The organism is Flavobacterium palustre (assembly GCF_014639535.1).
Lineage (GTDB): Bacteria > Bacteroidota > Bacteroidia > Flavobacteriales > Flavobacteriaceae > Flavobacterium > Flavobacterium palustre.
In genome coordinates, this window is record NZ_BMGA01000007.1 from 115344 (window position 1) to 230686 (window position 115343).

Below are 115343 nucleotides of genomic sequence, written 5' to 3' on the forward strand. Positions count from 1 at the left end.
TTTCAAGTAAAAAGCCATACAAATAATGACCTGCAAAAATCAATGTAAAAGACCATAATAAGGAACTCACAACATTAAAAAACATGAATTTTTTCTTATCCATAGTCACAATTCCCGCTACAATAGGTGCAAAAGTCCTGAAAATAGGCAGGAATCTGGCAAAAATGATTGCTCTTCCTCCATGTCTTTCAAAGAAATCTTTAGATTGAATCAGGTATTTTTTCTTAAACCAAAAACTATCTTCTTTATTATACAAATAATAACCACTTTTAGCTCCAAACCAATACCCCACAGTATTTCCTAAAATCCCTGCTAAGGCAATCATTGACGACAATAAAGTGACATTAACAAAATCGCTTTCGATAAAAAGTATATTTTCTATTAATTCCCGATTATAAATACCTGCAAGAAAAAGCAAACTATCACCCGGCAAAAAGAAGCCGGCAAACAGGCCTGTTTCAGCAAAAACAATAAACAATACAATATAAATCCCCAGCTTTATTCCATTTACATCAAAATGAATATAAAAAAGAGGGTCTATTAAATTTTTCCAGTCAAAACTATCCATTCTTCAAGGTTTTATTCAAAATATTTTTGGGCGTGAAAGTAAGAATAAATTAGTGGAACCACAATTTATTCGTTTCTTTTTAAAGTTTTATTAACGATAAAAAAAGTTCCTTGAAGAATGTTAATATTTTTTGCGTTTATTAAAATTCAAATTCCTGTCCCATCAGAGGTACAGAGCAATTGAGGCGATAAACTTCTTTAATTTTAATCCGTAATTCATCGGCAGCGGCAGGCTCTCCATGAACTAAAAAAACTTTCTTAGGTTTCTTTTCTAATTCTGACAACCAATTCAACAAATCAGCCTGATCGCCATGAGCTGACAAACCATTTATAGCTACAATTTTTGCACGAACATTATAATAATTACCAAATATTTTAATCGACTTAGCACCTTCGACTAATTTTCGTCCTCTGGTTCCTTCAGCCTGATAGCCCACTATAATAATGGTGGTATCAGGATTTCCAATATAATTTTCCAGATAACTCAAAACACGACCACCTGTAATCATTCCGCTTGCAGCAATCACTACTTTAGCTCCTTTGTTATTAATTGCCGCTAAAGTTTCTTCATAATCTGAATTAATGATAAACATCTTACTCATTAGCTGACAATCGGCAATACTTAATTTATGCCATTTCGGATTATTAAAAAAAACTTCAAAAGCTCCTACTCCCATAGGAGAATCAACTATATAAGGAATATCAGGAATTCGTCCTTCTTTTTTCAACTCCCACAATAAATACATAATTCCCTGAGCCCGTTCTACAGCAAAACTCGGGATAATAACCGTCCCTCCTTTTCTGAATGCGGTATTGATATAATCTTCCAATTCTAATTTAGGGTCAGTATCAGGATGCAAACGGTCTCCATAAGTACTTTCTAAAAACACTAAATCTGCTTTTTTAGGTTTTACCGGAGGATACAACAACACATCATTATCTCTGCCTAAATCCCCGGAAAACAACAATGTTTTATCTTCTAAAAACAAACTGATACTACATGCCCCAATAATATGTCCGGCCGGAGTAAATACGGCTTTAATTCCTGAATCAAATTCGAATATTTGTTCTGGCGGAATGACATTAAAAAGCGGAAACACTTTTTTTGCCTGCTCCACAGTATATAAGGGTTGTGCTATCTCATGTTTGGAATAACTCTCTTCGTTAGCTTTTTTAGCATCTTCTTCCTGAATTTTAGCACTATCTACTAATATCAATTTGGCAATTTCCATTGTAGGACCAGTGCAAAATATCTTACCGCTAAATCCCTGATTTACCAGTATGGGCAACCAGCCGCAATGATCTAAATGCCCATGTGTTAACAATACAAAATCAATAGTTGAAGCCAGCACCGGCAATGGTTCCCAGTTGAGTTCCCGTAAAGATTTTATCCCCTGAAACAATCCACAATCAATTAAAATGCGAATACCATCATTGCTCTCAATCAGAGTTTTAGATCCTGTTACAGTTCCTGCTGCCCCTATAAATTTGATTTTCATAATGCTACTATTAAATTAAAAACACTTGCACAATTCAGACACTTCTTTTAAGACATTCTTAATCCTGTTGGAACTAATTCCGATTTCTTTTAAAACCGATCTGTTATCAACTAATTCCTTTACTAAAATAACATCCAGTAATAAAATTTTTTCTTTTTCAGCCCTGGATAAAGTTGTCAAACAGGTTACAGGATACAAACAATCAACATTATTACGGGATTTTAAGCTTCTTTTTTCCGGATAATCCCAACTCAGCAAATTAATCCCTGAACATTCGGCAAAGGCAATAGCATCAGCTGTAAAACGGGTATTGGTCACAATCCAGCAATCGGTTATTCTTTCTTTATTCGAAAAAAGATTATAAGTCTTATGTCTTAAATCATTAAATCTCGAGAAAACATACATAGGTACTTTAACATCTGAAGCGGCTTCCTTTCCTCCGTGAAATTTACATTCAACCATAGCAACCGTATCGTTTTTTTTAATAAGAATATCCACTTCGTGCATTACACAATTGCCCTGCAAAACAACATTGGTTTTAGTGATGTATTTTTCAGCTTCAAAAAGTCGCGCTATGTATTTTTCGAAATAAAAACCTTCAGGACCTAGCATTTCAATTGCGGCTCTGAGATTGTATCTGGCAGCATGGGAATGAGTGTGTTTTTTTAACAGCGCAAATGCTTTCTTGTAAATATTTTTAGTCGAAATTCCCTCATATATTTCACTGCTAATTTCTTTCAAAATCCCCTCGGCCGTAAATGCGTCGGCACCGGATTTCAATAACGATGCCTCCAACTTTTCCGGATTGAAATTAACAACTGCTCCTGAATGTTTTACAATTTTCATAATTCTGTTAATTATACTAATTCACAACTATAATACTTTCTTAAAGTTACAAAAAAATACTAATACCGATTATCTATTCAATAATCCCAAAATTATCAGCAGAACTGTTTTCATACTATATCGAGCATTATACCAGATTTTTTTGACTGCTTAGTAATTATAATTTGGCATCAGAATGTCGTTTTTGAAAATAAAATGCTGGAATAAAGAGTAAAACAAAAATAGGCTGAATTAAAAATCTTCGAACATTAAACAATAAGAAATTATTTTCTGCACCATAAAAATAAATCACGGAAAAGAAGAACAACAACAGTAACACAAAGGCAATTAAATACAGAAATAAAGAAAACCGAATCATGGTAACATCTTTGAAAAGCACATATAACAATCCTAATGAAACGACCATATTCAAACCATAACGAAACAATAAATTTAAGATAAGCAGAAAAGAATCAAAAACCGGCAATGGCAAATTATTAAAATCACTTTGAAAATAAAGCAAAAAAGGATCATAGAACAATTCCTCTTCGTAAAAACGAACCAGTACCAGACAAAAAACCAGTCCTAAAGCAAATAGCAGTTGGACACAATGAGTATAAATTTTATTTAGCATACAATGAAAATTTATTGACCCAAACTATCCATAAAACAAACACTACTCCATAAATAAACAGTGGAAAAACCACATCATGCAATAATGATTCCTGCTCCGGAAACCAATAAAGTCCCATACACAACAAACCAATTCGTATTATATTTAAAACATAAATAAAAACACTGCCTCCGATTATAAAAAACAGAGTCGCTTTCAATTTTCCCGAAAAAGAAACCACAAACGACACAAACAAAACAATGACACTCACAGCATTGCAACCTTCAATCATCCGGGCCATATACTGACCTTTATAAAGCAGCATAACATAAGGAATCCCTGTGATTTCCTTAGCCAAAAAATCAATATTGAAGAATGTAAAAAGTTGTTCGGTATTTTTAGCCACTAATTGAGTTAGCACATCAACCGAATTCTCATCAAAAAGAGACAAATACCCCTGATACATCAAACTCAAAACCAAATAAGTCAGGAAAAATTTGGTCAGAAAAACCAAAAATGGACGATATAGAATAAGGTATTTTTTCAAGGTTTGATTTTTATCAAATTTATACAAATTTCAGTAACGATTGTCATCGAAAGAATTTTCGCAAATGTAATACAATACTGTAGTCTATTTCATTATATTTGAAAAAAAATCAAGCTAAAAATGAAAACCAACTTATTAACCACTGCTTTATTATTTATATCAGTAGCTTTATTTGCGCAAAATAATGGGAATAAAACAATTCTACTTGATTCACTGCGTATTCCCACAACTGACAAAAACTACGCCTACATCAGAATCGTAGAAGATTATAAAAGTACCCAAAACTTGTATACTGTTTCCGAATATTATAAATCTGGAAAACTAAGCATGAAAGCTTTTACTAAAAACAAAGACAATCTAAAATTAGAAGGCTTACGCGTTGACTATTACGAAAATGGCAATAAAAAACAGGAATCCAATTATATTGATAATAATTTAAATGGCAAAGAACTACAATGGTATGAAAACGGAAATAAAAAATCAGAAAAAGAAATTACCTGGGACGACCAAAACAAAAACACTATTACCAAAATAATACAATTTTGGAACAAAGATGGACAACAAACAATAATTGACAGTAACGGTCAATATGAAACTACAGAAGAAAATCTCTATGAAAAAGGCGAAATAAAAAATGGTCATAAACAAGGTGTTTGGGAGGGAAAAAATCTTAAAGAAAATTATAGTTTTTCTGAGGTTTATAATGAGGGTAAATTTATCTCAGGAATTAGCACAGATACAAATAACAACAAACTTCCTTATAAGGAACTAATGACAAAACCTACACCAGCAAAAGGAATACCTCATTTTTACCAACATATAGGCAGAAATTACAAAACACCTAAAACACAAGGATTAAGCGGTAAAGTGTATTTATCTTTTGTAGTCGATAAAGATGGAAGTCTTACTGATTTTAGAATACTGAGAGATCTTGGTTATGGTACCGGAGTAGAAGGTATTAGAGTCATAGCCAGTTATGGCAATTGGATTCCGGGAAAAATGAGAGGAATGCCAGCTAAAGTATCCTTTTCTATACCTATTTCAATAAAAGCAATAGAGGGAAACAGCAACTCTAACAACACTGGGGCTTTTTTCAAATCAGAAATGAAAAGAGTAACAAATAATCGCTGGCAGTAATTCAATACAATCAAAATCAATAACAACAATATTACAACTATAGTAATCAATTAAAAAACAAAATGAAAACCGACCAATTAACCATCATTTTATTATTAACAGTAACAACTTTATTCGCCCAAGACAACAAAAACAAAGTTTTTCATCTCGATTCATTACACAATTTTACAACCGAACAGGATTACAAATACACCCGAATAGTTGAAGATTATAATTTTAAAAAAGATGCTTATGTTGTTACTGAATATTACTTATCAGGAAAAATAAGCATGTCGGCCGTAACTAAAAACAAAAACAGTCTGAAATTTGAAGGCCTACGTACTGATTATTACGAAAACGGAAATAAAAAGCAAGAATCCAACTATATTGACAATCGATTAAATGGAAAACAAATTTCTTGGTACGAAAACAATATAAAAAAGTCTGAAAAAGAGATAATATGGGATACCAAAAACAAAACTTCCGAAACAAATGTGATTGCTTTTTGGAATCCAGAAGGGAAACAAACAGTAATAGACGGTAACGGTCAAGTTGAAGAGTCAGATGAAGATAGCTTTGAAAAAGGCGAAATAAAAGACGGCAAAAAAGATGGTGTGTGGATTGGAAAAAATCTTAAAGAAAAAATCAGTTATAGTGAGATTTATAAAAATGGAAACCTTACCTCGGGAATTAGTTCAGACGAAAACAACAATAAGTTTCCATACAAGAAAATTACAGAAAAACCCACCCCAGCTAAAGGAATGGACGATTTTTACATATTCATTGGAAAAAACTTAAGAACACCACAAAACGAAAACATTGACGGAAGAATACTAACCAAATTTATCATAAATAAAAACGGAAATATAACAGATATAGAAATTGTCAAAAGCTTAAGGGAAGATTTAGACAAACAAGCAATTAAAATTATATCTCAATATGGAAGTTGGATTCCTGGGAAAAAAAGAGGAATCCCTAGAATTGAAACGTTTACTCTTCCTATTTCATTAAAATCAGCTACAGCCCGTCAAACTAAATTATTTCCTAATGACATAATAAAAAACACAAATCCTAATTGGTAACAACTCAAAATATTTGAATTGCATTGCTAATTCAAAATAATGTATTACTTTTGCTGCCGTCTTACAATAACTGTTTGACATACATAATAATCATTAAAATAATATTAGCATGTACTTATCTAAAGAAGTAAAAGCAGACATCTTCGCTAAACACGGAGGAAAAGCAGAAAACACAGGATCTGCAGAAGGACAAATCGCTTTGTTCTCTTTCAGAATCAACCACTTGACTGAGCACTTAAAAAGAAATCGTCACGATTACAACACTGAGCGTTCACTAGTGAAATTAGTAGGTAAAAGAAGAGCTTTACTTGACTACTTAAAGAAAACAGATATCAACAGATATCGTGAAATTATCAAAGTATTGGGTATCAGAAAATAGTCAATATACAAAAGAGGTGCGCAAGTACCTCTTTTTTAATTTAATATTATTTGAACCATTAAGAGATTAAGAAAAGTTAAGAGCGAAACTTAATGAAACTAAACTCCTTAATGGCTAAATTATAAAAACCTTATTTTTAAGGTTTCAACAATAAAAAAAAGTTTGGTTTTTCATTGGACACACAACAACTACAACAACACAACTATCGTCCGTAGTATAACCAAAACAAGGAAAAATTTATGATTCCACAAGTAAAACAAGAAATTATCGATTTAGGAGATGGAAGAAGCATCTCAATCGAAACAGGTAAATTAGCCAAACAAGCTGATGGTTCAGTGGTTGTTCGTTTAGGAAACTGTATGCTTTTAGCAACAGCAGTATCTGCAAGAACTTCTAACCCGGGTGTTGACTTTTTACCATTAACGGTAGATTACCGTGAAAAATTTGCCGCTGCAGGTCGTTTCCCAGGAGGTTTCTTCAAGAGAGAAGCGCGTCCAAGCGACAGCGAAGTATTAACAATGAGATTAGTAGACCGTGTATTGCGTCCGCTTTTCCCGGATGATTACCACGCTGAAACTCAGGTAATGATTCAATTGATGTCTCATGACGACAGCGTTATGCCAGATGCACTAGCAGGTTTAGCAGCATCAGCAGCTTTGGCTGTTTCTGACATCCCATTTTACAACTTAATTTCTGAAGTACGTGTTGCACGCGTTGACGGAAAACTAGTAATCAACCCAAGCAGAGAAGAATTAGAACAATCAGACATCGACATGATGATTGGAGCTTCTATGGATTCAGTTGCCATGGTTGAAGGAGAGATGAAAGAAATCTCAGAAGCTGAAATGATCGAAGCTATCAAATTTGCTCACGAAGCTATTAAAGTTCAAATTCAGGCACAACAACGTTTAAGAGCGGCTGTTGGAAATCCTGAATACAGAACTTACGAAGGTGAAGTGGAAGACGAAGCGGTTTATGCAAAAGTAAAAGCTGCTGCTTACGACAAATGTTATGCTATTGCTGCAGAAGCTTCAGGAAAAAGCGAAAGAGGTGAAAAATTTGCTGCTGTAAAAGAAGAAGCGAAAGCCTTATTTACAGAAGAAGAATATGCTGAAAATGCTGATTTAGCAGGATTAGTTGGAAAATATTTCTACAAAACCAATAAAGAAGCCGTTCGTAATGTAATCCTTGAAAAAGGAATTCGTCTTGACGGAAGAAAAACAACTGAAATCAGACCAATCTGGTGTGAAACGGATTATTTACCTTCTGTACACGGTTCGTCATTATTTACACGTGGAGAAACTCAAGCTTTGGCAACTGTAACTCTTGGGACTTCAAGAGAAGCTAACCAAATCGATTCTCCATCTGAACAAGGAGAAGAGAAATTCTACTTACACTACAACTTCCCTCCTTTCTCAACTGGTGAAGCCCGTCCATTAAGAGGAACTTCAAGAAGAGAAGTAGGTCACGGAAACTTAGCTCAAAGAGCATTAAAAAACATGATTCCAGCTGATTGTCCTTATACAATCCGTGTGGTTTCTGAAGTATTAGAATCTAATGGTTCTTCTTCTATGGCTACTGTTTGCGCAGGAACTATGGCTTTGATGGATGCAGGGGTTCAAATGGTAAAACCGGTTTCCGGAATTGCTATGGGATTGATTACTGATGGAGAAAAATTTGCTGTCCTTTCAGATATCTTAGGAGACGAAGATCACTTAGGAGATATGGACTTTAAAGTAACCGGAACTGCTGACGGAATCACTGCCTGTCAAATGGACATCAAAATTGACGGATTGCGTTACGATATCATGGAGCAAGCTTTAAGCCAGGCTCGTGACGGTCGTTTACATATTTTAGGAAAATTAGTTGAAACTATTGCTACTCCAAGAGAAGAGGTAAAAGCACATTCTCCTAAAATTATCACCAGAACAATTCCTGGAAACTTCATTGGTGCTTTAATTGGTCCTGGTGGAAAAGTAATTCAGGATTTACAAAAAGCTACTGGTACTACTATCGTTATCAACGAAGTGGACGAACAAGGTGTTGTTGAAATTTTAGGAACTAATCCAGACGGAATCAAAGCCGTATTAGCTAAAATTGACTCTATCACTTTCAAACCACAGGTAGGAGAAGCTTATGAGGTAAAAGTAGTTAAAATGCTGGATTTTGGTGCTGTAGTTGAATATACTGCTGCTCCAGGAAACGAAGTTTTATTACACGTATCTGAACTGGCTTGGGAACGTACAGAAAACGTTGCCGATGTAGTGAAAATGGGCGATGTATTCCAAGTGAAATACTTAGGAGTTGACCCTAAAACTAAAAAAGAGAAAGTGTCTAAAAAAGCACTTATCGCCCGCCCTCCACGTGAGGCTAAACAAGAGTAATCAGATCTTAGTTTACTAAAGGTTTATTATAAAAAATCCCGTTTCATCCTTTTGAAACGGGATTTTTGATTAAAAAAAAACAAAACTTATTTCGAGATATAATTTTCATAAAAAACATATCTTTATTGATTTTAATCTAAAAAAACATCCACTATGCCTTTAAATGTTATTCAAATCACACAAATCAACCAAGTGCCTTTTGTTATTTCAAATTCAAACGAAGCCAATTACCCTTTATCTCCATTGGTTTCTACAACTTTATTCACTCCCGCTAACGGAAAAGACATTTTAAAAATCAGAGTCACACTTTATATTGATTCGGCCGACAAGGAATTACCCTGGGTAGAACCAAATCCTGAAGTAATTGAAAATTCTTTGCAATTGTATTTTGATTATAATTATCAAGAAGAAAAACCAGTAAGTTTAAACGTTTGGTATATGGAGTTAGATTATACTTCTGATACACTAACAGAGATCACAAGTATTACTTCTTTCTTAAAAGATATTGATCCTGAAGTTTCAAAAGGAACCAGAACTCAAATTCAAAACAACTAAAAAACTCATTTTTAACTTACCTCTTTTGAAGCAATTAAAAGAGGTAAGTTAGTATATTAGTTAGGTTAAACAAACTCAACTGAAAATGACAAAAACTAAACTATTTTTAATTGTATTATATTTAGTTTTCTCTACAAACACCTATTCGCAATATTCAGGAATAAAAGGCATTATAGTCAATTCATTTCAGAAAAAAACAACTCAATTTAAAGATGAAATTAATTTCTCTAAAATGACTTCTTTTTTTGAAGAAGACAAATGGGACTCTACACTCGTATACAGTACAAAACAACTAGCAAATAAAAAACCTGAACTAAATAATTATTGCCATTATATTAGAGGAATCATTTTTTTCAACAAAAAGTTATACAGGAAATCAAAATCAGAATTACTCTTGATTAATGAAAATTTCGACTTGAAACCAATGAAAAATTTGGCATTAGGTAATGCGTCATTAGAATTATTAGAATTTAAAAATGCACTTCATTATTATAAAGAAGTTGAAAAACTACCGGACAATATCAAAAAACCTATTTTGAAAAACGTAAATAATGGCATTGGAACCACATTTATTTTTTTAAAAGAATTTGACAATGCTGAAAAATATTTTCTGAAAAACATAGCTGTTGACGAAGCTGAAAAAAATTATATTTCCTTAAATATTAGCTATACAAATTTAGCCAATTGCTATTACGAAGAAGATAAAAATGATCTCGCTTTTAAATATTTTGAAAAAACTTATTATTTATCTCAAAAAATCAATGATTATAACGCAAAACAACTTGCCAGCTTCAACATGGCTGTTATTGAAGAAGACAGAGGAAACCTCAAAAAAGCTTTAGCCTTTAGAAAAGAAGCAGAAAAATGGAATGATTCTCTAAATGACCAAAATAAAGTATGGGCCGTAGCTGACTTTGAGAAAAAGTTTGCCGTATCACAAAAACAAAAGCAAATTAAAGTATTGGAAATAGAAAATGAACTTAAAAACAATCAAAGAAATTGGTTGTTTTTCTCGGCAATGAGTTTATTGGCACTATTAACCGCAGGTATTTATTTGTATGCCCAAAAAGTAAAAAATGCTAAAATAATTTTACTTCAAAAAAACAAACTCGACGAACTCAACACCACAAAAGACCAACTTTTCTCCATTGTAAGCCATGATTTACGGTCTTCAGTAAATGCTTTGAAAAATAGTAATGCAAAATTAACAGCTACATTAGAATCAAAAAATTACGAGGAACTAAACCAACTCATTATTCAAAACAGCGGAATTGCTAATGGCACTTACAGCCTTTTAGACAATTTATTACACTGGGCGATGCTGCAAACCAAACAATTGTATTTCAACAAAGAATCGGTGCATTTATACTCTATCGTACAACAAATTGAATACAATTACAAACCCTTGCTACTCGAAAAAAGCATTGATTTTGAAAATCTTGTTTCCAAAAGCAGTTTTATATTTGTAGATCTTGATTCGCTTAAAATTATACTTCGCAATTTATTGGATAATGCCATCAAATTTTCGAATGAAAAGGGTAAAATAAGCTTTGCCACAGCAGATACCCAAAACGGTTTTTGGCAATTGATTATCAAAGACAACGGTATCGGAATGACCCAAAATACCCTAAACGAATTACTAAATGACAGCGAATTATTGTCTAAAAAAAACAATTCAGAAATTATCGGGACTGGCTTAGGTTTCCAGTTATGCAAACAAATGATTAAAAAAAATAGCGGTATCTTAGCCATCGAAAGCGAAATCAACAAAGGAACTACCATAACACTTTCGTTTCCCAAAACAGCACAAAATGGATAACATTAACGTCCTTATTATTGAAGATACTCCCGAACAAAGCGAAGCATTGAACAAAGTACTGCTTGCCAACCATTATAACGTAGTAGGTATCGCCACAAATTACACCGATGCGCTATCGCTTTTTTACCAAAAAACGGTCGATGTGATTATAATTGATGTTTTCCTTAATGGCAATCCTGACGGAATTACCTTTGCAGAAACCATCAACATTGTGCCTAATGCTTCAAAACCTTTTGTGTTCCTGACCAGTTCTCAGGATCGTAAAATTTTTGAAAGAGCGAAACTCACCAAACCTTTTAGTTTTTTGATGAAACCCTTCAATGAATTAGAAATTTTATACGCCTTGGAGATGGCTGTAGAAAAATTCTACGAACAAACCAATGTTTTCTTAAGCGAAGATCAAAACACCGTTGTAAGCAACGATTCTCTTTTTATCAAAAAGAAAAATGCACTGAAAAAAGTAGCTTTAAACGACATTCTTTACATTGAAGTAGAAGAACGTTATTGCAACATTATTACCGAAAAAGAAAAGTTTGTCATTCTCATTTCACTAACTAAAATAAGTACCTTACTTGACGCTAATCAATTCATCCGAACGCATCGTAATACCATTGTAAACAGCAATAAAATTGAAGAAATAATTCTGGCTGACAATCTTATCATTCTAAAAGGCAATCATAAAATAAAACTCAGCGACACTTATAAAGATTTTATAAAAAAAATGAATATCCTTTCTTAAAAATACAATTTGTATTCCATCCTAAATCCTCTCCATTCGAGAGGATTTTTTCATTTACAAAAAAACAAACTTCATGACACAAAAAACGGTCTTCATGACATTTTAAAACACCAAAAACGACTAACAAATTACTTTTGAAACAACAATTAACAACTCATTTTTATGGTGTCTAATAATCCCCTAGTTATGCCAAGATCATTCTCCTTTATTCGAAAAATAATCCTAAATCCATACATTGGAATTGCCGTTTCATTAGTTTTTATCATTCCAAACTTATACATCATTTTAGAAGACGTAACAGTGTTAAGAAAAGAATATTTTTTTCTGGCTATAGGAGTTATTTTATACATAAAATCACTTAGCAAAATATTTGACAATATTCTTGAACTGAATAAAAAGCTCTTCAAATAACTACAAAAAAAATCCCGCCTTGTTCTAAACTTGTTCTAAAAACGAGACAGGATTTATGCTACAAAAAAACAAGACTATTCTTTGTCTATATACGTTTTATTACCGTTTTTATTGATATAATATTTACCTCCTTTTGGACCGGTATATACTTTATGCCCGTTATAAGTACCTGTAACTTTATCCTTTGTTGCTGCCGCTTTTGTTTTTGCTGTTGTGGCTTTCTCTTTCATTCGGGCTTCTCTTTCAGCAGCATTATCCTTAGCTACCTGAGCTTTATTAGCCGACATATTCGTTCCTGCCTCTTTCTTAGCTTTTACTTCTTTTTTGGCTTTAGTAGCCAATTCCTCTTTTTTCTTTTCAGCCGCTTCTTTTTGGATTTTGGCTTCTTCTGTCAATTTCTTTTTCTTATCCACAGCGTTGGTCTCTTTTTCCTTAGCCGCCTGATCCGCTTTTTTCTTATCAGCTGCCAGTTTTTCCTTTTTCTCTTTCAAAACAGAGCTTCCAACAGCATCCTGTGCATAAAATTGACTTGAAAAAGCCACAAGTAAACAAAATAAAATCAGTTTTTTCATGATATGATACTTTTAAGATTAAGTACTAAATTTACTCAACTTTAAGATACAAAACACCGTTTTTACAAAAAAACACACTAAAAAGACAACTACAAACCATTAATTATCAATAACAAATCCGGTTTTTAGCTGTTGTTATTAAAATTATATAATTTTTTTACAAATTCTTGTAACTTTTCTACAACTCCTAACGTATAACAACTTGTACACTATAAAAATTAGGACAACAAAATCATGAGACAACTTAAAATTACCAAGCAGGTTACCAATCGTGAAACTGCTTCATTAGACAAATATCTACAAGAAATTGGAAAAGTTGACCTTATCACTGCTGACGAAGAAGTAGAATTAGCACAACGCATCAAAGCCGGAGATCAAAGAGCACTTGAAAAATTAACAAAAGCCAATTTGCGTTTCGTTGTTTCGGTAGCTAAACAATACCAAAATCAGGGATTAACATTACCTGATTTAATTAACGAAGGAAACTTGGGTTTGATTAAAGCAGCACAACGTTTTGATGAAACTCGTGGTTTCAAATTCATTTCGTATGCGGTATGGTGGATTCGTCAGTCTATTTTACAAGCTTTAGCTGAACAATCTCGTATTGTACGTTTGCCTTTAAATAAAATTGGTTCTATCAATAAAATCAACAAGATGTATGCTTTATTAGAGCAATCTAATGAGCGTCCGCCTTCTGCTGAAGAAATTGCGAAAGAACTGGACATGACTGTAAATGACGTAAAAGAGTCTATGAAAAACTCCGGTCGTCACTTATCTATGGATGCGCCTCTTGTTGAAGGTGAAGATTCTAACCTTTATGACGTATTGCGTTCTGGTGAATCTCCAAACCCGGACAGAGAATTAATACACGAATCATTGCGTACTGAAATCGAGCGTTCTTTAGAAACATTGACTCCAAGAGAAGCAGATGTGGTTCGTTTGTATTTTGGTCTTGGTGACCAACACCCAATGACTTTAGAAGAAATCGGAGAAACTTTCGACTTAACCCGTGAGCGTGTACGTCAGATTAAAGAGAAAGCAATCCGTAGATTGAAACATACTTCAAGAAGTAAAATCTTAAAAACTTATTTAGGTTAATCTTCTCATTAATCACCTTAAAAACTCCGGCTCAACACCGGAGTTTTTTATTACCCAATCTACTCAAAAACAAAGCATAAAGCGGCTTGCATAAAAGACATTTGATTTTGTACCTTTGCAAAAAAATTACAACACACAACACAACCAAAATGAAAAACACACTTATTGCCCCATCAGTATTAGCTGCTGATTTTGCCAATCTACAACGCGATATCGAAATGATTAATGCTAGTGAGGCTGACTGGTTTCACATTGACATCATGGACGGCGTTTTTGTTCCAAATATTTCTTTTGGAATGCCGGTTTTGGAAGCCATCAAAAGACATGCTACAAAAACGATCGACGTTCACCTGATGATTGTAGAACCGGACAAATACATCTCAACTTTTAAAAAACTGGGAGCTGATATCCTTACTGTTCACATTGAAGCCTGCCCTCATTTACACCGCACTATTCAGGCTATCAAAGCCGAAGGTATGAAAGCCGGAGTTTCATTAAATCCGCACACCAGCGTTGACTTACTGGAAGACGTGATTAACGATATCGATATGGTTTTAATTATGAGTGTTAACCCTGGTTTTGGAGGACAATCATTTATTGAAAATACTTATGCAAAAGTTCAAAAACTAAAAGCGTTGATTGATAAAAAAGGAGCTTCCACCATTATCGAAATTGACGGTGGGGTTACCAATAAAAATGCTGCAAAACTTGTAGAAGCCGGAGCTGATGTTCTGGTAGCCGGAAGTTATGTTTTTGGTGCTGCTGATCCAATTGCCACTGTAGCTGATTTAAAGAAAATCACTACTCTATAAAACAGAAATCCCAATCTTTAATAAAGATTGGGATTTTTTATAAAAACTGACTTTTTTACATCTGTAGGTTCTAATAACAGATGCGAATTGTTTAAAATGTATTTAAAAGCGGGATAATCAATATATCCTTAATTAAATAATTTCAGGCTACAGCAACTCCACAGTCTTAAATTCTCTCGCACATTTAAATCAATTCTAAAACAGTTTCTTTAATTTTAATTTTTTCAGCAAGTTCTAAAATATCGCTAAGGACTCTTCTGGCCGTAACCTGCCTCCCGGCGCCAGCTCCCTGAATCACAATAGGCGTTATATTGTTTTTAGTATAAATTTCAACCAAATTATCGGCTCCTTTAAGTTGGCCAATAACTGAATCCCTGGATACCGAAACAGGTTTTACTTCCAATTTCTTTTTGGTAATATCCAATTCGGCCACATAACGCAGCACATTATTTTCGGCCTGCGCCAATTTAGCTAATCTAAAAGGTTTGTCTAATAAGGACTTATTTCGGGCATAATCTGCTTTTGAGCTATTTTCATTCAGATTGGGAAGCAATAATGAAACGATTTTTACATCCGAAAAATCAAATTCGTTTTCGATTTCACGGGCTAAAATCAATAATTTTCGTGCTACATCATTTCCTGCTAAATCTTCACGGGAATCGGGTTCGGTCAAACCTAACTTTTCAGCATCTTTTAATATCGCCGAAAAATATTCTTCTTCATTCGAAAAACGATTGAAAATATAACTCAACGAACCAGAGAAAACACCCCTGATTTTAGTGATTTTTTCACCCGAAAAATGCAAATCACGGATGGTTTTTATCACAGGTAACCCCGCTCCTACCGTGGCTTCATACAAAAATTCTTTGTCGTGTTTTTTTAAAACCCTGCGCAGTTCTTTATAAAAATCAATATGCAGCGTATTAGCCTTTTTATTGGCAGCGACAATATTAAACCCGTTTTGGATCAACGGAATATAATTTTTAATAATCTCCGAACTCGCCGTAGCATCCACCGCAATTAAATTGTCTAATTTCTTTTTCCTGACATAATCCAAAATGTCCTGAAACTGATACGGAACTGCCCATTTGGTAAAATCGGCTTCCCATTTATTCTTCATTCCTTCTTCTTCAAAAAAAGCGATTGTTGAATTGGTTATTATCGGAAAACGCAAATCGATATTTCTCTTCTCCAGAAAAAATCGCTGGCTCTCAATAACCTGACTTAACAATTCGCTACCTATATTTCCAACTCCAAAAAGGATTACATTTACTCTTGTTGCTGACATGTTTTCTCTTTTATTGATTACTGTTTTTTTATAACTGCCCTCAACCAACCAATGAGGACAGTTAAATAAAAAACAACCTAACTAAACTAACTTTTCAACCGGAAGCTGTGCAAAAACAGCCTCTAAATCGGCTTTTAAATCTTCTATATCTTCTAATCCTACCGATAAACGGATTAAATCATTGGTAACTCCGGTAGCAATTTGTTCTTCATCTGACAATTGCTGATGTGTGGTGCTGGCAGGATGGATAATCAACGATTTGGTATCTCCAATATTTGCCAAAAGCGAAAATAATTTTACGCCATCAACCACTTTTTTAGCGGCTTCGAAACCTCCTTTAAGTCCAAAAGTTAAAACCCCGCTTTGTCCTTTTGGCAAATATTTCTGAGCCAGAATATATTGTCTGCTCACTTTCAACCCCGGATAATTTACCCATGCCACTTCTTTCTGCAATTCCAGCCATTGGGCTAATGCCAAAGCATTTTCACTATGTCTTTTAACACGAACAGCCAGTGTTTCTAATCCCTGAATAATCTGGAAAGCGTTAAACGGACTCAAAGCAGCACCATAATCGCGAAGCCCTTCAATACGTACTTTGGCAATGTAAGCGGCGTTACCCAAAACTTCGTGATAAACCAAACCGTGATAGCCCGGAGACGGCTCTGTAAATTCAGGGAATTTACCATTACTCCAGTCAAAATTTCCGGCATCGATAATAACACCGCCTAGTGAAGTTCCGTTACCCGAAATGTATTTGGTCAACGAATGAATCACAATATTGGCTCCGTACTCAATTGGGTTTAATAAATAAGGCGATGCCACGGTATTGTCAACAATAAAAGGCACTTTAAATTGTTGGGCTACCGCCGAAATTGCTTTTAAGTCTAAGACATCCAGTTTTGGGTTCCCTAAACTCTCTGCAAAAAACACCCTGGTATTTTCTTTGGCGGCATTAATAAAATTAGACGGCTCGGAAGCATCTACAAAAGTGGTTGTAATACCTAATCTTGGCAGCGTTACTTTTAGCAAATTATAGGTTCCTCCGTACAAACTGTTAGAAGCCACAATATGGTCTCCCGCTTTAAGCAAAACCAGTAAAGCCGTTGCTATAGCTGATGTCCCTGAGGCAGTAACTACTGCACCAATACCTCCTTCGAGTTTTGCTAAGCGTTGTTCTAAAATATCATTTGTAGGGTTATTTAATCGCGTGTAAATAAATCCTGCTTCAGCCAGACTGAAAAGATTTGCAGCCTGATCTGAGTTATTGAATACGTAAGAACTGGTTTGGTAAATGGGTACAGCTCTTGTCCCTGCGTTTTTTGTTACGTCGTGTCCTGCGTGTAATGCGTTTGTTTCAAATTTTTGAGTACTCATGATAATATGTTTTAAAGTTTTTAAACTATTTATTTTATTCTTATTGAAATTGATTTATAAAAAAAGTCCTTTTGGAAAGCTTACCAAAAGGACTTGAAATTCATAGTTGTACTATGATTACTTCTTTCGCTTAAGGCAATAGCTGTGCGTGCTGCACATTGGCATCATACAACACATATTCATTTTTTTTGTTACTATTTTCATCTCTGTTCTATTTTAAATTTTTAAAAAATGCCTTTTCAAGCCAAACTACTTAATCTATAAAATTAGTCTCTACTTGTTACTAATAAAATTGAAATCCATTATAAAAGGACTTTTGAAAGTGTATAAAGTGAAGTTAATATAATTAAAACCCCAACAGTTATCATGAGTGTTTTTACAGGTAATTTACTGGCGATGTAAGCTCCAACAGGCGCCGCTAATGTACCACCAACTATCAGTCCTAAAATAATTTGCCAACTTTGGATACCAGTAAAATAAATCAGAATACCTGCACTAACATAGGTTATAAAAAATTCTGCGGTGTTTACTGTTCCTATTACTGTACTAGGTGTATGTCCTTCTTTTATTAAATTAGAAGTAACAATAGGTCCCCAACCTCCGCCGCCAATAGCGTCCAAAAAACCTCCGAAAAGAGCATAAATAGGTGCTTTTTTCAAATCCGATTTTCCGGCAACTTTTTTCTTAAAAGCTTTAGAAATAATAATTGCACCCAAAACAAGTAAATAGAAACTAACAAACGGTTTTATAAATTCTCCATCAATAACTGAACCCAACAAATAGGAACCAACGGAAGCACTCAAAACACCAGGGATTATTATCTTTAAAAATAATGCTTTGTTAAAATTACCAAACTTAATATGCGAAAGTCCGGATACTCCTGTAGTAAAAACTTCTGCCGTGTGAACTGCTGCTGAAGCTAATCTAGGAGAAAGCCCAAAACCTAGTAAAACAGAATTTGAAGTAACACCATAAGCCATTCCTAAAGCACCATCCACTATTTGAGCTAAAAATCCCGCTAGTAAAAACCAAAAAAAAGTTTGATTGAATGTTAAATCTTCTGCCGAAGCGTTGGGTAAATACTTGATCAGTACAACTGAAATCAACAAAAGTTTTAATGTTACAATGACTACTGAAATATGTCTTAATTTAATTTTTTCCATTTTTAATCTGTTAGTTTTTTAATTGAAAAGTTTCTAATCAGATTTACAGAACTGATTATTCCTAATTTTGATACAAACGTACAAAAATGTTTTATAAATTCTATAGAAATAGTAGAATTATTTTTAATAAAAAGAATAAAGCCTTAAAAAACGATAGCTTAACAGCTATTTATCTTTTGCAAAAGAGACAAAAAACAGCAATTTATTTATCATAAATTCTATATAAACTAAATGAACCGATTAGATTAAAGCAAAAACAAAATAGCTTACGATAAAAAAGCCCAAGAACTAATTTCCTTGGGCTTCGTTACTTTTTATTTTTTTCCGGATTTTAATTTCCAGAGGGTTTCTATAAACGCATCCACATTCTGAGTAGTGTTGCAAAAGGTTCAAAATTATTTCAGAAAATATATACCACTCAATTCTTAAATCGTATTATCTTCAAATTTGCAAATTTTCCACCTGAATTATCGCCTACAAAAAGACCTATTTTTCCATCCGAAAAAGCACTCAATCGTTTTACACGAAGTACCGGATTAAGATTTTTTTCAACAAAAACAGTTACTTCTGTAGCACTAATTTCGATTCGGGCATGAAACCATTCGTTAGGATTTGGAGCATTGGGAATCTTTTTTTCAAATTCGGCATTTCTTTCTTTTCTTAATTTTTCCCAAGTAAAATCAGCATGGGCAATATACTGTACCGCATGAATTCGCCGCACGGAATCTTGGGCATGAAAATTAAATGGTCTAAAATAAACCGCTTCATAAATAGAATCATTTTGACCGTGAAAAGCAATTCCAAGAAAACTTTTTTGAAAAATATCCTGTCCTTTCATATCAATTTCAATAATTCCATTTGAAAAATTTTGGTCTTGAAGCCAGACAATGCCTTCTCCACTTTTCTCATTGATTTCTAAACCTTTGTATTTTGTTTCAACAAAAGGATGAACTAACCGATTTAAAACGAAAAGCCTGTTCTTTCTAACTTCCATATTCAAATTTATTTTCTTAGTCTGAGCCAAACTAGCTTCAACAGAAAGCAAGACAACTAAGAATAACAGCTTTTTTTTCATAGTTTAAAAAAAAAATCATTGTTGCACGATAAAAAACATAAATCAAATTTGATCTTACTGTTAACAGCTCGCTCCTCTGGAGCTTGTTTTTGACGATTCTCTTTTTCTACAAACAGAACGTCCCGATGGGACTATAAACAGCTCCGTTAGGAGCGAAATGTTTGTAGAAAATGGTGTTTCTTTATAAACAAAGCTCCAGAGGAGCGACCTAATTGATTATTCATCAAGTTTAATCAGACAACAATAAAAAAATTATACAATTAAAAATCTTATTCCACATCCTTAACACAACGAAACCCCAAGTGATTACAAGCACTAGTCGTTTCTCCTTTACCACGGCTTCCGGCAACATAGCGGATACAATATTGGTCACTGCACAAATAAGAGCCGCCTCTTTGCACATGTTTTTCTACTCCGGGTTCTTCGGGATCATTACTTATTGAAGGTCCTTGAGGATTAGCATTAGTACTGTTTTTATAATAATCATCACTATATAAATCATTACACCATTCCCAGACATTTCCTTCCAAATCATAGATTCCATAAGGATTTTTAGGAAAAGATTTTACCGGAGCTGCTGCTGCAAAACCGTCTTCGACTGTATTATTATTTGGAAAAGTTCCCTGAAAAATATTAGCCTGCCATTTTCCATCAGGTTTGAGTTCGCTTCCCCAATAATATTTGGTATGTGGTCTTCCGGCTCTGGCTGCAAACTCCCATTCGGCCTCTGTAGGCAATCGTTTTCCCGCCCATTCGGCATAGGCCTTGGCATCCAGATAACTCACTTGCACCACAGGATTATTTTCGAGTCCGATAATATTACTTTCCGGTCCACTGGGATGTTGCCAACTCGCACCCGGAACATATTGCCACCATTGTTGAATATTTGCTAATGAAACTTTATCCGCAGGAGGAGAAAACACTGCCGAACCCGGTACTAAATTTTCAACAGGAACCCCGGGATAATCCTTTGGATCCAATGGTCTTTCGGCTATGGTCACATAATTTGTAGCTTTCACAAAAGCGGCAAATTGAGCATTGGTTACCTCATGTTCATCAATCCAATAGCCTTTTACACTTACTTTATGAACGGGTTTTGCATCAGGATAATCTTCGGTTCCCATATTAAATTCTCCTCCTGAAACCCAAACCATTCCGTCGGTGGAAGTTGTTTTATTCTCTTTAACTTTTTTCGAAACAGATTGTAATAATAAGGATTTCTTAGAAGTATTGGCTTTGCACATTGCTTCGCAACTTGTAGCAGAAACTACAGCAACCGCCTTATTTTCCTGAGCAAAACCTGAGTACAAACCACTTAAAAGTACTCCTATTATTAAACTATGTATTTTCATATCTACATCTTTTTGGTTGCCTGTTCGACTAACCATATTATTTTGAATATAACCCAAAATCAACAAAACACAGTAAAAGGGGCAACCGAAGCAGCCCCTTTTTACTAACTAAAACAAACCAAAACCAATATTAGTTCCAATCCAAAAAAGAATTCTTTTATTGAAATAATATTATTTTTTTGCGGCTGCACCAGGAATCAATTCATTCCCCGGTCTTATCTTGCTATATTCTACTACGCCTGTTTTATTAGCCCAATCAAAATATTTAGCAGAAAGATCATTGACAATCGCTTCATTTTTTTGTGCCACATTCGTTGTTTCCCCTCTATCCGATTCCAAATCATACAATTCCCATTGATAAGACGGATAAATAGAAACCAACTTCCATTTGCCTTCTCTAACTGCTCTGTTTCCTGCTCTTTCCCAGAATATTGGCGCACCACGATTTACTTCGGAAGCACCATCTAATAAAACCGGTAACAAACTTTTTCCTGCTAACGGATTTGATTTTACGCCGTTCAATTCTTTTGGATATTGAATTCCTGCCAATTCGTAGAAAGTTGGTGCTAAATCAATCAAATGTCCAGTTCCTTTATCAATTCGGCCTGCTTTAATTTTTGATGGATACCAGGCGATAAAAGGAGAACTGAAGCCGCCTTCATGCATGTTATTTTTATAATCCTGCAAAGGCGTATTAGACAAATAAGCCCAGTTTTGCTCTTGGTAATCAAAGGAACCTGAAGTTCCAACAGGTCCGCTGTTTTTCACCAAGCCTCTTCTTAAAGGATTGTAAGTATTAAAACCACCTTGCGCACCATTATCAGATATAAAAACAATCAAAGTATTTTTGTCTTTCTTCAAAGCTTTTAATTTCTCCAATACTTTCCCCACGTTTTGATCCATATTATCCACCATGGCTGCATACACTTCCATTTTAGCTTTCCAAAATTGCTTTTCATCATAGGTCAACTTATTCCATTCCGGCACTTCAGGATCTCTTGGAGCGATGGTTTGGTTTTCCAATAAAATGCCGTTTTCTTTTAATTTCTGAATTCTTTTCTCTCTTAACACATCCCAGCCTTCATCAAATTTGCCTCTGTATTTAGCAATATCAACCGGTTTTGCCTGTAATGGCCAGTGAGGAGCAGTAAAAGCTAAATACAAAAAGAAAGGTTTATTTTCTTTGTTTTGTTCGTCCAAAAATTGCACCGCATTATTCCCAATTTCATCTGTAAAATAATAGGAATCGGCTTTTGGATGCAGTTCTTCATTATTTCGAATTAAAGCCACAGGATAAGGTGTTTTTCCAAAAGGTAATCCATCAGTATTAAAATAATTTGCCCCTCCTTTTAAAATTCCATAAAACTTATCAAACCCTCTTTGATTTGGCCATTGAGCTTTATCTTCGGAACCTACGTGCCATTTTCCTGACATTAAAGTGCTGTAACCTCCTGAACGGAAAACCTCTCCCAAGGTCAAAGATTCTTTGTTCAAATAACCCTGATAAGCAGGTAATCCTAAATTCACATCAAAATAACCAACTCCCGCTTTGTGCTGATACTGCCCTGTTAAAAGCGAAGCTCTTGTAGGAGCGCAGATAGAATTATTGTAAAACTCGCGTAAACGTGTTCCTTCTTTGGCTAATTTATCCAAATTGGGAGTACTAATTTCTGAACCATAATTCCCTAAGTCAGAATAGCCCATATCGTCCACCATAATCAAAACAATGTTTGGTTTTGAAGTTGCAGTTTGCGCCTGACTAAAAAAGCCAAAAGCGAATAAAAGTGGTATTGCAATAATCGTTTTTTTCATTTTATCTTAATTTAATAGTTATCTAATTATAATTTCCAAGCTGGTATTTGATCCAAATTGGGGTTTAAATCCAATTCTCTTTGTGGTATTGGAAAATGAATGTGTTTAGGCTGTGCATTGGTTTTTCCCGCTGCTTTTAATTTGGCTACAAAATAATCAGAACCTCTTCTGGCTAAATCAAACCAACGCTGGTATTCAAATACCAATTCTTTTCTTCTTTCTTCAAAAACGGCCTCTCTAAAATCATCTTTCGATAATGTTGGTGAAATAACCGATAACAAAGGAATCCCCGCTCTTTCTCTCACACGGTCAATGGCTTCATAAGCTGCTGCGGTTGGTCCGTTTTGGTATTCATTTGCTGCTTCGGCATAGATTAACAATACTTCTGCAAATCGGATAATTGGTGTGTTTTTTGAAGACTGTCCCGGTGAAGCTGGTGTTGTTGGATCAAAATATTTATTAAAATGCGGAGTCGTTGTATAAGTTTGTCCATTGGTTGGACTTACATATTGAGTGGCAAAAGTGATATACTTTCGTTTGTCATTCTCTGCAAAAGATTCAAAAAGTCCTCCCGCCGTATGCAAAGCATCTGCCTGATCGCCAGCAATTCCCGGCACTGAAGTAGGAGCCGATGTAGAAGCCAACATATTTCCATTCCAGTTAGAAAGCCCTTTAAATTGTGCGGAATAAATATGTTCTTTACCATTTTTAGTAGCTACATTAAAAACATCAGCATAATTTTCGAATAAATCATAGACCTCACTATCAATCACTTCTTTACTTTTTTCTGCTGCCAGTTGCCACTTTTTTTGCGTCAAATAGACTTTAGACAAAATACTTTTGGCAGCACCAGATGTTGGTCTTCCGTTAATTTGCTGTACCACAGGCAATGCTTCGGCATCCAATAAATCAGTTTCAATTTGGGCATAAACAGCCGCTTCCGGAGTATTGCTAACATTCAAAGCTTCGGCAGATAAAGTGGTCGTTTCATGTAAAACCAATGGTACATTTCCAAACCATCGCACAATATTGAAATACAATACGGCTCTTAAAAACTTCGCTTCGTTAACCAAATCCTGATCTTTTTGTGAATTCAAATTTGGATTTTTCGAAATGTTATCAATCGCAATATTCGCCCGGTTAATTCCGTCGTAACTTTGACGCCAAAGTTCCAGCATACGGTCATTTGAGGCATCGTGCGTCAGATTAGACAACGCTCTAACATGCGCATTTCTGGCACGCGGTCCTGCTTCGTAATCATCCGTAGCCATTTCTGTCGAAATCTGAATTAAACGATTGTACAAAGTATGCGTACCACTGTTCATCGCGTTATGAATGGCAATTACCGCCGCTTCAGCATCTTCGGTTGTTTTATAAAAATTATTTGCTGCAATAAATGCTTTTGGATCTTCGTCCAATGAATTACAAGCACTGATTGTAAAAAGAATCAGTAAACTTAATATGCTTATTTTTTTCATGCTATTTCTTTTAGAATGTTACACTTAAACCAGCCGAAATACTTTTAGCTGTTGGATAAATTCCGGTATCTGTTCCCGGAGAAATTGAACTTCCGTTAGTTACTTCAGGGTCAAATCCACTGTAATTGGTAAATGTGATTAGATTTTCTCCTACCAGTCTCAATTTCACAGCAGCCAATTTGAATTTATCTATTAATGCTTTAGGGAAATTATAGCTCAGTGTGATGTTTTTAAATCGGACAAAAGAACCGTCTTCTACAAATCGATTTGAAAATACCGGTGCAGGATCTAATTTAGCACGAGGCGTAGTGGTACTTGGATTTGTTGGTGTCCAGGCATCTAAAGCCGAAGTGGAAGCATTTTGCTGTCCGTTGAATAATTCTAATGCCTGCGCATTTCCGTTTAGGATATCATTCCCTACAGAACCCTGAAGTATTATTCCTAATTCAAAATTTCTAAAGTTGAAATTATTCGTGAATCCAAAAGTAAAATCCGGCTGTGCATTACCAATAGTTGTTCTGTCAGCAGCAGTTGTAAAAGCGCCGTCGCCATTGATGTCTTTATACAAACGGTCACCAGCTTTTGGAGTTGCATTTCCTGTAAAAACGCCTTTGGTTGCTACATCAGCAGTTTGCAAAATTCCATCCGTTACTGCTCCATAAAATGAACCTAATGGATCACCTACTTTTAAAATGTAATTTCCAAAAGTGTAGAATTCAGCATCATTACCTAAAGCCAAAACTTTATTTTTGTTGAAGGCAATATTAAAATTAGAGGTCCATGCAAAATCGCCGTTGCTTAAAGAAGTATTAATTCCTAACTCGATTCCCTGATTTTGCACCGAACCAAAATTTTGCAAAGAAGAGGTAAACCCGCTGGTATATGGAATTTGAACGTCTAACAATAAATTCTTAGTCGTTTTGCGGTAAGCATCCAGCGTTAGAAACACTTTATTGTTGAAAATGCCTAAGTCAATTCCGGCATCAAACTGGTTTGTTAATTCCCATCCTAAATCGTCATTTGCAATTCTTGTTGGCGTAAATCCGGTATAAATTTGGTCACCAAAAAGATACTTTACACTACTCAATGTTGACAACGATTGGTATTCCCCAATTTCCTGATTTCCTGTTGAACCGTAGCTCGTCCTGAATTTCAAACTGTTAATTACATCAGACAACGGACTAAAAAAGTTTTCTCTGTCTATTTGCCAGGCCGCTGCCACAGAAGGAAAATAGCCCCATTTATTGTTTTTCCCAAATCGGGAAGAACCATCAGCTCTTATACTTGCTGTAAAATAATATTTGGAATCATAGTTATAATTCAGCCTCGACAGGTACGAATTCAACGCCCATTTACTTTCACCCGAAGTAGGAATCAATGCCAAATTACCGCTTTGCAAACTATTATTTGATGTCACATCATTCACAAATTGTTGCGAACCTGTAGTTACAAAATCTCTGGTAGAACTTTGCTGTGTATAACCTGCCAAAAGGTTAAAACTATGTACATCTGAAAACACTTTAGTGTAGGTTAAGGTATTCTCGTTCAGCCATGTTTTGCTGTTACTGTTTCCTATTTTGGCTTCTCCATTAGTAATTAAACCTTCATAAATTGTCGAAGGAATATAAGTACTCTCTTTGTTAGCCAGGAGATCAGCTCCAAAAGAAACTTTGAACACCAAATTTTCCAGAATATCATATTCGCCAAAAACGGTTCCTAAAATCCTTGTGTTTACTGCTTTATTTTTGCGTTCGTTTAGAGTAGCAATTGGGTTTGAGAATATATTTTCAAAAGGATTTCTCAAGGTATAACTACCATCAGCTTCATAAATGGTAGCAGTAGGAGGCATACTTAACAAAGCGGTAATTAATCCGGAAGGAGCAACTTTTGATGTAGTTTCAGCTACAGATAGATTGACTCCGAATCTTGATTTATCACTTAGTTTTGAATTCAGATTAATTCGACCACTCAAGCGTTCAAAACCAGTATTTTTTATAATTCCTTCCTGATTGAAATAGTTTCCGGAAATAGCATATTTTGTTTGGTTATTTCCACCCGAAACACTCAATTGATGATTTTGGGTTTGCGCAGTTCTAAAAGCGGCATCCTGCCAATCTACTCCTTTTCCTAATTGTGCAATTTGAGCATCCGACAGGTATTGATTCGTTCCTCCCGCCGGATTTGTATCGTATAAAGCGGCATTTCTAAGTCTTGAAAAACCTGCAGCATCTAATACGGATACTTTTTTACGAACTTCCTGTTGCCCTAAAGAGTAATCGTAGTTTACAGCCATAATATTCGATTTTCCTTTTTTAGTAGTGACAATCACTACGCCATTAGCTCCTCTGGAACCGTAAATAGCAGTTGATGAAGCATCTTTTAAAACCGTAATCGATTCAATATCTGCCGGATTGATGGCAGAAAGGGGATTTGTCGGACTACCGCTCAAAACTCCTGAAGTAACATCTGAATTGTAAATTGGAAAACCATCAATAACATAAAGCGGCTCGTTTCCTCCTTGTATAGAACTTCCTCCACGAACCCTAATACTCAATCCGGATCCCGGTTGTCCTGATGTTTGAGTCACATTGACACCAGCAACCGATCCTTGAAGCGCACTCTCTAAACTGCGCTGAGTAGATTTTAAGGCTTGAGTAGAAACGGTTTCGGCTGCTCCGGTATAATCTTTTTTCGAAGTAGTTCCGTAACCTATAACTACTACTTCATTTAGTTCCTTTACATCTTCTTTTAGTACAATTTGTATGAACTTGTCATTTACAATTTGCTCTTTATTTATATAACCTATAGAACTAACTACTAATATATAGGGGAAACTTTGGCCTGTTTGAAAACTAAATTTTCCGTCTAAATCAGTAATAACACTATGGGTAATTCCTTTAATTTGAACAGTAACACCAGGAATGGGTTGTTTTGTAACTTGATCTATAACCACACCATCCAGGGTTGAATTTATTTTGGGTTTTGTGCTCTGTGCATTAATCCCTATTGAGACTAGAAAAACTCCCAGCCATAAAAGTATATTTAATATTTTTTTCATTACTTTGTTTTAGTTTAAATAATAAGGAGCCTGAAGGCTGATTTTATCAACTTTCTTTTTTCCTTTTTTGAGATGAACATTTCTTTTTAAACTTCGCCATTTCTGTTGCCACAGAAATGGCTTTTTTTATTTACAACACATTAACTTCATTTCTTTTATTTTTTGATTAGTACTATTTTGATATTTTTTAGATTCAAAAAGAATATAATTTTTCTATACCCTAAGAAACGATCTTTAGATCTTCAATAGCATTTCTTATATACTTTTACCACTAAATTTTTGTGTAATTCTTCTTTTAAAAATGGGTTGGTTTTGTTTAATAATTCCAAGTTCTTTTTAACCTTAAATATAACTTATACAAAACCCAATAAGCCCAAGCTTATAAAACGCTAACAGCAACAACACATTCGTCCAGGATTGACGAATACCGGTTTTAATTGCATGATCAAAAAAGAGGTGTTTTTGATAGTTTTCAAAGCGTCTGTTTTTATTAATGATTATCGTTTTTTAAATTCTACTAATTCGATAGACAAAGTTAAGTTAAAATTCAAACTGACCAAACGAAAACTTAATTTTTTTTTAAAACAAACTACTGACTGTCCTTACAGAGGGCACACTAACAAACAGCAAACAATTTAAAAAACAACAACTTACACTTTGAAATATATTCAAAAAAAAGAATCTAATTGGCAAATTAAAACCAAAAAGCCAATTACAGAGAAGTAAAAAACCTATTCTTTATAGTATTTGTAAAAAAAATAGGAAATAAAAAAAGGGATAATCCCTCAAAAAAGATTATCCCAACAATAACACACCTAGAATTTAAAAATTCTGGCGCTAATTTCAAACCATCATAAACTTTTTGATTTCTTTATTCGAAATTTTAGGATTAGCTCCTTCATGCCCTGCAACTAAAGCTCCAATAGCACAGGCATAATTCAAAGATTTCTGCGGTGATTTTCCTTTCATTAATCTTAAAATCAGAGTCGCCAAAAAAGAATCTCCGGCTCCAACGGTATCCACCACTTTTATAAAATAACCGCTATTGTAATAAAACTTATCATTGTAATACAAAACAGCTCCAAAGGCTCCTTTGGTTACACAAATTTGTTTGGTATTGGTTCTTTCGGCAATGAATTTAATATTTTGCTCAAAAGAATTGTACGGAGATTCTAATTTCTGACTGATTTCATACAATTCTTCGTCATTAAGCTTGATAAAATCAGCCTTTGACATTAATTCGATAAGTACTTCTGTTGTGTAATAAGGAGCTCTCAAATTAGCGTCTAAAATTTTATATTTTGCCTTTTCCAAAAGACCGTATAATGTTGATCTGGAAACCTCATCACGGCAAATCAAACTTCCAAAAACAAAGGCATCTGCTTCAGAAACTTTTTTATCCATTTCTTTTGTTGGTACAATTTTATCCCAGGAAGAAGGATAATGAATATCATAAGAAGCATTTCCTTTATCATTAATCATAACATGAACTACTCCACTCATATAATCCGAATCCACTTGTATAGCATCGGAACTCATATTGTGGTCTTCGATGTATTTAACTATATCCTGGCCATTTTCATCATTACCAATTTTACTTATTATTGTTGAAGAAACTCCCAGAGAATTCATTCTCAATGCTACATTTAAAGGTGCTCCGCCAATTTTTTTATGCGTTGGAAAAACATCCCATAAAACTTCTCCAAAGCAAACCACATTCAATCCGTGTTTTTTATTCATCTTTTAAATCTTTAAATTCTAAATTATTTTGCCTCCTCGATTTCTAACACCACACTTGTTCTTTTTAAAGTAACGTTTGGGTTAAAGCCTACTTTCATCAGATAATCTCCGGTAAAGTATTCCTCCCCTTTGATTGTTGAACTCGTTTCAGGATATAAATTAATCTCTTTGATTTTATATTTTTTCAAAGGATCTAAACCTTTCATAATTACAGGTCGTTTAGTGGCAGTTATTGCATATCTGTTATTGATCAGGTAATTAAACATAATTGCCTTGCTTTTATTTTTATTTACATAGATCAATGCTGCTATATCATTTTCATGTGGATTAACCAATCGAAACATATCACCATGCCATACAATATCTTTGAATGAATTATAATTCTCTACGGCTTGTTTACAAAATACTTTATCATTAGCTTCTAATTCGCCGGCTACAATATCAAAACCTAACTTGCCCATACTGGCCACATCTACTCTGAATTTCAGAGGTTGTTTTCCCCAATCGGTAACGTGATTGCATGTTGCAATAGCAGGAAAAAAATAGGAGTAATCCCATTGTAGAAAAATGCGTTCTATAGGATCGGTATCATCACTTGGCCAGAATTCCGTAAAATATTTCAAAAACTCATAATCACCACGACCACCACCACCGGAACAAAGCATTATAGGAACTTTTGGATATTTAGCACGAATGCGTTGCAGCACTTTATACAATCCTTTTACATAATCAACATACAGATTGGATTGTGGAATTCCCTTTTTATGAAGATAAGCCGAATACGCATTATAAATAACGGCATTACAATCCCATTTAATAAAAGCCAATTCCGGATTTTTCACGAATAAATCATCTACAATTCCATAAACAAAATCCTGAACTTGCGGATTTGACAAATCCAATACGAGTTGGTTTCTATAATAAATCTCAGGTCTTTCAGGTTGTCGTATTACCCAATCCTGATGTTTTTCGTATAACTCACTTCTGGGATTTACCATTTCAGGTTCAATCCAGATACCAAATTTCACTCCTTCTTTTTTAGCTTCTTTAACCAAATAACCCAATCCACTTGGCAGTTTCTTTTTATTTTCCTGCCAGTCTCCTAATCCTGCATCGTCGTTATTTCGTGGGTATTTATTTCCAAACCAGCCATCGTCTAATAAAAACATATCAACCCCCAAATCTTTGGCGTCTTTAAACAAGGCTTTTATTTTATTTTCATCAAAATCAAAATAAGTGGCCTCCCAATTATTCAACAAAGTCAGACGCTCTCCTTCACCATCTAATATTCGGTATTTTCTTGCCCAATCGTGTAAATTTCTACTTGCCTCTCCGGTACCGTTATTCGATAAAGCATAAATTAAGGAAGGTGTTTTAAAGGTTTCATTTGGAACCAATGAATATTCGGAAGCAAACGGGTTGATTCCTGCAATAAAACGAAGGTTTTTATGCGAATCAATCTCAAAATCCAATTTAAAATTACTGCTCCATGCTAATTGACCCAACATAACTGTCCCTTCATTTTCGGAAGCCGGTTTCCCAAATGACACTATAAAATTAGGTGTTTGCAACAGCATTGCTCTGGTTCCCAGTTTAGAATCTATTGTTTTAATCCCTTGGGTCAACTTTGTTTCCTGAGGCTGCATTTCTTTTAGATATTCTCCCTGAAAACTCGTGAGATAGAAATCTTTATGGGCAAAATATAAATTAGCCGAAGCGTATTTTTGTAATACAACCGGCTTTTTCTCCTTGTGTTTGATTTCTGTCCATTGTTCGATTACATTCTCTTTTTCCCAAACCTTATAAAACAAAGTCACTTCAAAAGCATAAACAGGATCTTTAAGAAGAATACTGGTAACTGAAATATTGGCATCTAATTTTTCTTTTTTATGACTCACATATTTGAGTTCTAAAGAAGGATTTCCATCGGCATGTTTTACCTGAATGGCTGGTTCAGACAAATTCCAGGTTCCCGCAGGAGTATAAGCCGAATTATAAATTCCGGCATTGGATTCATCATAATTATAGCTTGCAGCAACATTCCTGTACTCCACTTCATTTTGTAATGGCTTGCCAAAATAAACCATTCGCAATCTGTTATTGCTATCTGTTTGCATTAATAACACATTGTTTTCGGTAGCAATAGGAATGATTGTTTGTGCTGTTAAATTGCAGACACAAATAACCAAACTAAAAAGCAATCCTATTTGATTCCTTTTATATGTTTGTCGTTTCTCTCTCATAATTCCGGTTTAAAATATTTTAAGACAATGTGAAAAAAGCTAAAGGCAAATAAACACCTGCCTTTAGCTAAATAAAAAAACACTAATTTAACAACAATTATTAACCTTATTTTTAATACCCGGGATTTTGCGTGTATAATCCTCCTGTAAAATCAATTTCTCTTTGAGGTATTGGATAATATTCATCTCTACCTGCTGTAAAATGAGCACTTGACAAGAAACCTTTTCTGTCCTCTTCAACATCAAGATAAGCATTTAACACCGGTTCTGCAATTCCCCATCGTACCAAATCAAAGAATCTTGGACCCTCCATACCAAATTCCAATCTTCTTTCAAACATCAATGCTTTCATAGCATATTCTTTTGAAGGGAAAGAAAGATAAGGTTCAACTTTATAAACATTTGAAGCTCCTGCGGCTAAAGTCATTGCTGTACTTGCAGCGGCTCTGGCTCTAATTTGATTAATAATTGGTAAAGCTTCTGCATATCTGTTTAACTGTATTAAAGCTTCTGCTTTAAATAATAACACATCGGCATATCTAATAAAATCTACGTTTTTAGATGTTCCTACAAATGGTCCGTTTTTAACATAACAAGAACAATCTGGAGATTGTTGCTCTTTCATATTTCCAAAGTAGCCATAAACACCCGGATCACGAGCCCAACTAGATTTGTAAACCATATCCCCTGCCGTTTTCAAGGTATTTTTGTATTTGAATGGTCTGCCTGGAATCCCTACTGTATGGTCAATTCTTGGATCCAGTGTTTTGCCGGCAGCAATTGGCGCACTTCCATCCACAACATTTACCGTGATAACATTAGAATCATTAAATGTATCCAACAATGGTAAACCGGTAACGGCATCTGTTTGAAACGCATTTACCATGTTCTGACTTGCCATGTGGAAACCACAACATCCGTAAAGCGGGTTACCATGAGGCGAATTCAATCCGGTTACAAAACTTACTCTTCCAGTATTAGTCCCGTCATTAATAGAAAACTGAACTGCCCAGATAGATTCCGGACCATTATCACGACCGTCTAAGAAGTTATATCCAAAATCTGATTCTAAAGCACCTGTTACCTGATCAGCATAATCAATCACTTCCTGTAATCTGGCTGCATTGATGTTTATTACCTGATGCTCATCATTCTGTTCATAAGCCTGATACAATCTTAATTTTGCCAAATAAGCCGATGCTGCATTTTTATCCGCTCTCCCCACCTGATCCTGTGAAGGAGGTAAATTTTCATGAGCAAAAATAAAATCATCAGCAATTTTATTCCACAAAGCATCCGAAGTTAAATCATTTGAAGTTTGTAAAATTTGCTCTTTAGTAAGTTCTTCTGTAATGAAGGGCACTTTATTAAACAACAACTTCAACATAAAGTAAGAATGCGCTCTTAAAAAACGTAATTCTGCCTGTCTGGTTTTCTTTAACGGATAATCTGTTTCTGAGAACGCATTAATTACAGACAAAGCAAAGTTAGCTCTGGAAATTGCCTTATAGTGATTCGTCCAGGTTCTAGGCAACATCCAATCTCCATAATCCGGAATGGTTAAATTATATTGCTCGTATCTGTCCACAACATCTACGTCGCCACGACCACCCCCGCCTTTATAAGCATCATCAGATCGCACACTACCGTAAACCCACTGACTGGTAATTGGCCCAATCATTTCGTCATTTCCAATTGCAGCATAAGCAGCATTAACAAGAGCATCAGCATTGGCTATAGTAGCAACCTGATCTGGCTTTAATGCTCCTTTAGGTTCATAATCTAAAAAATCTGAGCTACATGAAGCCAGCAATAAAGCTGACATGAAGCTAACAACTATTTTATTATATTTTTTCATGAGAATTAATTAAAAGTTTAAGTTAACACCTAATGAGAATGTTGTAGGTACTGGTATTGAGTTGATATTAGTACGTTCCGGATCAGAACCGATATATCCTTTTGGAGTAAACCAAAATAAGTTCTCTCCCTGAGCATATATTCTACAACGAGTAATAAAACCGGTTTTTTCAGTTATACTCTCCGGCAATGAATATCCAATTTGGATGTTTCTAACTTTAAAATAAGAATTGTTTCTTAATAAATAATCGGACATATTAGCGTAATCCGTATTATTTGTTGTCAGCGAAGGTATGTTACTACTTGTATTTGTTGGAGACCAGGCATTCAATGTTCCAGGCCCAGCATTTTCTCTTCCCTGAACAAAATTGTTCCAATAGATATAAGGATCAACTCCTTTTCTTCCTGTTACTCCTGAACCAAAGATGGACATATCAATATTTTTATAAGCCAAACTAATATTGATACCATATTCCAATTTAGGTTGTGTAGAACCAATAAACGTTCTGTCATCAGAATTGATTACCCCGTCATTATTAATATCAACAAATTTAATACCTCCTAATCTGGAAGCCACCTGGGTTGCATGTGAGTCAATATCCTCCTGTGACTGAAACAATCCGTCTGTCTTGAAACCAAAAATTTCAAACTGTGAATGACCAACAATTGAATTTGCTGCTGTACCCGGATATGCCGATCTTACTTCTTCAGGTAATTGAGTAATTTTATTTTTTGTCGCACCAAAATTGGTCGTCACATTAAAATTCAATCCGTTTTCTAAAGTATCTGAATATCCTAAAACCAATTCCCAACCTTTGTTAGAAGTAGAGGCTCCATTCACAAAACGCTGTTGTCCTTCTCCTAAAACCGAAGCAACTGGTGGTTTAATTAAAATTCCTTCTGTTTTTCTGGTAAAATAATCGAAGGAACCTGATAATTTGTTATCTAAAAAAGCAAAATCCAATCCCACGTTGACCTCTTTAGTAGATTCCCATTTCAACCCTGAATTGGCAGCCTGGATAGAAACAAAACCAGATGGTAAATTTCCTGTATTAACGCCACCCAAATCATAGGCAGTACCCACATTATAATAAATATTGAAAAAATCAGGTATAAAAACATTTTGGTTCACTCCGTATCTGGCTTCAAACAAACCTAAACTGGCAAAATCTCCAATAGATTGATTTCCTACCTCACCATAACCGGCACGAAGTTTTAATGACGAAAGCGCTTTAACATTTTTCATAAAATCTTCATTACTGATTTTCCAACCTACTGTAGCAGCCGGAAAAATACCGTATCTGTTGTCTTCTCCAAATCGGGAAGAACCATCACGTCTGATAGTAAAAGTTGCCAAATATTTATCCGAAAAGGCATAATTTACTTTTCCAAACTGAGAAAGCAATCGGCTTCCTGTTGTTAGTCCATTTGAGGTTCTGGATCCTGAAGCTGCCGATAATACAAAATAAGATTCTGATTCTACAGCAAAATTCTCTCCACGGGCCAGTAAACTATGAAAATCTGTTTTAACCGATTCCACACCCACCAGGACACCAATTTTATGATCGGAAAGCTTTACATTATAATTCAAAGTATTCGAAATGGTTAAACTTGAATATTTATTAGTATCATGAGTTAGGCTATTATTTGTTCTGTTAACAGATCCATTACTAACCATAGGTTCAATATCTTTTCTGCTGAAATCATTAAAATCCATACCAATACTATTTCTGTAAGTAAGATTTTTGATTAAATCAATTTCTGTAAAAACATTTCCATACAAGGAAATTCTTCTGGTATTATCCCATCTGTTTAAATACTGCATCAACAAAGGGTTATTTCTATCAGAATATCCGGAACCTAATGGTCCACCGTATCCTCCGGAATTAGTATAAACCGGAATGGTTGGTGCCAATGAAATAGCCAAAGCCGGAACCGGAGAATTACCAACATCGTTAGCGGCTAATCTTTCATTCGATTGTGTAAACTGTGAATTAATACCAAATCGCACCTTGTCGTTAAACAACTTGAAGTTAGCATTCAATCTTGCAGTGTATCTTTCAAAATTGGTATATTTCAGCATTCCTGTATTATCCAGATAACCTAAATTCAACATGGCATTGGATTTCTCTGTACCTCCTGAAACAGACAGGTCATTATTGATAACAAATCCTGTTTTATATACTGTTTCCTGCCAATCTGTATTTCCTGCCGGCATATTAGTATCTCCACCTACAAAAGGTTTAACTGACACACTATTTAATACCGGATTATTTAGGTCATTATTCCAGTCAAAATCATAGATTTCACCATATCCATCCTCAGGAAGTGCTCCATCATTAACTGATGCCTGCCACAAAACCTTCCCTCTATCCAATGAATTCAGCATTCTATACCTTTGTTTTTTCTCTGACATAGCAGAAATGCTGGTACTGTAAGACACATTCATTCTTTCCCCTTTGAAAGCATTTTTGGTTGTTACCACAATAACACCATTGGCCGCTCTGGAACCATAAATAGAAGAAGCAGAAGCATCCTTTAATACCTGAACCGATTCTATGGCACTAGGATTTAAACTGGCAAAAACTTCAGGTCTTACCGTAGGAACACCGTCAATTACATACAATGGATCAGTATTTCCCAGGGTGCTTACCCCTCTAATTAAAATCTTGCTGCTGGTACCACTTGGATCTCCCGATTTTTCGATAGACAAACCGGCAACCCTACCCTGTAGTGCCTGCATGGCATTCCCCGAACTCATACTTTGTCCCTCAATAGGTTTCATCTCAACAACAACTACAGCTCCAGTTACATCGACTTTTCGTTCCTTAGAATATCCAGTTACCACAACCTCGGTTAATTGCTGTGATTCGGATTTTAAAATAATATTAATCGTTTCCTGACCATTTACTTGTACAGTTTGATTTGTAAAACCCACATAACTAAAAGTTAAAGTTGCTTTTGGATCTACATTTCTAAGTTCGTATTTCCCGTCTATATCAGTTATAGTCCCTTTATTAGACCCTGATACTAATACAGATACTCCGGGAAGTGACATGCCGTCTTCAGAAGAAGTTACGACTCCTTTTACTCCAATATTTTGGGCCGAAAGTGAAAAAAAGGACCCCATTAGAATTAAGTAAAGAATGATTTTTCGTTTCATAATTTAGATAGTTTAGTTAAAATTTAATTGGTTAATTGTCAAGTTTTCGATGGTGAAATCGAAATTATCTTTAGTCACAGAAAATGTCTCCATAGGTTTTTCAGGAAAAAATATTTCTGTCATTACGGTTTTGCCATTATCATAAAACACTTCAATTGAAGTTTTATCTACTATTACTCTAACATCTATTTTATCAAAATCTTCAGAGAAAGGGGCTTTCGAAATTTGTTTTGCAAACGCATCCGAAAAAGACAAATCCCCTGATTTTTTTCTGTCGATAAAAAAGTATTTGTCTTTTTTATTGATACCAAAACTGATGCTGTTATCCGCACTGTTGCATAATGAAAAAGTATAGATGTCTTTTTTAAGATTTTTCAAAGTAAACTGCATATCCACCTTTGCTAAATCCATCGATGATTTATCAATTAAAACTGTTTTTTTATCCTTAATTTTAAGTGCTTCTTTCTTGATGGTCTTGGCTACATAATTTTGTAACTCTCTTACCGGAACAGAAGAAATACGGTAATGATTATCCTCTTTTGTGAGTTTTAATTCTCTTGCAATAGTCATACTGCTTCTCCATTTCTCAGTTGGAACTTTTTGAGCATAATTCCAATTAGACATCCAACCCATAAAGAGCTTTCTGCCATCGGTCTCTGAAATATTAGACCAGGTAACTCCGGCATAATTGTCTCTTCCGTAATCAATCCATAGCCCTTTTTGCCCATTTATATCCTTAGAAAAAGATTCATCCAGTTTAAATGTCTTACCATCAAAATCGCCTACAAAATATTGAGTAGCTGAACCGCCGTTAGGACCTCCCGGATTGATACTCAGCAAAAGCACCCATTTGTATTCATCAGAACCTTCTACAAATAGCGGGAAGAAGTCCGGGCATTCCCATACACCTCCGTGAGCTCCGATATTTTTTCCAAAATCAGAAAGTAATTCCCAATCTTTTAAGTTTTTAGAACTATAAAACATCGTTTTATCGCCAGCTGCTAAAACCATTAACCATTGCTTGTGAATATTATCCCAGGTCATCTTTGGATCTCTGAAATCTTTGATACTTGGAAATTCTATAACAGGGTTTTTTTCATATTTTTTCCAAGTCAATCCTTCATCAAGCGAATAAGCAATCCCTTGTGACTGAATACCCGGCTCCCCTGTTTTTTCTTTTTTGGGATCGTGATAAGTAAACATGGCTACGATAGGAGGATTTTTCAAACTTCCAAAACCGGAAGTATTTTGCAAATCAACCACGGCACTTCCTGAAAATATATATCCTTTCTCATCCGGGTAAATAGCGATTGGTTTTTCAGTCCAGGTAACCATATCGGTACTTATCGCATGTCCCCAGTGCATTGGTCCCCAAACATTTGAATCCGGATAATGTTGGAAAAATAAATGGTAGTATCCATTATAATAAAACATTCCGTTAGGATCATTCATCCATGCTTTTTTAGGCGTGAAATGAAAATTAGGTCGGTATAATTCTTCTTCCGTATATGTTTTTTTATCCGTCATGGAAGACTCTTTACAATTAAACAGAGTCAGCATTCCAATGGCACACAACAATAATTTGGAGTATTTTTTAATAGCAATTTTAGTCATGATTTATTCTTTTATTAATTTTTTACTTAACTCTTCTAAAGAAATCCCTTTGGTTTCCGGCATTAAGAAAGCCACAAACAAAAGTTGAAAAACCATCATTACGGCAAAAAATAAGAACACCACAGCGGCTCCAACAGAAGAAAACAAAAATGGAATTAGTGATGGAATTATTGCTGCCAAAACCCAATGTGTAGTACTCCCAAAAGCCTGTCCTGAAGCTCTGAGATGATTTGGAAAAATTTCTGAAATAAATACCCAGATTACAGCACCCTGACCAATAGCATGAGCTGCAATAAACAAGAAAAGGAAAATCGGAACAGCCATTCCCTCCCATTCTAAAAAGAAAGCAAGAGCAACAAGGCTAAGCGAAACAATATAGCCTACTGAGCCAATATACATCAGCACTTTTCTTCCCAGCTTATCAATTAATGAAACTCCTAATAAGGTGAATACTAAATTGACAATACCAATACCAATACTGCTAAGCAATGCCGTACTTTCTCCCAAACCGGCTTCCTGAAAAATTCGGGGAGAATAATATAAAAAAGCATTAATTCCGGATAACTGATTAAATAAGGCAATTAAAAAAGCTAAGATTAATGGAGTGCGGTATTTTTTTAAAAAAATAGTGTCGTTTGAAAGAGCGGCATTACTATTATCCAGCTCAATTTCTTTTTTCATTTGTTCGTAATCAACTTCCTGCCCCATTAAAGCCAATATCTTTTTAGCTTCTTCATTTCTGGATTTAGACAACAACCATCTTGGACTCTTAGGAATACTAAAAACAAAAAGAGTATAAATAAAAGAAGGAAAAGCTTGTACGCCCATCATCCATCGCCATGAATTTTCGCCTGTATTTCTGAGCAAATAGTTTGAAAGAAATGCCATCAAAATTCCCAAAACAATATTAAACTGATAAAAAGCAACTAATTTTCCTCTGTCTTTTGCCGGTGCTATCTCAGAAATATAAGCCGGAGCTGCAATTGTAGATGCTCCTACACCTAAACCTCCAATAAATCTGAAAGCTGCAAAAACATAAGGATCATTAGCCAAAGCAGACCCTATTGCTGAAAAGAAAAACAAAATTCCTATCCATAATAAGGTGTTCTTTCTTCCTATTCTATTAGTAGGTATCCCTCCAAAAATGGCTCCGAAAACAGTACCCCATAAAGCCATTCCCATAACTACAGTTCCATGAAAAGCATCAGACGAATTCCAAAGCTCTTGCAATTTTTTATCAGCTCCTGAAATGACCACTGTGTCAAAACCAAACAGAAATCCTGCTAGTGAAGCAATAACAGACCAAATGACTATTTTTTTCATTATCAAAAATTATTAAATTGAATTAAAAACTATACTATACTCTCTATAAGGTATTTTTTTACAAAAAAATCGAACGAAAAAGAGATAAACTGAGAGATTTCTCTTTTAGCACTTGATTATATTTTTTTCAATCGAAACAGCTTTGTTTCATGACGCTGTACCTTTCCATTCCATTTTTTACCTTTAGTAATTACTTTGTGTTCCCATAAATCTTTGATTTCGTAAGTTTCACTCAATCCTAATTCAGCAAAATTTATTTTTGCATTCTGGATAGATTCAGAACGATTTACAATTGCGATTGCAGCATCGCCATTTGCCAATGGTTTTACATATACATTCCAGGTATCATTCTTGATTTTACAAACTGCCTGTTTCCCTAAAACGTCCTGATTAATAGCAATTACCTCTTCATTTAATAAAATACGTTTGGTTTCTGCATCCATATTCCGAACATCATTAGATGCAGCCAATGGAGAATTCATAATACACCAAAGACTCATCTGGCTTTGGTATTCGGCAATGGTACAACCAACCCCACCAAAATCACCTGAAGGTCCTTTTTTACCATAAAGTCCAACCACAAGCATATCCATATCATTCCAACGTCCTGGACCTGCATAAGAAGCGTGATCCTGCGAAAAATCTACAATATCTAATATCCCTGCTCCTTCAGTATCTAAATCTTTAAGTGTTTTTACTGGTTTAAGACTTCTCCATTTATCTCTAACATCTCCAGTGGTACGCCATAACTGACCACCAACTTGTCCTGCCCAGAGCCAAGGTTTACGACCACCCCATTCGCAAACACCCAACACAATATCACGTCCGCTATTACGCAAAGCATCCGCCATTTTTTTGTAACGTGTTTTCGCAATTTCCACATCATCGGGAGCACCACAATAATCGTATTTCAAATAATCAATCCCCCAAGACGCAAAAGTTTTAGCATCCTGTTCTTCAAAATTTAAACTGGCAGTATAGCCCCCACAGGTTAATGGTGCCGCGTCCGAATAGATTCCTAATTTTAATCCTTTGCTATGTACATAATCCGCAAGTGCTTTTATACCTGATGGAAATTTTTTAGAATCAGGAATAATGTTGTTTCTGTTATCTCTTCCGCCCTGCCATCCATCATCAATAAACAGATAATTATAACCCGCTTTCACCATACCACTACTTACCATGGCATCTGCCATTTCACGTATATCAGTTTCATTAAAATTATCAGCAAAGTAATTCCAAGTCATCCATCCCATGGGCGGAGTTGGTGCTAATAAAGAACCATCGGACGATTTAGTTTGTGCTTCTACAATTCCATAACTCAAGCAGAATACAAATAGAATAAGACTGAATATTTGTTTTTTCATTTTATATAAATTTGTCATGTTAATTTTTTATTGATATAAGTGACTCAGAGAACAGCATTTATAAAACCATCTTTATTAATGCACTTCCTTAGAAAACATAGGAGAAACTCCAAAGCTCTTGCAATTTTTTATCAGCTCCTGAAATGACCACTGTGTCAAAACCAAACAGAAATCCTGCTAGTGAAGCAATAACAGACCAAATGACTATTTTTTTCATTATCAAAAATTATTAAATTGAATTGCTAAGATATATGCAAAAAAAAGCTTGATATTTTAAACATGTAACAATTACATACAATCCCATTCAAGAGTCACGACTAGCCCCTCAAAACACTTGATTTCAGTAGCTTAAAACAAAAAACAAACAGAAAACTATTTCGTTATAGCTACAATTATGTTACATCAATTACAATTATGTTACTCTTGATTTTATAAAAATGAGAGCCCTCTTTGGCATTCCTCTACTTTATTAACAGCTTTTTATACTTTTTTAAAAGAATGACAGATTTATTTATGAAATTTTTAAGTGATTTTGATTCCCGAAATAGTTATCAAATGAATTGATTTAAAATCGAAAGAAAATTTTACATTCGTTTTTATAGCCAAATCAAGTTAGTAAGACCTTGTGACAATGAATCAATTTGCAATCTTAGTAGTTGCCTTTTTCAGAACGAAACAAAAAAAGCCCATCAAAATAGTTTTGACAGGCTTGATTATAATACAAAAAATAAGCACGTCTTTCTAAAACGTGATTGTAATCCCAACTCCAGCAAGGTCTCCGACTCTACGAAGTCAATATATAGCTTTTAATTCTATCTATTTCCCACTAAGCGTTTTCCAAAAATCATCCTTAGGAAAAATATTTTTCAGGGTGTATTTAGCTGCTTCTTCTTTAGTTAATTGATGCGACCAAGCCACTCTTTTATTAGTTTTAGCTCCTTTTCCCTTATTGTTGTATTCGGCATAAAAAGCGGTTTTAGTTTTATCACCAAAACGTTCGTCCGGCCATGGATTCCAGCCTTCCGGCAAAATATGGCTTCCTAAATTACAGCCTATAAAAACCGTTTGGGCATAAGGTCGCCAAGGTCTACCGAGGAAAACCTTTGTTGCATTCGCATCGGCAATTAATTTACAATTCATAAAAACATATCCAAATTCCTGATTTTCGGGTGTTGAAGCCGCCGTTATATAAGAATCTTTTTTACTGTTAATAATGCAGTTTTGAAAAACAGCAACAGCGGGTCCAAAAATAAAATCCGTCGTTCCATCAATGTAGCAATTTTCATAGTATTGATAAGTTCCGTCTCCATCCGTCAATAAAGTATCCTGACAGCCTAAAATTTTAGAATTTTTCATCATAAAACGATTTCCTTTGACACGCAAAGCTACAGCTTGTCCTTTGTCGCACCATGAATTTTGAATTGTAATATTTTCGATTCTGACATCATCTGCATCAACCAAAAGCGTATAAGAATCGGAAGTTCCAAAATTTCGATTTGACTTAGGATTAGGCTTACCCGAATAATCATCATTGATTATAATAGTATTTTCTTTGTCCTCCCCTATTAATATCATGTGCGGACTATAAATTTCTATTTTCTCTCTATAAATTCCTTTTTTAATATAAATCAAATTCCAATCGTGATCAACACAGGCGGTAGTAATAGCATCACTAATTGATGTTTCATCACCACTCCCATCTTGTGCAACAGTAATTTTACAATATGTTTGCGCATTACTATTATTATTCAAAAGAATAAAAAACAAAAACAATAGAACTTTCTTCATTATGCTAATTTATTTGTTTTATAAAATTATATCGGACTTCAAAAATAAGAAAAAAAGCCAGCTTTCAGTAATCGATTACATTTTGCAAAAAACACGAAATTACTTCTTATTTTGAGCTTATTATCTTATTTTAGACGGCTATTAAAAAACCATCAAAACCTCTTCAAAATAATCATTTAATGAAAAGTAAAATTCAAAATTCATTCTTATTAGTATTCGTATTTACAAGCCAACTTTTTTGGAGTCAAAACAACAAAAGCAATTTTCTTATTGCCGACAAAAAGGAAGTGGCAACTATTTATATTGATCCAAAATCGGATCAACTGGTGATTTGGGCTGTAAATGAACTGGCAAACGACATTCAGGAAATTACAGGACAAAAACCTCAAATTATTTCAACGAATACAACTCAAAATACCAAAGGAATTTACATTGGTCAAATCAATGAAAGTCTTTTTAAAGACTATAAAAAATCGAACTTAAAAGGCGGATGGGAAAAATTTAGTATCAGCAATGATAAAAACAATTTATACATAGTAGGGAGCGATGTCCGTGGAACTGTTTTCGGCATCTTTGAAACCGCCGAAAGACTGGGCGTTTCCCCTTGGAAATGGTGGGCCGATGTCAATACTATTAAAAAAGAAAAACTGGTTTTGAACCTTCCTGTTAACGGAATTACCGAAAATCCTTCGGTGCAATTTCGTGGCATTTTCCTGAACGACGAAGACTGGGGTTTACAGCCCTGGGCAGCCAAAACATTCGAAAAAGAAACAGCCGACATTGGTCCTAAAACCTACGAAAAAATATTCCAATTGCTTTTACGTTTGAAAGCCAACACCATCTGGCCGGCAATGCACGATTCTACAAAAGCTTTTTTCGGTATTAAAGGCAATAAAGAAATGGCGCAAAAATACCATATTCTGCTGGGAACTTCACATGCTGAACCGATGATGCGGAACAATGTGGATGAATGGAAAAAAGAGACCATGGGTGCTTTTAATTATTTTACGAATAGTGAAAAAATTAACAACTATTGGCAGGAACGTTTGAATGAAATTCGCGACAGCAAAGCCGAAGCTGTTTTTACCCTTGGAATGCGTGGCGCTCATGACAGCCAGATGGAAGGTGCAAAAAGTACTGAAGAAGCTAAGAATATGGTTGAAAAAATCATTGTAACGCAACGTGAAATGCTTTCTTCTACATTTAAAAAACCAATTACTTCTATTCCACAAGTAATGATTCCGTATAAAGAAGTATTAGAACAATACAACAAAGGGATGAAAATCCCTGAAGATGTGATGTTAATGTGGACAGACGACAACTACGGTTATATCAGACACATCAGCAATGAAACAGAGCAAAAAAGAGTTGGTGGCGGCGGTATTTACTATCATTTAAGTTATTGGGGACGTCCGCATGATTATTTATGGTTATCCAGCATGCAACCGGGATTAATTTGGGAAGAAATGTCTAAGGCTTACGCCAATGGAGACCAAAAAATGTGGATTGTAAATGTGGGCGATATCAAACCTGCCGAATACGATTTGGAATTTTTCATGGATTTGGCCTGGAATATCAATTCGATAAAACCCGATGGAATTCACCAACATCTGAAAGACTGGGCAGCCAGAGAATTTAACAAAACCATTTCCAATGACATAAGTAACGTAATGAGCGAATATTACCGATTAGCTTCGTTGAGAAAACCGGAATTTATGGGCTGGAGCCAAACCGAGCCAACTACCCAAATAAAACCTTCTGATTTTACCGCAACCGAAGCCAAACGCAGAATCCAGCTTTATGAGGAATTGGCAGCGAAAATAAATAATCTATCTGCTTCTATTCCTCAGGAACGAAAAAATGCCTGGTTTCAATTGGTTGTTTATCCGGTAAAAAGTGCCGCTGCTATGAATCGTAAATTCTTGTACTGGCAACTGGCTTTAGAATCTAATGACTTATCAGAAAAAGAAAAATACCAAAACTTATCCAAAGAGGCCTACCAGCAAATTGAAGAGCTGACTAAATATTACAACACCGAAATGAGTATCGGAAAATGGAATAATATGATGAGTATGGCTCCAAGAAAATTACCGGTTTTTAGCCCAATTGACTATACTAATTTGCCTAAAACTGAAATAAAACCAGAAAGTCCGGAAGGAGAAGCAATTGCTATTCAGGCAAAAGATTTCGTTTCAAGTCAGGGTCCAAAAAACTACAACTGGAAAAGCATTGAAGGATTAGGATACAGCAATGCTGCAATTACTTTATTTCCTTTAAAAACGAGTTATTTTACAACTGAAAAACCATCAGTAAGCTATACTTTTGAAAGTTCAAAAACCGGAGAATACGAAATCGAAGTGCGTTTTATGCCTACCCATTCCAACAATTCGGATCATCAGGCGACCATTACATTCGATTCAAATACCAGCAAAACCTTCAAGTTGAATTCTTATGACAGGGATGCCAACTGGAAAGCCAATGTATTACGAAATGCAGCTATTTTCACATTGCCGGTAAACATCGAAAAGGCAGGAAAACACACTATTAAACTGGAAGTAAATCAAACCGGAATTGTAATTGACCAACTTGCAGTTTATCCAAAAGGGCAAAAAAAATACGAGATACCATTTGAATAAGTATCTCATATTTCTAATTAAATTAATTCCTAAAATATATCTTATTTTACTGAAACAGGAGGTAGATCATCTACCTCTTTTTTGGTTAAAACCAAATCTCTAATTTTACTACCTTTTAGATTTCTTAGTTCTTCAGCAGCGGTTTCGGCAACAATATTTGCTCCTGCTCTCCCCGTATGTGTGTGATCTTTTGGATAAAATTCTTTTACTTTTTCCTGACCTATAGCTTCAAATTTTTCAGCGACTTTTTTGCTCAAATTAATGTAATCTACTTTTTCAACCTCAGCAACCTGTTGAGACCATTTAATGTAAGTTTCATCTCTTTGTTCTACTTTTCCATTTGGCCATTCGTTTCTTGGCGTTAAACTCATCACAATTGGAGTCGCCCCTTTTTCTCTGGTTTCACGAATGAATTTCTTCAAATACCAGCCATAAGTATGAACGGTTTCCGTCAAACTATCGGCACGATTTACTTGTTGCGTTTCGTCGCCAATTCCATTGATAGAACCTCTGAATTTTTCACTATCAATTTTACCGGCATCATTATGTCCGAATTGAAGAATAACGAAATCGTCCGGCTGAATTTCTTTTTTCACCTTATCCCAAAGTCCTTCAAAATCAAAAGTACGTGAACTTCTTCCTCCTCTGGCTTTGTTCACGATATTGACTCTGGTAGTATCAAAATAACGAGGAACCATCACTCCCCAACCAACCGCATTTTCATTTTTGTTATCAGCCATAGTTGAATCACCAACTAAGAAAACATTGATTTTTCGAGGCAATTTAATTACCGGATTTTCCAAAATATAATTTTTCAAAGGGCTTTTAGATGCTTTTAAACCTTCGATTATTGAAGTCGCAGCCATCACCGCTCCCTTAGCCGAAGGATGTGTATGATCTTTTTTATAGAAATAGGTTCCTGTAACTTTTGCTTCGCCAAAAGCTTCCAGTTTTTTCGCCATTCGGTCATTCAAATCAATGAAAGTAACCTGCTCCTGATCGGCAATTTGTTTTGCCCATAACCCGTAAGAAGTATTGTTTCTTGGCAGTTTCCCGTCTTTCCAGGTATTTCTTGGAATTGGCGACATCACAATAGGAATCGCTCCTTTTTCCTTAGCCTCTTTAACTACTTTTCGAATGTACCAACCGTAGCTATGCACGATTTCATGCTTTTTAGTAATCAAATTATCGATTTCTTCTGTCTTGTCAGAAATCCCTTTTATCGTCCCTCTGGCTCTGATAGTATCGTTCAATGGTCCATCATCATTATGTCCCCACTGAATTAGCACATAATCTCCTTTTTTCAGTTTTTTATAAACGGCATCCCATAATCCTAAATTTTGATAGGATCTGGAACTTGTTCCTCCCAAAGCATGGTTTTCAACCGTTATTTTGCTGTCATCCAAAAACTGCCCAATGTAATCGCCCCAGCCCCAAAGTCCGCCGGTTCCATCACCACGACCGTTTTTAACTGTAGAATCACCTACGGTATAAACTGTTATTTTTTCCTGTGCCTCTACACTAAATTGCACTAAAAAAAGAGCTGAAAAGGCAAAAAGCATTAATTTACTAATTCTCATTTTTCATTATTTGTTGTTATACTTCTTCTCTATTATTTTAGCCACGAATTACTTCGTCTATTCGCTATCGCTCGGGTCACTAATTTTTATTAATTAATTTTCTTCTCATATAATTATCACAAATACCATTCGACTTTGTCGAAATTGATCAGTGTTATCTGTCGATGATATTTAAAAAAATTATTCGAGCATTCGTGGCAAAATAAATTATTTATTTTATCTTATCTAAAATCAAACCATAAATTCATCTGGATTCCTTCGTCGCCACTTTTGATTCGAATACTTGCAGCCTGACTGTGTGGTCCGTGGTGCTCAATAGGTTTAAAATCACGCATAGCGGGAATTTCATACATAAACGAAATATTTCCTTCCGGAAACGCCGGTTGCGGATACGTTCCTTCAAAACCATTTTTAGGTAAATCCGGTGTAAATAATCTTAAGAACACTTTTTCAGAAGCCGAAAACATTTTAAAACTATTATTGTTTTTTGCTTTTAAAGCTCCTGCGTAAAAATCAGCATGATAGCCTTTAAACTCTGGTAAAATCATATTTTCAAAACTCTCTCCCGGAATCGTCTGATTGTATTCTTTTTCCCAAATGCCATGAGTAGTTCCTTTGATTCGGTTTTTCCAAACGTGATAAGGGCCTTTTCCAAACCATTTCATGCTTTCTACTCCTTCTTCAGGAAAATCAAAAGTAATACCAAAAGCATCTACTTTATCCTGGAAAAAAGCGCCATCAAAACCATTATTCGCTCCTGCATCTTTAAGCACCAACATTTCCATTTTCAATCTGCCATCGGCAGTCATTGTCCATTTAATTTTCTTGATTCCGCCTTTATAATTCACTGTCAGTACCGCCGAATTATTTTCTACAGCTGTTTCAACATTTTTCACTTCGGCAATCATCCCAATTGGTGTTGGTCCATTTGTCAAAGGAACAATTCCGTTTTTGTTTTTAACCGAAATTATTTTTCCTGTTTTCTTATCGAATGCTACTTGAACATCTTTGCTAATCAATGAAACAGAAGCTGCTTCGTCTTTGATACTTACTTTTGCTTTCGATTCTTTTTTCAACAAAAATTTCTCCGCAAAATAATCTCCTTTATGAATCGTCCAGGTCCAGGTATAAATCTCTCTTCCATGTTGGTCGCGAGCGGTAATTTCAACCCAGTCTCCTTCGAAAAAGTTCGCAGCAACAGGAATTTTTATCTTCGAAGTTTCTCCCGGATCAATACTTGGAATTGTAATTTTTCCTTTATCTAAAATCGAATTACCATTGTTCGAATACAGAGCATCTTTATTCGCCTTAACAACTCTATATTCCATTGTACAAGTATTCAAATTGCTAAAAATATAATCGTTGCTGATGAAAAATGTTCCGTCAAACTTAGCTGTAATACTCGCCGGAGCAAATTGAATTGGCGCCCAAATTTCTTTAATAGCATAAAAACTGCCTTCTTTTTCACGGTGTGGTCCCAAAATTCCATCGGCAGCCAAAGAACCCTTCGAATCAAATTGTTCTTTACCTGTCCAATCTGATCTTTTCACTGCTTCGTCACAAAAAACCCAGATGAATCCACCAGCAAAAAGCGGACTTTCTTTAAAGTGATTCCAAAAATCTTCCAGTCCTGCTCCTCCTCCATTATCATAAGTTGCGTGCATGAATTCTGTTGGAAAGAAAACATTTTCACCATTTACAAATCGGTGAATTCCGGTTTGGTACGCAGGATAATGATGCGCATCCCAACCATCAAAATCAGACCAAGGGTGAATTACAATACGTTTTTGAGGATCTAAATCTCTAAAAACCTGATCGACATTATAGTTCCATCCGCCTTCGTTTCCGTTATCCCAAATAATAACTGATGCATGATTGACATCGCGGGTTACCATTTCGGTTACTAATTTGGTTCCAGTTGCAGTATCATAGGAATTTTGCCAACCTGCTAATTCATCCAAAACAAAAATTCCCAACGAATCGCAAACCTGTAGAAAATGACTATCGGCAGGATAATGACCACGCACGGCATTCATATTCATATCTTTTAACAAATTCACATCCATAATACTTAGACGTTTGCTGGTACTTCTACCCGATTCAGGCCAAATTTCATGTCGGTTTACGCCTTTCATGATAATCTTTTTTCCGTTTACATAGATTCCGTCTTTTTTGATGAATTCTAATGTTCTGAAACCGATTCTTTCCGTTCTTTCATGAATGGTTTTTCCGTTTTGTTTCAATTCCAGTTTTAGATTGTACAAATTAGGCGTTTCCGGACTCCAAGGTTTAATATTTGGAAATTGCATGCTAATGACTTTTTTAGTCTCTTTAGCATTCACATCGAAAGAATGTGAACCAATCACATTATTGTTTCCGTCTGCCGAAATTGAAGCAACAATTGTGCTTTTTTGAGAAAGATTTTGAAAATCGACATGAGCGTTTAATGTTCCGTCCATTTTAGCATCAACAGCCACGTGAGCGATATTTTCATTTGCCATGATTTCTAACCAAACCGGACGATAGATTCCGCCAAAAAGCCACCAATCGGCTCTTCTTTCTGCAGCATTTACCGAATTATTAGCCGAATGTTTGGAAACATGCGCTTCCAAGACATTAGTCCCTCCATAATTCAATAAAGATGAAATATCATATTTGAATTCGTAAAAACCACCCTGATGAATTGGCCCAGCCAATTTCCCGTTGATTTTCACTTCGGTATCTGTCATCGCGGCGCCAAAAACAATATAAATCGTTTTGCCTTTATCGGAAGCTGTAATCTGAAATTCGTGTTTATAGAAACCTTCTTCTTTACTTGGTTCTTTTTGATTTAATTCTTTGTACCAACGACCATAAGTATATTCGCCAAAACCTTCTAATTCCCAGTTAGACGGCACATTAATTTTAGACCATTGTTTACTGTTGTTTCCTCCAGTAACCATAAAATCCCATTTTACGGGATGTTCAAAATCTGTCCCGGAAAGGAACACTTTTTTAGTTTGCTGTGCATTTGCACTTAATCCGCATACGCATGAAAGAAATAAAGCAGCAACAGCTTGTAATGATTTTTTAAAAAACATAAAATTTGATTAAAGAATTAATTTCCGTCTGGTTTTACAATTTCAAAACGCTGACTCATTGGTAAAGTCCATTTTGCAAAAGCATTCGGTTGGTTTGGATTATATTGTGGTACTTCTTTTTTGAAAAAATTAGCCAAAGGATTGTTCAAATCACGAAGTCCTTTAATTACGCAAAGCGCAATTTCATTGGCTCCAAAAGAATTAAAATGGGTATTATCTTCTAATTTTTCTTTTTGTCCCGGAAAAGTATTCGCCGGATATTGAACAAAAGCTTTTCGAGATGGTTCATCACCCCAGCTTTCGTATAAAGTAGTTGTCAATTTTGTAATATCAACCAAAGGAACATTCATTTCCTGAGCTACTTTTCGCATCGCATCAGGATAATCGCCGTGAGTAGGTTTTAAAGTTCCATCAGGATTAAAAGCGCGACGCTGAACCGGCGTAATTAAAATAGGAATCGCTCCTTTATCTCTGGCAGCCTGAACATATTCGCGAAGAGAAGCCGAATAAGACTCCCAGGGTCCAATTCCCTCGCCTTTTTCTTTCTCATCATTATGAGCGAATTCTACAATTAAATAATCTCCGGGTTTTATAAGTGACAAGATTTTTTTTAAACGCAAACTCGATTTAAAAGAACGCAATGCTGATCCTGAAACTGCATAATTTGCTACTACAACATTTTCGTCAAAATAATTAGTGATAAATTGTCCCCAGGATGCCCAAGGTTCCAAATCCTGATCAGTAACCGTAGAATCTCCCGCTAAATAGACCGTTGTAACATTCGAAATTGGAATAATACTAATACTTTTTATTTCTACTGTTCCAAGAAACTCCAATGTTAGTTTTTCATCCCAATTTAATTGACCAAAATCTCTGTCTTTCAACTGGATTTGTGTGTTCTCATCTATTTTAGGAAATCGAACATTTACATTAAAGGTCTTGGTAACAATTTGTCCTTTTCTCAACTGAAGCTGATCTACAAATAATCTTCTTGATTCCGCTTTAATAGTAGTATTGGTATTTTTGATTTTACTGCCAAAAGTTACCGAAACCTGATAATTCCCTTCAGGAAGTTTCACCGAAAAATAGGTTGGCACGGTTGCACTAAAAGAATCTGAATTTAATTTCACATTCGTTGCTGTATTATAATCGAATCCATATCCCAAAGCAGTATTATAAGTCAAAACATTATCAAGTGCTATAATTTTTTTGGATTTTTTTATTTTTCCACCAAAGTAAAAAACCTGCTTTCCTATTGTCTTTGAAGTTGTTATAGTAGTTTCCGACAATCTCTTTTCAGAAGCTACAGCATCAACTGAAAAATTGAAACTACACCATAAAAACATTAAAAAAATCATCTTGTTTTTTTGAATCATAAAATATCTGATTTACTTTTTAAATAATGGACTAAAGTACCCATTTCAGGACAAAGCAGTATCCTGCACTGTTAGGCAGAAACCCCAGAAATCCGACATTTCACAAAAAAGGGCTAAAAAAGAGTTTTTCCCTACCAAAAAAACATTCTGAAATTTTAAAATTGTTCAAAAAAAAATTTAACAAAACAGCTTTTGTAATCGATTACTTAGGAGGTTTTTATCAAATTAAAAACAAAAAACAACAAAAACAAGCTAACAGTTTTTTCTTTCAAAAAATCCATCACTGAACTATTCACAAACCCCAAAAAAACACATTTAACTGATAAACAACAACTTAATCCTTAAGTGTCAAAAAAACATTTAAAAAACACAAAAAAAATAATTTAACACAATTAACAGCAGAATACAGGATACGTTAATAATAAGTTAATTTTATTTTCGTATCCGTAATTATTTTAACTATTTTTTTTGTAGTTTTAAATTATAATCACATTTTTTTAACACATTATCATTTCACAACAAACCAAACCTAATTAATTAATTAATTAACAAAAACCATTTTTTTTATGAAACATTCATTCGTAAAGTATTTGGTGTTCTTTAGCATCATGCTGACCAACATGATTGCTTTAGCACAAACCAATACCATCACAGGAACTGTCAAAGACAATGCAGGCATGCCAATACCCGGCGCCAATGTATTAATCAAAAACACCAGCAGCGGTGTCCAAACGGATTTTGACGGAAAATTTGCCATCAAGGCAAAACCGGAAGACATCCTCGTTGCCTCATTTATTGGAATGAAAACAACTGAAATAAAAGTAGGCAATCAAACAAACATTAACTTTAAACTAGAAGACGAAGGAGCTAAACTGGAGGAAGTAGTTGTAGTAGGATACGGTACAAGAAAGAAAAAAGACCTAACTGGTTCGATTGTTAGTGTAGGAGCAAAAGAAATCGAATCACGACCGGTACAAAACGCTGTTCAGGCTATGCAAGGAAAAGCAGCCGGGGTTGATATTGGATCTAACGAACGTCCGGGAACCGTTGGAAGCATTAACATTCGTGGATCCCGTTCCATTACAGCATCAAATTCTCCTTTATATGTAGTAGATGGAATTCCTTTAAACTCAGGCGGTATCGATTTTATCAACCCAACTGATATTGAATCCATAGACGTCCTTAAAGATGCCTCTGCAACTGCAATCTACGGATCTCGTGGAGCCAATGGTGTAATCATTGTTTCCACCAAAAAAGGAAAAAACGGAAGATTCACTATTAATTATGATTCTGCAGTTAGCACTGAAAAAATCAATGAAAGAGCACCATTAATGAATGCCGGAGAATACATTGAATTACGCCGTTGGGCAAGATATTATTCAAATCCAACTGCATTTGCACCGGGAAATGCACCAACTATCGCTAATGACAAAGACATCTTTTTAGCTACTGCCGACCCTGCTGCCTGGGCTAATATAGAAAAAGGATGGGCAGGAGGAACTTGGGACGGTTCAAAAGTAAGCACCACCGACTGGACTAAATATGTTACTCAAACAGGAGTAACCCAACAACATACTTTAAGTGTGAGTGGTGGGACAGAAAAAATGAAAGCCTATGGTTCTTTTGGATTCCTTGACAACACAGGTACTTTAAAAGGACAAAGCTACCGACGTTACAATGGTATCGCTAATGTTGATATTACCCCAACCGAATGGTTTTCTATGGGAGTTAGCCTTAACACCAGTTATGGTTTAAACGAATATGGTTTATCTAACGTAGGTCGTTCAGCAGTAGCCTCATCTGATGGCATTTACCTTACTGCCAGACAAAACTTACCTTACGCAGTACCTCTTGACGCAGATGGAAACAGAATTCAAAATCCCGGAGGAGATTCTACTATTAGAAACGTTTACGAAGAATACAAATACTCACAAGACCAGCGTTTGACCTTACGTTTTTTTGGTAGCCTTAATGCTCAATTAGATTTTGGCGGATTCTCTAAAACTTTAGAAGGTTTAAAATATCGCATCAATTTCGGTCCGGATATCACCTCATATCGCAATGGAGTATTCCTGGACGGAAAATCTTCAGCCCGTTCCGGAACTAGTTTTGCTTCATTAGCGAAAAATCAAACCATATCTTACACTCTGGACAATTTGATTTTGTACAACAAGACCTTTGGAAAACATGATCTCGGTGTAACTTTACTACAAAGCCAGACACAATATTTTAATGAAGAAAGTGCGATGTCGGCACAAAACATTAAAAACCCAAATAATAAATGGAATGCTTTAACTACTGCAAATGTAACTTTAGCTGGATATTCATCCAATATTACTGAAAGCGGATTATACTCTTATATGGGAAGATTAACCTATGGTTTTGACGACAAATATCTAGTAACCGCTTCAGGTCGTTATGATGGAGCATCTCAATTAGCGCCTGGTTACAAATGGTCTTTTTTCCCAAGTGCCTCTTTAGCATGGCGTATAGACAAAGAAGACTTTTTACAAAATATTTCATGGCTTAGCGCGCTAAAATTAAGAGCCGGTTATGGAGTAACTGCAAATGCTTCTGTAGATCCATACCAAACCCAACCACCATTGTCTCAAATTTTATATTCAACATCATCAGGAGTAATAAACAATAATCAATTAGGAAACGTTGAATTAGGCTGGGAGAGAACTGCGCAATACAACTATGGTATCGATTTTGGCTTGTTCAACAACAGAATTTCAGGAAGTTTAGAATACTACACTTCTAAAACAGATGATTTATTATTCAATAGAAACATCCCATCAGTTACAGGTTACGGTACAACATTACAAAACATTGGAAAAACAAAAGGGAACGGTGTGGAACTTACTTTAAATACCGTAAACGTTAAAACCGCTGATTTTGAATGGAGCTCTAACTTAAGTGCTTCTTATCAAAAAAGCACAATTGTAGAATTACAAAATGGTAAATTTGACGACATTAACAACAACTTATTCATTGGACAAACCCGAGGTGTTATATACGGTTTTGAAAATAATGGCGTATGGAAACCGGAAGATGCAGTTGAAATGAATAAATTTAATGCCGCCGCAGGAAGCACAGTTTTCACATTTGGTAATGCCAGACCGGTAGATCAAAACGGAGACTATAAAATTGACGCCAACAATGATCGTGTCATTTTAGGAAGTACCGAACCAAAATACATCGCCGGTTTAACCAACACTTTCAATTACAAAAACATCGAATTATCCATTTTCGTTATTGGACGTTTTGGATATTTATACGATGCGGGAGGAGAAAACTTAAGTGGAAAAACAAGCCAAAGAAAATTAGATTACTATACTGATGACAATACGGATGCAGAATACCAAAAACCTATTTTTTCAGCAGGTACCGGTGATTTATATAATTCTATTTTTGGATACAAAAATGGATCTTTCTTAAAAATAAGAAACATATCTTTAGGTTACAATTTTGAAGAAGATTTGGTACAAAAATTAGGATTATCAAGACTAAGAGTTTATGTGCAGGCAGCTAATCCGGGTATGATTTTCTCAAAAGTGAAATGGGTTGATTTAGATACCAGAACTACTTATTCCAATAGAGGAATGACATTAGGGTTAAATGTTCAATTCTAAGAAAATTAAAACAAATAAATTATGAAAAATTATAAAAAATTATATATCAACATAATGCTGGTAGCTACATTAGGTCTTAGCACTTCTTGTAGTCAGGATTTCTTAAATGAAGAATTAACCACAGCATACAGTAAAGACTATTTAAAAACAGAAGAAGGAATTCAGGCATTATCTATCGGAACTTACTATCAGGTTTTTGCCTTAGACATGAATCGAGAAGTACCGCTCACAGCAAATCAATCAGGAACAGACGAATTTCACGTTGGAGGTGACCCATCTAACGGACTATGGAATTCTTATGCTTCAGGATTTGGATCATTTGTTACTGTATCGAATTCGAATACCGTAGCAGCTAATACCAATTGGGACAACTTATACATTGGAATAGGTAATGCTAATCAATTAATCGAATCGGCTACTGCAATTGCTTCTACCAATGATGCCATCAAAAAAACAGCACTTGGAGAAGGTTACTTTATGAGAGCTTACAATTATTTAAAATTAGTAAGGCAATATGGTGGTGTCCCTTTAAAACTTAATGTAAGTACTACTGTACAATTAGAATTCACAAGAGCCTCTTCTGAAGAAGTATTAAATCAGGTCATTGCTGACTTTACCCAAGCTTATAACTTATTGAGTAATACCGGAAGTCCAAATAAGATTACTAAAGATGCAGCTGCCCATTATTTAGCGAAAGCTTATTTAACTCGTGCCAGCGAGATTAATGACGCCTGGAATTCATCTACAAAATCAGCAGACTTACAACAGGTTGTTACTTTATCAGATGAAGTAATTTCCCGCCATCCTTTAGCACCTAACTACGTCAACTTATGGGATTTTAAAGCTGCTGATGGAGCCAATGAAAAATTATCTGAATTAATTTTATCAGCTGACTTTAACTCTAACCAATTAACAACCGGAGGAAACCAACAACATCTGTACTTCCTTTCTACTTATGACCAATTACCACAAATGATTCGTAATACAGCAGGAGGAAGACCATTTAGCCGTTTAGCACCAACTTACTTTACTTATGACATATTTGACAAAGTAAACGATTCCCGTTTTTGGAAAAGTTTCCAAACAAAAAGCATTGTCAATAATGCAGCGGCAGGAAGCGGATATGTTAATGGTGACTTAGGTATTATGTACATCATGAACAGCCCCACAGACAATCGATTTGCCTTAACCAGAAACAACGGAACAATAATCTATTCTAAAACCGGAAAAACGATTCCTAGTGTATTTGTAGCTTATGCTGCTGATAATTTTGGTTTGATGAAAGATGTACGATTCCCTTCATTAAGCAAATACATGGATGGATCAAGACTCGACTTTAACGCCACAAAAGGAAGCAGAGACATCATATTAGCGCGTTCAGCAGAAACTTATTTAATGGCTGCAGAAGCCAAAATTCGTTTAGCTAAATTAGGAACCGGCTCTTATAGCGATGCACTAAGTTACATCAACACCGTTCGTAACCGTGCTACTTATAAATCAGGCGAAAACAGAGCAGCTTATACTGACGGATCTGCCGCATGGACTACAGCTGTACAAGGAGGTAGAGCTAGCTCATTTATTGCCGAGAATTCCTATTACGAATCTAACAACATAGCTACTACAACAGCAGCTACCGATTTAACTATTGCCGGAATTAACGCACTTCCGGCTGCAGATCAGGCAGTAATCACAAAATTAGGTTATACAACTGACTATGACCGTATGCTTTGTTTAGTTTTAAACGAACGTACCCGAGAACTTTGCGGTGAATTCCACCGTTGGGAAGACTTAAGCAGAACTAAAACTTTAGTAGCTAGAGCCAGAGAGTACAACCCGGAAGCCAAACCAAACATCCAAGACTACCATACACTGCGTCCAATACCGCAAACATTCTTAGATGGAATTTTCACAAATGGAAGGCCACTAACTGCTGCTGAAAAACAAGCTATGCAAAACACTGGTTATTAATTATTAAAATTAATTGTTTGTTATTAAAATGGAGGCTAAGTCCTCCATTTTTTTTATAGGGTAATATGTTTTAAAAAAAAGCCTTGTAAATCACTGGACTTACAAGGCTCTATATTTTTTTTAAAAAAAACTAAATCGAATTCCTGTCAATAAAATTAAATGGGTTTTTAATTTTTCCGGATTCTTTATTTAAAATCATACTGGCAGCTGTAGCTCCCATCATTTTGAAATCAGTTGAAATTACTGTGATTCCAAGCAATTCCTTCAACGGAGTATCATTGTATGAAATCACTCCTATTTCCCTTCCCAATTCAAAATCCTTATCCCTGATTTGTTTGACAAGACTCACCAAATCGGATTCTTCTATGGTAATAAACAAATCGCCTTTTTTCAAGACTATATCATCATAAACCTCACGCAGTACCTCATACTCCAGTCCTGAATCGACACAAAATCGTTTAAATCCATTTAAAATTCTTCTTGGATAAGGATAAACAGAACTTTCCGGATAAATTAGAATCAGTTTATTGTATCTTGAAATTTTTTCCAGCCCCTGTTTCAATGCACCGTAAATATCATTTTCATAGTCCTGACAAACTTCAATTACTGAATCTTCAATTCCTTTGTTATTATCTAAAATAACTAATTTCTCTTTTGGAATCTTATTAATTGCCTGTAAAACACTTTCTCCTGAACTAAAATGAGTCAAATCATCTGATTTAAAGTGAGGCATAATCACATAATAATCATAAGCTCCGAGGTATTTATCAATAAGATTCAGGAACAAAGTTTGATCGCAATGATAGATATGCAAATCGGTTTGAGAGTTCCCGCCAATGCTATTAATAAAAGAGTTATAAATTCTCATCTTATAAGAACTCAACTTATTAATCAGGAAAAGGACATTGACTTTGGCAATTAATTTAGTACGGGTAACATAATAGCCTTTTCCTCTGATAGGAGTAATAATCTTTCTTCTTTTTAAAATATTATAGGCTTTTTCTACAGTATCTCTTGAAAGATAGAACTCTTCACTGAGCATATTGATAGAAGGCAACTTCTGATCCATCTGCAATTTGCCTGTAGAAATATTATTAATTATCGAATCTACAATTTGTTTGTATTTTGGGATTCTCGAATTTTCACTCAAACTTATTGTAAAGGAAACTCCTTCATCAACCATTTCTTTTGTCAAAAACTTTTCCATTTTACTTCTAAATTATATTTGTATTTCTTTACAACACATAAAAATCCTTTGCATTATTCTTTGCTAAAAGAAAGCAATAATCCCAAATAAAAACTTGTAATCGATTACCAAATATAAAAAATATTTCACTATAAAAATAAAAAGAACCGAAATAAAACAAAAAACACTAAATTTTGAAAGAAAACATATTATATACGCAAAAACCCAATTAATTTAATGCAAACTACCCAATATAATTTTCCTCAGTACATTAAAACAAAAAACCCATTAAAACCGACAGATTTTAATGGGTTGGATTTAGTAAGAACCTATTTAAATTTGCTCCAAAAAAAAGAAATTTTCTTTTTCCCCGTCCCTAAAGGGTGGAAAATTTCTTGAAAATTTATCAAAATAACACCCTTTAGGGGCGGGGAAATAGATTTTGATGAATTTTAAACAGGCTCTAAAAAAGATTTTTTTATTCTTTCATCAACTGTAAAAGTATTGATTTTGGCACTTCTAATACCGTTCCATGACGAGTTCCTGAAGGAAAACTAATTTTATCCGAAACATCTTCCCAGCCTTTATCAGTTTGTTTTATAGCGCCGTATTTATGGTCTCTGTATTTATCAAAATACACCAGCCATTTCCCATCAATCTTAATGGCTGTTGGTCCTTCAGCCCAGTAGTTTCCTGTAATCGGAGTACTGGCTTTTGAATATGGACCGGTCAATTTATCACTATAAGCTACTTTAATATTTTTTTGCACAGGAACTTTGGTTTCGTCTTTCAAAAACATAATATAACCTTTTCCATCTTTTAAAATAGAAGAATCAATCACATTAAAGCCAGGTTCATACAGTAATTTTGTTGGTGAGTAGGTTTTAAAATCTTTAGTAATGGTATAATAAATCCTGTGATTGTAACCGCTGTCTTCCGTAGATTGGGTTTCAGGAAATTTCCCCGGAATGGTACTTGCCCAATAAATCATGTATTCTTTATTCAACTCATCGTAAGTGATTTCTGGAGCCCAGGTATTGCGTGTTCCACTTTCATGCTCCATAACAGGCAAAAATTCCTGTTTTGACCAATGAATCAAATCTTTAGAAGAGGCATAACCTATTCCTTTATCGGTCCAACTCACCGTCCAAACCATGTGATACAATCCATCGCCTCCTTTAATGATACAAGGATCACGCATCAGTTTGTCTTTTCCAACTTCAGGAGTTAAAAAAGAAGCATCTCTTTTTAATGATTGCCATTTATAGCCGTCTTCACTATACGTTAAATGCAGTCCATCTTCACCATTTCCTTTAAAATAAGAGAAAAGATAAACTGATTTTTCTGCAATTATTTTATTGGCTACCAACCAATGTTCTAAAGAAGCAGACCAATCGGTATTGGTTCCTTTTGTCCCCAATCCAAAACCATGACCTCCATTTTCATATACATGCATTTCGGCAGCAACTTTATTCTTTTTCAAAGCCAAATAATAATTGATACTATTCTCAACCGGAACGGCGTGATCGTCGGTGGAATGAACTAAGAATGTTGGCGGCGTTTTTTCATCAACTAATTTTTCATTCGAATATTTAGCAATCAAATCAGCAGAAGCCGTTTTTCCTAAAAGACTTTCTTTTGAACCATTATGGGTAATTCCATTTTCCATCGAAATCACCGGATAAATCAGCATCGAAAAGTCAGGACGCGCACTCACTCCATCTTTCACTTCATAAACTGCATCTGAATAATGAGTAGAAGCTGTTGCCGCCAAATGACCTCCTGCCGAAAAGCCCATAATTCCGATTTTGTTAGTATCTAAATTCCATTTTTCGGCATTTCTGCGCAAAACACGAATGGCTTCCTGCGCATCCTGCAATGGACCAACCGTTTTGTCTGCCATAATAAGATCTGATGGCAAACGGTATTTCAACACAAAAGCCGAAATTCCAATGGAATTAAACCATTTTGCCACATTGATTCCTTCTTTATCAATAGACAAAACCGAATATCCTCCGCCGGGACAAATAATAACAGCAGCATTCTTAGCTGATTTGTTTTCGACCAAAAAAGGCATTAAAGTTGGTTCAGTAACTTTTCTAATTCCTGTACGATTGCCTTGAGCATCTAATCGGGGTTCTTCTTTGTAAGTGTCATTTTTAACAGCTCCGGGAACCTTACTCCACAAAGCAAAAGCTGCACTTTCCTGAGAAAAACCATTTACGGATACTCCTAAAAAAAGCGCTAATCCAAGCAGTGTTTTATTCATTTTATTCGTCATTTTTTTTTAAATTATATTTCTACAATAAGCAATATCAATTTTGCTACACTTTTATTTTTGTTCAAAACAACCTAAATCAGGAGCTTTCCCTTTAAAAGGAAAACCAATAGTAACTCCGGCATCAATTAAATCACTCGAAGGAGCTAATTTTAAAAAATCCGTATTAGGCAAACTTCCATCAGCCTCTCTTGGAGCCATTAATAATTTTTCATCCAAACTTAAAAAATCATTTTCAGAAATTGAAATGGCATTCAAATCAAAAGAATTATTTTTTAAAACACAACGTGATTTATCAATATTAGCTAATTCTCTTACTTTAGCAGCAAATCCTAAATTGTTCACTAACTCATGATTCCAGCCGGGTCCGTCAGTTCCAAAATCAGTTGGATTTAATGCCACGCAATTCAGCATATCATAATTCACTCTGTTTTTATAGGCCGTATTATTGTGCCAATAATTCCCTTCCAAATGATGATTAGCATAAAAACCCCCTTGTTTATTTCCAACTGCTAAACAAAAACGAACGGTATTTTTAGGTATTGGTGTGTAATTGGCAATAATATTATCATAAGGATTTCGGCCTTTGGCATAGCCGCCAACTTTAAATCCGTTTCCGTCAGCACGACTTACAAAACCGGAAGAATAGCCGTTGTAAAAAGCCCAGCAATTTTCAATTATTACTGGCTCGGCATTATTAATTAAATCAAAACCATCGTCGCTATTAAACCAGGCACGACAACCTCTGAAAATAGTATTGACACTTCCTTTTTCAAGATGAACTCCAAAACCATCGGTGTTTCCTCCTTTTCCACCTTCAGAAACCGAATCCCAATTATTATAAGCATCACAATTTAAGATCAAATTATTGGAACCACTCAAAACATAAACACCAATTGCCATTCCGTCGTGCATTTTTATTTGTTCCAATGTATTATTGCTTCCGCGAACTTCAAAACATTCGGATTGTGTATGCGTTTTTATCGTAACCTGAACTCCTACCACTTCAATTCCTTTTAGGTGAATATTATTTCCACTCACTAAAAAAGCTACAACTCTTTTACCAACAGGCTTAATATCTTTATAATCAAAAACTGGTTTTTCATTTTGATAAGCCAAATACGAAATTCCGTTTTTATCTAATTTAGTAACGTAAGCCCAAATGCCCCTTAGCTGAGCGATTTGTTCTTCGCGCATAGTATAAAGACCACCTCTTATGTAAACCACATCACCTGAACTAGCTAATTCCTGCGCTTTTTTTATGGTTTCAAGCGGTTTTGTCAGCGTTCCATCATTCGCATCATTCCCAGAAGGAGCAATATAGAATTCCTTTCCAAAAGAAAAAAAACTGTTTAAACAAAGTAAGACAACTAAGATTTTAAATTTCATCTGACAACAATTAATATTCATTAAAAAAGGAAGCTGTTACACTTCCTTTTTATTTTTTAGAACCTATTTTGAATTTGCATTAAAGTCAAAACAGTATTCAATTATTTCATCTTATAAATTTCAGATCCTGCTAATAAAAAGCATCCCAAACCATAATCTTCAAAATCAGGAATTTTATCAACCGTAAGCGGTTGACCGTCTTTTGGTTCTTTCCCTGTAGATTGCAAATAACCTAAGAATCCGTTTTTTTGCAAACTTTCAGTGGTTAATGCTTTCCATGCTTTTTCAATAACCGGTAAGTAGGTCTTTTTATCTAAAATTCCGTTATTGATTCCGTAAGCCATACCATATACAAACAAAGCAGTTCCTGAAGCTTCTTTTTCTCCAAAATTAGTTGGATCATGCAAACTCACATTCCAGAATCCGTCAGCTCTTTGAATTGGAACCAAAGCTTTAGCCATTGCTTTTAAATCGTTTACATATTGTTCTCTGTGTGGTGCGTTTTCAGGAATAATGGTCAAGACTTTTGCCAATGCGCCAATTACCCATCCATTTCCACGGCTCCAGTAACAATCTTCTCCATTTGGTTCTTTGTATGGCGGATCAAAATCGGCATCACGCCACCACAATCCGTCTTTTGGATTGTATAATCCGTTATCACCGTGTTTATTTCTTGAATACATGTACATTTCATACATTTTCTCAAAATAACGATTGTCTTTTTCTAAAACACCTAATTTGGCAAAAACCGGCATTCCCATTTGGATAGCATCAATCCAGGACCAATCATCATTTTGCGGTGTATTCAAAAGCATATTGATATTTGCCTTTGTATTTTTAAGCTTTTTAGCATCCGGTTCTAAATTATACAAATCAATATACGTTTGAGCGGCGCAATAATTATCGGCATTACGAGTGATATTTCCTCCATTAAATCCCCATTTATGAAATTCTGCCCAATCATAAGCGTATTTGTAATAGACATCTTTAGGATAGATTTCATGCAAAGCCATTAATCCTTCATAATAAACACCACGAGTCCAGATATTACTTGGACGCTCTTTGTTAGTGATGATTGTTTTGCCCGTATCAGGCCATTTGTCCATAAAATATTTATTAGCCAATTCCATTTGAGACAATACCAGCTTTCTGTCAAAAGACTGTGCTTTCAAAGCTGAATTGTACAATAAAATAGACGTAAAGATTAGAACCAGTTTCTTCATTAGTTTACTTTTTTGAATTAATAATAAATTTAACGTTTTTATTTTCGATGAAAATAAATAATTAGGTAAAAATAGCGTTGAAATCCCTATTCCCTGTCCTGTTGCATCCTGCTAAATTAAAATTAATAATTAGTTTTGCAGTAAATATTCTTTTTTAAACAAGAATTATAAATAATTTTAAGAAAATCAACTGATGAAATTAAAAAAAACAGCATTTCTATCCCTAATAATTACAGTATTGATTTCCTGCAATTCGAAGAAAAATCTAAATAATCCAACTTCAGCAACAAAAATTCCAACACAGAACGAAGTAGGTGTTAAAATGTTGACGCCCGAAATTGAGCATGTAAAAGCTCCTTTTGCAACTATAAAATTTGAAAAACCCACTTTCCCAGCTGAAAAAGTGATTTTAAAATTATCTCCAACTGAATTAAATACTGAGACAATTCAAAAAGCCATTGATAATTTAAGTGCAAAAGGTGGCGGAACTATTGCAGTTCCTAACGGAAGATGGATGACAGGGAGAATCCAGCTGAAAGACAACATCAATTTTCACTTGGAAAACGAAGCGCAATTAGTTTTTAGCGGTGAAATAAAAGATTTTCTGCCTGTAGTTTTCACCCGTATCGAAGGAATCGAAGTCATGTCTCTTGGAGCTTGTATTTATGCAAATGGCGCTACCAATATTGCCATAACCGGAAACGGAAAATTAGTTGGTCCACAAGAGGGCTCCATCCGTGATAATATTTTAACCAAAGATGTTATTGATAATGTTATTGATCCAAAAACTCCCGTTGCCGAAAGAATTGTCGATGGAAAGAAACAAAACTGGATTTTTCCTCCAATGTTTATTTCGCCAATTAATTGCAAAAAAGTCTATATCGAAGGTGTTTCGTTATCCAACACTGCTTTTTGGAATATTGTTCCTATATATTGCGACAATGTAATTATTCGTGGAGTTACAGTAAATTCTGTCGGAACAGCTCGTGGCGACGGAATTGATATTGAATCCAGCAAAAATGTATTAATCGAATATTGTAACTTAAGTGCCGGTGACGATTGTTTCACCATGAAAGCCGGTCGCGGAGAAGATGGAATCAGAGTTAATAAAGCTACCGAAAATATCGTCGTGCGTTATTGTCTTGCTCTAAAAGGTCATGGCGGAATTACCTGCGGAAGTGAAACTGCGGGAATGATTCGCAATCTGTATGTTCACGACTGTGTTTTTATCGATGCCGGTGTTGGTATCCGATTCAAAACCCGAAGATCTCGTGGCGGTGGCGGAGAAAACCTTATTTACGAACGCATTCGAATGAATTTAGATCAAACTGCTATTAAATGGGATATGTTAGGTTCATCAGGAAGTGTGGGCGACCTTGCCGATCGTTTACCAGCCAGAGCAATCAATAAACTAACACCTAATTTTAGAAATATCACTATTAAAGATATTATCATCGAAAATTCCAGCACCTTTATAAAAGTTTTTGGGATTCCGGAATCTCCGGTAACGAATTTAACAATTGAAAACGCAACAGTAAATTGCAACGAATTATTTAATGCTCACGATCTTCAAAATGCTTTGTTTAAAAACATTTCAATTACAGCAAAAGATTCCACATTGTTTTTATTAGATTCTAAAAACATTATTTTTGATCGAATAAATTTCAAAACACCAAACGCTCCAAAATTGGACGTAAAAGGAACGACATCTGATTCTATTATTGTTCGTTCAAGCAAAAACATGAAAGATATCAAATGGTTTTCGAATAAACAATAAATATAAATTATTGAATTACATCAGGCTTTAGCCAAAATTTCATTAAGTCAAGAACCAATCCTCTTAAAAAGAGCAACTTCCTGAATACAGAAAAGACCACCCCGCCCGTTGGGCACCCCTCCAAAGGAGGGGAAGTCGCGAAATTTCCCCTCCTCTGGAGGGGTGCCTGAAAGGCGGGGTGGTTTATTTACCTATTCCTTAACTTGACAAGATCGGGTTAAAACCCGATTCTAATCAAACAAAAAACTTCCCAAAGCATCGAATCCTTGGGAAGTTTTTAGTTTTATAAAGAATTAAACCATCTTAATTCACATCATTTTTTAAAGGTGTAATCGTAACAGGGCCTAATAATCCTGATGGCATTGGAGACCATTTGGTAGCATCAAATTTATTATAATCCTTATCTACCATATTAATTTCGTAGAAAATTTTCCATTCCTTGCCTTTCTTCTCCATATCGATTACTCTATTTGCAGAAAGATTGGTCACCTGAACTTTCAATTCATTTTTACCTTTCTTCAATTTCCCTAAATTGATTGTAAATGGCACCGACCACGCATCACCAATATATTCTCCGTTCAACCAAATTTTAGCACTTTCTCTCACATCGCCCAAATTTAATTGCCAGTTATCTGCAGCTACTTTTGGCGCATCAAATTGCAAAGTGTATAATGCTGTTCCTGAGAAAGCTTCGGTTTCAGGACTAATTTTTGTCCAGGATTCCAAAGTACTTACTTTTACCGGAGCGGGTAAAGTTGGACCTCCTTTTTCAAAAGTTAATTTCCAATCTCCTTTTAAAGCAATCGGTTCTGCTGTTGCATCATAATACTTCCAAGGTTTTTCAGAAGCTGTATTTTCTGTTTTAAGAATATATGATTTTCCGGATTCAATGCGAAGTTTTACCAAAGTAGTTTGTCCTTCTTTCTTAACAACTGCATTTCCAACATTTCTATTCAACGGATCTAAAATCAATACTTCTTTATTGGCAACAGCCAAAGGAATAAATCCTTCAATTGTTTTTGCCGTGTGATTCACTAAATAATAAATTTTCTCTCCATTCAAATCTCTTCTAATGAATTTTAAACCAGTTTTCACTAATGTTTCCGGTTGTTCATTGGCTTGAGCTAAAGCTTTAAACAAATCAGTAACCGGATTTACGATTGTATTGTTAGACGAAATCAAAGTAGCTAATTTTACATTTTGAACTTCATAATCTTTAAATCCCGGAACTGATTTTGGCAATCCTTCGAAAATAATAGCAGCACCTGCTTTCTTTAATTCGATTAATTTCTCTAAAGTTGTCAAAGGCATTTTATCGCAATTTGGCACCACCAATGATTTATAAGTATTTCCAGGTAAAACAATTTTCCCGTTCTCCACTTTTGCCTGAGCTATAAAACTATCCGAAATAAAATCAACACTATAACCGTTATTCATTAACTTTTTAGTTGTATCATAAAATGGTGTTCCGTGCAACCATTCTTTCAAAGAATGAATCTTGAATTGGAAAAATAAATTCCCTTCTAAGCTTTTTCCCCAGGTATCATAAATAGGATAATACAATAAAGTTTCGTTATCCGATTTTCCGGCCTGCAATAGCGACTGACAATTAGCAATATAATTGAACAATCCCGGAGCATCTTCCCAAATAGAATTTGTAGCATTAAAATTTACCGAAGCATAAAATTTCCATCCCGGCCATTGTGCTTCTTTAGGCGAATAAGTTGAACCATGAAGAAATATATGATTGATTCCGTTCAACATCAAATCCTCTGCTTCCGGTTTGCATTGCGATAAGGCAGTTTTAAAATGATCTCTCAGCCAGGTAAAAGTCTCTGAAGAAGTCAAAGGTTTTCCGGCGATATGTGCCGCGGAAGAAGAAAACTTCAACATCACCGGATCAGCATCACCTTCTCTGACGTCTTCTTTTTCTCTTCTAAAACCCGGAATATCATAAGGCATCGAACCAAAAGTTTCACATTCGGGAATATCTGCCGAAGCATACAAATCGATTAAATTTCCCGGTGAACCGTGAGCTTGTAATTTCGTTTTATAATTTTTAGCATTCGCCCATTTGGTCCATGGCAAATCAAATTTATGCAATAATAAATCTGAAATGGTTTCACGATAATCACTTTTGATTCTGTTTCCAATTTCAGAATCCTCTTTACTCAATAACTGTGGAAGGTATTTTTTCAAATCATATCCACGAAGTTTTTCAAATTCTTCTAAGAATTTTGGAGTAAAGTCTGTTCCGTAAACTTCGTAACTATCATTAAAAATAGCTCTCAGTTTTCCTTCAAATCCCACTAATGCTTTATCAAAAGGAACGACATAAGCATTAAGTGCTTCTTCCGAATAATGATCTAAAGTATATCCTTTTCCTCCCGGAGCGGCACGTTTTACCTGCTGACCCGTTTTACCTGCAAAAACAGCGTAAAGTGTATAATCGGTTTTTTTAGCTTTCCAATTCAGTGTATTTCCTTTTAACAAAGAGGTTAAATCCGTATAAGAACCATCGGCACCGTAAGCGGCAACAGCTAACAACTGAGCAGGAACTTTTTCCTTAGCCGGATCTACTTTTATTTCCTTATTGAATTGTTCGTTTTTCTTAACTTCATATTTTTCAACTACTAATTTTGTTGCAGCATGAGGCAAAGTAACCTGAGAACCTCCATAAGGCCAGCCTGTTCCTAAAACCATATCGACCTGAAGGCCTAAACTATCGGCTATTTTTACCGTATAGCCCAGCATTTCCATATATTTTGGCGACAAATAATCAATAAAATTATTCTCTGCGCCCTTAACACCATAAATAGGTGTAATTTCAACTCCGCCAATTCCCACTTTTTGAAAATCAATCAAACTGGACTTCAAATTGGGTTTATCTACAGCACTTCCCATCCACCACCAACGAGCCCATGGTTTATTGACATTTTTAGTTTCAGGCCAGGCATTGGTTTGAGCCACCCCATTTAAAGAAAATAGAATCCCGACAAAAAACGGAATATAATTGAGTTTCTTTTTCATTTAATTTATATTAATACATTGAATTTATTTATTGCTAAATCATTAAAAGAGTTAAATCCTTCTAATTCTATTTGGGAAAATTATAAAACATCGGCTTCTAAAGCATCCTGTCCCATCCTGTTAATACTTGAACGGGAAAACTTTTTTTTGAAAATATCTTCGCAATTCCGCAACAATAATGCCGTTCAAACAAAATAAAACTTACAAAAAACCCGTCTTATTTCTACAACAAGACGGGTTCTATGACAATCTTAAAGGATTAATTCAATTTAAAATTCACCTGCATTTTCTCTAATTCCTGCAATAATTCAGTCGAAATTTTAATTTTCAACTTTCTGCTTGCCATACTCAGCTTAGTTACCACCTTGACTTCTTCGACTTCGGTAACTTGCACCGCCTTGTTTTCCGGAATATCCGAAGTCTCAATATCCTCATTTTCATCCTCAAAAACCACCTCTTCGTTTTCCTCCATAACAGGAACAGTTTCAACCAGTTTTTTAATTTTTTCTATCTCCATCACTTCAAAAGTCACCTGATTATCTCCCTTATTTTCATTAAAAAGACGATTTAGTCTATGGATAAATTCCGGATGCAAATCCTTTATATTCAACAATACAATCAGTCTTTTAGCAAAAGCTTCCAGAATATCCTGTAATTGTTTTATTTCAACAAACTGTAATCTTGGTTCTCCCTTTTTGCCTGTTTCCTGATTCATCCAACCTTCTTTTATGGTTACTTTCATAAAAGTAAAATTGTTCTGTATCAGGAAATGGCGAAACTTCAGGTATTCTTCACCAAAAATTCGAAATTCATAACTTTCATCATAACCTTCTAATGCAAATGAAGCCCATCCCTTACCGTTCTTAGCCACACGATGTTGCACATTATTAATAATTCCGCCAAAAGTTAAAGTCTTACCCACATAGGCTTCCATATTTTTAAGTGCTTCCAGCTTAGCATTACAGAAATATTTCATTTCAAATCTAAAATCATCCAACGGATGTCCTGAAATATAAATCCCAACAACTTCTTTCTCCTTCGCCAATTTTTCCATCGTGCTCCAATCTTCACAAGGAGGCACCACAGGCTCGGCAATTTGCACCTCACTGGCTTCACCAAACAAGCTTACCTGGGACGAATTTTCATTTTCCTGAAATTTCGAACCATAACGCATGGCTTTTTCATAAAAGGTAATTCCGTCACCCTCATCATGAAAATATTGTGCTCTGTGCGTGTCTGCAAAACAGTCAAATCCTCCAGCCAAAGCTAAATTTTCAAAAGCTTTTTTATTGGCGGCACGCAAATCAATTCTTTTAGCCAAATCAAAAATCGATTTGTACAACCCGTTTTTTCTGTTTTCTACAATCGTTTCCACCGCTCCGGCTCCCACACCTTTAATTGCTCCCATCCCAAAACGAACCGCATAATTATCGTTTACAGTAAATTTATAATAGGATTCATTTACAGAAGGCCCTAAAACCTGCAAGCCCATTCGCTTACATTCTTCCATAAAAAAGGAAACCTGTTTAATATCATTCATATTATTCGAAAGTACCGCAGCCATGTATTCAGCAGGATAATGCGCTTTCAAATAAGCCGTTTGATAGGCTACCCAGGCATAACAAGTAGAGTGCGATTTATTAAATGCATAACTCGCAAAAGCTTCCCAGTCCGTCCAAATTTTATCTAGTTTCTTTTCATCATGACCTTTAGCAACCGCCTGATCGATGAACTTTCCTTTCATTTTATCCAGTACATCCTTCTGCTTTTTACCCATCGCTTTACGAAGTACGTCGGCATCACCTTTAGAAAACCCGGCTAACTTTTGCGACAAAAGCATTACCTGCTCCTGATAAACTGTAATTCCATAAGTTTCTCCCAAATATTCTTCACAGGCATCTAAGTCATAGGTAATCTCTTCTTCCCCGTTTTTTCGACGAACGAAAGAAGGAATATACTCCAAAGGTCCCGGACGATACAAGGCATTCATCGCAATCAAATCGGCAAAAACCGTTGGCTTCAAATCCTTCATGTATTTTTGCATTCCGGGTGACTCGTATTGGAAAACCCCTACTGTTTCACCTCTTTGGAATAACTCATAGGTTTTGACATCATCAATTGGAAAATTATCCGGATTGAGTTCAATTCCGGTTCGGTATTTCACCAATTTCACCGTATCCTTAATCAAAGTCAGGGTCTTCAGCCCCAAGAAGTCCATTTTCAATAATCCGGCACTCTCAGCTACCGAGTTATCAAACTGAGTCACATATAAATCAGAATCTTTGGCGGTAGTAACAGGAACGAAATTCGTAATATCATCAGGGGTAATAATCACCCCGCAGGCGTGAATACCCGTATTACGCATCGAACCTTCTAATATTTTAGCCTGCTGAATAGTTTCTCCTGCCAAATCATCTTCCCGAGCAATCGCTATTAATTCTTTAACACGATCAAATTCTTCCGAAGATTTTAATGCTTTTTTGACATCATCTTCACTTTCGGAAATAAAACGGGCCAAATTCCATTTACCGGGCATCATCGCCGGAATCAATTTTGCAATTCTATCGGCTTCAAACAATGGCAAATCCAGCACACGTGCTGTATCACGAATGGCTGATTTGGTTGCCATTTTACCATAAGTAATAATTTGTGCTACCTGATTGGCTCCGTATTTATTAATTACATAATCCATTACACGACCACGACCTTCATCATCAAAGTCAATATCAATATCGGGCATGGACACACGATCCGGATTCAGGAAACGCTCAAAAAGCAAATCGTACTTAATCGGGTCAATATTGGTAATTCCTAAACAATAAGCCACCGCTGAACCCGCCGCCGATCCACGTCCCGGCCCAACGGAAACATCCATTTTTCGGGCTTCGGCAATGAAATCCTGAACAATCAAAAAGTAACCCGGATAACCGGAATTCGAAATCGTCAATAACTCAAAATCCAATCGTTCCTGAATATCGGGCGTAATTTCCTCATAGCGTCTTTTAGCACCTTCCATAGTAAGGTGACGTAAATAAGCATTTTCCCCTCGAACCCCATTGTCTTTTTCATCTTCGGGATCAACAAACTCCTGAGGAATATCATACTTTGGAAGCAATACATCACGATACAGCGAGTAAATTTCGACCTTATCAACTATTTCCTGAATATTGATTATGGCTTCAGGCAAATCAGCAAAGAGCTTTTTCATTTCCTCTCCCGACTTATAATAATATTCCTGATTAGGCAATCCGTAGCGATAACCACGACCACGACCTATAGGTGTGGCCTGCTTTTCACCATCTTTCACACACAATAAAATATCGTGCGCATTGGCATCCTCCTTGTTTACATAATAGGTATTGTTAGTCGCAATTAACTTGACATTATGTTTCTTAGAAAACTCAATCAGGGTTTTATTAACCCTGTTTTCATCTTCCTGATTGTGACGCATTACTTCAAGATAAAAATCATCTCCAAATTGCTCTTTCCACCAAAGCAAAGCTTCCTCTGCCTGGTTTTCACCAATATTTAAAATTTTGCTCGGAATTTCTCCATATAAATTCCCGGACAAAACCATGATATCTTCCTTGTATTTTTCTACAATGGTTCTGTCAATTCTCGGCACATAATAAAAACCATCTACATAGGCAATCGAAGCCATTTTGGCCAGATTATGATAACCGTTTTTATTTTTTGCCAATAAAACCACCTGATAACCATTGTCTTTTTTGGACTTATCCTTATGGTTTTCGCAAATATTAAACTCACAACCTACAATCGGTTTGATTTCAGTTTCTGTTGGTTCCTCGCCAGCCTCTACTAAAGCTTTATTTTTAGCCGAAGCCCCTTTGTTGTGATTCATTATCGCACTCACAAAATGGAAAGCTCCCATCATGTTTCCGGTATCCGTCATCGCAACGGCCGGAAAACCATTTTTAGCCGTAACCGAAACTAATGGTCCAATCCCAATAGTCGATTGCAATACCGAAAATTGTGTATGATTGTGCAAATGTGCAAACTTTGCTGCTGCAAAACCTTCTTTATCTGCTTCCGAAATAGTGGTTTGCGAAGTAGATTGAGCTGATTTTTGGAGCTGCTTTCTAATTTCGTCAGAAGCCGCTTTTAAATTAATATGTTTTAATCCAATGAGCTGAATTTCCTGCGGATTTTTTGCCTGGAAATCCTGAAAATAAGAAGCCGGAACATCCAGTTCTTCCTTTGTAAAAACTTCTCTTTTAATTAATTCAAGAAAACAACGGGTAGTTGCCTCCACATCGGCAGTAGCGTTGTGGGCTTCAGCAAAAGGAACAGCGAATAAATATTCGTGTAACTCGGTTAAGGTTGGTAATTTAAACTTACCTCCACGACCCCCGGGCAATTTCAATAAGGAAGCAGTTACTTCGGTACAGGTATCCAAAACCGGCATGGAAGCCATAGGCGAATCAACCCCCATTCGATGAAACTCACAGCCCATAATATTGATATCAAAACCTAAATTCTGGCCGACAATAAATTTGGCTTTGCCTAAAGCAATATTGAATTTCTCCAAAACTTCCGCCAGAGAAATCCCTTCGGCATCTGCTAATTCTGTTGAAATACCGTGAATTCTTTCGGCATCATAGGGGATATTAAAACCTTCCGGTTTTACCAAATAATCCTGATGCTCGATGAGCTGTCCCATATCATCATGCAACTGCCAGGCAATTTGGATACATCTTGGCCAGTTGGCCGTATCGGTTATAGGCGCATCCCAACGCTTAGGCAATCCGGTGGTTTCGGTATCGAATATTAAATACATAACTGTTTTTGAAGTGTTTGCAATTTATAAAAATCACAAAAATTGAATTTCAAATTTAGTTTTTTTTGAAGAAAGAAATAGCTCAAGTTATCAACAAAAAAAGCTCCTCTTTTTGTTTCTACTAATACGTAATAAATCAATTACAAATAATATGCACCTAGATAAACAAGCAAGACAACACATATAATAATCATATTATTAATAGTTTGACATTCTTTTTTTATCTAAATTTATTCACCCCAAGTTGTTCATTTTGTTTCACTTAAAAATCAAACCAATGAAAAACTTTACTTTACTAACTCACCTATCTTTAGTGCTTAGTCTCGGCTCTTTATTTTTAATCACAGGTTGCCAAAACAATGATTTAATTCAAGTACAAGAACCAAGTGCTCTAACAAACTTTAGTACTGAACCTATAAAAGGACAGTATGTAATAGTCTTAACAGAAAACATGTCCGGAAAATATGCTACACAAAAATACAGCGAAAGGATTGTATCACTAAAAAAAGACTACCTGGCGCGTTTTTCAACTATTAAACTTACTTCAGAAAAAGTAAAGCAAACCTATGGATATGGCGTTAGCGGATTTGCAGCCGAATTAGATGACGAACAGCTGTCTGCCTTAAAAAAAGACAGCCGGGTAAAATCAATCGAACAAGATTACACCATCACTCTTAATCCAGATTTATCCATTCAAAAAGGAAAACCAAATGGCGGTGGCGGCAGCACGCTACCAGCTGAAGTTACGCCTTGGGGAATAAGCCGTGTTGGCGGCGGACTTAGCGGAGTGGGGAAAACAGCCTGGATTATAGACACAGGAATTGACTTAACCCATCCCGATTTAAATGTTGATTCGGGACGCAGCAAAAGTTTTTTAGGCGGTATTGACGCTAACAACCCTAATGACGGCAACGGGCATGGAACCCACGTTGCCGGAACAGTAGCTGCAATTGATAATACAATTGGAGTTATAGGAGTTGCTGCAGGAGCCAAAGTAGTTGCTGTTCGCGTTTTAGACAGCCGTGGTAGCGGCTCTTATTCAGGAGTCATAGCCGGAGTTGAATATGTAAGCGCAAATGGTCAGACTGGCGATGCAGCCAATATGAGTTTAGGAGGCCCGGTCAGTTCAGCCTTAAATAATGCTGTTATTAATGCTTCTGCAAAAGTTAAATTTGCATTGGCAGCCGGAAACGAAAGCGATGACGCTAACAATCACTCTCCGGCCAGCGCAAATGGTGTTAATATCTATACTGTTTCCGCCATGGACAAATATGATGTTTTTGCCTATTTTTCAAACTACGGAAATTCAGTAGATTTTTGCGCCCCGGGAGTTGCGGTTCAGTCTTTATGGAAAAATGGAGGAATGAATACCATTAGCGGAACCTCTATGGCTGCGCCACATGTATGTGGATTACTGTTATTAGGAACTGTAAATTCAAATGGTACTGTCAAACAAGATCCAGATGGAAAACCGGATTTAATTGCACATTATTGAAAAGAATAAACCCTCTATTTTTAAAATAACATTTCACACAAAAAAACACCAATTATTCATTTTGGATACTAATTGCGACAAAATGGATCTTTTAAATTGTGCTCTATGCTGAATTTTGTCTCATCAAATTAAATCAATCTCATCAACTATTTCTGTGGTAAACAATTAAAAAACACCTATTAAATTTAGCTTTCTTATTTTTTTGGTTGTCGTAATATTTCATAAAAATAAAATCCTCTGAAAAAACAATCCATTTGAGTTTATTTTAGAATAAAAAAAGATTTTTTCAAAACTTAAATTAAGAACAAAACCTTGCTGATTTTTTTATTTTTAACCACACATTCAACGTTTTATTAAACAAAAATCTTCAATTAACCTAAAACCTCTAAAAATTCACAAAACACAAGACACTACACATAGTGTTACAAACCCAACTTTATGATTACCAAAAAGGAATAAAAAAACTAACTCTCTAAAACACAAGCAGGCAAAATAAAAGCACAGCATTGTATTAATATAGTTTGGGTATCGTATATAATCGATAATATTAATTGAATACATGATTTGATTTTTATACTTTTGCGTCCTTGTTACCACCTTATTTAAAAAATGCGGTAGTACAAAACACAGAAATACACTAAAAAAAATTAAAAAATGAGCAAGACATTATTTGACAAAGTATGGGATTCGCATGTTGTGCGTAAAATTGAAGACGGACCAGATGTGTTTTTTATTGATCGTCATTTCATTCACGAGGTTACCAGCCCGGTAGCTTTCTTGGGTCTAAAAACAAGAGGCGTATCAGTATTATATCCAGAACGCACATTCGCAACTGCCGATCACAATACACCGACCATTAACCAACACTTGCCTGTTGCAGACGCTTTATCAGCTAATCAATTAAAAGCATTAGAAACTAACGCGGCTGAATACGGTATTTCTCACTGGGGATTAGGTCATCAAAAAAATGGAATTGTACACGTTGTAGGTCCTGAAAACGGAATTACTTTACCTGGTGCTACAATTGTATGTGGAGATTCACATACTTCTACTCATGGTGCTTTTGGTGCTATTGCTTTTGGTATTGGTACTTCTGAAGTAGAAATGGTTCTTTCTACTCAATGTATCATGCAGCCAAAACCTAAAAAAATGCGTATTAACGTAAACGGTAAATTAAGCAAAGGAGTTACTCCTAAAGACGTTGCGTTATACATCATTGCACAATTAACTACTTCCGGAGGAACAGGATATTTTGTTGAATATGCAGGAAATGTATTCGAAGAAATGACAATGGAAGGACGTATGACTGTTTGTAACCTAAGTATCGAAATGGGTGCTCGTGGAGGTATGATTGCTCCTGACCAAACTACTTTCGATTTCCTTGAAGGAAGATTATACGCTCCTAAAGGTGAAGCTTGGACTAAAGCAGTAGAATACTGGAAAACTTTAAAAACGGATGCTGATGCAGTATTTGATGCTGAATTAAACATCAAAGCTGAAGATATCGAGCCAATGATTACTTATGGTACAAACCCTGGAATGGGAATTGGTATCACTAAACATATTCCAAGTGCCGACCAAGTAGAAGGTGGAGAGGAAACTTATAAAAAATCTTTGAACTATATGGGATTCCATGAAGATGACGTAATGATTGGAAAACCAATTGACTATGTTTTCTTAGGAAGTTGTACTAACGGACGTATCGAAGACTTTAGAGCTTTTGCTTCTATTGTAAAAGGTCGTAAAAAAGCAGACAACGTTACAGCTTGGTTAGTTCCTGGTTCTCACGTAGTAGAAGCTCAAATTAAAGAAGAAGGAATTTTAGATATTCTTACTGAAGCTGGATTTGTATTACGTCAACCTGGTTGTTCAGCTTGTTTAGCTATGAATGATGACAAAGTACCTGCTGGAAAATATGCAGTAAGTACTTCTAACAGAAACTTCGAAGGTCGTCAGGGTCCTGGTTCAAGAACTTTGTTAGCTTCTCCAATTATGGCTGCTGCAGCTGCTGTTACAGGAAAATTGACAGATCCTAGAGATTTATTGTAATTGAATAGCAATTTCAACAGCAATAACAATTTCAAAAAAGAATTAAAAAATAAAAAGATTTTAAATATTCATGATATTAGTTCCCTTAGTGGAAATCTAAAATCTGAATTCTGAAATCTAAAATCTAAATTAAAATGGCATACGATAAATTTAATATCCTTACCAGTAGTGCAGTGCCACTACCTATAGAAAACGTAGATACTGATCAAATCATCCCGGCTCGTTTCTTAAAAGCTACAAAACGTGAAGGTTTTGGAGACAACCTTTTCAGAGACTGGAGATACAATGGAGACGATACTCCAAAAGCTGATTTCGTTTTAAACAACCCAACTTACAGCGGAAAAATCCTTGTAGGTGGAAAAAACTTCGGTTCAGGTTCTTCTCGTGAGCACGCTGCATGGGCAGTTTACGATTACGGATTCCGCGCTGTAGTTTCTTCTTTCTTTGCAGATATCTTCAAAGGAAACTGTTTGAACATCGGAGTTTTACCAGTACAGGTTTCTCCTGAATTCTCAGACAAAATCTTTGCTGCAATCGAAGCTGATCCTAATACAGAATTAGAAATCAACTTACCAGAGCAAACAATTACATTGAAAGCTACAGGTGAAAAAGAATCTTTTGACATCAACGGATACAAAAAGAATAACATGTTAAATGGTTTTGATGATATCGACTATTTACAAAGTGTTAAAGAAGAAATCGTAAGTTTTGCTGAGAAGCTTCCTTACTAAATAAAATCTTCACATAAAAAATGCAGCTGCTAAACACAATTCCGCGGAATTCTTTAGCAGCTGCTTTTAGCGTTTTATAAAACACACAGGAAAATGATTTCAAAATCATGAAATCACGACCTTTTTTTAGCATCAGATTTATAATGGGAAAAAGAAAAATTGAAATAATGGATACGACACTTCGTGATGGTGAACAAACCTCAGGAGTATCATTTTCTGCCGCAGAAAAACTAACCATTGCCCAATTATTATTAGAAGAATTACAAGTTGACCGTATCGAAATTGCTTCAGCTCGTGTAAGTGAAGGAGAATTTGAAGGCGTTAAAGGAATTATGACTTGGGCCGAAACAAAAGGATATACCGATAAAATCGAAGTATTGACTTTTGTTGACAAAGGACTTTCTATCGAATGGATGAAAAAATCGGGAGCAAAAGTTCAAAATCTTTTAACCAAAGGCTCTCTCAACCACCTTACACATCAATTAAAAAAAACACCGGAGCAGCATTTTTCCGAAATTGCCGAAAGCATTGCTTTAGCTACTGAAAACGGAATTGAAACCAATGTTTATCTGGAAGACTGGAGTAATGGTATGCGTAATTCTTCTGAATATGTTTACCAATATCTGGATTTCATTAGCACCCAACCCGTAAAAAGAATTTTGCTTCCTGATACTTTAGGCGTACTTATCCCTTCGGAAACTTTCGAATACATTTCAGAAATCACTAAAAGATATCCGGGAATCCATTTTGATTTTCACGCACACAACGATTACGATTTAAGCGTTGCTAACGTAATGGAATCATTAAAAGCAGGCGTACACGGATTACACGTTACTGTAAACGGAATGGGAGAACGCGCCGGAAATGCTCCTTTAGCCAGCACCATTGCAGTAATCAACGATTTTATGCCAGAGATTGAAATTGGCGTAAAAGAAACCTCTTTGTATTCGGTTAGTAAATTGGTAGAAACCTTTACCGGTTACCGAATCCCAGCCAACAAACCCATTGTAGGCGATAATGTTTTTACTCAAACTGCCGGAATTCACGCCGACGGAGACAACAAAAACAATTTATATTTTAACGATTTACTTCCGGAACGTTTTGGAAGAAAAAGAAAATATGCTTTAGGAAAAACTTCCGGAAAAGCCAATATTGAAAAAAATCTTCAGGAATTAGGTTTGCAATTAAACCAGGAAGATTTAAAATTGGTTACCCAAAGAATTATCGAATTAGGCGATAAAAAAGAAACGGTAACTAAAGAAGATTTACCCTATATCATTTCTGACGTATTAGACAGTCATACGTATCAGGAAAAAGTTACTGTAGAATCGTATCTGTTATCACATGCCAAAGGAATGCGTCCGTCAACAACAATTTGCTTAAAGATAGACGGACAAATTATTGAAGAACATGCTCAGGGAGACGGTCAATTTGATGCTTTTATGAATGCTTTGACAAAAATTTATAAAACCAAAAAAATGACTTTGCCAAAACTTACGGATTATGCAGTAAGAATCCCTCCGGGAAGTAGCTCGGATGCTTTATGCGAAACGATTATCACCTGGGTAAACGACGGAAAAGAATTCAAAACAAGAGGTTTGGATTCTGATCAAACAGTAGCAGCAATTATCGCAACTCAAAAAATGCTCAACGTAATAGCTTAAATTTAGAAAACAATAAATTAATTAAATATAAAATAATGAAGTTAAATATCGCACTTTTAGCAGGGGACGGAATCGGACCGGAAGTAATTGATCAGGCAGTAAAAGTATCAGATGCAATTGCACAAAAATTTGGACATGAAATTACTTGGAAACCAGCTTTAACTGGTGCTGCTGCTATTGACGCTGTAGGTGAGCCTTATCCAGATTCAACTCATGAAATTTGTAAAAATGCTGATGCAGTACTTTTCGGAGCTATTGGTCACCCTAAATATGATAACGATCCTTCTGCACCTGTTCGTCCAGAACAAGGTTTATTAAAAATGCGTAAAGCATTAGGTTTGTTTGCAAACGTAAGACCAACCTTTACTTTCCCTTCTTTATTAGACAAATCTCCATTAAAAAGAGAAAGAATTGAAGGAACTGACTTGGTTTTCTTAAGAGAACTTACTGGAGGTATTTACTTTGGTGAAAAAGGAAGAAAAGACGGTGGAGATACTGCTTTTGACAACTGTGTTTACACAAGAGAAGAAGTACAACGTCTGGCTAAAAAAGGTTTCGAATTGGCAATGACACGTTCTAAAAAATTATGTTGTGTTGATAAAGCCAACGTTTTAGAAACATCACGTTTATGGAGAGAAACGGTTCAGGCAATGGAAAAGGATTATCCGGAAGTTGAAGTTTCTTATGAATTTGTTGACGCGGTTGCTATGCGTTTGGTTCAATGGCCTAACTCTTACGACGTATTGATTACTGAAAACTTATTTGGAGATATCTTAACAGATGAAGCTTCTGTAATTTCAGGATCAATGGGATTAATGCCATCTGCATCTATGGGAGCTGAAGTATCTTTATTTGAACCAATCCACGGATCTTACCCACAAGCTACAGGATTAAACATTGCCAACCCAATGGCGACTGTTTTATCTGCTGCAATGATGTTTGAAAACTTCGGATTGATGGAAGAAGGAAAAGCAATGAGAGATGCTGTTAACAAAGCATTAGAAGCTGGAGTGGTTACTGAAGACCTAGCTAACGGAGGTAAAGCTTACGGTACTAAAGAAGTTGGTGACTGGTTAGCTGCTAACATCTAATCAGTATATCTTTATAAAAGCAAAAAAGCTGTCAATCTCAAGTTTGGCAGCTTTTTTTGCTATTAGAAAGAATGACATTCCTCTTAAGATATAAATTTTCTACTACCAACTGGAAATCAAACAGTAGCAAAATACAAACCTAACAAGGATTTTCATTTCTATCGAGACCTTAATTCACCAATATTTCACTACATATTAACCGGAATTGGCAAGCTATACATAGTTCTTACTTTTTGACCATGTTGCTCTCCAGGAATCCATTTAGGAGCAATCAACAAAACTCTTTTTACTTCTTCCCCAGTTCCATAGCCAAGATCTCGCAATACTTTAATATCAGAAATACTACCGTCCATTTCAATAATAAAAGTCACATAGACATTTCCTTTAATTTGCTTTGAAGGAGCAATGTAATTTTTTTTAATAAATACTTGTAATTTTTCAACACCCCCTGGAAACTCTGGTTTTTTTTCGATACCTGCTACACTGTAAATATTCCCTTTTAATTTTTGTTCCGAAGAGACAGTATTAATCTGAAAATTATAAATTAATTTTGAGATTGGAAGAGTAAGCTTGGTTCTTACCTTTTGACCATTTTTTTCTCCAGGAATCCAATTAGGACATATTGATAAAACCCTAACCGCTTCTGTATCGGAATCATAATTAACAGACTTCAATACTTTAAAACCCGACAGACTGCCATCTTTTTCAATTATAAAACTAACCACAACTTTATCTGAAAGAGCCTCAGATGGAGCATTATAATTTTTTCTAATAAAGTTATAAAACTCATTCATCCCACCCGGAAACTCCGGTATTTTTTCAATTTTATCTAGATTGTAAATAAGGTTATTTGAATCAGTTCTCGTTTCTTGAGCTGAAACGAATTGAATTGTCAAAAAAACAATTGCTAGAAATAGTATTTTTTTCATGTTATATAATATCCAATTATTTATGAGTTTCAAAAATACATGAGTTATTTGAATTATTGAATAAACCAAACCAAATTTTTGTTGTAATTTCTTATTTTTTATTCCACAATTCAAGCAATGAAAAAGATTGTCTAGAGAAAAATCAGATAGTACTAAAGAAGTTGGAGACTGGTTAGCTGCTAATATCTAATTTTCTTTATATAGAGAGAATAAAAGAGGCTGTCTTTTGGACAACCTCTTTTTATATAACTTTGTATCGCCCTGAAAAAGCAACCTCGCAATTATTTCAGTTTATACTCTTTTGGCGAGATCCCAAATTTATTTTTAAATAAGGTTGAAAAATAATTAGGTGTAGAAAAACCTACAGCATAAGCAATTTCAGAAATAGTCATATCTGATTTTTTCAGCAACTCTTTTGACTTTTCTAATCGTATATTATTGATATGATCGCTGATACTGATTCCTAATATCGCTTTTACTTTACGGTACAATTGCACGCGGGAAATGGCCAGACTTTTAGCTAAATCTTCCACTGTATAAGCCGAATTATCTAAATTTTTCTCTACGATTTCATTAAGCTTTTTAAGAAAATCCTGTTCTGTAATACCAAAAGTGCCCTCTTCAATATTTATTATATTATTAGTATAATAATATCTCAATTTTTCTCTGTTAAAGAGCAAGGCTTTAATAGATTGCGCCAATACTTTTAAATTAAATGGTTTCGTCAGAAAAACGTCTGCCCCACTATCTAAAGCTTTCAGGTAAGAATCCTGATCGTCTGAAGAGGTTAATATAATTATTGGAATATGAGAGGTTCTCAAATCTTTCTTCAATTTTTCGGATATTTGAAATCCATTCAGTTCAGGCAAATTCAAATCACAAATAATAATATCCGGAATCAACTCTAGAGCATATTCTACAGCATTTGTCCCATCGGATGTATAAAAAGTATATTCGTTAGAAAACTTATTCGATACAAAATCCAAAAGATCATTATTATCCTCTATATAAAGAATAGAATATCGATCCTCATGATGCTGAGGTTCTTGCTTTTGAATGACTTCGGCATCTAAATAATCGGATTGATGTACATAATCTAATACCGCTTCTTTAACTATCGATTTTTCATCTAAATGGTCTTTTCCAAGTGGTAAAGTAATAATAAATTCGGCTCCGTTTTTAGAAACAACATCAATAGTTCCTTTGTGTAAATCAATAAAACTTTTAGACAAATGAAGACCTATTCCGGAACTATTTCTATAATTATTAGATCCCTGATAAAAAGCATTAAAGACTTCCTTGATTTCCTTTTCCGGAATTCCAATGCCCGAATCTTTAAAGTGGATATGGACTGTATTATTGGTTTTATCTTCTTTGATTGAAATAGCAATTTTACCATTTTCAGGAGTAAATTTAAAGGCATTTGACAACAGATTAAAATAGACTTTGTCCATTAAATTTCTATCGATATAAACCTCTAAATTTTCATTGTTAGTAGTCAACGAAAAATCAATATTCTTTTTCTTTGCTTCCCGGTCAAAATCACAAACAATACTTTTTGAAAAATCCAACAAATTAGTTTGAGATGCTCTCAAAGTAAATTTCTCACCCTCCATTTTTCTGTAATCCAGCAATTGATTGATTAAGCGCAGCAACCTTCTGGAATTATTATACATCAAATTAATCTCTTTGTTTATAGCAATCCCTTTATTCTTAAATTCGCTTTCCAAAGACTCAACAGAACTCAAAATCAGTGTTAAAGGTGTCTTGAATTCGTGTGACAAACCTGTAAAAAAGTTTAATCTGGCTTCGTTGCTTTGCTTTAACTCATTCGAAAACTTTTTAATTTCATTCCTTTGATGTTTGATCTTTTTATTCGTCTCCTCTAATTCCTGTTTTTTACGACTAATCATAATTCTCGAATAAACGCTGTAAATAGCAAGACTCAGTACAATTATCAATAATGAAATCAGAACTTTCAGAAGATTATTTTGAGTAGAATATTCCTTCTCCTGATTTTCAATTCTGATTTGTTGCTGTTCAATATCCGATTGCTGAATTGTAATCTTATCAAATTGATTGCTCATAATATCAGCATTAAGCGAATCAATCAATATGGTATTTAACTTATTGTTTTTAGGAACAACCTCTTTGTTGATTAATTTCAAAGCCAATTTAACAGCTTCACTACCTCCGGTAGGATATAAAACCGTTGAATTTAAAATTCCTTCTTTAACTAATTGAAGCCCTCCACTGGGAACGTTAAGTCCATCTACACCTATAATCTTAATCTTTTTCTCTAAACCTCTTTTCTTAAGTACCATCCAGGTTTGGTAAGCAATTACATCATTGTAAGCAAATATGTAATCAATATCAGGAAAACGGTTGAGTATTTTTAAAAAGTCTTCTAAGGCTAATTCGTCTTTCCGCGCCTCCATAGTAACCACTTTAATACCCGGATATTTATCTAAAAGCTGTCTAAAACCTAAGTTTCTTTCAAAACCCGGCGATGTTGAGGAACTACCTTTTATTTCAACAACATTAGCATTTCCCTTAGATAATGAAACGATATGTTTGGCTGCAATTCGTCCTACCTCAACATTATCCGCACCTATGTATGCTGTATAATTTGAAGTATTTACTTTCCTGTCCACAATAATTACCGGAATTCCCTTGAGTACTGCCTTTTCTATTACAGGAACTACCGAATCTGATTCGAAAGGAGAAACGATGATAATATCTCTTTTTTCCTGAATCATCCTTTCAATATCCTGAATCTGTTTTTTTACTTTGCGGTTAGCATTGTAAATCGTTAAATCTACTCCGGGATGAAGTGACGCTTCTACTGTCATTTCATGATTCATAGATAATCTCCAAATATCCTGATTGATACATTGTGAAAACCCTATTGAAACCGGATCAGTCTCAGTTGATGATTGACATGAATGTAAAAAAACAATAACACCTAAAATGATTATGAAGGAGTATTTTCTTAGCATAAATGATTATAAATTAAATAACAATTGTGAATTATATTCCCAATATACTTTGAACAGCATACTGATTACAATTTTATTTCAAAACAGATTACAACTTCGTATTAATTCAGAAAAAATATTGAATAAAAAATGGAAAATTGAAGAGATAATTTATTTTACATGATATTGAACAACATTGTAATTTTAAGATTTTCTTTAGAAAAACTGCAAACAAATATATAAAAACACATCAATATAAGCTGATCACACAAGCTAAAACACCAATATTATTTCTACAATTTTAATCATAAAAGGAATTAATCGATTACCTAAGAATAAATAACTTACAAAAAATAAAAAGTAGAAAAACTAGTTATTAGAATACTGCGGCAACAATTCTACCTCAGCGTTGGGATTAAACAAATACAAACGACCGGAACTGATTTCCAGACATTCATAACGTTTGGTACGCACAGCTATTTTCTTAAAAACCTTCCCATTTTTGATTCTAAAGACGCTGCCATAAGGAATTTCGAAAACATAGTTTTTATCGTTCGCCTTATCAAATTGTTTCAAAGCGAGTGACAAAGTCGTATCAGTATCACTGCTGGCACTGGGATTTCTAAAATGTCGGGCTAATAAAGGTAACAATTGATTAGGAAAAATTTCAGGACGAATGTATGGCACCATCAACTGCTGAAAAACATATTTCCACTCATTACCATGTGGCTTGATGTTGCGACCAAACTTTTCAAAAGCAACCAAATGTGCAATTTCGTGAATCAGCGTAATCAAAAAACGGTATTTATTCAAGCTTCCGTTTACAGTGATTTCGTGTTTTCCGTTCATGGCTTTGCGATAATCGCCATGGCGGGTCAAGCGTTCGTTAACGATTTTTAAATGTACTCCATGCTCCACAATCAACTCAAAAATGGGTTTGACTGCATGTTCCGGAAGATATTTTGCTAAGGTGTCGCTCAATTTAAGTTATAAGTTATGAGTTATAAGTTATGAGTTATGAATTTATGCGCGTATTCTTCATACCTGCAAAAACACCTAACACTTAACTCCTAACTTTCATTATGGATTAGTAGTTGAAACCTGCAACACTTTTCCGTTGAAATATTTATTCCCGTTTAATGTAAAATCAAAAATATAATTAGCCATGCCTTCCGCCGAAATTGGCGCCTGATATCCCGGGAAAGCTTCCTGAAGCATCTCGGTTTGTACAGCTCCCAAAGCCAAAACATTAAAAGCAATACCACGTTCTTTATATTCTTCGGCTAATAATTCCGAAAGGGTAATTACAGCTCCTTTACTCGAACTGTAAGCTGCTAATCCGGCAAATTTTAAACTGCCTTGTACTCCTCCCATCGAACTGATGGTTACCACATGGCTTCCTTTTTGTAAAAACGGAATACAAATACGAGTCAAATTAGCTACTCCAAAAACATTTACTTTATATACATTTTCAAAATCAGCCTGAGTCAAAGTTTCAAATGGTTTACAAATTAAACTTCCTGCATTGTGAACCACAGCGTCTACTTGTCTCCAACTCGAGTTTAAAAAACTTTCCACTTTTTCTAATTCCGATTCATTGGCTAAATCAACCGAAAGACAGCTGATATTTTCATGATTGATTAACTCCTGAGGTGTTTTTCTCGAAATAGCCAAAACCTGATGTCCTGCATTAGCAAATTGCAAAGCCAACTCAAATCCGATTCCTCTACTGGTTCCTGTGATAATAATTTTCTTCATGTCACAAAAATAAACAAAAGCTTTAAAATAGCGATTGTCAATATTTAGATTAAGAAGTTAATGTTCTCGAAATTACAATTCGCTGAATTTCTGAGGTTCCTTCATAAATTTGGGTAATTTTAGCATCGCGCATCATGCGTTCTACATGGTATTCGGCTACATAACCATTTCCTCCGTGAATTTGAACCGCCTCAACCGTAACATCCATAGCAGTTTGAGAAGCAAATAATTTAGCCATCGCCCCGGATTGAGTAATATCCATTCCCGCATCTTTTTCTGAAGCAGCTTTTAAACACAGCATTTTAGCAGCCATAATTTGGGTAGCCATATCGGCTAATTTAAAAGCAATAGCCTGATGTTGGAAAATCTCTTTCCCGAAAGATTGTCGCACATGAGAATATTTTAATGCCAATTCGTAAGCTCCTGTGGCAATACCTAAAGCCTGAGAAGCAATTCCTATACGTCCGCCATTAAGCACCGCCATAGCAAAATGAAACCCAAAACCATCTTCCCCTATTCTGTTTTCTTTTGGCACTTTTACGTCATTAAATTGTAACGAATGCGTATCAGAACCGCGAATTCCCATTTTCTTTTCTTTGGGACCAATTTCAAAACCAGCCCAGCCTTTTTCCACAATAAAAGCATTGATTCCTTTGTGCCCTTTTTCGGGATGTGTTTGCGCCATTACAATATAAGTCGATGCCGAAGAACCATTGGTAATCCAATTTTTTGTTCCGTTTAACAAATAATAATCACCCTTATCGATGGCTGTTGTTTTTTGCGAAGTAGCATCAGAACCCGCATTGGGTTCCGAAAGACAAAAAGCACCAATGATATCCCCTTTTGCTAATGGTACTAAGTATTTCTGTTTTTGTTCTTCATTACAATATTTCTCTAATCCGGCGCAAACCAAAGAATTATTCACTGACATAATCACCGCCGATGAAGCATCGACTTTTGCAATTTCACTAAGCACTAAAACATAAGAAACATTGTCCATACCCGAACCTCCATATTTAGGATCGACCATCATTCCCAGAAAACCCAATTCGGCCATTTTTTTAACCTGCTCCGTTGGAAATTTAGAAAATTCATCTCTCTCTATCACTCCTGGCAATAATTCTGTTTGGGCAAAATCTCTTGCCGCCTGCTGAATCATTTTTTGTTCTTCGGTCAAATTGAAATCCATAATAATGTTTTTAATTTAAATTTAATCAAGTAGATCATTCTTCTAACCTTCTGTCACACTGAGCTTGTCGAAGTGTTTGTTACTATCTAAAATAAAGTCTTCGACAGGCTCAGACTGACATAAAAAATAGTTCAAAATTCTACACACAATCTTCGCTTATTGTTTTTGTGTTTTCTAAATTTACTTACTTTTATTCAAAAAAAGCCATTTCGGCTTTTAATATTTTAATCCTTTCGCATTTTCAATACATGGAAAAAGAAACTTACAATGTAATTGGCGTCATGTCAGGAACTTCACTTGACGGAGTTGATTTGGCTCACATCCAGTTCGAAATAAAAAACAACCAATGGGCATTTACTATTCTGGAATGCGAAACGGTTCCTTACAGCACGGATTGGGTAAACCAATTAAAATTAGCAGTGGATTTTTCGAAAGAAAATCTCGGAATTTTGAATAAAAACTACACCCAGCTTCTTTCTACGATAATTGTCAATTTCATTGATAAATACCAAATAAAAAATCTTGACGCCGTTTGCTCACATGGTCATACCATTTTGCACCAACCCCAAAACGGATTCACGCTTCAAATAGGCAATCTTCCTGAAATTGCTGCTTTAACACAACAAAAAGTAGTTTGCGATTTTAGGGTTGAAGATGTTCAATTCGGCGGACAAGGCGCTCCATTGGTGCCTATTGGTGACCGGATTTTATTTTCAGAATACGATTATTGCATGAATCTGGGTGGTTTTTCTAATGTTTCATTCGAAGAAAACAACAAAAGAATCGCTTTTGATATTTCGCCGGTAAACACCGTTTTGAATTTCTATGCCGATCAGTTGGGGCTAAACTATGACGATAAAGGAAAAATTTCGAGTATGGGAAAAATCCACACGGAATTATTAAGCAAACTCAATGCTCTGGACTTTTACCAACAATCACATCCTAAATCATTAGGATTTGAATTTGTAAAAGAAACTGTTTTGCCACTTATGGAAAGCTACAAAATCTCTGTTGAAAACAAACTAAGAACATTTACCGAACATATTGCCGTCCAAACCGCTTTAGCCTTACCCAAGAAAAAAGGGCATTTATTGATTAGTGGCGGAGGTGCTTATAATGATTTTCTTATTTTTTGCATTCAAAATCAGCTGCCTAAAATGACCGTTATTATTCCCGAAAAGAAAATTCTGGAATTTAAGGAAGCTTTAATCTTTGCTTTACTCGGAGTACTGAAATTAAGAGATGAAGTCAATGTTTTAAGCAGTGTAACCGGAGCAAAGAGCGATCATAGCGCCGGATTGATTTATATTTAACTCCCAAAAGAGACATTATTTTGTTTCAAATTTTATCCAATAGAATCGCAATTTTTATAATATCTTAGCGTTTCAATAACAAAGAAAAAAATTTATGAGTATATTGTTACAAGCAGATACCCTATCTGTTGCAGGTGAAAATTTAGCCGAAGCGGTTCCAGTTGAAAAAACCTTATCTATTATTGAACTCCTAACCAGCGGAGGACTAGCAGGTCAATCCATTATGATTGCTTTGTTTTTGATGCTTTTTGTAGCTTTATATCTTTATTTTGAACGCTTAATGGCTATTAATGCGGCTTCAAAAATAGATATGAATTTTATGGGACTTGTAAAAGACAACATCAAAAACGGACGTATTGATAACGCCAAAATGGCTTGTGCCCATTCACAATCTCCCGTTGCCAGATTGATTGAAAAAGGAATTTCCAGAATTGGAAAGCCATTAGAAGATATCGATACTGCTATTGAAAATGCAGGGAAATTAGAAATTTACAAACTGGAAAAAAACGTCAGCATGCTCGCTACCATCTCCGGAGCCGGACCTATGACCGGTTTTTTAGGTACTGTTGTGGGAATGATTCAGGCATTTCATAAAATGGCAACTGCCGGCGGACAAATTGAAGTAGGCGCACTTTCCGAAGGAATTTATACCGCTATGACCACTACTGTTGTTGGGCTTGTAATTGGCATTATCGCTTATGTAGGTTACAATCACTTAGTTGTAAAAACAGACAAAATTGTTCATCAAATGGAAGCCAATGCGGTTGACTTTTTAGACTTATTAAACGACCCAGCCTAATTATGAATTTAAGAGGACGAAATAAAGTTACTGCCGAATTTAACATGTCATCCATGACAGACATTGTGTTCCTGTTATTGATTTTCTTTATGCTAACTTCAACCATGGTAACCACTAACGCACTGGATTTAGTATTACCAAAAGCAAAAGGAAAAACAGACAGCAACAAAAACATAGCAGTAAGTATCAATAAAAAACTGGAGGTTTTTATTGACAAAGAAGCTGTTCCTGAAAGTGAACTGGAATCTAAACTAATAACATTAGTTGCCAATGACGAAAACAAAGCCATTATCCTAAGAGCAGAAGAAGGTGTTCCTATCGAAAAAGCAGTTAACGTTTTAGACATTGCAAACAGAAACCAAATTAAAGTGGTTCTGGCAGTAAGACCTAAATAATCCAGGTACTGAATTTCAAAAAACAGACTTATTCTACATGAAATATTTAGAAACAAAAGAAGAAAAAAAATCATTTGTTATCACAACTCTCATTTTTGTGATACTCTTTATTTTGTTCTTATATCTAGGACTTACTTCTTTAGACCCTCCTCCCGAAAACGGAATTGTTATTAATTTTGGTACAACTGAATTTGGAAATGGAAACATCCAACCCACCGAAGCCATTCAATCAGCACCAAAAACTACCGCTGCAAAACAAGCCGCCGCAAGCAATGACGATGTTTTATCTCAAGATATTGAAGAAGCTGTTGTCATGAAAGAAGCAAAAAAAATCCGCACTGTAAAAGAGGCAGCAAAAGAGGAAGTTAAAGAAAAACCTAAAGAAAACCCCAGACCATCTAAAAGTACAACAGACGCTATATCAAACTTAATCAATGGCCCAAAATCAGATGGAAAAGCTAAAGGAGGCGAAGGCAATGATAATCAGCCTGGAGATAAAGGAACCTTAAACGGTAATCCTTATGCAAATACTTATTATGGCTCCGGAAGCGGAAGCGGTACAGGAAGCGGCTGGGGATTAAACGGAAGAAAAATTAGCAGCCGGGGAAAAGAAGTTCAAAAATGCAACGAATTTGGTACTGTTGTAGTTCAAATTACGGTAAACAGAAACGGAAATGTTATTGCTGCCAAATACACAAAGGGAACCACCAACACCAATCCCTGTTTGATTGAACCGGCATTGGCTACAGCCAGAAAATACAAATGGCAACCCGACGCAAATGCTCCTGAAACCCAAATAGGTTTTATAACTGTCAATTTTAAATTAGGAGAATAATCATAACTAGAAATAACAAAAACTCAAGTATCTTTGAGTTTTTATTATTTACAGACATCATGAATTATCAAGAAACTACAGCCTGGATGTTCAAGCAACTTCCAATGTACCAGCTACAGGGAGCTTCTGCTTACAAAAAAGATTTAACTAACACGCATCTGCTAATCAATCATCTTGGTAATCCTCATACTAATTTAAAATGTATTCATGTAGCCGGAACAAATGGAAAAGGCTCCACTTCGCACATGCTGGCCTCGATTCTGAGTGAAGCAGGCTACAAAACAGGACTTTATACTTCACCACATTTAAAAGATTACAGAGAGCGCATTAAAATCATTGGTCCCGACACTTCGGGAGAAATCACCGAAGAATTCGTCTGTGAATTCATCAACTCCAATAAAGCCTTTTTTGAAAGCAATGATATTAGCTTTTTTGAAATGAGCGTTGGATTAGCTTTCGATTATTTTGCGAAAGAAAAAGTAGATATTGCTATCATCGAAGTGGGAATGGGCGGCCGACTTGATGCTACAAACATTATCACTCCGTTAGTTTCTGTAATAACGAATATCGGATTCGACCATGTACAGTTTCTGGGGAACACTATAGAATCAATAGCTTTTGAAAAAGCAGGAATCATCAAAGCTGAAATTCCAGTAGTCATTGGCGAATATACCCCTGAAACAAAAGCCGTTTTTGAAACAAAAGCAAAAGAAACCAATTCCGAAATCTACTTTGCCTCCGATTTAATTACCGTAAATCTTCCTTCGGATTTAATTGGCGACTATCAAAAACACAATAAAAAGACCGTTCTGCAAACCATTAAAGTTCTTAATGAACAAACGGATTTTAACATTAGCAAAAACCATATTGAATCAGGCTTATTAAATGTGGTACAAAACACAAGACTTTTGGGAAGATGGCAGCAATTAGGAATAGCTCCAAAAATCATTTGTGACACTGCCCACAACAAAAACGGACTAGAAATTGTTTTAAACCAAATCAAAAACGAAAAATTCGAACAATTGCATATTGTTTTAGGAGTAGTAAATGACAAAGATTTAGACGAAGTCCTGCCTTTATTCCCTAAAAACGCTATTTATTATTTTTGCAAACCCAATATTCCAAGAGGACTTGACGCATTAGCCTTAAAAGAAAAAGCGGCTCAACACGATTTAAAAGGACCAATACTACACTCTGTTACAGAAGCTTATAAAAAAGCAAAGGAATCTGCCGGTTCTAACGACTTCATATACGTGGGTGGAAGCACTTTTGTAGTTGCAGAAATTTTATAATTTTTTTCATTTTTTGCTTGCACATCTAAAAAAGCGTTGTATATTTGCACTCGCAATCACGAAATGATAGCAACCTAATAAAACAGGGCGATTAGCTCAGCTGGTTCAGAGCACCTCGTTTACACCGAGGGGGTCGGGGGTTCGAACCCCTCATCGCCCACCAAAAAACTCCTTAAGCAATTAAGGAGTTTTTTTTATTTGAAATATTCATTAGCTTTATTGTTTATATTTTATTTAGCGAAAGTAAAAATAGATTTTACATTGGATTCACTTCTAATTTAGAAGAAAGAATTATTCGTCATAATCAAAAGAGCAAAGGTTTTACCGGAAATACAAATGACTGGAAAATCGTTTATACTGAAAACTACGAAACAAAGGAACTTGCTCATAAAAGAGAACTACAAATTAAATCCTGGAAAAGCAGAATTAAAATTCAAGAATTAATTAAACACAAAGATTAGCTCAGTCGGTTCAGAGCATTCCGATTTCATCGGAAGTGGTCGGGGGTTCGAACCCCTCATCGCCCACCAAAAAACCCCTTAAGCAATTAAGGAGTTTTTTTATATCAATTTTTAAATATCTTTATTGCTCAATTGTAAACCAACAATCTTTTAAATCACTACTTAATTTATTTAAGAGAACACAAAATGAGATCAATCGGAAATCCTAAAACCTGTGAATTAGCAAAAAAAAAGTTTTCCAAAATTGTTTATGGAAAACCTCTTTTTTAAAGTCAAAATAATGTTCCAGATTTCAATTATATTTTACAGCTACTCCCGAAATACCAGTCCTTTGTGTAAAAGAATTTAATTTAGTCATCTTACAGTATATAATTGCGTCTGCTCCAATTTTAGAAGCTTTCTTTTTTAATAATTTCTCTGCAGAAATAGAACTTCCTGCTGCATCAACAGCGATACTACCTAACACTATATATTCTTTATTGATATCATTTGAAAATAATTTAATGTTTTCTATAGATGTTGGAGTACTTTTTATAGATGTATCCTGTGCATAATAGGCCGAAATCGAACAACTACTAAGGGTTATTGATAAAACTAATGCTGATATTATATTTTTCATCTTAATATTTATTTAGTAGTTTATTTTATTTTCACAGCTGTTCCGGTAGCCTTAACAGAATTAGACCAATATCCCATTCCTATTTCTAACCTTAAATCAATTATAGCATCAGCTCCAAGTAATGCGGCTTCTTTTTTTAATAAATCAACAGATATTTTAGCATTCTCGCCCGCATCTGCACTAGCAATTACTTGTCCTAATACATCAAATTTTACGTTTTGATTAGGTTTTGTAGAATAAACCAAAATTTTTTCTGAATCAGTTTTAGGAAGATTACTAGCAGTAACATCTTCAGTATGTAAATGCCCAACCGATGAGCAACTTACAAGAAATAGTGATGGAATGATCCATTTTAGCACTTGTTTTTTCATTTTTAGAATTTTAAAAACACTTATTTTTCGCACAAAAATAACTAATTTTTGATTTTAATTGCAATGTTTTTTATTGATTTTTTTTACAATTCGATAATTCTAAAAAAGAAAAAACGCTGCAAAACCGAAGTCCTACAGCGTCATCCAAATAAATAATTAAAAAGGGTATTATCTCCAACCGCCGCCCAATGAGCGATACAACTCAGTATTAGCAGCCAGTTGTTCTCTTTTAAGGTTTGCCAGTTCTAATTCGCTTTGTAACAAATTAGCCTGAGCTGTTATCACTTCAAGGTATTCTGCCATTCCGTTTTTGAATAACAAATTGGCATTTCTAATAGCCTGTTGCAATGTTTTTACACGCTGCTGAAGAAAAGTTTGCTGTTGCTCTAATTTTTCCACTTTTACCAAAGCATCAGACACTTCGCTAACAGCAACCAACACCGTTTGTCTGAAAGCCAGAACGGCTTTTTCTCTTTCAGCTTTAGCAATATTATATTGTGTTCTCACTTTTTTACTGTTCAGTAAAGGCTGCGTTAAACCTCCAAGAGCAGTCCCAAAAAGGGAAGCCGGAATATTGAACCAACTGCTGGTTTCGAATGCATTCAATCCGCCTTGCGCTGTGATTCTTAATGCAGGATACAAATCGGCTTTTGTGATTCCCACATTTGCATTGGCAACTTTCAAAGCCAATTCGGCACTTTTTACATCCGGTCTTCGACTTACCAATGAAGACGGAATTCCGATTGAATTATTATTTTTTAATTCTATAGCACTAAGAGCAATACTTCTTTTTTTGGCATTCGGAAACGAACCTGTCAAAACACTCAAAGCATTTTCCTGAATCGCAATATTTTGTTCCAATAAAGGAACCAATTGCGAAGCAGTTAATTTCTGTGCTTCCGATTGCTGAACAGCTAACGAAGAAACCTGTCCAGAATCATATTTTAATTTGATGATATTGGTTGTACTGTCATTTAACTGTACATTCTTCTTAGCGATTTCCAATTGTGCATCCAACATCAAGAGATTGTAATATCCTTTAGAAACATTAGCTACAATATTTGTCTGCAATGCTTTTTTCACTTCTTCCGACTGAAGATAATTCGCGAAAGCGCCTTTTTTCTGGCTTTTGATTTTCCCCCAGATATCCGCTTCCCAGGAAAGAGAAACTCCGGCAGAATAATCCTCAATATGCTGTATTCCTAATGCCTGATTCAGGTTCATTCCTGTAAAACTATTTTCAGATGGACGGTTGATGCTCGCATTTACAAATAAATTAGCCTGCGGCACATTTCCCCATTTTGATTGTGAGAATCGATATTGTGCAATTTCAATGTTTTTTGTTGCAATCTGCAAATCATTATTTCTTGTCACAGCACTATCGATTAGCTGAACAATATCTTTCTCTGCAAAGAAATTTTTCCACTCCAAATCACCAATACTTGTAGTGTCTTTTGAAACTGATGCATTCCTGAAATTTTCAGGAAATGCATCTTTAGGGGTTTCAATATCCTTCGAAACTTTACAGGATATTATGGTGCTGATCAAAATGGCGACCATCACAATTTTGGTTATATACTTTTTCATTTATACTTATCATAATTAATTTTCTGAACAATTGTCTTTTCTGTCATCAAGATCTTTTGACACTTTATAAGACAGGTACGTTATGCTGATGATGATTGTTATCAGAATTGTTGTGATATAATTTTCCATTTTTATTTTCTTGATTATGAATTACAGCCAGTGGTTTTCCGCTAACTTTTTCCTGTAAATATTGGAATACGATGAATAATACCGGAATGATAAACAAACCTAAAATTACTCCCGAAACCATTCCTCCGGCGGCACCAATACTAATCGAATGGTTACCCTGAGCCGATGGACCTTTGGCACTCATCATCGGAATTAATCCAACAACAAAAGCCAGTGACGTCATAATAATTGGACGCAAACGCAATTTGGCAGCATCAATGGACGCTTTAACTAATGCCTGACCTGATTTTCTTTTTTGCACTGCAAACTCCACAATCAGAATCGCATTTTTAGCCAGTAATCCAATAAGCATTACTAAGGCAACCTGTACATAAATATTGTTTTCGATTCCTGTTAAACCGATTGCTGCAAATACTCCAAAAATTCCGGTTGGGATTGATAAAATTACCGCCAAAGGCAAAATGTAACTCTCATATTGGGCTGCAAGCAGGAAGTAAATGAATATCAAACACAACAAGAAAATTGTCGCCGATTGTCCTCCAGAAGAAATCTCCTCACGGGTTTGTCCTGAAAACTCATAACTATAGCCGGAAGGCAGTTGTTGAGCCGCAACTTCTTCAATTGCTTTAATGGCATCTCCCGAACTAAATCCCGGTTTTGGAATGGCATTAATCGAAATAGAATTAAACAGGTTGTATCTCGAAGCGGTTTCAGAACCATAAATTCGACTTAGTTTTACCAAAGTATTTATCGGAACCATTTCGCCATTTTTGTTTTTCACAAAAATTCTGTCAATCGATGATGGATCAGCTCTGTCTTCTACATCAGCTTGAACAACTACTCTGTAATATTTTCCAAATCGGTTAAAATCAGATGCCTGCGCACTACCAAAATAAGCTTGCATTGTCTGCAGAATATCTTTTACTTTCACTCCCAATTGATCAGCTTTTTCGTCATTGATATCTAGTTGCAATTGTGGATAATCAGCTTTGAAAGAGGTAAAAGCTACAGCTATTTCAGGGCGTTTCATTAATGCTCCGATGAACTCCTGTGAAATCCCACTAAACTTATCCAGTTTTCCTCCGGTTTTATCCTGTAATACTAAATCCAGAGCTTCCACATTACTAAAACCCGGTACAGTTGGGAAACTAAACACGAAGAAACTTCCGCCAGAAATTGAGCCTAGCTTTCCACGAACCTGATTCATGATTTCGTCGATATTCTTAACTTCTCCACGCTCTTCATTGGGTTTCAATAATACGAAAACTACTGCCGAAGACGGGCTTGTCGAATTAGTCAATAAGTTAAAACCTGAAATAGCGGTTACAAATCGGGAAGCGTCCAGAGCTTTCAAAGTATTTTCAGCCTCAGTCATCACTTGTTGTGTTCTGTCCAAAGATGTTCCCGAAGGAGTATTTACCGCAATTGCAATAAATCCCTGATCCTCTGTTGGGATAAATCCGGCAGGTGTTGTCTTAACCATTAAAATAGTAACTGCAGTAATTAGAGCCAAACCTCCTAAACTCAACCATTTTTTTCTGATTAAAAATTTCAATCCGCCAACATAACGGTTGGTTAATGAATCAAAGCTGCTATTGAAAGCTGTAAAGAATTTTTCTTTAAATCCTTTTTTCTCATAAGGAATATCGTGTCCATGAGCTGTATGATTGTCTTTCAAAAACAAGGCTGCAAGAGCCGGACTTAGTGTTAAAGCATTTACTGCCGAAATCACAATTGCAATTGCCATTGTAAAAGCAAACTGACGGTAGAAAACTCCCGTTGATCCTTCCATAAAACCAACCGGAAGAAATACAGCAGCCATTACCAATGTAATCGAGATAATTGCACCCGTTATTTCATGCATTGCCTCGTGAGTCGCAATTTTTGGTGACAGACGTTTGTGCTCCATCTTAGCATGTACGGCTTCGACCACTACAATGGCGTCATCGACCACGATACCAATCGCCAGAATTAAAGCGAAAAGCGTTAAAAGGTTAATTGAGAATCCAAACAATTGCATAAAGAAAAACGTTCCTAAAATTGCAACTGGAACCGCAATAGCCGGGATTAATGTAGATCTAAAATCCTGAAGGAAGATAAACACAACAATGAATACAAGGATAAAAGCTTCCAATAAAGTATGTTCAACCTGTTCGATAGATTGGTCTAAAGAGACTTTTGTACTATAGAAAATATTGTGTTTGATACCTTTTGGAAAATCTTTAGAAGCCTTTTCCATCATTTTATTGATCGCAATCTGAATATCATTCGAATTAGAACCGGCTAATTGAATAACTCCAATTACAATTCCTTTTTTACCATTCAAACGAGTTAAACTGTTATAGGAGTAAGCTCCCAATTCCACTCTTGCCACATCTTTTAATCTTAGAATAGAACCATCAGCATTAGAACGAATAGCTATATTTTGATAATCTTCCGGCTTGGTAAGTTTACCTTTGTATTTGATAACATATTCAAAAACTTCTTTACTTCTTTCACCAAATTTTCCTGGAGCTGCTTCTAAACTTTTATCCTGAATAGCAGCCATCACTTCGTTTGGCGTTACATTATGCGTTGACATTTGTGTCGGATTCAGCCAAACACGCATTGAGTAATCTTTTACACCACCAAAAATACTGGCAGCACCTACTCCCGGAATACGTTTGATTTCAGGAATGATGTTAATTTGAGCATAATTGGCAACAAAAGTCTGGTCATATTTGGACTCATCATCGGTGTACATACCAATGGCCATGATGAAAGAATTTTGCTGTTTGGCAGTGATAACACCTTGTTGAACTACTTCAGCGGGTAATTGACTGGTAGCCTGAGCAACTCTGTTCTGAACGTTAACAGCTGCCTGATCAGCATCAGTGCCTAATTTAAAGAAAACTGTAATGGCTAAAGTACCGTCGTTACTGGCAGTTGAGCTCATGTAAGTCATGTTTTCTACACCATTGATAGATTCTTCCAGCGATGGCGCTACCGAACGTAAAACCGTTTCGGCATTAGCTCCCGGATAAACCGCCGTTACCAAAACCGATGGAGGTGCAATATCCGGAAACTGTTGTAAAGGCAGCTTTGTCAATCCCAGTACACCTAATATCACCAGTAAAATGGAGATAACGGTTGCCAGTACGGGTCTTTGTATAAATATTTTGAACATTTTTGCGTAAATTATTTTTTATTAATTAGTTGAGCAATCTTAGTATCAGTTGATTTCTCAGGCTGAATCAGCTGTCCTTCCTGAAGTTTATCGATACCGCTTAATACAATTTGGTCACCCGATTTTACCCCATCTTTAATCAGATAGTTAGTCCCACTTTTTCCAACAACAGTAATTGGCATTTTAGTCACCTTATTTTCTTTGTTTACAGTAAACACAAACACTTTATCCTGCATTTCTACTGTAGCCGATTGAGGAACTAAAATAGCATCGTCGTGCTCCAGTCCTAAACGGATTCTCCCTGTATTTCCGGAGCGTAAAGTTCCGTTTGCATTAGGAAAAGTAGCCCTTAAAGTAATTGCACCGGTCGTTTTATCAAACTGACCATCGACCATATCGATTTTTCCGGTTTGCGGATAAGCATTATTATCAGCTAATATTAAAGAAACCGGAGGCAGGTTTTTGATTTTAGCTCCAATGCTGTTTCCTGCATATTGCGATTTAAAGTTGATAAAATCGGTTTCGCTCAAAGAGAAATAAGCATAAACCTCATGAACATCCGAAAGCGTAGTCAAAGGTTCAACATCGGTTGCCGCAACTAAACTTCCCTGTTTTTTAGGCAATCTCCCAATGTAACCACTTACCGGAGCAGTAACATTAGTATAACTTAAATTGATTTTAGCCGATGCCACCATTGCTTTTGCCTGTTCGATATTGGCAGCGGCAATTTTTTTAGTAGCCTTAGCTGTTTTTAACTGATAATCAGAAACTACTTTGTTTTGTACCAATGGAGTCAGTTTGTCAACTTCTAATTGGGCGTTGATTAGTGCCGCTTCTGCCGCATGAAGATTGGCAAGAGCATTGTTTAACTGCTCACGAAAAGGACGTTCGTTTATTTTAAACAAAGTTTGTCCTTTGCTCACATAAGCGCCTTCGTCTACTAAAACGCGGTCCAGGTTTCCACTTATCTGCGGACGGATTTCTACATCTACCGTTCCTTGTATTGAAGCTGGATATTCTGCATCAGTGGTCGTATTTTCAGTTGTTATTGCTGCAACTGGAAGTTTTGGCGCTGGCGGTGCAGCCGGCGCGGCATTTTTATCAGCACAGCTAATAAAAAATATAGCGATTAAGCTTAAAAGAGTAACTTTTTTCATAATTGGAATTGGATTTAATTGAATCTTGGATATTGAGTTTGTTTTTGGAATAAACGTTTCAGAATTCATACTGTTTGTTATTAAGATTAAAGTTTTTTTGTGCAATATCAATTCTGGAATAAACGTTTCAGAATCAATGCTGTAATTTAAAAATTAGGTATGCGTATTATTATTGTTTTCTGAAATAAACGTTCCAGAATTTAACTAAAAAAAAACGTTATTTAAAGATATTTTTTATCAGAAACTCTGACATTTTTTTGATTTTGATAGGATTTCCATGAAGGATATAGGCTTGTTTCCAACCCGTAAAAGAAGTTGCAATATATTCAGCCATAATTGCTGCATCTTCTGAATTATCCATTTCACCATCATCCATTGCTTTTTGAACTATTGTAGTCATGTATTCAATGAAAACTTCATTTTGTTTGCTCATTAAATTTCTGACCGTACAATCATCCGGAGCAATTTCAAAAATTGTTTTGATGCCCAAACATCCTTTTTCACAGGAAACAATCCAGGCAGCTTTATCAGTAATAACTTTAATTAATGCTTGCTTAGCCGATGTTTCTTTAGCGACTTTTTCTTTCAATTCACACATGGCCTGATCAAAATAGTTGCCAATACACTTCATGAATAATTGGTGTTTGTCGCCAATGGTGTTGTATAAACTACTTCTGTTGATCTGCATGGCATCCACAAGGTCTTGCATAGAAGTAGCATTATATCCTTTTTCCCAAAAGACATTCATTGCTTTTTCTATTTTTTCGACTTCGTTAAATTCTACACAGCGAGCCATCAGAGTTAATTTTACTCTGCAAATGTAAAACTTATTTTTGGAACAAGCGTTCCAGAATTGAATATTTTTTTCAATTTTTTGAAAAAAGGACAAAACAAACAGTATAACCAATTGATTTACAGTGAATAAATATGAGATACTTTTTGAAAGGAAGCAATTTGTTCCTGTTCCCAATCCTTATTTTCTCTCAGTAAAAGAGCCATTATTCCCACAACAATTGGAGCTGCTTCCATTGCCGATTTCGCATCCAGAAAAAGCAAACGAATTCTTCTGGCCAAGACATCTTCAACGGTTAAAGCCATTTCGTTTTTTACAGTCCAAACCACTTCTGCTTTTGTATAAGGATAATCAGGATGAATTTTTTCAGATAAAGAATTATCATCAGCAATTATTTGTTCTATCAAATAAGCATCAGAACCATAAATAGCTAAATGAGAATTGATTTTTTCCTTCGAATAACCATGAATCTTTAAGTGTCTTGATTTGCATCGAACAGATTTCAAATCGGAAAGCTGTATAGCTTTATTAATGGTTTGTTCGGCCATTTTTCTATAAGTAGTCCACTTGCCACCTGTAACATCAACTAAACCAGACGGAAGCACTTTAATACTATGTTCTCTTGACAACAAAGCTGTTTTTTTCTCTGTAGCTGTTTTTACCAACGGGCGTAAACCCACAAAAACACTATTTACATCAGCATAACCAATTTGATGTTTGGAGTATTTATTAAAATGATTAATAATAAAATGAATTTCCTCCTCTAAAGGTTTTGGTTCTAAAACCACTTCTTTAACAGGAGTATCAGTAGTTCCCAACAAAACTTTATCATGCCAGGGAATTACAAACAAAACCCTGCCATCAGAAGTTTTAGGAATCAGCATAGCGGATAAACCTTTAAAATAAGACTTATTCAATACCAGATGAATCCCTTGGGAAGGCGCAATTGTTACCTCAGCATGTCCTTCTAATTTTTGTAATAAAGTATCAGCAAATACCCCGGTAGCATTTATAACAACTTTTGATTTGATAACATATTCCTGATTTGATAATTCGTCTTTAGCTTTTAAACCAATGATTTTATCTTCTTTTTTTATAAAATCAGTAAGCCCACAGTAATTCAAAACCAAAGCTCCGTGTTCAATTGCGGTTTGAGCCAAATTGATTGCCAATCGACTATCATCAAACTGCCCATCATAGTACAAAATTCCTCCTTTCAAGTTGGTCGTATCCAAATCGGGTAAATGCTTTAAAGTCTCATTCTTAGAAAGTGTTTTTGTTTTTCCCAAACTAAATTTAGCCGACAAAAATTCGTAAATCCACAAACCAAAGCCATAATAGCATTTGTCCCACCATTTATAAACCGGCACAACAAAACCTAATTTATGACAAACATGCGGTGCATTTCGCAACATCCTACCACGTTCCAACAAAGCTTCACGAACCAAATGAATATTTCCCTGAGCCAAATACCGCACTCCGCCATGAACTAATTTTGTAGATCTGCTGGAAGTTCCTTTGGCAAAATCATATTTTTCCAAAAGCAAGGTTTTATAGCCACGACTAGCTGCATCAACAGCACAACCAAGTCCGGTAGCACCTCCACCAATGATTACAATATCAAATTCGGGATTTTCACGAAGTAGATTTAATTTTTCTTCTCTATTCATTAAAAAAAACTTTAGAGTTGCAGCTGTATTTTACAACCACAAATCTAAAGTTAATTTATTATTATCGGATTATTCTTTTTTGAGTCTAAAAAAGAACAAATTATTTTATAAAATCCAAAGTACGCTCTAAAGCCATGCCTCGGGAGCCTTTTATTAATATGGTATTATTTTCAAAATTTACATCTTTTAAATCAGCCGAAAAAGAATCGAAACTATCATAAAAATGAAAATTCTTTTTAGCAACTTGGCAATCATAAAATGACTTTCCAACAAAATAACATCTTACATTATCTTCTTTCACTAATGAATTCACCAAAGCTTCATGCTCCTTATGGCTTTCGTCTCCTAGCTCAAACATATCACCTAAAATCATTATTTTATTCGACTTTTCAAGCTGTAGAAAATTAGCTATCGCAACCGCCATACTGCTCGGATTAGCATTATAAGCATCTAAAATAATTTCGTTACTACCCTTGGTCAACAATTGCGATCTGTTATTTTCAGGAATATAACTTTCTAATGCTGCTTTTATCGCTTCGTTTCCTACTTCAAAAAACTGTCCAATAGTCAAGGCTGCATTTACATTATTGGCATTATATAAACCTATCAAATGCGTTTTAATTTCAATGGAATCAAATCGAACTTCCACAAAAGGATTGGCTTTAATTTCTGAAATCACAACATCGGCGTTTTTCTTATTAACACCAAAAGAATAATGTTTTAAAGCTTTTGATTTTTCAAGCTGAATGGCATCTTCAAGGTTTATAAAAGCCATTTTGTTATTCTTGGCAAGATACTGATACATTTCACTTTTCCCTTGAATAACACCTTCAACTCCTCCAAAACCTTCTAAATGCGCTTTCCCAAAATTAGTAATATAACCATAATCAGGCTGCGCAATTTCACAAAGAAACTCAATTTCTTTTTTGTGATTGGCACCCATTTCAACAATTCCTATTTCGGTATTTTTATCAAAAGACAACAAAGTCAAAGGCACGCCAATATGATTATTCAAATTCCCAACGGTAGCTTTAGTTTTGTATTTTTTAGCCAAAACGACATTAATCAACTCCTTGGTAGTTGTTTTTCCATTACTTCCGGTAAGCGCAACTATAGGCAATTTTAAATAATTCCTATGAAACTTTGCCAATTCCTGCAAAGCCACTAAACTGTCCTCTACTAAAACTGTTCTCTCATCAATATAATAAGCTTCATTGTCAATAATCACATAAGAAGCACCTTTTTCCAAGGCTTCTTTTGCAAAAGTATTCGCATCAAAACGATCCCCTTTTATAGCGACAAATAGTGACTTCTCCTGAATTTTTCGGGTATCTATTGAAACTCCGCTACATTTTAAAAATAAACTATGAATGTAATTGATATCCATATAAAAATGATTTAAAAAATAAAAGCCCTAATCAAAGGGCTTTTATTTATTTTATTTTAAAAAATTAATTTCTTGGTGTTTTTCTTTTATCCGACTTAGAACCTACTCTTGACATCGCACATCTAAATCCAATATAATCAGTAGCCATATCCTGAGGGAAGTACCTTCTTTGTGCAGGATCTAACCAATATGCTCTGTCTCTCCAGGAACCTCCTTTATAAACTCTGATTTTATCGTTTATCAAAGTAGTTCTTTTACTTGATCTGTCGTACTTTCTGATCATTTTACCCAAACTGTCAGTAGTAACATTGTGCACAGGAGAATTATACATCTTGGCAATATTCTTTTCTTTTTCTCCATCTGCTTCAGAAGCACCAAAATTATAATACTTAGAAGATTGCTTATCACCATCTCGGTACCCAATATTGTTACTCTTATCAAAATTTTGCCTCAAATAAGTTTCTTGTTCATCAACAGGAACACGGGCAATTTGCCCCGGAAAATTTCTTGCCATCAGCTTACCGGTACTAAGCGTATCGTATTTCATGTTTTCTCTGGTAACAATTTCTACTTTTCCATCGGCACCAATTTTATTTTTGGTGTACATATTTCCTCTGAAATAGTTAAAATCGTTTGCTTCATTATCAATAATAGGTCGGTAAACATCGGCTACCCACTCCGCTACGTTACCTGCCATATCATACAATCCAAAGTCATTTGCAGGATACGATTTAACAGCATTAGTAATATCAGCTCCATCATCAGACCAACCTGCTATTCCGCCATAATCACCATTTCCTTGTTTGAAATTGGCTAATTGATCTCCTCTGCTTTGTCTTTTTCCCGAACGGGTATATTCACCAGACCAAGGATATTTCTTTTGTCCTTTATAAATATTGTATTCTCTTTGACCTACATCGGCAGCAGCAGCATATTCCCACTCCGCCTCTGTTGGCAGTCTGTACTCCGGCATAATAATTCCTGAAGAACGCTGAGCATATACATTTTTTTGCTCCTGAACACTTCCGTCTTTCGATTTAACAGCTCTTCCTTTGGCTCTTTTTAAAACAATTTCTTCACTTCCTCCACGAGCAGTTGATGGCGATGCCAAATAAGCCTCTGTACTAAAAGCATTATCGGCAGTTACATCATCCGTCTTGGCATTTTTCTTCAAATACCCGTTTTTCTCTAAAATTGCTTCATTAACACGTTCTGTTCTCCAATTAGCAAAATCAACAGCCTGAATCCAGTTTACCCCTACAACAGGATAATCAGCATAAGCAGGATGTCTCAAATAATTATTGGTCATGGTCTCGTTGTAACCCAAACGGTTTCTCCACACAAGAGTATCAGGAACAACACCATTATACACATCTTTATAATTTTCGTCATCAGGAGAAAAAACATTCTTAACCCAATCCAAATATTCTAAATACATAAAATTTGTCACCTCAGTCTCATCCATATAAAAAGACTGAACGTGCTGCTGAGTAGGTGTATTATTCCAATCATGCATGACATCATCCTGCACTTTACCCATTGTAAACGTTCCTCCTTCAACAAAAACTAAACCCGGACCGGCTTCTTGTTTTTTGGCTGCTGTCTTATTATCTACATTCCAACCTGTTGCTCTCGAAGCACTTTTAGAACTCGATTTCTTACTACAACTAGCAAAACCTAAAGCTACTATCACTGACAACATCAAGCGAAAAACTGTAATTTTATCTACTTTCATATTCTTTTACTGTGGTACTATTTATGCGTCGCAATATAATAATTAACGATTAACCTGCAATGTTATTTTAAAAATTATAATCGCTTCTTTACTCAAAATAAACGCAAATTTATACTATTTATTATTTATTCACATACTTAATGCTTATTTTTTACTCTTTTGGTTTTCACATTAAATATATCACACAAACAAACACAATATTATCTAAAAACAGTAGTTATAATTATTTACAAAACCTAAAAGCAAAAAACCGATAATTTATCTTGCAAACTAAAAACGAAAAACTTGCAACTTTTTAATAAAACACTATATTTGTTCTACTTAATTACCCACTAACCAATGAAAAAAACAATACTCTTAACTCTTTCTTTGTTTTCTGTCTCTCTGACACAAGCCCAACAAAGACCCATCACGGTAGCAGTACCCTTTTTATCGGTTACTGCTGATGCCAGAGCTGCCGGTATGGCCGATATAGGAGTTGCTACTTCTGCAGATGCCTTTTCACAGCAATGGAATCCGGCAAAATATGCTTTTGCAATAGACAAACAAGGAGTTAGCGGAAGCTACACACCATATCTTACCGGTTTAGCCAATGATATTTCATTAGGTCAATTCACCTATTACAATAAAATCTCCGATCGAAGCGCCTTTGCAGGAAGCATTCGCTATTTTGGTTTTGGTGATATCGAATTAAGAAGAACAGGCGAACCGGACGAAGCATTTGTGACAGTTGCTCCTAATGAATTTGCCTTTGATGGTTCTTATTCATTAAAACTAAGCGAAAAATTCTCAATGGCTGTTGGAGCCCGATACATACACTCCAACCTGAAAGTTGCTACTGATAATAATGATGCTACTGCGGCCAGCTCCTTTGCAATTGACATTGCCGGATTTTACCAATCAGAAGAAATAGCCTACAACAGCTTTAACGGAAGATGGAGAGCCGGATTTAACATTCAGAATTTAGGACCAAAAATCAGCTATGACAATGACGAAATCAGCTCTAACTTTTTACCGGCCAATTTAAAATTAGGAACAGGATTTGATTTTATCTTAGATGATTACAATAAATTAGGATTAAATGTCGAACTCAACAAATTACTTGTCCCTACACCAAAAGTAGGATTCGATAACAATACCGGAACTTACACTGGTTCGGATATGAATGGAGACGGGACGGTAGATAGTAACGACTACGCATTAGCCAATAACGAATACAGAAGAACAGGATGGTTTTCGGGAGCTTTTAAATCTTTAGGCGATGCACCGGATGGATTTAGCGAAGAACTCAAGGAAGTTATTTATTCTGTAGGTGCTGAATATTCTTATCAGGATGCCTTTGCCATGCGCATGGGATACCATCATGAAAACGTAAGCAAAAGCGGATTACGATATTTTTCTCTCGGAGCAGGTTTTAAATACACTTCATTAAAAATTGATTTATCCTATTTATTTTCAGCTTCTAAAATACCAAATCCTCTGGAAAACACATTGCGTTTTTCACTAACGCTTAATTTTGGAGACAAATACGAACAATATTAATATTCGACAAAAACACCATATCAAAAAATCCAAATTTCTATCTGATGAAATTTGGATTTTTTTTACCTCAATAAAAATGGAAGAAATTATTATCACTAGCAAATTCATTGCTTACAACACCATAGAAGAATTACCCGTTGAAATCCAGGATCTTTTTAAACAAGCAACAGCAGCCCAAAAAAACGCTTACGCTCCTTATTCGAAATTCAGAGTCGGGGTAGCGCTTACTTTGGATAATGGAAAAATTATTCTGGGTACTAATCAGGAAAACGCCGCCTACCCATCAGGCCTTTGCGCCGAAAGAGTTGCTCTTTTTCAGGCTGCCTCTAACTTCCCGGAATCAAAAATTTTAAAAATGGTTATCACAGCCACATCTGAAAATTCCAATAGCAATCTGCCAATTCCGCCATGTGGTGCATGCAGACAATCTATAGCTGAATACGAGATCAAACAAGACAGTCCGATTGAAATTTATTTCATGGGAGAAATAGGCAGGATTTACAAATCGGAATCTTTAAAAAACTTACTCCCTTTAATATTTAACAAAAAACTGCTCTAATAAACCTAAAAATTAGCTTTATAATTTTAGTTCTTAATTGGAATGTCCTATTTTTGCATTTCGCAAATTCGACCTTATAAAATCAATTTGTGAAAAAGTACTAATTGACAACACAATAAAAACTTTAGTAAAAGAACACTTGAGATGAAAGAAGTTACAAAAGAAGTATATTTAAAGTGGTATGAAGACATGCTGCTTTGGAGAAAGTTTGAGGATAAACTGGCTGCATTATACATACAACAAAAAGTTAGAGGTTTTCTACATTTATATAATGGTCAGGAAGCTGTACTTGCAGGAGCATTGCATGCGATGGATTTAACCAAAGACAAAATGATTACTGCTTACAGAAACCACGTTCAGCCAATTGGTATGGGTGTTGACCCAAGACGCGTAATGGCTGAGTTACTTGGTAAAGCTACAGGAACTTCTAAAGGTATGGGTGGATCCATGCACATTTTCTCAAAAGAGCACCGTTTTTACGGTGGACACGGTATCGTTGGAGGTCAAATTCCAGTAGGTGCTGGTTTAGCTTTTGGAGATAAATACTTCAATACAGGAGGAGTTACAATGACCTATTTTGGTGATGGTGCTGCTCGTCAGGGATCTTTACACGAAGCTTTCAACATGGCTATGTTATGGAAACTGCCTGTTGTTTTTATTGTAGAAAACAATGGTTACGCTATGGGAACTTCAGTAGAAAGAACAGCTAATCATACCGATATCTGGAAATTAGGTTTAGGATACGAAATGCCTTGCGGACCGGTTGACGGAATGAATCCTGTAAAAGTTGCCGAAGCAATGCACGAAGCTATCGAAAGAGCCCGTCGTGGAGACGGACCAACTTTCTTAGAAATGAAAACATACCGTTACAGAGGACACTCTATGTCTGATGCTCAATTATACCGTTCTAAAGAAGAAGTAGAAGAGTACAAAAAAATAGACCCTATCACTCAGGTATTGGACATCATTAAAGATAAAAAATACGCTACTGATGCTGAAATCGAAGCTATCGACGAAAGAGTAAAAAATCTTGTTCAGGAATGTGTTGATTTTGCTGAATCATCTCCATACCCTGAATTAGAGCAATTATACGACGTAGTTTACGCACAAGAAGATTATCCATTTACACCTCATAAACTATAAAAATATTATGGCGATAAAAGTAACAATGCCTCGTTTGAGTGATACTATGACGGAAGGAACGGTAGCAACTTGGCTTAAAAAAGTAGGAGACAAAATTAGCGAAGGAGATATCCTTGCTGAAATTGAAACTGACAAAGCAACGATGGAATTCGAGTCTTTCAACGAAGGAACACTTTTACATATTGGAATTCCGGAAGGAGAAACTGCTCCGGTAGATTCATTATTAGCAATTATCGGTAACGAAGGAGAAGATATTTCTGCTTTACTTTCAGGAGATGCTGCTCCGGCTGCAGCTGCTGAAGTTAAAGAAGAAGCCGCTGCGCCTGCTCCGGCTGCTGCTAAACCAGCCGCTTCATTGCCAGCTGGTGTTATTGTTGTAACTATGCCTCGTTTGAGCGATACTATGACAGAAGGAACTGTAGCTACCTGGTTGAAAAAAGTAGGTGACGCTGTTGCTGAAGGTGACATTCTTGCTGAAATCGAGACAGACAAAGCAACAATGGAATTCGAATCTTTCAACGAAGGAACATTATTATATATCGGAATCCAGGAAGGAAACACAGCTCCGGTTGATAGTTTGTTAGCTATCATCGGACCTGCAGGAACTGACATCAGCGGAATTGCTGACGGTTTCATTGCCGGTGCTGCTCCTCAGGCTGCTCCTGCTGCTGAAGAAACAAAAGCTGCTCCTGCTGCTGTAGCTGCCGCTCCGGTTGCTCAGGAAGCTCCTGCTGACGGAAAAAGAATCTTAGCTTCTCCATTAGCTAAGAAAATTGCTTCTGACAAAGGAATCCAATTAACTCAGGTTAAAGGTTCAGGTGAAAACGGACGTATCGTAAAAAGCGATATCGAAAACTTCTCTCCTGCTGCTACCGCTCCACAAACTACACCTGCTGCTAAAACAGAAACTGCTGCTGCACCAGCTGTAAAACCTTATGTTCCGGCTGGACAAATTGCTACTGAAGAAATCAAAAATTCGCAAATGCGTAAAATCATTGCGAAACGTTTATCAGAATCTTTATTCACTGCGCCTCATTACAACTTAGTAATTGAAGTGTCTATGGATGAGGCAATGAAATCAAGAGCGACTATCAACACAGTTCCTGATACAAAAGTATCTTTCAACGATATGGTAATTAAAGCTTCTGCTTTAGCTTTGAAAAAACACCCAAAAATCAACTCACAATGGTCTGCTGATGCAATAACTATTAACTACCATGTAAATATTGGTGTAGCTGTTGCTGTTGAAGACGGATTAGTTGTTCCTGTATTACCTTTTACTGATGGCATGAGTTTATCTCAAATTGGTGCTAGCGTAAGAGATTTGGCTGGAAGAGCTAAAAGCAAAAAATTATTACCTTCAGAAATGGAAGGAAGTACTTTTACTATTTCTAACCTTGGAATGTTTGGTATTACTGAATTCAATTCAATTATCAACCAACCTAACTCAGCTATTCTTTCAGTAGGAGCTATCGTTGAGAAACCAGTGGTTAAAAACGGACAAATTGTTGTTGGAAACACAATGATGTTATCTCTTGCTTGTGACCACCGTACTATCGATGGAGCAACCGGAGCTCAGTTCTTACAAACATTAAAACAATACATTGAAAACCCAGTGACTATGCTTGCATAATTACTGATTCAGTATAAAACTAAAACCCGTCTTGTTTAAAACTTGACGGGTTTTTTATTAAAAGAATATCTTCCAAATTATTACAACATAAAACTTGGTTTAAAACCCAAATAAATTTTTAAATCTTTTCTCAATAAGCTCCAAACCATCCTCTACAGTACCTTTTATCAATCTAACCTTATTTAATTTAAATTCTCTAGCATCCGGTCCAACAGTATAAATAGGAATGTCTGGATAATCTGTTTCAATAATTTTAAGTAATTCAGTTCTAAGACTAAGATTATATTCTAAAAAATTATATCCGAAACAAAACTCTTCAACATTTGCTTTATTATAAAAAATCTTATTTAGATTATTATCTTTTTCTACAATTAATCTATATTCATTTTCATATTCCCAATCTTTTAATTTTACAATAAACTGATAATCACTACTTAATGGATGTGACTTTTCAATTGGATTTGGGTTATTTGAATATATTACTTTAATAATTTTTGCATTATTAATATCTTTTCTATTCAATATTTCAAATTTAGATTTAAGTTTAATTGTAAAACCTTGATAAGATTTTGTATAGTGTCCCCACATAAGTGGATTTAAACCATTCTCCGTAAAGCAAGAAATACCACAATTTTTCACATTATTTAAAGACGGTATATAATCACCATCGATGAAATCTTTTCTATTTTCAATAATAAAATTACGACTGCAATCAAAGGGATCGTTAAATTCTTTTGGATTACTTAAAAAAAAAATAACCATTTTTAATTGCATCCAAATTATATTCATTAATTGAATAATACTTAAAAAGACTATCCGGAATTTCAGTACATCTTATTCCATTCTTATGATGAATCCAAATCCCATCATTCTCAATAAACTCTTGATCATCATCAATTTTAAAATTCTTCATTTAGAAACAATTAATTATTATAAAAAAAGAAAAACGTTTTTTTCAATACAAATATCATTTATTCTTCTCCTCAATCCACTTTGCCATATACTTCGTACTCCTCAAAGAATGATGCTGCAACAATTCACCCATAAAATTATTCAATCTGTGTTGCTTTATATTAGAAACTAAAAACTCCATTTGTTTAGCAAAATCCTCTTCAAATAAAGTCCTCAAATAACGTTGCTTAATTATTATTGAACCATTCTCTTGAGCTTGTAACCAGAGATTTTCATCCTGGTACAATTGCACTGCTTTATCAGCAAAAAGTTCCGGCCTATCCTCCACAAAACCATTCCAAAGCAAATTGTCTTGCATCGATTCAACACCAATAGAAGTTGTAACACTTGGCGTTCCACATTGCATCGCTTCGAGTAATTTTCCTTTTATTCCGGCTCCAAAACGCAAAGGAGCTAAAACCACACGAGCTTTTTGAACTACTTCCTGAGCATTTTCAGCACGACCAAGAATCAAAAAACCTTGTTTCGCATTATGCAATTGTAATACTTTTTGCGAAGGATAAGCACCATAAACATTCAAAACTGCTTCGGGTAATTGCTTTATTATTAGCGGCCAAATCGTTTCTTTCAAATACTGAACGGCATTCCAATTGGGTTCATGCAAAAAATTTCCAATAAATACAAAATCCTTTCGTTCTTCGAAAGCAGGTAATTTCTCCAAATCAGGAATTGCATTCGATGCTAACAACAAAGGCAAATAATAGAACAAGCTAGAATCTATTTTAAAAATAGTTACTAGTAATTCCATCTCATATTCTGAAATCATCAATGACAAATCGCAACGTAAAATACTGGCAATTTCTCGTTTGGCTACTTCTTCCGCTAATAAATCCTGAGTTTTAAATTCGCGTTTTTCTTTAAATGCCTTTTGCCTAGCCAATCGCAAACAATGCAAATCTTCGGTATCTAAAATTCGTAAAGCATCCGGACAATTTTCGGCAACACGCCAACCAAACTGTTCTTCAATCATAAAACGATCAAACAACACAATTGATGGATTCAATTCTTTGACAAAAACATCAAAACTGGAACAATTTAAATTTATCGCTTGCTTCTCGACATTAAATTCATTTAAATCAATCATAAAATCACTATCCTGTGCCGGACTTGCGAAAGTGATTTGGAAACCCTGTTTTTGAAACAAAGAAATCAATTGCATCATTCGACCACCGGCAGCAGAAGATTTTGGCTCAGGCCACACAAAACCAATAATTAATAATTGCTTGTTCTGATTCATTGAACTTAAAAATGAGGTAAAGTAACGTTAAAATAACAGCAAAGGTCGAAAATATAATAGAATACAAGGCAAAAAACTTAATTTTGTAGCCTAAATAAAAAATCATGTTAGGATTAAAATTAGCCACAGATCCCAGATGGGTCAACATCGTAGAATCGAATATCGAAGAAATTTTAACCGACCACGCCTGGTGCGAACAAAAAGCGGCTTCTAACGCAATTAGTTTGATTACCCAAAACTCTGAAAAAGAAGAATTAGTCAACGAATTAATTCTAATTGCTCAGGAAGAAATGGAACATTTTAAAATGGTTCACGACCTTATCAAAGAAAGAGGACTTGTTTTTGGACGAGAACGCAAAGACAGCTATGTCAACGAACTTTTTAAGTTCATGAAAAAAGACGGAAGTCGTAACGATGCTTTGTGCGAGCGTTTACTGTTTTCAGCAATGATTGAAGCCAGAAGTTGCGAACGTTTTAAAGTTTTATCAGAAAACATAAAAGATCCGGAACTGGCTAAATTTTACCGTGATTTAATGATTAGTGAAGCCAATCATTACACCACTTTTCTGGGTTTTGCCCGTAAATATGCCGATAATGTTGATGTGGACAAACGCTGGAAAGAGTGGATTGAATATGAAACGTCAATCATTACCAATTACGGTAAAAACGAAACCGTTCACGGATAATAATTACGACCAAAATACGTTCCTAATTCTATTTCACAAAACAACACTCCAATCATGTCTTCAAAAAAAACTATATTTTTTAAAATACTGAAATATATAGGAATTACAATGGTCAGCTTATTGGCTTTAATGTTTATTGCTCCTTATGTTTTTGCAGATAAAATTAATGCCGAAATCAAAAAAGTAGCCAATCAAAAACTAAATGCCAAACTGGATTATTCGGAATCAAATGTTTCGTTTTTCAATCATTTTCCTTCGTTAACTGTAAGTTTAGAAAATTTCAAACTGAATGGTTCAGCACCTTTTGAAAATGAAAAATTAATCACTGCCAAAGAAGTTGCTTTTGGTATTGATGTTCCCAGTTTAATTTTTGGAAAATCAGTCAATATTGATAAAATCTTCCTTTCGAATGCTAATATCAACGTAAAAGTAAACAAAGAAGGATTTGCTAATTACAACGTTTATAAATCCGAGAAAAGCAAAACAACTGAAAAAGAAGAAGACAGTTCGCTAAAACTGGAAAAAATCGAAATCACCAACAGTAATATTGTGTATGATGATTTATCGACCAAATTACACTTTGATATTTTTGGCTTTAATTACTTAGGAAAAGGCGATTTAAGCAAAGCCATTTTTGATTTATCTTCTAAAGCAAAAATTGAAAAACTCAATCTTTTATATGAAAACGAACCTTATTTGATGAATAAAAAAGTCAATGCCGATTTGATTACTAAGGTAAATGTAAACTCGCTTTCGCTTGTTTTTCAGGAAAATGATTTAAAAATCAACAACCTGATTGTTGATTTCAAAGGAAAGTTTGACTTCCTCAAAGAAGGTTATAAAATGGATTTTATCCTGAAAACAACGAACAGTAAGCTACATGATTTTTTCACTGCTTTTCCTCCGAAATTCATTAGCTGGCTTGACAAAACCAAATTAACCGGAAAAACAGACTGTATTTTATCCCTAAAAGGAAATTACATAGCGTCTAAAAATATTGCTCCAAAATTAGAATTGGATTTCAAAATCAAAGACGGAAGTATCAATTACAATCAAAGTCCGGCTACAATTAGCAACTTAAACGTTGATTTTGATACGCAATTACCTTCTTTAAATCCTGATTCACTTATTATCGATTTAAGGAATCTATCACTCAACATCGGTAAAGAATCTTTAAAAGCAAAATTATACAGCACCGGAACTGCTGTTTTGGATGTTAATGCTGCGCTTAACGCCAAAATAGATTTGGAAAAACTAAATCGAGCCATCGGAATTCCTGATATTGAACTAAAAGGAATGCTGGTAGCTAACGGAACTTCTAAAGGAAAATTCGATAAAAAAAACGGATTATTTCCTGTGACAAATGCTGTTATTAATTTGAATAATGGTTATCTAAAAACCAAATATTATCCAAATCCAATCAGTAATATCGAAATTGTTTCTACTATTTCAAATCCAAAAGGGACTTTCGAAAATTTAAAAGTAGTTTTACAACCTGCCCAATTTACTTTTGAAGGGAATCCGGTTTTTATAAAAGCCAATTTGAGTAATTTTGACAATCTTTCATACGATATCAATGCTAAAGGAACTTTGGACATTGGCAGAATCTATAAGGTTTTTTCACAAAAAGGACTCGATGTTAATGGTTACATCAAAGCTGATTTAGCCTTAAAAGGAAAACAAAGCGATGCCGAAAAAGGAAACTATTCAAAACTTAAAAACAGCGGAACACTCGAAATTAAAAACATTGCATTCGCTTCAGAATATTTACCTAAAAAATTCTTAGTCAAAGAAGGGATTTTTAAATTCAATAATGATAAGATGCGTTTTGATACATTTTTAGCTTCTTACGGTCAGTCCGACTTTAAACTAAATGGTTATTTGCAAAATGTATTCAACTTTATTGCGACTAAAAATGGCATTTTACACGGTTCTTTTTCGTTAAGTTCAAAATATATTAATGCCGATGAATTTATGTCGGCAACGGTTAAAAACGAAGTTCATGAAGCTGTAAACACAACTCCTGATAAGCCGACAACTGAAACAGGAGTCATTGTAATTCCTTCTAATTTAGATTTACATTTTACAGCTAATGTGCAAAAAGTAAATTTTAACGGACTGGAACTTAAAAACGCAAAGGGAAGTTTGAACATGAAAAACGGCTTGCTTAGCATGCAAAATACCGGTTTTGATTTAATTGGCTGTACCGTTGCCATGAATGCTACTTACAAAAGCGTGAACACCCGAAATGCTCTTTTTGATTACCATATAAAAGCTACCGAATTTGATATAAAACGGGCATATAAAGAGGTCAAAATATTCAGAGAAATGGCAAGTGCGGCCGAAAAAGCGCAAGGAATAATTTCTTTAGATTATAATTTAAAAGGAAGATTGGATGCTAATATGGAACCTGTACTGCCTTCTTTATCAGGAAACGGAGTAGTTTCTGTAAAGAATGTAAAAATGTATGGCATGAAAATATTTAATAGCGTTGCCCGAAAAACGTCTAAAGAAAGCATTAAAAACCCCGAATTGAATCAGGTGGATATTAAAAGTTCCATTAAAAACAATATTATTACTGTAGAACGTTTCAAGTTTAAATTTGCCGGATTCAGACCCCGAATTGAAGGAACTAGCAGCCTGGACGGAAGATTAAATCTTAAAATGAGACTCGGTTTACCACCTCTTGGAATCCTTGGAATCCCATTAACCATAACAGGAAACAAAGACAACCCGAAGATAAAAATAGGACGAGAAACAGAAGATTTAGAAGAAACTAAAGATAGTATTGAGTAAACATTATCATTTTCTGAAAAGCATAAAAAAAGCCATCCCAAAATATGAGATGGCTTCCTTGTTTTTAGATTGTCAACCAGATGAATAAATCAATTATTTTATTAATACTTTCATATTATTATTCAAATCTTCACCTGTAATATTTAGTATATAAACACCCGGTAAATTTCTTTTTGTCAGATGGATTTTAAAATTCCCTTTACTGTTTCCATTATTGTCTAAAATTTCTTTAAGAACTATAGCTCCTGTAGCATCCATTAAAGTAGCTGTAATTTTAGGATTCACATAAGATGGGATATTAATATTTATTTGCTCCTTCACAGGATTTGGATGAATAACAATTTCGTTTGTTGTTATTCTGAAACTCCATACATCGCCGGTAGTCGTTCCATAATCATTTGTTGCATCTACTCTCCAGTAATAATACACTCTTGAAGTTAAATCGGTTGGAATTTGGAAAGATGAATGCTCTGAATAAGGAACGTCAGCTAATTTCGTTAGGTTTTCAGGATC

At 35.2% G+C, this 115343-nt stretch carries 80 protein-coding genes and 1 tRNA gene (2 of these 81 cut by a window edge); 32 read left to right on the top strand and 49 right to left on the bottom strand.

Annotated features, from left to right (window positions below; all coding sequences use genetic code 11):
- From IEV84_RS13065 to xrtF, 5 genes are all read right to left on the bottom strand, one after another.
- On the bottom strand, positions 1 to 568 hold the 5' portion of the coding sequence (locus tag IEV84_RS13065) for a DedA family protein (RefSeq protein WP_188494717.1). 116 nt of this gene lie to the left of the window's left edge; only the first 568 of its 684 coding nucleotides appear in the window; its start codon is at positions 566 to 568; its stop codon lies off the left edge, out of view.
- A 139-nt stretch (positions 569 to 707) separates the two neighbouring features.
- Positions 708 to 2066 (bottom strand): MBL fold metallo-hydrolase, encoded by a 1359-nt coding sequence (locus IEV84_RS13070; RefSeq protein WP_188494718.1) that lies wholly within the window; start codon positions 2064 to 2066, stop codon positions 708 to 710.
- Between the two features lie 15 nt (positions 2067 to 2081).
- A complete protein-coding gene (locus tag IEV84_RS13075) occupies positions 2082 to 2912 on the bottom strand; it encodes a restriction endonuclease (protein WP_188494719.1) in 831 nt (276 codons plus the stop codon).
- Between the two features lie 157 nt (positions 2913 to 3069).
- Positions 3070 to 3525, bottom strand: a complete 456-nt coding sequence (locus IEV84_RS13080; protein WP_188494720.1) for an exosortase F system-associated membrane protein — start codon at positions 3523 to 3525, stop codon at positions 3070 to 3072.
- On the bottom strand, positions 3515 to 4051 hold the full coding sequence (xrtF, locus tag IEV84_RS13085; protein WP_188494721.1) for an exosortase family protein XrtF: 537 nt from the start codon (positions 4049 to 4051) through the stop codon (positions 3515 to 3517). Before xrtF ends, IEV84_RS13080 begins: the two co-directional genes overlap by 11 nt.
- Before the next feature lie 120 nt (positions 4052 to 4171).
- On the opposite strand from xrtF, the gene IEV84_RS13090 reads away from it, so the two are divergent.
- The 8 genes from IEV84_RS13090 (at position 4172) to IEV84_RS13125 (ending at position 12536) form a co-directional block, all read left to right on the top strand.
- Complete coding sequence (locus tag IEV84_RS13090) at positions 4172 to 5188, top strand: energy transducer TonB (RefSeq protein WP_188494722.1); 1017 nt, start codon at positions 4172 to 4174, stop codon at positions 5186 to 5188.
- Positions 5189 to 5250: 62 nt separating this feature from the next.
- Positions 5251 to 6249 carry an energy transducer TonB gene (locus IEV84_RS13095; protein WP_188494723.1) on the top strand — a complete coding sequence of 333 codons (999 nt, stop codon included), beginning with the start codon at positions 5251 to 5253 and terminating at the stop codon, positions 6247 to 6249.
- A 109-nt stretch (positions 6250 to 6358) separates the two neighbouring features.
- Entirely contained in the window at positions 6359 to 6628 is a 270-nt protein-coding gene (rpsO, locus tag IEV84_RS13100; protein ID WP_066326752.1) for a 30S ribosomal protein S15, read from the top strand.
- A 239-nt stretch (positions 6629 to 6867) separates the two neighbouring features.
- Positions 6868 to 9012, top strand: a complete 2145-nt coding sequence (locus IEV84_RS13105) for a polyribonucleotide nucleotidyltransferase (RefSeq protein WP_188494724.1) — start codon at positions 6868 to 6870, stop codon at positions 9010 to 9012.
- Between the two features lie 153 nt (positions 9013 to 9165).
- A complete protein-coding gene (locus IEV84_RS13110) occupies positions 9166 to 9567 on the top strand; it encodes a hypothetical protein (RefSeq protein ID WP_188494725.1) in 402 nt (133 codons plus the stop codon).
- An 85-nt stretch (positions 9568 to 9652) separates the two neighbouring features.
- The gene (locus IEV84_RS13115) at positions 9653 to 11386 is read left to right on the top strand and encodes a tetratricopeptide repeat-containing sensor histidine kinase (RefSeq protein WP_188494726.1); all 1734 of its coding nucleotides are present in this window, start codon (positions 9653 to 9655) and stop codon (positions 11384 to 11386) included.
- Entirely contained in the window at positions 11379 to 12125 is a 747-nt protein-coding gene (locus IEV84_RS13120) for a LytR/AlgR family response regulator transcription factor (protein WP_188494727.1), read from the top strand. Before IEV84_RS13115 ends, IEV84_RS13120 begins: the two co-directional genes overlap by 8 nt.
- Before the next feature lie 186 nt (positions 12126 to 12311).
- Positions 12312 to 12536, top strand: a complete 225-nt coding sequence (locus tag IEV84_RS13125; protein WP_229732688.1) for a hypothetical protein — start codon at positions 12312 to 12314, stop codon at positions 12534 to 12536.
- A 74-nt stretch (positions 12537 to 12610) separates the two neighbouring features.
- Here IEV84_RS13125 and IEV84_RS13130 read toward each other — a convergent pair whose 3' ends face one another.
- The gene (locus IEV84_RS13130) at positions 12611 to 13108 is read right to left on the bottom strand and encodes a hypothetical protein (protein WP_188494729.1); all 498 of its coding nucleotides are present in this window, start codon (positions 13106 to 13108) and stop codon (positions 12611 to 12613) included.
- 234 nt (positions 13109 to 13342) lie between these two features.
- Here IEV84_RS13130 and IEV84_RS13135 point away from each other — a divergent pair, with 234 nt between their 5' ends.
- Together IEV84_RS13135 and rpe are read left to right on the top strand one after the other, a co-directional pair.
- Positions 13343 to 14206, top strand: coding sequence for a sigma-70 family RNA polymerase sigma factor (locus IEV84_RS13135; protein ID WP_007804760.1), 864 nt, complete (start codon positions 13343 to 13345; stop codon positions 14204 to 14206).
- A gap of 149 nt (positions 14207 to 14355) precedes the next feature.
- On the top strand, positions 14356 to 15018 hold the full coding sequence (rpe, locus tag IEV84_RS13140; protein WP_188494730.1) for a ribulose-phosphate 3-epimerase: 663 nt from the start codon (positions 14356 to 14358) through the stop codon (positions 15016 to 15018).
- Between the two features lie 184 nt (positions 15019 to 15202).
- Here rpe and IEV84_RS13145 read toward each other — a convergent pair whose 3' ends face one another.
- From IEV84_RS13145 to IEV84_RS13220, 17 genes are all read right to left on the bottom strand, one after another.
- A complete protein-coding gene (locus IEV84_RS13145) occupies positions 15203 to 16306 on the bottom strand; it encodes a homoserine dehydrogenase family protein (RefSeq protein ID WP_188494731.1) in 1104 nt (367 codons plus the stop codon).
- A gap of 81 nt (positions 16307 to 16387) precedes the next feature.
- Positions 16388 to 17680 carry an O-acetylhomoserine aminocarboxypropyltransferase/cysteine synthase family protein gene (locus tag IEV84_RS13150; protein ID WP_188494732.1) on the bottom strand — a complete coding sequence of 431 codons (1293 nt, stop codon included), beginning with the start codon at positions 17678 to 17680 and terminating at the stop codon, positions 16388 to 16390.
- Between the two features lie 302 nt (positions 17681 to 17982).
- Positions 17983 to 18843, bottom strand: coding sequence for a sulfite exporter TauE/SafE family protein (locus tag IEV84_RS13155; RefSeq protein WP_188494733.1), 861 nt, complete (start codon positions 18841 to 18843; stop codon positions 17983 to 17985).
- A gap of 418 nt (positions 18844 to 19261) precedes the next feature.
- Positions 19262 to 19918: a hypothetical protein gene (locus IEV84_RS13160; RefSeq protein ID WP_188494734.1), complete on the bottom strand. Its 657-nt coding sequence runs from the start codon at positions 19916 to 19918 to the stop codon at positions 19262 to 19264.
- Positions 19919 to 20187: 269 nt separating this feature from the next.
- On the bottom strand, positions 20188 to 21270 hold the full coding sequence (locus IEV84_RS13165) for a formylglycine-generating enzyme family protein (protein ID WP_188494735.1): 1083 nt from the start codon (positions 21268 to 21270) through the stop codon (positions 20188 to 20190).
- A 171-nt stretch (positions 21271 to 21441) separates the two neighbouring features.
- Positions 21442 to 23082 carry an arylsulfatase gene (locus IEV84_RS13170; protein WP_188494736.1) on the bottom strand — a complete coding sequence of 547 codons (1641 nt, stop codon included), beginning with the start codon at positions 23080 to 23082 and terminating at the stop codon, positions 21442 to 21444.
- Between the two features lie 26 nt (positions 23083 to 23108).
- Complete coding sequence (locus IEV84_RS13175) at positions 23109 to 24560, bottom strand: RagB/SusD family nutrient uptake outer membrane protein (protein WP_188494737.1); 1452 nt, start codon at positions 24558 to 24560, stop codon at positions 23109 to 23111.
- A gap of 10 nt (positions 24561 to 24570) precedes the next feature.
- Positions 24571 to 27618 (bottom strand): SusC/RagA family TonB-linked outer membrane protein, encoded by a 3048-nt coding sequence (locus tag IEV84_RS13180; protein WP_188494738.1) that lies wholly within the window; start codon positions 27616 to 27618, stop codon positions 24571 to 24573.
- An 843-nt stretch (positions 27619 to 28461) separates the two neighbouring features.
- Positions 28462 to 29358: a carbohydrate kinase family protein gene (locus tag IEV84_RS13185; protein ID WP_188494739.1), complete on the bottom strand. Its 897-nt coding sequence runs from the start codon at positions 29356 to 29358 to the stop codon at positions 28462 to 28464.
- A gap of 23 nt (positions 29359 to 29381) precedes the next feature.
- Positions 29382 to 31601, bottom strand: a complete 2220-nt coding sequence (locus IEV84_RS13190) for an alpha-galactosidase (RefSeq protein WP_188494740.1) — start codon at positions 31599 to 31601, stop codon at positions 29382 to 29384.
- 112 nt (positions 31602 to 31713) lie between these two features.
- Entirely contained in the window at positions 31714 to 33459 is a 1746-nt protein-coding gene (locus tag IEV84_RS13195; RefSeq protein ID WP_188494741.1) for a RagB/SusD family nutrient uptake outer membrane protein, read from the bottom strand.
- A 9-nt stretch (positions 33460 to 33468) separates the two neighbouring features.
- Entirely contained in the window at positions 33469 to 36621 is a 3153-nt protein-coding gene (locus IEV84_RS13200; RefSeq protein WP_188494742.1) for a SusC/RagA family TonB-linked outer membrane protein, read from the bottom strand.
- Between the two features lie 12 nt (positions 36622 to 36633).
- Positions 36634 to 38235: a glycoside hydrolase family 32 protein gene (locus IEV84_RS13205; RefSeq protein WP_188494743.1), complete on the bottom strand. Its 1602-nt coding sequence runs from the start codon at positions 38233 to 38235 to the stop codon at positions 36634 to 36636.
- A 3-nt stretch (positions 38236 to 38238) separates the two neighbouring features.
- Entirely contained in the window at positions 38239 to 39558 is a 1320-nt protein-coding gene (locus tag IEV84_RS13210) for a sugar porter family MFS transporter (protein WP_188494744.1), read from the bottom strand.
- A 116-nt stretch (positions 39559 to 39674) separates the two neighbouring features.
- The gene (locus IEV84_RS13215) at positions 39675 to 40925 is read right to left on the bottom strand and encodes a glycoside hydrolase family 27 protein (protein WP_229732689.1); all 1251 of its coding nucleotides are present in this window, start codon (positions 40923 to 40925) and stop codon (positions 39675 to 39677) included.
- 88 nt (positions 40926 to 41013) lie between these two features.
- Positions 41014 to 41142: a hypothetical protein gene (locus IEV84_RS16570; RefSeq protein ID WP_262891686.1), complete on the bottom strand. Its 129-nt coding sequence runs from the start codon at positions 41140 to 41142 to the stop codon at positions 41014 to 41016.
- A 599-nt stretch (positions 41143 to 41741) separates the two neighbouring features.
- Positions 41742 to 42713 (bottom strand): pectinesterase family protein, encoded by a 972-nt coding sequence (locus IEV84_RS13220; RefSeq protein ID WP_188494746.1) that lies wholly within the window; start codon positions 42711 to 42713, stop codon positions 41742 to 41744.
- A gap of 179 nt (positions 42714 to 42892) precedes the next feature.
- Here IEV84_RS13220 and IEV84_RS13225 point away from each other — a divergent pair, with 179 nt between their 5' ends.
- Positions 42893 to 45349 (top strand): glycosyl hydrolase 115 family protein, encoded by a 2457-nt coding sequence (locus IEV84_RS13225; RefSeq protein ID WP_188494747.1) that lies wholly within the window; start codon positions 42893 to 42895, stop codon positions 45347 to 45349.
- 41 nt (positions 45350 to 45390) lie between these two features.
- Here IEV84_RS13225 and IEV84_RS13230 read toward each other — a convergent pair whose 3' ends face one another.
- From IEV84_RS13230 to IEV84_RS13240, 3 genes are all read right to left on the bottom strand, one after another.
- Entirely contained in the window at positions 45391 to 46929 is a 1539-nt protein-coding gene (locus tag IEV84_RS13230) for a rhamnogalacturonan acetylesterase (RefSeq protein WP_188494748.1), read from the bottom strand.
- A gap of 221 nt (positions 46930 to 47150) precedes the next feature.
- Entirely contained in the window at positions 47151 to 50009 is a 2859-nt protein-coding gene (locus IEV84_RS13235) for a glycoside hydrolase family 2 TIM barrel-domain containing protein (protein WP_188494749.1), read from the bottom strand.
- Between the two features lie 17 nt (positions 50010 to 50026).
- Positions 50027 to 51385, bottom strand: coding sequence for a rhamnogalacturonan acetylesterase (locus tag IEV84_RS13240; protein ID WP_188494750.1), 1359 nt, complete (start codon positions 51383 to 51385; stop codon positions 50027 to 50029).
- Between the two features lie 566 nt (positions 51386 to 51951).
- Between IEV84_RS13240 and IEV84_RS13245 the strand changes: the two genes are divergently transcribed.
- Complete coding sequence (locus IEV84_RS13245) at positions 51952 to 55020, top strand: SusC/RagA family TonB-linked outer membrane protein (RefSeq protein WP_188494751.1); 3069 nt, start codon at positions 51952 to 51954, stop codon at positions 55018 to 55020.
- Positions 55021 to 55041: 21 nt separating this feature from the next.
- On the top strand, positions 55042 to 56988 hold the full coding sequence (locus IEV84_RS13250) for a RagB/SusD family nutrient uptake outer membrane protein (RefSeq protein WP_188494752.1): 1947 nt from the start codon (positions 55042 to 55044) through the stop codon (positions 56986 to 56988).
- Between the two features lie 130 nt (positions 56989 to 57118).
- Here IEV84_RS13250 and IEV84_RS13255 read toward each other — a convergent pair whose 3' ends face one another.
- From IEV84_RS13255 to IEV84_RS13270, 4 genes are all read right to left on the bottom strand, one after another.
- Positions 57119 to 58195, bottom strand: a complete 1077-nt coding sequence (locus IEV84_RS13255) for a GntR family transcriptional regulator (RefSeq protein WP_373282916.1) — start codon at positions 58193 to 58195, stop codon at positions 57119 to 57121.
- Between the two features lie 457 nt (positions 58196 to 58652).
- On the bottom strand, positions 58653 to 60443 hold the full coding sequence (locus tag IEV84_RS13260; protein ID WP_188494753.1) for a prolyl oligopeptidase family serine peptidase: 1791 nt from the start codon (positions 60441 to 60443) through the stop codon (positions 58653 to 58655).
- A gap of 63 nt (positions 60444 to 60506) precedes the next feature.
- Positions 60507 to 61841, bottom strand: coding sequence for a right-handed parallel beta-helix repeat-containing protein (locus IEV84_RS13265; RefSeq protein ID WP_188494754.1), 1335 nt, complete (start codon positions 61839 to 61841; stop codon positions 60507 to 60509).
- A 101-nt stretch (positions 61842 to 61942) separates the two neighbouring features.
- Positions 61943 to 63064 (bottom strand): glycoside hydrolase family 88/105 protein, encoded by a 1122-nt coding sequence (locus IEV84_RS13270; RefSeq protein ID WP_188494755.1) that lies wholly within the window; start codon positions 63062 to 63064, stop codon positions 61943 to 61945.
- A 193-nt stretch (positions 63065 to 63257) separates the two neighbouring features.
- Between IEV84_RS13270 and IEV84_RS13275 the strand changes: the two genes are divergently transcribed.
- Positions 63258 to 64841: a glycoside hydrolase family 28 protein gene (locus tag IEV84_RS13275; protein WP_188494756.1), complete on the top strand. Its 1584-nt coding sequence runs from the start codon at positions 63258 to 63260 to the stop codon at positions 64839 to 64841.
- 303 nt (positions 64842 to 65144) lie between these two features.
- On the opposite strand, the gene IEV84_RS13280 is transcribed toward IEV84_RS13275, so the two are convergent.
- Positions 65145 to 67871 (bottom strand): glycosyl hydrolase, encoded by a 2727-nt coding sequence (locus IEV84_RS13280; RefSeq protein ID WP_188494757.1) that lies wholly within the window; start codon positions 67869 to 67871, stop codon positions 65145 to 65147.
- A gap of 259 nt (positions 67872 to 68130) precedes the next feature.
- Positions 68131 to 72669, bottom strand: a complete 4539-nt coding sequence (gene dnaE, locus IEV84_RS13285; RefSeq protein ID WP_188494758.1) for a DNA polymerase III subunit alpha — start codon at positions 72667 to 72669, stop codon at positions 68131 to 68133.
- 277 nt (positions 72670 to 72946) lie between these two features.
- On the opposite strand from dnaE, the gene IEV84_RS13290 reads away from it, so the two are divergent.
- From IEV84_RS13290 to leuB, 5 genes are all read left to right on the top strand, one after another.
- Positions 72947 to 74164, top strand: coding sequence for a S8 family serine peptidase (locus IEV84_RS13290; protein WP_188494759.1), 1218 nt, complete (start codon positions 72947 to 72949; stop codon positions 74162 to 74164).
- Positions 74165 to 74818: 654 nt separating this feature from the next.
- Positions 74819 to 76213, top strand: coding sequence for a 3-isopropylmalate dehydratase large subunit (gene leuC, locus IEV84_RS13295; protein WP_188494760.1), 1395 nt, complete (start codon positions 74819 to 74821; stop codon positions 76211 to 76213).
- A 134-nt stretch (positions 76214 to 76347) separates the two neighbouring features.
- Positions 76348 to 76944, top strand: a complete 597-nt coding sequence (leuD, locus tag IEV84_RS13300; RefSeq protein WP_066328411.1) for a 3-isopropylmalate dehydratase small subunit — start codon at positions 76348 to 76350, stop codon at positions 76942 to 76944.
- A 143-nt stretch (positions 76945 to 77087) separates the two neighbouring features.
- Positions 77088 to 78608: a hydroxymethylglutaryl-CoA lyase-like TIM-barrel protein gene (locus IEV84_RS13305; protein WP_188494761.1), complete on the top strand. Its 1521-nt coding sequence runs from the start codon at positions 77088 to 77090 to the stop codon at positions 78606 to 78608.
- 35 nt (positions 78609 to 78643) lie between these two features.
- The gene (leuB, locus tag IEV84_RS13310) at positions 78644 to 79699 is read left to right on the top strand and encodes a 3-isopropylmalate dehydrogenase (protein WP_188494762.1); all 1056 of its coding nucleotides are present in this window, start codon (positions 78644 to 78646) and stop codon (positions 79697 to 79699) included.
- Between the two features lie 188 nt (positions 79700 to 79887).
- Here the strand turns inward: leuB and IEV84_RS13315 are convergent, their stop codons facing one another.
- The 5 genes from IEV84_RS13315 to IEV84_RS13335 form a co-directional block, all read right to left on the bottom strand.
- Positions 79888 to 80628, bottom strand: a complete 741-nt coding sequence (locus tag IEV84_RS13315) for an energy transducer TonB (RefSeq protein ID WP_188494763.1) — start codon at positions 80626 to 80628, stop codon at positions 79888 to 79890.
- 281 nt (positions 80629 to 80909) lie between these two features.
- The gene (locus IEV84_RS13320; protein ID WP_188494764.1) at positions 80910 to 83627 is read right to left on the bottom strand and encodes a hybrid sensor histidine kinase/response regulator transcription factor; all 2718 of its coding nucleotides are present in this window, start codon (positions 83625 to 83627) and stop codon (positions 80910 to 80912) included.
- Between the two features lie 348 nt (positions 83628 to 83975).
- The gene (locus IEV84_RS13325; protein WP_188494765.1) at positions 83976 to 84587 is read right to left on the bottom strand and encodes a SprT-like domain-containing protein; all 612 of its coding nucleotides are present in this window, start codon (positions 84585 to 84587) and stop codon (positions 83976 to 83978) included.
- Between the two features lie 99 nt (positions 84588 to 84686).
- Positions 84687 to 85364 (bottom strand): SDR family NAD(P)-dependent oxidoreductase, encoded by a 678-nt coding sequence (locus IEV84_RS13330; RefSeq protein WP_188494766.1) that lies wholly within the window; start codon positions 85362 to 85364, stop codon positions 84687 to 84689.
- A gap of 49 nt (positions 85365 to 85413) precedes the next feature.
- A complete protein-coding gene (locus tag IEV84_RS13335; protein WP_188494767.1) occupies positions 85414 to 86553 on the bottom strand; it encodes an acyl-CoA dehydrogenase family protein in 1140 nt (379 codons plus the stop codon).
- Positions 86554 to 86801: 248 nt separating this feature from the next.
- Between IEV84_RS13335 and IEV84_RS13340 the strand changes: the two genes are divergently transcribed.
- From IEV84_RS13340 to IEV84_RS13370, 7 genes are all read left to right on the top strand, one after another.
- Positions 86802 to 87866: an anhydro-N-acetylmuramic acid kinase gene (locus tag IEV84_RS13340; protein WP_188494768.1), complete on the top strand. Its 1065-nt coding sequence runs from the start codon at positions 86802 to 86804 to the stop codon at positions 87864 to 87866.
- A 94-nt stretch (positions 87867 to 87960) separates the two neighbouring features.
- Entirely contained in the window at positions 87961 to 88665 is a 705-nt protein-coding gene (locus IEV84_RS13345) for a MotA/TolQ/ExbB proton channel family protein (RefSeq protein ID WP_188494769.1), read from the top strand.
- Between the two features lie 2 nt (positions 88666 to 88667).
- Complete coding sequence (locus tag IEV84_RS13350; protein ID WP_188494770.1) at positions 88668 to 89060, top strand: ExbD/TolR family protein; 393 nt, start codon at positions 88668 to 88670, stop codon at positions 89058 to 89060.
- Between the two features lie 37 nt (positions 89061 to 89097).
- Positions 89098 to 89895, top strand: coding sequence for an energy transducer TonB family protein (locus tag IEV84_RS13355; RefSeq protein WP_188494771.1), 798 nt, complete (start codon positions 89098 to 89100; stop codon positions 89893 to 89895).
- 59 nt (positions 89896 to 89954) lie between these two features.
- A complete protein-coding gene (locus IEV84_RS13360) occupies positions 89955 to 91187 on the top strand; it encodes a bifunctional folylpolyglutamate synthase/dihydrofolate synthase (RefSeq protein ID WP_188494772.1) in 1233 nt (410 codons plus the stop codon).
- An 85-nt stretch (positions 91188 to 91272) separates the two neighbouring features.
- Positions 91273 to 91350 (top strand) — tRNA-Val (locus IEV84_RS13365).
- A 64-nt stretch (positions 91351 to 91414) separates the two neighbouring features.
- A complete protein-coding gene (locus IEV84_RS13370; protein ID WP_373282918.1) occupies positions 91415 to 91648 on the top strand; it encodes a GIY-YIG nuclease family protein in 234 nt (77 codons plus the stop codon).
- Positions 91649 to 91940: 292 nt separating this feature from the next.
- On the opposite strand, the gene IEV84_RS13375 is transcribed toward IEV84_RS13370, so the two are convergent.
- The 9 genes from IEV84_RS13375 to gldJ all read right to left on the bottom strand — a co-directional run bounded on the left by IEV84_RS13375 (position 91941) and on the right by gldJ (position 104262).
- Positions 91941 to 92267, bottom strand: coding sequence for a hypothetical protein (locus tag IEV84_RS13375; protein WP_188494773.1), 327 nt, complete (start codon positions 92265 to 92267; stop codon positions 91941 to 91943).
- A gap of 20 nt (positions 92268 to 92287) precedes the next feature.
- On the bottom strand, positions 92288 to 92638 hold the full coding sequence (locus tag IEV84_RS13380) for a heavy metal-binding domain-containing protein (protein ID WP_188494774.1): 351 nt from the start codon (positions 92636 to 92638) through the stop codon (positions 92288 to 92290).
- Between the two features lie 168 nt (positions 92639 to 92806).
- Positions 92807 to 94225, bottom strand: a complete 1419-nt coding sequence (locus tag IEV84_RS13385; protein ID WP_188494775.1) for a TolC family protein — start codon at positions 94223 to 94225, stop codon at positions 92807 to 92809.
- Positions 94226 to 94289: 64 nt separating this feature from the next.
- Positions 94290 to 97520 (bottom strand): efflux RND transporter permease subunit, encoded by a 3231-nt coding sequence (locus IEV84_RS13390; protein WP_229732690.1) that lies wholly within the window; start codon positions 97518 to 97520, stop codon positions 94290 to 94292.
- A gap of 11 nt (positions 97521 to 97531) precedes the next feature.
- Positions 97532 to 98677: an efflux RND transporter periplasmic adaptor subunit gene (locus tag IEV84_RS13395; RefSeq protein WP_188494776.1), complete on the bottom strand. Its 1146-nt coding sequence runs from the start codon at positions 98675 to 98677 to the stop codon at positions 97532 to 97534.
- 217 nt (positions 98678 to 98894) lie between these two features.
- Positions 98895 to 99473 (bottom strand): TetR/AcrR family transcriptional regulator, encoded by a 579-nt coding sequence (locus tag IEV84_RS13400; protein ID WP_066329521.1) that lies wholly within the window; start codon positions 99471 to 99473, stop codon positions 98895 to 98897.
- 116 nt (positions 99474 to 99589) lie between these two features.
- On the bottom strand, positions 99590 to 101140 hold the full coding sequence (locus tag IEV84_RS13405) for a glycerol-3-phosphate dehydrogenase/oxidase (RefSeq protein ID WP_188494777.1): 1551 nt from the start codon (positions 101138 to 101140) through the stop codon (positions 99590 to 99592).
- Positions 101141 to 101240: 100 nt separating this feature from the next.
- Positions 101241 to 102527: a UDP-N-acetylmuramoyl-tripeptide--D-alanyl-D-alanine ligase gene (locus tag IEV84_RS13410; protein ID WP_188494778.1), complete on the bottom strand. Its 1287-nt coding sequence runs from the start codon at positions 102525 to 102527 to the stop codon at positions 101241 to 101243.
- Between the two features lie 64 nt (positions 102528 to 102591).
- Positions 102592 to 104262, bottom strand: a complete 1671-nt coding sequence (gene gldJ, locus IEV84_RS13415; RefSeq protein ID WP_188494779.1) for a gliding motility lipoprotein GldJ — start codon at positions 104260 to 104262, stop codon at positions 102592 to 102594.
- A gap of 339 nt (positions 104263 to 104601) precedes the next feature.
- On the opposite strand from gldJ, the gene porV reads away from it, so the two are divergent.
- The 4 genes from porV (at position 104602) to IEV84_RS13435 (ending at position 109139) form a co-directional block, all read left to right on the top strand.
- A complete protein-coding gene (porV, locus tag IEV84_RS13420) occupies positions 104602 to 105804 on the top strand; it encodes a type IX secretion system outer membrane channel protein PorV (RefSeq protein ID WP_188494780.1) in 1203 nt (400 codons plus the stop codon).
- A 76-nt stretch (positions 105805 to 105880) separates the two neighbouring features.
- A complete protein-coding gene (cdd, locus tag IEV84_RS13425) occupies positions 105881 to 106363 on the top strand; it encodes a cytidine deaminase (RefSeq protein WP_188494781.1) in 483 nt (160 codons plus the stop codon).
- 144 nt (positions 106364 to 106507) lie between these two features.
- On the top strand, positions 106508 to 107506 hold the full coding sequence (pdhA, locus tag IEV84_RS13430) for a pyruvate dehydrogenase (acetyl-transferring) E1 component subunit alpha (protein ID WP_035659309.1): 999 nt from the start codon (positions 106508 to 106510) through the stop codon (positions 107504 to 107506).
- Positions 107507 to 107513: 7 nt separating this feature from the next.
- A complete protein-coding gene (locus tag IEV84_RS13435; RefSeq protein WP_188494782.1) occupies positions 107514 to 109139 on the top strand; it encodes a dihydrolipoyl dehydrogenase family protein in 1626 nt (541 codons plus the stop codon).
- A 99-nt stretch (positions 109140 to 109238) separates the two neighbouring features.
- Here IEV84_RS13435 and IEV84_RS13440 read toward each other — a convergent pair whose 3' ends face one another.
- On the bottom strand, positions 109239 to 109928 hold the full coding sequence (locus tag IEV84_RS13440; protein WP_188494783.1) for a DUF2971 domain-containing protein: 690 nt from the start codon (positions 109926 to 109928) through the stop codon (positions 109239 to 109241).
- 178 nt (positions 109929 to 110106) lie between these two features.
- Positions 110107 to 111348 carry a glycosyltransferase family 4 protein gene (locus IEV84_RS13445; RefSeq protein ID WP_188494784.1) on the bottom strand — a complete coding sequence of 414 codons (1242 nt, stop codon included), beginning with the start codon at positions 111346 to 111348 and terminating at the stop codon, positions 110107 to 110109.
- A 104-nt stretch (positions 111349 to 111452) separates the two neighbouring features.
- On the opposite strand from IEV84_RS13445, the gene IEV84_RS13450 reads away from it, so the two are divergent.
- Entirely contained in the window at positions 111453 to 112034 is a 582-nt protein-coding gene (locus tag IEV84_RS13450; protein WP_188494785.1) for a MiaE family protein, read from the top strand.
- Positions 112035 to 112088: 54 nt separating this feature from the next.
- Positions 112089 to 114830: an AsmA-like C-terminal region-containing protein gene (locus IEV84_RS13455; RefSeq protein ID WP_188494786.1), complete on the top strand. Its 2742-nt coding sequence runs from the start codon at positions 112089 to 112091 to the stop codon at positions 114828 to 114830.
- 93 nt (positions 114831 to 114923) lie between these two features.
- On the opposite strand, the gene IEV84_RS13460 is transcribed toward IEV84_RS13455, so the two are convergent.
- Positions 114924 to 115343 carry the 3' end of a LamG-like jellyroll fold domain-containing protein gene (locus IEV84_RS13460; protein WP_188494787.1) on the bottom strand. It continues 3159 nt past the right edge of the window, so the window shows 420 of its 3579 coding nt (coding positions 3160-3579); the start codon falls outside the window, past its right edge; the stop codon is at positions 114924 to 114926.

Coding starts and splice junctions, on each gene's coding strand:
- IEV84_RS13070 (WP_188494718.1), bottom strand. CDS start 2,066: ATGAAAATCAAATTTATAGGGGCAGCAGGAACTGTAACAGGATCTAAA.
- IEV84_RS13075 (WP_188494719.1), bottom strand. CDS start 2,912: ATGAAAATTGTAAAACATTCAGGAGCAGTTGTTAATTTCAATCCGGAA.
- IEV84_RS13080 (WP_188494720.1), bottom strand. CDS start 3,525: ATGCTAAATAAAATTTATACTCATTGTGTCCAACTGCTATTTGCTTTA.
- IEV84_RS13090 (WP_188494722.1), top strand. CDS start 4,172: ATGAAAACCAACTTATTAACCACTGCTTTATTATTTATATCAGTAGCT.
- IEV84_RS13095 (WP_188494723.1), top strand. CDS start 5,251: ATGAAAACCGACCAATTAACCATCATTTTATTATTAACAGTAACAACT.
- rpsO (WP_066326752.1), top strand. CDS start 6,359: ATGTACTTATCTAAAGAAGTAAAAGCAGACATCTTCGCTAAACACGGA.
- IEV84_RS13105 (WP_188494724.1), top strand. CDS start 6,868: ATGATTCCACAAGTAAAACAAGAAATTATCGATTTAGGAGATGGAAGA.
- IEV84_RS13110 (WP_188494725.1), top strand. CDS start 9,166: ATGCCTTTAAATGTTATTCAAATCACACAAATCAACCAAGTGCCTTTT.
- IEV84_RS13115 (WP_188494726.1), top strand. CDS start 9,653: ATGACAAAAACTAAACTATTTTTAATTGTATTATATTTAGTTTTCTCT.
- IEV84_RS13120 (WP_188494727.1), top strand. CDS start 11,379: ATGGATAACATTAACGTCCTTATTATTGAAGATACTCCCGAACAAAGC.
- IEV84_RS13125 (WP_229732688.1), top strand. CDS start 12,312: ATGCCAAGATCATTCTCCTTTATTCGAAAAATAATCCTAAATCCATAC.
- IEV84_RS13130 (WP_188494729.1), bottom strand. CDS start 13,108: ATGAAAAAACTGATTTTATTTTGTTTACTTGTGGCTTTTTCAAGTCAA.
- IEV84_RS13135 (WP_007804760.1), top strand. CDS start 13,343: ATGAGACAACTTAAAATTACCAAGCAGGTTACCAATCGTGAAACTGCT.
- rpe (WP_188494730.1), top strand. CDS start 14,356: ATGAAAAACACACTTATTGCCCCATCAGTATTAGCTGCTGATTTTGCC.
- IEV84_RS13145 (WP_188494731.1), bottom strand. CDS start 16,306: ATGTCAGCAACAAGAGTAAATGTAATCCTTTTTGGAGTTGGAAATATA.
- IEV84_RS13150 (WP_188494732.1), bottom strand. CDS start 17,680: ATGAGTACTCAAAAATTTGAAACAAACGCATTACACGCAGGACACGAC.
- IEV84_RS13155 (WP_188494733.1), bottom strand. CDS start 18,843: ATGGAAAAAATTAAATTAAGACATATTTCAGTAGTCATTGTAACATTA.
- IEV84_RS13160 (WP_188494734.1), bottom strand. CDS start 19,918: ATGAAAAAAAAGCTGTTATTCTTAGTTGTCTTGCTTTCTGTTGAAGCT.
- IEV84_RS13165 (WP_188494735.1), bottom strand. CDS start 21,270: ATGAAAATACATAGTTTAATAATAGGAGTACTTTTAAGTGGTTTGTAC.
- IEV84_RS13170 (WP_188494736.1), bottom strand. CDS start 23,082: ATGAAAAAAACGATTATTGCAATACCACTTTTATTCGCTTTTGGCTTT.
- IEV84_RS13175 (WP_188494737.1), bottom strand. CDS start 24,560: ATGAAAAAAATAAGCATATTAAGTTTACTGATTCTTTTTACAATCAGT.
- IEV84_RS13180 (WP_188494738.1), bottom strand. CDS start 27,618: ATGAAAAAAATATTAAATATACTTTTATGGCTGGGAGTTTTTCTAGTC.
- IEV84_RS13185 (WP_188494739.1), bottom strand. CDS start 29,358: ATGAATAAAAAACACGGATTGAATGTGGTTTGCTTTGGAGAAGTTTTA.
- IEV84_RS13190 (WP_188494740.1), bottom strand. CDS start 31,601: ATGAGAGAGAAACGACAAACATATAAAAGGAATCAAATAGGATTGCTT.
- IEV84_RS13195 (WP_188494741.1), bottom strand. CDS start 33,459: ATGAAAAAATATAATAAAATAGTTGTTAGCTTCATGTCAGCTTTATTG.
- IEV84_RS13200 (WP_188494742.1), bottom strand. CDS start 36,621: ATGAAACGAAAAATCATTCTTTACTTAATTCTAATGGGGTCCTTTTTT.
- IEV84_RS13205 (WP_188494743.1), bottom strand. CDS start 38,235: ATGACTAAAATTGCTATTAAAAAATACTCCAAATTATTGTTGTGTGCC.
- IEV84_RS13210 (WP_188494744.1), bottom strand. CDS start 39,558: ATGAAAAAAATAGTCATTTGGTCTGTTATTGCTTCACTAGCAGGATTT.
- IEV84_RS13215 (WP_229732689.1), bottom strand. CDS start 40,925: ATGAAAAAACAAATATTCAGTCTTATTCTATTTGTATTCTGCTTGAGT.
- IEV84_RS16570 (WP_262891686.1), bottom strand. CDS start 41,142: ATGAAAAAAATAGTCATTTGGTCTGTTATTGCTTCACTAGCAGGATTT.
- IEV84_RS13220 (WP_188494746.1), bottom strand. CDS start 42,713: ATGAAGAAAGTTCTATTGTTTTTGTTTTTTATTCTTTTGAATAATAAT.
- IEV84_RS13225 (WP_188494747.1), top strand. CDS start 42,893: ATGAAAAGTAAAATTCAAAATTCATTCTTATTAGTATTCGTATTTACA.
- IEV84_RS13230 (WP_188494748.1), bottom strand. CDS start 46,929: ATGAGAATTAGTAAATTAATGCTTTTTGCCTTTTCAGCTCTTTTTTTA.
- IEV84_RS13235 (WP_188494749.1), bottom strand. CDS start 50,009: ATGTTTTTTAAAAAATCATTACAAGCTGTTGCTGCTTTATTTCTTTCA.
- IEV84_RS13240 (WP_188494750.1), bottom strand. CDS start 51,385: ATGATTCAAAAAAACAAGATGATTTTTTTAATGTTTTTATGGTGTAGT.
- IEV84_RS13245 (WP_188494751.1), top strand. CDS start 51,952: ATGAAACATTCATTCGTAAAGTATTTGGTGTTCTTTAGCATCATGCTG.
- IEV84_RS13250 (WP_188494752.1), top strand. CDS start 55,042: ATGAAAAATTATAAAAAATTATATATCAACATAATGCTGGTAGCTACA.
- IEV84_RS13255 (WP_373282916.1), bottom strand. CDS start 58,195: ATGGAAAAGTTTTTGACAAAAGAAATGGTTGATGAAGGAGTTTCCTTT.
- IEV84_RS13260 (WP_188494753.1), bottom strand. CDS start 60,443: ATGAATAAAACACTGCTTGGATTAGCGCTTTTTTTAGGAGTATCCGTA.
- IEV84_RS13265 (WP_188494754.1), bottom strand. CDS start 61,841: ATGAAATTTAAAATCTTAGTTGTCTTACTTTGTTTAAACAGTTTTTTT.
- IEV84_RS13270 (WP_188494755.1), bottom strand. CDS start 63,064: ATGAAGAAACTGGTTCTAATCTTTACGTCTATTTTATTGTACAATTCA.
- IEV84_RS13275 (WP_188494756.1), top strand. CDS start 63,258: ATGAAATTAAAAAAAACAGCATTTCTATCCCTAATAATTACAGTATTG.
- IEV84_RS13280 (WP_188494757.1), bottom strand. CDS start 67,871: ATGAAAAAGAAACTCAATTATATTCCGTTTTTTGTCGGGATTCTATTT.
- dnaE (WP_188494758.1), bottom strand. CDS start 72,669: ATGTATTTAATATTCGATACCGAAACCACCGGATTGCCTAAGCGTTGG.
- IEV84_RS13290 (WP_188494759.1), top strand. CDS start 72,947: ATGAAAAACTTTACTTTACTAACTCACCTATCTTTAGTGCTTAGTCTC.
- leuC (WP_188494760.1), top strand. CDS start 74,819: ATGAGCAAGACATTATTTGACAAAGTATGGGATTCGCATGTTGTGCGT.
- leuD (WP_066328411.1), top strand. CDS start 76,348: ATGGCATACGATAAATTTAATATCCTTACCAGTAGTGCAGTGCCACTA.
- IEV84_RS13305 (WP_188494761.1), top strand. CDS start 77,088: ATGGGAAAAAGAAAAATTGAAATAATGGATACGACACTTCGTGATGGT.
- leuB (WP_188494762.1), top strand. CDS start 78,644: ATGAAGTTAAATATCGCACTTTTAGCAGGGGACGGAATCGGACCGGAA.
- IEV84_RS13315 (WP_188494763.1), bottom strand. CDS start 80,628: ATGAAAAAAATACTATTTCTAGCAATTGTTTTTTTGACAATTCAATTC.
- IEV84_RS13320 (WP_188494764.1), bottom strand. CDS start 83,627: ATGCTAAGAAAATACTCCTTCATAATCATTTTAGGTGTTATTGTTTTT.
- IEV84_RS13330 (WP_188494766.1), bottom strand. CDS start 85,364: ATGAAGAAAATTATTATCACAGGAACCAGTAGAGGAATCGGATTTGAG.
- IEV84_RS13335 (WP_188494767.1), bottom strand. CDS start 86,553: ATGGATTTCAATTTGACCGAAGAACAAAAAATGATTCAGCAGGCGGCA.
- IEV84_RS13340 (WP_188494768.1), top strand. CDS start 86,802: ATGGAAAAAGAAACTTACAATGTAATTGGCGTCATGTCAGGAACTTCA.
- IEV84_RS13345 (WP_188494769.1), top strand. CDS start 87,961: ATGAGTATATTGTTACAAGCAGATACCCTATCTGTTGCAGGTGAAAAT.
- IEV84_RS13350 (WP_188494770.1), top strand. CDS start 88,668: ATGAATTTAAGAGGACGAAATAAAGTTACTGCCGAATTTAACATGTCA.
- IEV84_RS13355 (WP_188494771.1), top strand. CDS start 89,098: ATGAAATATTTAGAAACAAAAGAAGAAAAAAAATCATTTGTTATCACA.
- IEV84_RS13360 (WP_188494772.1), top strand. CDS start 89,955: ATGAATTATCAAGAAACTACAGCCTGGATGTTCAAGCAACTTCCAATG.
- IEV84_RS13375 (WP_188494773.1), bottom strand. CDS start 92,267: ATGAAAAATATAATATCAGCATTAGTTTTATCAATAACCCTTAGTAGT.
- IEV84_RS13380 (WP_188494774.1), bottom strand. CDS start 92,638: ATGAAAAAACAAGTGCTAAAATGGATCATTCCATCACTATTTCTTGTA.
- IEV84_RS13385 (WP_188494775.1), bottom strand. CDS start 94,225: ATGAAAAAGTATATAACCAAAATTGTGATGGTCGCCATTTTGATCAGC.
- IEV84_RS13390 (WP_229732690.1), bottom strand. CDS start 97,520: ATGTTCAAAATATTTATACAAAGACCCGTACTGGCAACCGTTATCTCC.
- IEV84_RS13395 (WP_188494776.1), bottom strand. CDS start 98,677: ATGAAAAAAGTTACTCTTTTAAGCTTAATCGCTATATTTTTTATTAGC.
- IEV84_RS13400 (WP_066329521.1), bottom strand. CDS start 99,473: ATGGCTCGCTGTGTAGAATTTAACGAAGTCGAAAAAATAGAAAAAGCA.
- IEV84_RS13405 (WP_188494777.1), bottom strand. CDS start 101,140: ATGAATAGAGAAGAAAAATTAAATCTACTTCGTGAAAATCCCGAATTT.
- IEV84_RS13410 (WP_188494778.1), bottom strand. CDS start 102,527: ATGGATATCAATTACATTCATAGTTTATTTTTAAAATGTAGCGGAGTT.
- gldJ (WP_188494779.1), bottom strand. CDS start 104,262: ATGAAAGTAGATAAAATTACAGTTTTTCGCTTGATGTTGTCAGTGATA.
- porV (WP_188494780.1), top strand. CDS start 104,602: ATGAAAAAAACAATACTCTTAACTCTTTCTTTGTTTTCTGTCTCTCTG.
- cdd (WP_188494781.1), top strand. CDS start 105,881: ATGGAAGAAATTATTATCACTAGCAAATTCATTGCTTACAACACCATA.
- pdhA (WP_035659309.1), top strand. CDS start 106,508: ATGAAAGAAGTTACAAAAGAAGTATATTTAAAGTGGTATGAAGACATG.
- IEV84_RS13435 (WP_188494782.1), top strand. CDS start 107,514: ATGGCGATAAAAGTAACAATGCCTCGTTTGAGTGATACTATGACGGAA.
- IEV84_RS13440 (WP_188494783.1), bottom strand. CDS start 109,928: ATGAATATAATTTGGATGCAATTAAAAATGGTTATTTTTTTTTTAAGT.
- IEV84_RS13445 (WP_188494784.1), bottom strand. CDS start 111,348: ATGAATCAGAACAAGCAATTATTAATTATTGGTTTTGTGTGGCCTGAG.
- IEV84_RS13450 (WP_188494785.1), top strand. CDS start 111,453: ATGTTAGGATTAAAATTAGCCACAGATCCCAGATGGGTCAACATCGTA.
- IEV84_RS13455 (WP_188494786.1), top strand. CDS start 112,089: ATGTCTTCAAAAAAAACTATATTTTTTAAAATACTGAAATATATAGGA.